Annotated in this window: 105 protein-coding genes, 6 tRNA genes and 2 pseudogenes (2 of these 113 only partly in view); 51 read left to right on the forward strand and 62 right to left on the reverse strand. The window is 59.9% G+C overall.

What is annotated here, in order from left to right; genetic code table 11:
* The 8 genes from QQ992_RS07000 to QQ992_RS07035 all read left to right on the forward strand — a co-directional run.
* Nucleotides 1-535, forward strand: the 3' portion of a protein-coding gene (locus QQ992_RS07000; protein ID WP_286112741.1) for a UDP-glucose 4-epimerase family protein. Its footprint begins 437 nt before the window's first position; the window shows 535 of its 972 coding nt (coding positions 438-972); its start codon lies beyond the left edge, outside the window; its stop codon occupies nt 533-535.
* The gene (locus tag QQ992_RS07005) at nt 532-1,536 is read left to right on the forward strand and encodes an MraY family glycosyltransferase (protein ID WP_286112742.1); all 1,005 of its coding nucleotides are present in this window, start codon (nt 532-534) and stop codon (nt 1,534-1,536) included. The genes QQ992_RS07000 and QQ992_RS07005 overlap by 4 nt, the downstream gene beginning before the upstream one ends.
* A 105-nt stretch (nt 1,537-1,641) precedes the next feature.
* Nucleotides 1,642-3,651 (forward strand): polysaccharide biosynthesis protein, encoded by a 2,010-nt coding sequence (locus QQ992_RS07010; protein ID WP_286112743.1) that lies wholly within the window; start codon nt 1,642-1,644, stop codon nt 3,649-3,651.
* 108 nt (nt 3,652-3,759) lie between these two features.
* Nucleotides 3,760-4,830 carry a dTDP-glucose 4,6-dehydratase gene (gene rfbB / locus QQ992_RS07015; RefSeq protein ID WP_286112745.1) on the forward strand — a complete coding sequence of 357 codons (1,071 nt, stop codon included), beginning with the start codon at nt 3,760-3,762 and terminating at the stop codon, nt 4,828-4,830.
* Entirely contained in the window at nt 4,827-5,723 is an 897-nt protein-coding gene (gene rfbD, locus QQ992_RS07020; protein WP_286112747.1) for a dTDP-4-dehydrorhamnose reductase, read from the forward strand. The genes rfbB and rfbD overlap by 4 nt, the downstream gene beginning before the upstream one ends.
* 5 nt (nt 5,724-5,728) lie before the next feature.
* Nucleotides 5,729-6,598, forward strand: coding sequence for a glucose-1-phosphate thymidylyltransferase RfbA (gene rfbA, locus QQ992_RS07025; RefSeq protein WP_286113905.1), 870 nt, complete (start codon nt 5,729-5,731; stop codon nt 6,596-6,598).
* Nucleotides 6,599-6,998: 400 nt separating this feature from the next.
* Nucleotides 6,999-14,501: a type I polyketide synthase gene (locus tag QQ992_RS07030; RefSeq protein WP_286112749.1), complete on the forward strand. Its 7,503-nt coding sequence runs from the start codon at nt 6,999-7,001 to the stop codon at nt 14,499-14,501.
* 9 nt (nt 14,502-14,510) lie between these two features.
* Complete coding sequence (locus QQ992_RS07035) at nt 14,511-15,863, forward strand: aminotransferase class I/II-fold pyridoxal phosphate-dependent enzyme (RefSeq protein ID WP_286112750.1); 1,353 nt, start codon at nt 14,511-14,513, stop codon at nt 15,861-15,863.
* 9 nt (nt 15,864-15,872) lie between these two features.
* Here QQ992_RS07035 and QQ992_RS07040 read toward each other — a convergent pair whose 3' ends face one another.
* The 9 genes from QQ992_RS07040 to QQ992_RS07080 all read right to left on the reverse strand — a co-directional run bounded on the left by QQ992_RS07040 (nt 15,873) and on the right by QQ992_RS07080 (nt 27,824).
* Complete coding sequence (locus QQ992_RS07040) at nt 15,873-16,328, reverse strand: REP-associated tyrosine transposase (RefSeq protein ID WP_286112752.1); 456 nt, start codon at nt 16,326-16,328, stop codon at nt 15,873-15,875.
* A 738-nt stretch (nt 16,329-17,066) separates the two neighbouring features.
* Complete coding sequence (locus tag QQ992_RS07045; RefSeq protein WP_286112753.1) at nt 17,067-18,110, reverse strand: phytanoyl-CoA dioxygenase family protein; 1,044 nt, start codon at nt 18,108-18,110, stop codon at nt 17,067-17,069.
* Between the two features lie 3 nt (nt 18,111-18,113).
* A complete protein-coding gene (locus QQ992_RS07050) occupies nt 18,114-20,171 on the reverse strand; it encodes a capsule polysaccharide biogenesis protein (protein WP_350157629.1) in 2,058 nt (685 codons plus the stop codon).
* A 116-nt stretch (nt 20,172-20,287) separates the two neighbouring features.
* A complete protein-coding gene (locus QQ992_RS07055) occupies nt 20,288-20,854 on the reverse strand; it encodes a GNAT family N-acetyltransferase (RefSeq protein WP_350157212.1) in 567 nt (188 codons plus the stop codon).
* Between the two features lie 4 nt (nt 20,855-20,858).
* Nucleotides 20,859-22,430, reverse strand: a complete 1,572-nt coding sequence (locus QQ992_RS07060) for an LTA synthase family protein (RefSeq protein ID WP_286112756.1) — start codon at nt 22,428-22,430, stop codon at nt 20,859-20,861.
* A gap of 7 nt (nt 22,431-22,437) precedes the next feature.
* Nucleotides 22,438-23,214: an SDR family NAD(P)-dependent oxidoreductase gene (locus tag QQ992_RS07065; RefSeq protein ID WP_286112757.1), complete on the reverse strand. Its 777-nt coding sequence runs from the start codon at nt 23,212-23,214 to the stop codon at nt 22,438-22,440.
* Nucleotides 23,211-24,530, reverse strand: coding sequence for a capsule polysaccharide biogenesis protein (locus tag QQ992_RS07070; RefSeq protein WP_350157214.1), 1,320 nt, complete (start codon nt 24,528-24,530; stop codon nt 23,211-23,213). Before QQ992_RS07070 ends, QQ992_RS07065 begins: the two co-directional genes overlap by 4 nt.
* A complete protein-coding gene (locus tag QQ992_RS07075) occupies nt 24,470-26,494 on the reverse strand; it encodes a capsule polysaccharide biogenesis protein (RefSeq protein WP_286112759.1) in 2,025 nt (674 codons plus the stop codon). The genes QQ992_RS07070 and QQ992_RS07075 overlap by 61 nt, the downstream gene beginning before the upstream one ends.
* A 271-nt stretch (nt 26,495-26,765) precedes the next feature.
* Nucleotides 26,766-27,824, reverse strand: a complete 1,059-nt coding sequence (locus QQ992_RS07080; protein ID WP_286112760.1) for a phosphotransferase — start codon at nt 27,822-27,824, stop codon at nt 26,766-26,768.
* A gap of 316 nt (nt 27,825-28,140) precedes the next feature.
* Here QQ992_RS07080 and QQ992_RS07085 point away from each other — a divergent pair, with 316 nt between their 5' ends.
* Complete coding sequence (locus QQ992_RS07085; RefSeq protein ID WP_286113907.1) at nt 28,141-29,073, forward strand: KpsF/GutQ family sugar-phosphate isomerase; 933 nt, start codon at nt 28,141-28,143, stop codon at nt 29,071-29,073.
* A gap of 65 nt (nt 29,074-29,138) precedes the next feature.
* Here QQ992_RS07085 and QQ992_RS07090 read toward each other — a convergent pair whose 3' ends face one another.
* Nucleotides 29,139-29,795 (reverse strand): DUF1796 family putative cysteine peptidase, encoded by a 657-nt coding sequence (locus QQ992_RS07090; RefSeq protein WP_286112761.1) that lies wholly within the window; start codon nt 29,793-29,795, stop codon nt 29,139-29,141.
* An 88-nt stretch (nt 29,796-29,883) separates the two neighbouring features.
* Between QQ992_RS07090 and QQ992_RS07095 the strand changes: the two genes are divergently transcribed.
* Nucleotides 29,884-30,552 (forward strand): GDSL-type esterase/lipase family protein, encoded by a 669-nt coding sequence (locus QQ992_RS07095; RefSeq protein ID WP_286112763.1) that lies wholly within the window; start codon nt 29,884-29,886, stop codon nt 30,550-30,552.
* A 335-nt stretch (nt 30,553-30,887) separates the two neighbouring features.
* Nucleotides 30,888-31,892, forward strand: a complete 1,005-nt coding sequence (locus QQ992_RS07100; RefSeq protein ID WP_286112764.1) for a phage baseplate protein — start codon at nt 30,888-30,890, stop codon at nt 31,890-31,892.
* 40 nt (nt 31,893-31,932) lie between these two features.
* On the opposite strand, the gene QQ992_RS07105 is transcribed toward QQ992_RS07100, so the two are convergent.
* The 11 genes from QQ992_RS07105 to QQ992_RS07155 all read right to left on the reverse strand — a co-directional run bounded on the left by QQ992_RS07105 (nt 31,933) and on the right by QQ992_RS07155 (nt 43,165).
* Nucleotides 31,933-33,156, reverse strand: a complete 1,224-nt coding sequence (locus tag QQ992_RS07105; protein ID WP_286112765.1) for a tetratricopeptide repeat protein — start codon at nt 33,154-33,156, stop codon at nt 31,933-31,935.
* Between the two features lie 369 nt (nt 33,157-33,525).
* Nucleotides 33,526-34,812 carry a 3-deoxy-manno-octulosonate cytidylyltransferase gene (gene kdsB, locus QQ992_RS07110; protein ID WP_286112766.1) on the reverse strand — a complete coding sequence of 429 codons (1,287 nt, stop codon included), beginning with the start codon at nt 34,810-34,812 and terminating at the stop codon, nt 33,526-33,528.
* A 30-nt stretch (nt 34,813-34,842) separates the two neighbouring features.
* On the reverse strand, nt 34,843-35,685 hold the full coding sequence (kdsA, locus tag QQ992_RS07115) for a 3-deoxy-8-phosphooctulonate synthase (protein ID WP_286112767.1): 843 nt from the start codon (nt 35,683-35,685) through the stop codon (nt 34,843-34,845).
* A gap of 12 nt (nt 35,686-35,697) precedes the next feature.
* The gene (locus QQ992_RS07120) at nt 35,698-36,366 is read right to left on the reverse strand and encodes a CatB-related O-acetyltransferase (protein ID WP_286112768.1); all 669 of its coding nucleotides are present in this window, start codon (nt 36,364-36,366) and stop codon (nt 35,698-35,700) included.
* 24 nt (nt 36,367-36,390) lie between these two features.
* Entirely contained in the window at nt 36,391-37,563 is a 1,173-nt protein-coding gene (locus tag QQ992_RS07125) for a CDP-glycerol glycerophosphotransferase family protein (RefSeq protein ID WP_286112769.1), read from the reverse strand.
* 12 nt (nt 37,564-37,575) lie between these two features.
* Complete coding sequence (locus QQ992_RS07130) at nt 37,576-38,949, reverse strand: glycosyltransferase family 29 protein (RefSeq protein WP_286112771.1); 1,374 nt, start codon at nt 38,947-38,949, stop codon at nt 37,576-37,578.
* Nucleotides 38,950-39,011: 62 nt separating this feature from the next.
* Complete coding sequence (locus QQ992_RS07135) at nt 39,012-39,407, reverse strand: FAD synthase family protein (RefSeq protein WP_108078059.1); 396 nt, start codon at nt 39,405-39,407, stop codon at nt 39,012-39,014.
* Between the two features lie 56 nt (nt 39,408-39,463).
* Nucleotides 39,464-40,552: a polysaccharide biosynthesis/export family protein gene (locus QQ992_RS07140; protein WP_286112774.1), complete on the reverse strand. Its 1,089-nt coding sequence runs from the start codon at nt 40,550-40,552 to the stop codon at nt 39,464-39,466.
* Complete coding sequence (locus QQ992_RS07145; protein WP_286112776.1) at nt 40,545-41,651, reverse strand: KpsE/RkpR family capsule polysaccharide export protein; 1,107 nt, start codon at nt 41,649-41,651, stop codon at nt 40,545-40,547. Before QQ992_RS07145 ends, QQ992_RS07140 begins: the two co-directional genes overlap by 8 nt.
* 55 nt (nt 41,652-41,706) lie before the next feature.
* Nucleotides 41,707-42,360, reverse strand: coding sequence for an ABC transporter ATP-binding protein (locus tag QQ992_RS07150; protein ID WP_286112778.1), 654 nt, complete (start codon nt 42,358-42,360; stop codon nt 41,707-41,709).
* A gap of 13 nt (nt 42,361-42,373) precedes the next feature.
* Entirely contained in the window at nt 42,374-43,165 is a 792-nt protein-coding gene (locus QQ992_RS07155) for an ABC transporter permease (RefSeq protein WP_286112780.1), read from the reverse strand.
* Nucleotides 43,166-43,851: 686 nt separating this feature from the next.
* Here QQ992_RS07155 and QQ992_RS07160 point away from each other — a divergent pair.
* Nucleotides 43,852-44,643 carry a hypothetical protein gene (locus QQ992_RS07160; protein WP_286112781.1) on the forward strand — a complete coding sequence of 264 codons (792 nt, stop codon included), beginning with the start codon at nt 43,852-43,854 and terminating at the stop codon, nt 44,641-44,643.
* Nucleotides 44,644-44,937: 294 nt separating this feature from the next.
* Here QQ992_RS07160 and QQ992_RS07165 read toward each other — a convergent pair whose 3' ends face one another.
* From QQ992_RS07165 to wecB (QQ992_RS07190), 6 genes and pseudogenes are all read right to left on the reverse strand, one after another.
* A complete protein-coding gene (locus QQ992_RS07165; RefSeq protein ID WP_286112783.1) occupies nt 44,938-45,213 on the reverse strand; it encodes a DUF3077 domain-containing protein in 276 nt (91 codons plus the stop codon).
* Nucleotides 45,214-45,632: 419 nt separating this feature from the next.
* Nucleotides 45,633-46,340 (reverse strand): annotated as a pseudogene (wecB, locus tag QQ992_RS07170) (non-hydrolyzing UDP-N-acetylglucosamine 2-epimerase); the annotation flags it as partial.
* A 226-nt stretch (nt 46,341-46,566) separates the two neighbouring features.
* Complete coding sequence (locus QQ992_RS07175) at nt 46,567-48,654, reverse strand: AAA family ATPase (protein WP_286112785.1); 2,088 nt, start codon at nt 48,652-48,654, stop codon at nt 46,567-46,569.
* A gap of 102 nt (nt 48,655-48,756) precedes the next feature.
* Complete coding sequence (locus tag QQ992_RS07180) at nt 48,757-49,533, reverse strand: hypothetical protein (protein ID WP_286112787.1); 777 nt, start codon at nt 49,531-49,533, stop codon at nt 48,757-48,759.
* Nucleotides 49,512-50,531 (reverse strand): hypothetical protein, encoded by a 1,020-nt coding sequence (locus QQ992_RS07185; protein ID WP_286112788.1) that lies wholly within the window; start codon nt 50,529-50,531, stop codon nt 49,512-49,514. Before QQ992_RS07185 ends, QQ992_RS07180 begins: the two co-directional genes overlap by 22 nt.
* A gap of 115 nt (nt 50,532-50,646) precedes the next feature.
* Nucleotides 50,647-51,777 (reverse strand): non-hydrolyzing UDP-N-acetylglucosamine 2-epimerase, encoded by a 1,131-nt coding sequence (gene wecB / locus QQ992_RS07190; protein WP_286112789.1) that lies wholly within the window; start codon nt 51,775-51,777, stop codon nt 50,647-50,649.
* 406 nt (nt 51,778-52,183) lie between these two features.
* Between wecB (QQ992_RS07190) and QQ992_RS07195 the strand changes: the two genes are divergently transcribed.
* The 3 genes from QQ992_RS07195 to QQ992_RS07205 all read left to right on the forward strand — a co-directional run bounded on the left by QQ992_RS07195 (nt 52,184) and on the right by QQ992_RS07205 (nt 53,208).
* Nucleotides 52,184-52,519: a ComEA family DNA-binding protein gene (locus tag QQ992_RS07195; protein WP_060538728.1), complete on the forward strand. Its 336-nt coding sequence runs from the start codon at nt 52,184-52,186 to the stop codon at nt 52,517-52,519.
* A 104-nt stretch (nt 52,520-52,623) separates the two neighbouring features.
* Nucleotides 52,624-52,779 carry a hypothetical protein gene (locus tag QQ992_RS07200; protein WP_286112792.1) on the forward strand — a complete coding sequence of 52 codons (156 nt, stop codon included), beginning with the start codon at nt 52,624-52,626 and terminating at the stop codon, nt 52,777-52,779.
* A gap of 6 nt (nt 52,780-52,785) precedes the next feature.
* A complete protein-coding gene (locus tag QQ992_RS07205) occupies nt 52,786-53,208 on the forward strand; it encodes a type II toxin-antitoxin system YafO family toxin (RefSeq protein WP_286112793.1) in 423 nt (140 codons plus the stop codon).
* A gap of 45 nt (nt 53,209-53,253) precedes the next feature.
* Here QQ992_RS07205 and QQ992_RS07210 read toward each other — a convergent pair whose 3' ends face one another.
* A complete protein-coding gene (locus tag QQ992_RS07210) occupies nt 53,254-53,421 on the reverse strand; it encodes a DUF2897 family protein (RefSeq protein WP_016500979.1) in 168 nt (55 codons plus the stop codon).
* Between the two features lie 180 nt (nt 53,422-53,601).
* On the opposite strand from QQ992_RS07210, the gene pyrF reads away from it, so the two are divergent.
* From pyrF to QQ992_RS07225, 3 genes are all read left to right on the forward strand, one after another.
* A complete protein-coding gene (pyrF, locus tag QQ992_RS07215) occupies nt 53,602-54,303 on the forward strand; it encodes an orotidine-5'-phosphate decarboxylase (RefSeq protein WP_019096946.1) in 702 nt (233 codons plus the stop codon).
* A gap of 222 nt (nt 54,304-54,525) precedes the next feature.
* Nucleotides 54,526-54,927, forward strand: a complete 402-nt coding sequence (locus QQ992_RS07220; RefSeq protein ID WP_286112794.1) for an antitoxin Xre-like helix-turn-helix domain-containing protein — start codon at nt 54,526-54,528, stop codon at nt 54,925-54,927.
* Between the two features lie 56 nt (nt 54,928-54,983).
* On the forward strand, nt 54,984-55,622 hold the full coding sequence (locus QQ992_RS07225) for an RES family NAD+ phosphorylase (RefSeq protein ID WP_433963104.1): 639 nt from the start codon (nt 54,984-54,986) through the stop codon (nt 55,620-55,622).
* Here QQ992_RS07225 and QQ992_RS07230 read toward each other — a convergent pair whose 3' ends face one another.
* Nucleotides 55,623-56,624 carry an NADP-dependent oxidoreductase gene (locus QQ992_RS07230; RefSeq protein WP_286112796.1) on the reverse strand — a complete coding sequence of 334 codons (1,002 nt, stop codon included), beginning with the start codon at nt 56,622-56,624 and terminating at the stop codon, nt 55,623-55,625.
* A 176-nt stretch (nt 56,625-56,800) separates the two neighbouring features.
* On the opposite strand from QQ992_RS07230, the gene QQ992_RS07235 reads away from it, so the two are divergent.
* Complete coding sequence (locus QQ992_RS07235) at nt 56,801-57,562, forward strand: SDR family oxidoreductase (RefSeq protein ID WP_286112797.1); 762 nt, start codon at nt 56,801-56,803, stop codon at nt 57,560-57,562.
* Nucleotides 57,563-57,612: 50 nt separating this feature from the next.
* Here the strand turns inward: QQ992_RS07235 and QQ992_RS07240 are convergent, their stop codons facing one another.
* Nucleotides 57,613-58,356 (reverse strand): outer membrane beta-barrel protein, encoded by a 744-nt coding sequence (locus tag QQ992_RS07240; RefSeq protein ID WP_286112798.1) that lies wholly within the window; start codon nt 58,354-58,356, stop codon nt 57,613-57,615.
* Between the two features lie 958 nt (nt 58,357-59,314).
* Here QQ992_RS07240 and QQ992_RS28050 point away from each other — a divergent pair.
* Both QQ992_RS28050 and QQ992_RS28055 read left to right on the forward strand, forming a co-directional pair.
* Nucleotides 59,315-59,794: pseudogene (locus tag QQ992_RS28050) on the forward strand (methyl-accepting chemotaxis protein); the annotation flags it as partial.
* Nucleotides 59,795-59,998: 204 nt separating this feature from the next.
* The gene (locus QQ992_RS28055; RefSeq protein ID WP_433963115.1) at nt 59,999-60,703 is read left to right on the forward strand and encodes a methyl-accepting chemotaxis protein; all 705 of its coding nucleotides are present in this window, start codon (nt 59,999-60,001) and stop codon (nt 60,701-60,703) included.
* 65 nt (nt 60,704-60,768) lie between these two features.
* Here QQ992_RS28055 and QQ992_RS07250 read toward each other — a convergent pair whose 3' ends face one another.
* Nucleotides 60,769-61,959, reverse strand: a complete 1,191-nt coding sequence (locus QQ992_RS07250; protein WP_105946011.1) for a benzoate/H(+) symporter BenE family transporter — start codon at nt 61,957-61,959, stop codon at nt 60,769-60,771.
* 145 nt (nt 61,960-62,104) lie between these two features.
* Between QQ992_RS07250 and QQ992_RS07255 the strand changes: the two genes are divergently transcribed.
* The gene (locus QQ992_RS07255; protein WP_012271075.1) at nt 62,105-62,707 is read left to right on the forward strand and encodes a glutathione S-transferase family protein; all 603 of its coding nucleotides are present in this window, start codon (nt 62,105-62,107) and stop codon (nt 62,705-62,707) included.
* 69 nt (nt 62,708-62,776) lie between these two features.
* Here the strand turns inward: QQ992_RS07255 and QQ992_RS07260 are convergent, their stop codons facing one another.
* From QQ992_RS07260 to QQ992_RS07280, 5 genes are all read right to left on the reverse strand, one after another.
* Nucleotides 62,777-63,148, reverse strand: coding sequence for a glutaredoxin family protein (locus QQ992_RS07260; protein WP_274081176.1), 372 nt, complete (start codon nt 63,146-63,148; stop codon nt 62,777-62,779).
* 59 nt (nt 63,149-63,207) lie between these two features.
* Nucleotides 63,208-63,753 (reverse strand): GTP cyclohydrolase I FolE, encoded by a 546-nt coding sequence (gene folE, locus QQ992_RS07265; protein WP_012271077.1) that lies wholly within the window; start codon nt 63,751-63,753, stop codon nt 63,208-63,210.
* 70 nt (nt 63,754-63,823) lie between these two features.
* The gene (locus tag QQ992_RS07270) at nt 63,824-64,384 is read right to left on the reverse strand and encodes a Smr/MutS family protein (RefSeq protein ID WP_016715062.1); all 561 of its coding nucleotides are present in this window, start codon (nt 64,382-64,384) and stop codon (nt 63,824-63,826) included.
* A 60-nt stretch (nt 64,385-64,444) separates the two neighbouring features.
* On the reverse strand, nt 64,445-64,765 hold the full coding sequence (locus QQ992_RS07275; RefSeq protein ID WP_016715063.1) for a hypothetical protein: 321 nt from the start codon (nt 64,763-64,765) through the stop codon (nt 64,445-64,447).
* An 86-nt stretch (nt 64,766-64,851) separates the two neighbouring features.
* On the reverse strand, nt 64,852-65,442 hold the full coding sequence (locus tag QQ992_RS07280) for a cysteine hydrolase family protein (RefSeq protein WP_016715064.1): 591 nt from the start codon (nt 65,440-65,442) through the stop codon (nt 64,852-64,854).
* Nucleotides 65,443-65,622: 180 nt separating this feature from the next.
* Here QQ992_RS07280 and prmB point away from each other — a divergent pair, with 180 nt between their 5' ends.
* Entirely contained in the window at nt 65,623-66,531 is a 909-nt protein-coding gene (gene prmB / locus QQ992_RS07285) for a 50S ribosomal protein L3 N(5)-glutamine methyltransferase (RefSeq protein WP_016715065.1), read from the forward strand.
* A 49-nt stretch (nt 66,532-66,580) separates the two neighbouring features.
* Here the strand turns inward: prmB and QQ992_RS07290 are convergent, their stop codons facing one another.
* On the reverse strand, nt 66,581-67,363 hold the full coding sequence (locus tag QQ992_RS07290) for a hypothetical protein (protein WP_286112802.1): 783 nt from the start codon (nt 67,361-67,363) through the stop codon (nt 66,581-66,583).
* A gap of 65 nt (nt 67,364-67,428) precedes the next feature.
* On the reverse strand, nt 67,429-68,391 hold the full coding sequence (locus QQ992_RS07295; protein WP_286112804.1) for an alpha/beta hydrolase: 963 nt from the start codon (nt 68,389-68,391) through the stop codon (nt 67,429-67,431).
* A gap of 238 nt (nt 68,392-68,629) precedes the next feature.
* Here QQ992_RS07295 and aroC point away from each other — a divergent pair, with 238 nt between their 5' ends.
* The 3 genes from aroC to QQ992_RS07310 all read left to right on the forward strand — a co-directional run bounded on the left by aroC (nt 68,630) and on the right by QQ992_RS07310 (nt 71,557).
* Nucleotides 68,630-69,721 (forward strand): chorismate synthase, encoded by a 1,092-nt coding sequence (aroC, locus tag QQ992_RS07300; protein ID WP_016715068.1) that lies wholly within the window; start codon nt 68,630-68,632, stop codon nt 69,719-69,721.
* A gap of 145 nt (nt 69,722-69,866) precedes the next feature.
* Nucleotides 69,867-71,021 (forward strand): MFS transporter, encoded by a 1,155-nt coding sequence (locus QQ992_RS07305; RefSeq protein ID WP_286112805.1) that lies wholly within the window; start codon nt 69,867-69,869, stop codon nt 71,019-71,021.
* The gene (locus QQ992_RS07310; protein ID WP_286112807.1) at nt 71,021-71,557 is read left to right on the forward strand and encodes an oxidase; all 537 of its coding nucleotides are present in this window, start codon (nt 71,021-71,023) and stop codon (nt 71,555-71,557) included. The genes QQ992_RS07305 and QQ992_RS07310 overlap by 1 nt, the downstream gene beginning before the upstream one ends.
* A 49-nt stretch (nt 71,558-71,606) precedes the next feature.
* Here QQ992_RS07310 and QQ992_RS07315 read toward each other — a convergent pair whose 3' ends face one another.
* Nucleotides 71,607-71,879 carry a DUF3509 domain-containing protein gene (locus QQ992_RS07315; RefSeq protein ID WP_016715071.1) on the reverse strand — a complete coding sequence of 91 codons (273 nt, stop codon included), beginning with the start codon at nt 71,877-71,879 and terminating at the stop codon, nt 71,607-71,609.
* Between the two features lie 265 nt (nt 71,880-72,144).
* Here QQ992_RS07315 and QQ992_RS07320 point away from each other — a divergent pair, with 265 nt between their 5' ends.
* Both QQ992_RS07320 and QQ992_RS07325 read left to right on the forward strand, forming a co-directional pair.
* Nucleotides 72,145-72,669, forward strand: a complete 525-nt coding sequence (locus QQ992_RS07320) for an ankyrin repeat domain-containing protein (RefSeq protein ID WP_286112809.1) — start codon at nt 72,145-72,147, stop codon at nt 72,667-72,669.
* 60 nt (nt 72,670-72,729) lie between these two features.
* Nucleotides 72,730-73,260, forward strand: a complete 531-nt coding sequence (locus QQ992_RS07325; RefSeq protein WP_016715073.1) for a hypothetical protein — start codon at nt 72,730-72,732, stop codon at nt 73,258-73,260.
* Nucleotides 73,261-73,412: 152 nt separating this feature from the next.
* Here QQ992_RS07325 and QQ992_RS07330 read toward each other — a convergent pair whose 3' ends face one another.
* Nucleotides 73,413-74,351: a ZIP family metal transporter gene (locus QQ992_RS07330; protein WP_286112810.1), complete on the reverse strand. Its 939-nt coding sequence runs from the start codon at nt 74,349-74,351 to the stop codon at nt 73,413-73,415.
* A gap of 126 nt (nt 74,352-74,477) precedes the next feature.
* Here QQ992_RS07330 and QQ992_RS07335 point away from each other — a divergent pair, with 126 nt between their 5' ends.
* From QQ992_RS07335 to QQ992_RS07350, 4 genes are all read left to right on the forward strand, one after another.
* Nucleotides 74,478-74,669, forward strand: coding sequence for a PLDc N-terminal domain-containing protein (locus tag QQ992_RS07335; protein WP_012271091.1), 192 nt, complete (start codon nt 74,478-74,480; stop codon nt 74,667-74,669).
* A gap of 141 nt (nt 74,670-74,810) precedes the next feature.
* Entirely contained in the window at nt 74,811-76,868 is a 2,058-nt protein-coding gene (locus QQ992_RS07340) for an LTA synthase family protein (RefSeq protein ID WP_016715075.1), read from the forward strand.
* A gap of 145 nt (nt 76,869-77,013) precedes the next feature.
* Nucleotides 77,014-77,250: a hypothetical protein gene (locus QQ992_RS07345; protein WP_016715076.1), complete on the forward strand. Its 237-nt coding sequence runs from the start codon at nt 77,014-77,016 to the stop codon at nt 77,248-77,250.
* Nucleotides 77,251-77,429: 179 nt separating this feature from the next.
* Nucleotides 77,430-77,762: a ribonuclease E inhibitor RraB gene (locus QQ992_RS07350; protein ID WP_016715077.1), complete on the forward strand. Its 333-nt coding sequence runs from the start codon at nt 77,430-77,432 to the stop codon at nt 77,760-77,762.
* 54 nt (nt 77,763-77,816) lie between these two features.
* Here the strand turns inward: QQ992_RS07350 and QQ992_RS07355 are convergent, their stop codons facing one another.
* Nucleotides 77,817-78,617: a c-type cytochrome gene (locus QQ992_RS07355; RefSeq protein WP_286112812.1), complete on the reverse strand. Its 801-nt coding sequence runs from the start codon at nt 78,615-78,617 to the stop codon at nt 77,817-77,819.
* 528 nt (nt 78,618-79,145) lie between these two features.
* Here QQ992_RS07355 and QQ992_RS07360 point away from each other — a divergent pair.
* The gene (locus QQ992_RS07360) at nt 79,146-79,877 is read left to right on the forward strand and encodes an amidotransferase (RefSeq protein ID WP_019096934.1); all 732 of its coding nucleotides are present in this window, start codon (nt 79,146-79,148) and stop codon (nt 79,875-79,877) included.
* Nucleotides 79,878-79,910: 33 nt separating this feature from the next.
* On the opposite strand, the gene QQ992_RS07365 is transcribed toward QQ992_RS07360, so the two are convergent.
* The 3 genes from QQ992_RS07365 to QQ992_RS07375 form a co-directional block, all read right to left on the reverse strand.
* The gene (locus QQ992_RS07365) at nt 79,911-80,882 is read right to left on the reverse strand and encodes a magnesium and cobalt transport protein CorA (protein ID WP_016715080.1); all 972 of its coding nucleotides are present in this window, start codon (nt 80,880-80,882) and stop codon (nt 79,911-79,913) included.
* A 69-nt stretch (nt 80,883-80,951) separates the two neighbouring features.
* Nucleotides 80,952-81,665 (reverse strand): lysophospholipid acyltransferase family protein, encoded by a 714-nt coding sequence (locus QQ992_RS07370; protein WP_286112814.1) that lies wholly within the window; start codon nt 81,663-81,665, stop codon nt 80,952-80,954.
* Nucleotides 81,666-81,746: 81 nt separating this feature from the next.
* Nucleotides 81,747-82,436 carry a crotonase/enoyl-CoA hydratase family protein gene (locus tag QQ992_RS07375; protein WP_286112816.1) on the reverse strand — a complete coding sequence of 230 codons (690 nt, stop codon included), beginning with the start codon at nt 82,434-82,436 and terminating at the stop codon, nt 81,747-81,749.
* Nucleotides 82,437-82,634: 198 nt separating this feature from the next.
* On the opposite strand from QQ992_RS07375, the gene QQ992_RS07380 reads away from it, so the two are divergent.
* Nucleotides 82,635-82,724 (forward strand) — tRNA-Ser (locus tag QQ992_RS07380).
* A gap of 93 nt (nt 82,725-82,817) precedes the next feature.
* Here QQ992_RS07380 and QQ992_RS07385 read toward each other — a convergent pair.
* From QQ992_RS07385 to QQ992_RS07400, 4 genes are all read right to left on the reverse strand, one after another.
* Nucleotides 82,818-84,959, reverse strand: a complete 2,142-nt coding sequence (locus QQ992_RS07385; protein WP_286112817.1) for a TonB-dependent siderophore receptor — start codon at nt 84,957-84,959, stop codon at nt 82,818-82,820.
* A 76-nt stretch (nt 84,960-85,035) separates the two neighbouring features.
* Nucleotides 85,036-85,416: a hypothetical protein gene (locus tag QQ992_RS07390; protein WP_060498703.1), complete on the reverse strand. Its 381-nt coding sequence runs from the start codon at nt 85,414-85,416 to the stop codon at nt 85,036-85,038.
* Nucleotides 85,417-85,532: 116 nt separating this feature from the next.
* Nucleotides 85,533-86,702, reverse strand: a complete 1,170-nt coding sequence (locus QQ992_RS07395; RefSeq protein ID WP_119370912.1) for an MFS transporter — start codon at nt 86,700-86,702, stop codon at nt 85,533-85,535.
* Nucleotides 86,703-86,860: 158 nt separating this feature from the next.
* Nucleotides 86,861-87,610: a 3-oxoacyl-ACP reductase family protein gene (locus QQ992_RS07400; RefSeq protein WP_286112819.1), complete on the reverse strand. Its 750-nt coding sequence runs from the start codon at nt 87,608-87,610 to the stop codon at nt 86,861-86,863.
* Between the two features lie 118 nt (nt 87,611-87,728).
* Here QQ992_RS07400 and QQ992_RS07405 point away from each other — a divergent pair, with 118 nt between their 5' ends.
* Nucleotides 87,729-88,667 (forward strand): LysR family transcriptional regulator, encoded by a 939-nt coding sequence (locus tag QQ992_RS07405; protein WP_286112820.1) that lies wholly within the window; start codon nt 87,729-87,731, stop codon nt 88,665-88,667.
* 53 nt (nt 88,668-88,720) lie between these two features.
* Here the strand turns inward: QQ992_RS07405 and QQ992_RS07410 are convergent, their stop codons facing one another.
* Nucleotides 88,721-89,191 carry a GreA/GreB family elongation factor gene (locus tag QQ992_RS07410; RefSeq protein ID WP_286112822.1) on the reverse strand — a complete coding sequence of 157 codons (471 nt, stop codon included), beginning with the start codon at nt 89,189-89,191 and terminating at the stop codon, nt 88,721-88,723.
* Between the two features lie 2 nt (nt 89,192-89,193).
* A complete protein-coding gene (locus QQ992_RS07415) occupies nt 89,194-89,592 on the reverse strand; it encodes a hypothetical protein (RefSeq protein ID WP_119370909.1) in 399 nt (132 codons plus the stop codon).
* Nucleotides 89,593-89,722: 130 nt separating this feature from the next.
* Between QQ992_RS07415 and earP the strand changes: the two genes are divergently transcribed.
* Nucleotides 89,723-90,850, forward strand: coding sequence for an elongation factor P maturation arginine rhamnosyltransferase EarP (gene earP, locus QQ992_RS07420; protein ID WP_286112824.1), 1,128 nt, complete (start codon nt 89,723-89,725; stop codon nt 90,848-90,850).
* Between the two features lie 48 nt (nt 90,851-90,898).
* Nucleotides 90,899-91,468 carry an elongation factor P gene (gene efp, locus QQ992_RS07425; protein ID WP_012271109.1) on the forward strand — a complete coding sequence of 190 codons (570 nt, stop codon included), beginning with the start codon at nt 90,899-90,901 and terminating at the stop codon, nt 91,466-91,468.
* Between the two features lie 57 nt (nt 91,469-91,525).
* On the opposite strand, the gene QQ992_RS07430 is transcribed toward efp, so the two are convergent.
* The 3 genes from QQ992_RS07430 to QQ992_RS07440 form a co-directional block, all read right to left on the reverse strand.
* The gene (locus tag QQ992_RS07430) at nt 91,526-91,954 is read right to left on the reverse strand and encodes an organic hydroperoxide resistance protein (RefSeq protein WP_012271110.1); all 429 of its coding nucleotides are present in this window, start codon (nt 91,952-91,954) and stop codon (nt 91,526-91,528) included.
* A 141-nt stretch (nt 91,955-92,095) separates the two neighbouring features.
* Nucleotides 92,096-92,551 carry a MarR family winged helix-turn-helix transcriptional regulator gene (locus QQ992_RS07435; protein ID WP_016715092.1) on the reverse strand — a complete coding sequence of 152 codons (456 nt, stop codon included), beginning with the start codon at nt 92,549-92,551 and terminating at the stop codon, nt 92,096-92,098.
* Nucleotides 92,552-92,608: 57 nt separating this feature from the next.
* The gene (locus QQ992_RS07440) at nt 92,609-93,562 is read right to left on the reverse strand and encodes a LysR family transcriptional regulator (protein ID WP_105945392.1); all 954 of its coding nucleotides are present in this window, start codon (nt 93,560-93,562) and stop codon (nt 92,609-92,611) included.
* A 113-nt stretch (nt 93,563-93,675) separates the two neighbouring features.
* Here QQ992_RS07440 and QQ992_RS07445 point away from each other — a divergent pair, with 113 nt between their 5' ends.
* Nucleotides 93,676-94,425, forward strand: a complete 750-nt coding sequence (locus QQ992_RS07445; protein WP_286113908.1) for a sulfite exporter TauE/SafE family protein — start codon at nt 93,676-93,678, stop codon at nt 94,423-94,425.
* Between the two features lie 28 nt (nt 94,426-94,453).
* Here QQ992_RS07445 and QQ992_RS07450 read toward each other — a convergent pair whose 3' ends face one another.
* Entirely contained in the window at nt 94,454-95,305 is an 852-nt protein-coding gene (locus tag QQ992_RS07450) for a LysR substrate-binding domain-containing protein (protein ID WP_025754764.1), read from the reverse strand.
* Between the two features lie 97 nt (nt 95,306-95,402).
* Between QQ992_RS07450 and QQ992_RS07455 the strand changes: the two genes are divergently transcribed.
* On the forward strand, nt 95,403-95,621 hold the full coding sequence (locus QQ992_RS07455) for a DUF1127 domain-containing protein (RefSeq protein ID WP_286112829.1): 219 nt from the start codon (nt 95,403-95,405) through the stop codon (nt 95,619-95,621).
* Between the two features lie 333 nt (nt 95,622-95,954).
* On the opposite strand, the gene QQ992_RS07460 is transcribed toward QQ992_RS07455, so the two are convergent.
* The gene (locus tag QQ992_RS07460) at nt 95,955-97,301 is read right to left on the reverse strand and encodes a class II 3-deoxy-7-phosphoheptulonate synthase (protein ID WP_016715096.1); all 1,347 of its coding nucleotides are present in this window, start codon (nt 97,299-97,301) and stop codon (nt 95,955-95,957) included.
* 116 nt (nt 97,302-97,417) lie between these two features.
* Between QQ992_RS07460 and QQ992_RS07465 the strand changes: the two genes are divergently transcribed.
* Together QQ992_RS07465 and QQ992_RS07470 are read left to right on the forward strand one after the other, a co-directional pair.
* Entirely contained in the window at nt 97,418-98,173 is a 756-nt protein-coding gene (locus QQ992_RS07465) for a spermidine synthase (protein ID WP_119370905.1), read from the forward strand.
* A 327-nt stretch (nt 98,174-98,500) separates the two neighbouring features.
* The gene (locus QQ992_RS07470) at nt 98,501-100,180 is read left to right on the forward strand and encodes a DEAD/DEAH box helicase (RefSeq protein ID WP_016715098.1); all 1,680 of its coding nucleotides are present in this window, start codon (nt 98,501-98,503) and stop codon (nt 100,178-100,180) included.
* 171 nt (nt 100,181-100,351) lie between these two features.
* On the opposite strand, the gene QQ992_RS07475 is transcribed toward QQ992_RS07470, so the two are convergent.
* Complete coding sequence (locus QQ992_RS07475) at nt 100,352-101,119, reverse strand: DODA-type extradiol aromatic ring-opening family dioxygenase (RefSeq protein WP_286112830.1); 768 nt, start codon at nt 101,117-101,119, stop codon at nt 100,352-100,354.
* Nucleotides 101,120-101,229: 110 nt separating this feature from the next.
* Here QQ992_RS07475 and QQ992_RS07480 point away from each other — a divergent pair, with 110 nt between their 5' ends.
* Nucleotides 101,230-101,880 (forward strand): thiopurine S-methyltransferase, encoded by a 651-nt coding sequence (locus tag QQ992_RS07480; protein WP_286112831.1) that lies wholly within the window; start codon nt 101,230-101,232, stop codon nt 101,878-101,880.
* A gap of 53 nt (nt 101,881-101,933) precedes the next feature.
* Here the strand turns inward: QQ992_RS07480 and htpX are convergent, their stop codons facing one another.
* Both htpX and QQ992_RS07490 read right to left on the reverse strand, forming a co-directional pair.
* Nucleotides 101,934-102,821: a protease HtpX gene (htpX, locus tag QQ992_RS07485; RefSeq protein WP_016500929.1), complete on the reverse strand. Its 888-nt coding sequence runs from the start codon at nt 102,819-102,821 to the stop codon at nt 101,934-101,936.
* 446 nt (nt 102,822-103,267) lie between these two features.
* A complete protein-coding gene (locus tag QQ992_RS07490) occupies nt 103,268-104,479 on the reverse strand; it encodes a pyridoxal phosphate-dependent aminotransferase (protein WP_019099440.1) in 1,212 nt (403 codons plus the stop codon).
* A gap of 167 nt (nt 104,480-104,646) precedes the next feature.
* Between QQ992_RS07490 and msrB the strand changes: the two genes are divergently transcribed.
* Nucleotides 104,647-105,042 (forward strand): peptide-methionine (R)-S-oxide reductase MsrB, encoded by a 396-nt coding sequence (msrB, locus tag QQ992_RS07495; protein ID WP_016715103.1) that lies wholly within the window; start codon nt 104,647-104,649, stop codon nt 105,040-105,042.
* 13 nt (nt 105,043-105,055) lie between these two features.
* Entirely contained in the window at nt 105,056-105,544 is a 489-nt protein-coding gene (locus QQ992_RS07500; RefSeq protein WP_060498722.1) for a glutathione peroxidase, read from the forward strand.
* Here the strand turns inward: QQ992_RS07500 and QQ992_RS07505 are convergent.
* Entirely contained in the window at nt 105,534-107,891 is a 2,358-nt protein-coding gene (locus QQ992_RS07505) for a hybrid sensor histidine kinase/response regulator (protein ID WP_286112833.1), read from the reverse strand. The two genes, QQ992_RS07500 and QQ992_RS07505, sit on opposite strands and share 11 nt — an antisense overlap.
* Nucleotides 107,892-107,967: 76 nt before the next feature.
* On the opposite strand from QQ992_RS07505, the gene QQ992_RS07510 reads away from it, so the two are divergent.
* Both QQ992_RS07510 and QQ992_RS07515 read left to right on the forward strand, forming a co-directional pair.
* Nucleotides 107,968-108,855 carry an ATP-binding protein gene (locus QQ992_RS07510; RefSeq protein WP_286112835.1) on the forward strand — a complete coding sequence of 296 codons (888 nt, stop codon included), beginning with the start codon at nt 107,968-107,970 and terminating at the stop codon, nt 108,853-108,855.
* Nucleotides 108,856-109,338, forward strand: coding sequence for a GAF domain-containing protein (locus QQ992_RS07515; RefSeq protein ID WP_286112836.1), 483 nt, complete (start codon nt 108,856-108,858; stop codon nt 109,336-109,338).
* A 158-nt stretch (nt 109,339-109,496) separates the two neighbouring features.
* Here the strand turns inward: QQ992_RS07515 and QQ992_RS07520 are convergent, their stop codons facing one another.
* The gene (locus QQ992_RS07520) at nt 109,497-110,264 is read right to left on the reverse strand and encodes a hypothetical protein (RefSeq protein WP_119370898.1); all 768 of its coding nucleotides are present in this window, start codon (nt 110,262-110,264) and stop codon (nt 109,497-109,499) included.
* Between the two features lie 273 nt (nt 110,265-110,537).
* On the opposite strand from QQ992_RS07520, the gene QQ992_RS07525 reads away from it, so the two are divergent.
* The 5 genes from QQ992_RS07525 to QQ992_RS07545 all read left to right on the forward strand — a co-directional run bounded on the left by QQ992_RS07525 (nt 110,538) and on the right by QQ992_RS07545 (nt 111,098).
* Nucleotides 110,538-110,613: transfer RNA gene (locus QQ992_RS07525), tRNA-Glu, on the forward strand.
* Nucleotides 110,614-110,617: 4 nt separating this feature from the next.
* A tRNA-Gly gene (locus QQ992_RS07530) sits at nt 110,618-110,693 on the forward strand.
* Nucleotides 110,694-110,784: 91 nt separating this feature from the next.
* Nucleotides 110,785-110,860: transfer RNA gene (locus QQ992_RS07535), tRNA-Glu, on the forward strand.
* A gap of 3 nt (nt 110,861-110,863) precedes the next feature.
* Nucleotides 110,864-110,939: transfer RNA gene (locus QQ992_RS07540), tRNA-Gly, on the forward strand.
* Between the two features lie 83 nt (nt 110,940-111,022).
* Nucleotides 111,023-111,098: transfer RNA gene (locus tag QQ992_RS07545), tRNA-Gly, on the forward strand.
* 97 nt (nt 111,099-111,195) lie between these two features.
* Here the strand turns inward: QQ992_RS07545 and QQ992_RS07550 are convergent.
* Complete coding sequence (locus QQ992_RS07550; RefSeq protein WP_286112838.1) at nt 111,196-112,287, reverse strand: fimbrial protein; 1,092 nt, start codon at nt 112,285-112,287, stop codon at nt 111,196-111,198.
* Nucleotides 112,288-112,291: 4 nt separating this feature from the next.
* Nucleotides 112,292-112,355, reverse strand: the final stretch of a protein-coding gene (locus tag QQ992_RS07555) for a fimbria/pilus outer membrane usher protein (protein WP_286112840.1). It continues 2,462 nt past the right edge of the window; 64 of the gene's 2,526 nt are visible here — the last part of the coding sequence; its start codon lies off the right edge, out of view; its stop codon occupies nt 112,292-112,294.

The following is a 112,355-nucleotide window of genomic DNA, read 5'->3' on the forward strand; positions in this document are numbered from 1 at the left end:
CATATCAAAGCTCGAAGCGGAGCAGGGCTTGTGTCAAGTGGCGCGAGCCACGGGCATGGAGGTGGTGGTGGTACGTCCGGTACTTATTTACGGGCCCGGGGTGAAGGCCAACTTCCAGAACATGATGCGCTGGGTGCAGCGCGGCATACCGTTACCATTCGGAGCTGTCGACAACCGCCGCAGCTTGATTTCAGTCGTCAACCTTGTTGACCTGATCGTTACCTGCATCGACCATCCACAGGCTGCAAACCAGACGTTTCTCGCAAGTGACGGCGAGGATGTCTCTTTGACTCAACTGCTACGCCAGTTAGGCATTGTGCTTGGTCGTCCGGCTCGGTTGATTGCGCTACCACAAGGAGCCCTGCTGCTTGCCGCGCGAGCGCTTGGCCGGCGCGATCTCGCTCAGCGACTGTTTGGCTCATTGCAAGTAGACATTGACAAGAACCTCCAGTTGCTCGGCTGGGTCCCGCCGTTGACACTGGAGCAAGGCCTGGCCATGACCGCTCGATCTTTCCTGGAAAAACAAGATTTATGATTTGGTTGATTTTGACGGCAGGCCTCGCCTCGCTGCTGCTGACCGCCGCGTTGCGCCGTTATGCACTCGCCCGCAGCCTGCTGGATATTCCTAATGCGCGCAGCTCTCACTCCCTGCCAACGCCACGCGGCGGTGGGTTAGCGTTTGTCCTTACATTTCTGGCTGGGACGTTGGTGCTGGCATGGACTGGCTCCATCACGCCAGCGCTGCTGTGCGGGGTGCTTGGCGCGGGCGGGGGAATTGCCCTGATCGGCTTTATGGACGACCACGGGCATATCGCGGCTCGCTGGCGTTTACTGGGCCACTTTGCAGCAGCAGGATGGGGGATGTACTGGTTGGGAGGTATGCCGCCGCTCACAATTTTTGACGTGGAGCTTGCTCCGGTCGCAATCAGGATTGTCTTTGGTTTGCTCTATCTCGTGTGGTTGCTCAACCTCTATAACTTCATGGACGGCATTGATGGCATCGCCAGCATCGAGGCGATTTGTGTTTGTCTTGGGGGCAGCCTGCTTTACTGGATAACTGGTAATACACAGGCCATCTGGTTGCCCGTGCTGTTGGCAATCACAGTGGCCGGGTTCCTGTTCTGGAACTTTCCGCCAGCGCGGATTTTCATGGGGGATGCTGGTAGCGGTTTTCTGGGTATCGTGCTGGGGCTGCTGGCATTGCAGGCAGGCTGGATAAACCCACTATTATTCTGGGGGTGGTTAATACTTTTGGGTGTGTTCGTGGTGGATGCCACGTTCACGCTGATGCGGCGGCTGGTAGGTGGCGAGCGGGTCTACGAGGCGCATCGAAGCCATGCCTATCAGCACGCGTCGCGCCGGCATGGCAGCCACCTGCCGGTAAGCCTATCAGTGGCGGTCATCAATATGCTCTGGTTGCTGCCAGTGGCGGTAGCGGTAGTGATCCTGAAGGCCGATGGCGTGCTGGGAACCTTGGTTGCCTATGCACCTCTTACGCTGCTGGCGGTCAAGTATCGTGCCGGAGAACGGGAGTAGCATGGTTCAACACAGCAGGCTTGGCACGATCCAGTTGTTTGTGCGTTCAGGCTGGCAGGGCCTCTGGTCGAGCAGACGAGGCACATTGGCACCAAGGAGCGCAAGATGAAAAATGAGACCAATAAGGAACTTCGCGAGTACCTGGTGAGCCTTTCTCGGCAGAAAAAGCGGCTCTTGCAGGTGTGCACCGATGTTGGGTTGGTCTGGGTTGCCTTGTGGTTGTCGTTCATCGTGCGGTTGGGGATCGATGAAATGTACAATCCCATCATCGAGCACCTCTGGTTGTTCGTTGCCGCGCCACTGGTAGCGGTGCCGCTATTCATCCGCTTCGGCATGTATAGGGCAGTGATGCGCTATTTCGGTAATGACGCTCTGGTGGTGATTTTCAAGGCGGTTACCTTGTCGTCGCTGATTCTTGCCCTGGTGGTTTACTGGTACAGCAATCACAAGGTAGTGATCCCGCGCTCGATCATCTTCAACTACTGGTGGTTGAGCCTGGTCATCATCGGTGGTCTGCGCCTGGTCATGCGCCAATACTTCCTCGGTGACTGGTTCACAGGGAGCCATCAGAGTCCGTTCAAGCATCGCGATGAAGGCCCGATCAAGGTTGCCATCTACGGCGCAGGCACGGCGGGCAACCAATTGCTGGCGGCATTGCGGATGGGACGGACGATGCGCCCTGTGGCCTTTATCGACGACGATCGTGACCTAGCCAGTCGGGTTATTTCCGGGTTGCAGGTCTACACGCCGAAGCATTTGCAGGCGCTACTCAAAGAAACCGGGGCTCAGGAAGTTCTCCTCGCGCTACCTTCAGCCTCACGCGCCCGGCGCAGAGAAATCCTGACGCTGCTTGAAGCCTACCCGCTTCACGTACGCAGCGTACCCGCTTTTGCCGATCTGGCGAGCGGCCGAGTCAAGGTTGATGATATTCAGGATGTCGATATTGCCGACTTGCTCGGGCGCGATCCGGTTCCGGCGCAGGGGGATCTGCTTGAGCACTGCATCAAAAAGCAGACCGTATTGGTGACGGGTGCTGGCGGCTCGATTGGTGCCGAGCTTTGCCGGCAGATCGTTGGCCTGGGCCCCAAGACCTTATTGTTGTTCGATCACAGTGAATACAACCTTTACAGTATTCTCAGCGAACTGGAGCAGCGCATCGCACGGGCATCATTGTCGGTACGGCTACTGCCGATGCTGGGGTCGGTGCGCAATCAGCAGCACCTTGTCGACATCATGAGTACCTGGCGGGTAGATACGGTGTATCACGCGGCAGCGTACAAGCATGTGCCGATGGTTGAGCACAACATGGCCGCCGGTATTGTCAACAACGTGTTCGGCACGCTCAATACCGCGCAAGCGGCGCTGCAGTCCGGGGTTGCGAATTTTGTACTGATCTCCACCGACAAGGCAGTGCGCCCAACCAATGTGATGGGCAGTACGAAACGACTCTCCGAATTGATCCTGCAGGCACTGAGCCGTGAAGCTGCACCGGTGTTGTATGGCGACAGCGGCAAAATTGCTCGGGTGAACAAGACCCGTTTCACCATGGTGCGCTTTGGCAATGTGCTGGGCTCGTCCGGGTCGGTAATTCCGCTGTTTCACAAGCAAATCAAGCACGGCGGTCCGTTGACGGTTACCCACCCCAAGATCACGCGCTATTTCATGACGATTCCCGAAGCTGCTCAACTGGTCATTCAAGCGGGCTCGATGGGGCAGGGCGGGGATGTGTTCGTGCTGGACATGGGCGAGCCGGTGCGCATTACCGAGCTGGCTGAAAAAATGATCCATCTGTCGGGGCTGAGTGTTCGTTCCGAGCAAAACCCGAGTGGGGACATCGCCATAGAGTTCATTGGCCTGCGACCGGGGGAAAAGCTCTATGAAGAGCTGCTGATTGGCGAAAATGTCCAGGTCACACGCCATCCCATGATCATGTGCGCCAATGAAGACTACCTGCAGTGGGACATGCTCAAGCAAAACCTGGAGGCACTGTTGGCGGCCATTTCCGCCGATGACTTCAAGACGGTACGTCAATTGCTGAGGAATACCGTGAGTGGCTATACGCCAGGTGGCGAGATTGTCGATTGGTTGTACGAGCGCCAGCGACAGGAGCCGTAAAGGGCAGCGCTTAACGTTACAGATAAATCAGGCGCCACCCTCAAGGGGTGGTTTGCCATTATGAAAGTCAAAATCTTGCCGGGTTTAGATACCAAGGGAAAACGGAAAATGACTATTTTGGTAACAGGTGGTGCTGGCTTTATCGGCGCAAACTTTGTCTTGGACTGGTTGACTGGCTCGGACGAGCCCGTCGTCAACCTCGACAAACTCACCTACGCAGGCAACCTGCAAACCCTGAGCAGCCTGGAGGGTGACCAACGCCATATCTTCGTGCACGGCGACATTGGCGACTCCGAACTGGTAGCCCGCCTGCTCAAAGAACATCAACCACGCGCTATCGTCAACTTCGCCGCCGAGTCCCACGTCGACCGCTCGATCCACGGCCCGGAAGACTTCATCGAAACCAACATCGTCGGCACCTTCCGCCTGCTGGAAGCCGTGCGCGCACATTGGGGCAACCTGGACGAAAAGGCCCGCCAGGCGTTCCGCTTCCTGCATGTGTCCACCGACGAAGTGTACGGCTCGCTGGCAGCCGACGAACCTGCCTTCACCGAAACCCACCAGTACCAGCCGAACAGCCCATACTCTGCCAGCAAGGCCGCCAGTGACCATCTGGTGCGCTCGTACCACCACACCTACGGCCTGCCGGTGTTGACCACCAACTGCTCGAACAACTACGGCCCGTACCACTTCCCGGAAAAGCTCATCCCGCTGATGATCGTCAACGCCCTGGCTGGCAAGCCACTGCCGGTGTATGGCGATGGCCAGCAGATTCGCGACTGGCTGTACGTGAAAGATCACTGTAGCGCCATCCGCCGCGTGCTGGAAGCGGGCACTACCGGCGAGGTGTACAACGTGGGCGGCTGGAACGAAAAGCCCAATCTGGAAATCGTCAGCCGTGTGTGCGCCCTGCTGGACGAACTGCGCCCCCGCACCGACGGCAAGCCTTACGCCGACCAGATCACTTACGTGACCGACCGACCAGGCCATGACCGCCGCTACGCCATCGACGCCCGCAAGCTGGAGCGCGAACTGGGCTGGAAACCCGCCGAAACCTTCGAAACCGGTATTCGTAAAACCGTCGTCTGGTACCTCGACAACCAGAAATGGGTTCAGAACGTACAGTCCGGCAGCTACCGCGACTGGGTAGAGAAGAACTACGCAGGGCGTTCTGCATGAAGATTCTGCTACTGGGAAAAGACGGCCAGGTAGGTTGGGAGTTGCAGCGCAGCCTGGCTCCCCTGGGCCAGCTGCTGGCGCTGAACAGCCGTAGCCAGACGCACTGCGGTGACCTGGCCAATCTGGTTGCCCTGGCCGAAACCGTGCGTGTCTACGCCCCTGATGTCATCGTCAACGCCGCCGCCTACACTGCCGTCGACAAGGCGGAAAACGACCGCGAGCAGGCCTTCAAGGTAAACGCCGAAGCTGTGGGCGTTCTGGCCCGCGCCGCCGTCGACTGCGGCGCGTTGCTGGTGCATTACTCCACTGATTACGTGTTCCCGGGGCAGGGCACCCAGGCGTGGCGCGAAGACGACAGTGTCGGCCCGCTGAACACCTACGGTGAAAGCAAGCTGGCGGGTGAGCAAGCCATCCAGGCTGCAGGCTGCCAGCATCTGATCTTCCGCACCTGCTGGGTGTATGCCGCCCGCGGCACAAACTTTGCCAAGACCATGCTGCGCCTGGCCGCCGAGCGCGACAGCTTGGGGGTGATCGACGACCAGTACGGCGCCCCGACCGGCGCCGAGCTGATCGCCGACATTACTGCCCACGCGATCACCGCCACCCGCCGCAACCCGGTCCTGGCCGGGCTTTACCACCTGGCGGCCGGTGGCGAAACCACCTGGTGCGGCTATGCCCGCTACGTGCTGGAGCAGGCGGCGACACAAGGTGTAGTGCTGAAAGCCAAAGCCGAACAGGTCAACCCGCTTACGACCGACGCTTACCCGACCCCAGCCAAACGGCCGACAAATTCGCGTCTTGATACCAACAAACTGCAGAAGGCATTTGCCCTGACCCTGCCAGACTGGCGCCAGGGAGTGGCCCGCATGCTCAAGGAAATACACGAGAAATGACCACCATGAAACGTAAAGGCATCATTCTGGCTGGTGGTTCGGGTACCCGCCTGCACCCGGCAACCTTGGCAATTTCCAAGCAGTTGCTGCCGGTGTACGACAAACCGATGATCTACTACCCGCTGACCACGTTGATGCTGGCGGGCATCCAGGACATCCTGATCATCTCCACCCCGCAAGACACCCCGCGCTTTGAGCAACTGCTGGGCGATGGTCATCAGTGGGGTATCAACATCAGCTATGCCGTGCAGGCCTCGCCTGATGGTTTGGCTCAGGCCTTCATCCTTGGTGAGTCGTTCCTGGCAGGCCACCCTAGTGCACTGGTGCTGGGTGACAACATTTATTACGGTCACAACTTCCATGAATTGTTGGCCAGCGCAATGCTACGGCCGGACGGTGCCAGTGTATTTGCCTACCACGTGCATGATCCTGAGCGTTACGGTGTTGTTGAGTTCGATCACAACGGCACCGCCGTAAGCCTGGAAGAAAAGCCCCAGGTGCCCAAGTCGAACTACGCCGTCACCGGTCTGTACTTCTACGACAACCAGGTAGTCGACATTGCCAAAGGCATCAAGCCTTCGGCCCGTGGCGAGCTGGAAATTACCGACGTCAACCGCACCTACCTCTCGCAAGGGAACCTGTCGGTAGAAATCATGGGCCGTGGTTATGCCTGGCTGGATACCGGTACTCACGAATCGTTGCTGGAAGCCAGTCAGTTCATCGCAACCATTGAACACCGCCAAGGCCTCAAGGTTGCTTGCCCAGAGGAACTGGCCTATCGCATGAAATGGATTGGCGCAGAGCAGCTTGAGGCGCTGGCCAAGCCACTTACCAAAAATGCCTACGGTCAATACTTGATGGGGTTGCTGAAGTAGCAAGCAGATAGCGGTGCCGGTTAGCCGCCACCGCATTTGCGGGTAAACCCGCTCCTACACTGACCGGTGGAGCGGTACAAGACGGTGTACAAGCGAGTCTGCCCGCGATGGGCCGGGCCATAACCGTCGTATCTACAGCCCGCCCGGCGGCAATGTGACCCTTCCCACACCCCAGGGTTTTCCCTCCTACCCCAACCCGCGTATTATCCGCACACACAAATCTGAATGTTCCCACGCTGGCCCCGGACCGAAAGTCTTGTGCCCCCAGCGTACAAAGTGTCTTCAGATACCCAGACAATCATCAGTGACATAAAACGACCGGCCAGATTCATGGCCAGGCCAGGCAAGCCGGCTGTCCGACGGATGGGACGGTGCCCGATGAGATTTGAAGGAATAGGTTTTGATCAAGCGTAGAAAGGTTGCAATTGTTGGCTGTGCGTACCGTTTTCCGGGCTCCTCCAACACCGGTTTCTGGCAAAACCTGATGGAAGGGCGCGACCTGGTGACACAGGTCGACCCGTCCCGCTGGGACAAAAGCGAGTTCCTGCACCCCGACAAATCCAGCCCGGCAACCAGCTATACCTTCGCCTCCGGCACCTTGGGTGACATCAGCGCGTTCGATGCAGGCTTTTTCAGCATTTCGCCGCGTGAAGCGGCCATGATGGACCCGCAGCAGCGCATGCTGCTGGAAATGTGCTGGGAAACCTTCGAAAACGCCGGGGTCAAACCCTCCAGCCTGCGCGGCAGCAACTGCGGCGTGTACCTGGGCATTGCCGGTGTCGAGCAGTCCTACCGCCTGGTCGAGGACCTGTCGTCCATCGATGGCGCAACGGCCACCGGCAACACCATGAGCATCGCGGCCAACCGCCTGTCGTTCTTCTACGACCTGCGCGGGCCGAGCATGGCTATCGACACCGCGTGCTCCTCGTCGCTGGTCGCCTTCCACCAGGCGTGCCAGGCCATTCTCAGCGGGGATGTCGATCAGGCCGTCACCGGCGGCATCAGCCTGCACATGCACCCGTTCGGCTTCATGATTTTCGCCAAGGCGACCATGTTGTCGCGCACCGGTCGCTGCCAGTCGTTCGACGAAAACGGTGACGGCTACGCCCGTTCCGAAGGCGGTGGGCTGTTCCTGCTCAAGGACTACGACCAGGCGGTGGCTGACGGCAACACCATCCTGGCAGTCGTCGCGGCCAGTGCGGTGAACACCGATGGACGCAAGTCCAGCCTGACCTTGCCCAATGCCGAGGCCCAGGCCGCATTGCTCAAACGTGCCTACGCCCAGGCCGGCATTGCCCCCGAGCAACTGGACTACCTGGAAGCCCACGGCACCGGTACTGCTGTTGGGGACCCGATCGAAACCCGCGCCATCGGCGAAGCACTGGGCCAGGCACGCGGCGCCGGCAACCCGCTGCCGATCGGCTCGGTGAAGAGCAACCTCGGCCACCTGGAGGCCGCCTCCGGCGTGGCCGGCCTGATGAAAGCGCTCAACTGCCTGGCCGAGCGCACCGTGCCCGCCACCATAGGTGTGCAGGCGCTAAACCCGAATATCGCTTTTGGCGACCTCAACCTGCAGGTGGTCACAGCGCCCTTGCCGCTGAAAGCCGACGGCCAGCTGACAGTGGGTGTGAACTCGTTCGGCTTTGGCGGGGCCAACGCCCACGTCATCCTGCAGAGCCCAGAGCTGCAAGCGGCAGCTCCAGCAGCGGCCAACGCCCGCCGGGTGCCGCTGCTGCTCAGCGCCAAGACCGAAGAGGGCCTGCGCGCAATGGCCGAGCGGTTCGCCGCCTACCTGGCCGAGCAGGCCGAGGCTGACTACTACGATGTGGCCTACCAGGCGATGTTCCGTCGGGATGCGCACAACCATCGCCTGCTGTTGGTCAGCGACAATGCCGCCGAAGCTGCCCAGGCCCTGGATGACTACGCCCAGGACCCGACCCTCAGCGAACTGAGCGCGGTGCTGGAAGCCGGCCAGGCGCTGGACAATGCCTCGGCGCCGGTGTTTGTCTATTCGGGCAACGGTTCGCAATGGCAGGGGATGGGCCGGGCGATGCTCGACCAGCCACTGTTCGCCGCTGCGGTGGATGAAGTGGACGCGCTGTTCCAGCCGCTGGCAGGTTATTCGCTGCGCGCCGAGCTGCTGGGTGACAACGGCGAAGGCCGCTATGCCCGCACCGAAATCGCCCAGCCAGCCCTGTTTGCCCTGCAAGTGGCGGTTACCCGGGTGCTGGCAGCCGAAGGTATCCACCCGGTGGCCGTCATCGGCCACAGTGTGGGTGAGGTGGCGGCGGCCTGGGCCAGTGGCGCCCTTAGCCTGGAGGATGCCACCCAGGTCATCTACCACCGCAGCCGCCTGCAAGGCCTTACCCGTGGCACCGGGCAGATGACGGCGGTCGGGTTGTCGGGTGACGCCACCGCGCAACTGATTACCGAACTGAAGCTGGATGGCCGCCTGGTGGTGGCCGGTGAAAACAGTGCCCGTGGCGCCACCGTTGCCGGTGAAGTTGACGCGCTGGCACTGCTGGAAGAGGCCCTGGGCGAGCGCCAGGTGTTCGCCCGCCGGCTCGACCTGGACTACGCCTTCCACTCGCCTGCGATGAACCCCATCGAGCAGTCGGTGATCGCCGATCTGGCCCATATCCGTCCGCGTGGCACGCGTATCCCGTTCTATTCCACCGTGGTGGGCGGGCAGCTGGAAGGCGAGCGCCTGGACAGCCACTACTGGTGGCAGAACATTCGCTTCCCGGTACTGTTCCAGGGGGCGTTGGCTGCCCTGGTGCGCGGCGGCCTGAACCTGTTCGTCGAAGTGGGCCCGCATGCGATCTTGCGCAGCTACGTCAACGATGTACTGGCTGAATGCGAACAAGCTGGGCAGGTAATTGGCACCCTCAAGCGTAACGACCACAGCCCTGTGCTGCTGGAGCGTACGGTAGCGCGCCTGCTGATCGCAGGTGCCGAACCCCAGTGGCAAGCCCGCTTCCCGGTGGCCGGGCGCCAGGTGCGCTTGCCCAACTATGCCTGGCAGCGCGACCACTTCAGCTTGCCGGTCAGCGCCGAATACAACAGCGCATTGGGGCGTGAGCGCGTGCACCCGCTGCTGGGCTACCCGGTACACGACCAGGCACTGACCTGGGAAAACCGCCTGGACACACAGCAGTACCCGACCCTTGCCGACCACAAGGTGGGCGAGTCGGTGCTGTTCCCGGGGGCCGGCTTTACCGAGCTGGCGCTGGCGGTGGCGCAACTGCACCAGCCCGGTGAGTTCGTCGACATCGAAGAGCTCGAAATCCACAACCCGCTGCTGCTGAGCAGCGAGAGCATCAAGAAAGTGCGCGTGCAGGTGGAAGAGGCCGACGGCACCCTGCGCATCACTTCACGCACCCTGGCGCAGCGCGAAGACTGGGTACAGCATGTGGTCGCGCGCCTGCCGGGTGAAGCCCGCGGTGTGTTGCTGGGCGCCCGCGCGCCGGCGCTGCCAGCCCGCCCGGCAGACTTTACCGGTGAGCAGCACCTGGCACTGACCTGCGCGGTGGGCCTGAACTATGGCCCAGCCTATCAGACCGTGGCCGCAGCCTGGGTCGAGGCCGAGCGCGTGGTGGCGCAACTGGTGGTGCCGGTCGAGATTGAACACGAACTACCTGGCCTGCACCTGCACCCGGCATTGCTGGACGGCGCCTTCCAGCTGATTACCGAGCTGCTGGTCAGCAGCCCGGGCCGTAACGACGGCCTGGCCTTCATCCCGGTCAAACTGGGACGTATTGCCTTTACCAACGCTGGCGGTGTGCCGGTGCTGGCCGAGGTGCACCAGCGCAAGCGCACTGCGCATTCGCTGCTGGTCGACTTCACCCTGTTCGATGCCAGCGGCGCTGCCGTGCTGGCGGTCAAGGACGCGCGCATGCGTGCCGTGCGGCTGCAGTACGACCGCAGCGGGGATATCAAACGCATGGGCCATGTGGGCTTGGCAGCACCAGGCCAGGTGGTGCCGCTGCAGCGCCATGCCGTGGCCCGCACTCCGCTGGCCGATGCCCTGCAGCGCTTGGCCGACGAGCCGGCCCAGGTGCGTTACCTGAATGAAGTGGAGCCACTGCTGGACGTGTTGTGCAGCAGCTTTGTGCTGGATGCCGTCGAACAAGCCGGTGGCCGCCTGAGTGCAGCGCAGATAGCCCTGTGGTCGCAAACCCAAGGCGACTTCCTGGCAACCCTGCTGCGCCACGCCGAGCAAGACGGCAGCCTGCTGCGCAGCGCCGACGGTGGCTGGCAGCTGGCCGAGCAGGGCGAACGCCCGGCATCGGAGGCCATCTGGCAAGAGCTGTTCCAGAGCTACCCCGAGTACTTCCAGATTATCCATTCGGTTGGCCGAATTGGCCGCTACCTGCCGGCATTGCTGGAGGGCAGCCAAGCGTTCGACACGCTGCAGCCGCGGGAAACCAGCAGTGCCAGCCTGGCACGCCTGGTGCTGGGTGCGGCGGGGCAGCAGCACCTGCTGAGTGGCATTGGCCAAACCCTGGCTCAGCGCCTGGCGCAACTGCCGGCCGGCCAGCGCTTGCGCGTGCTGGAGCTCGGCTTTGGTGGCACCTCGTTTGCCGAGCTGTTGTATGCCGGCCTGGATTTCGACCGCATCGACTATGCCTATTGCGTCGCCGAGCCCGAGCTTGAGCAACGCCTGCATGACGATTGCCCGGCGCTGAACGTGCTTGGCCTGGAGCAACTGGCCGAAGCGGGCACATTCGACTGGGTGCTGGTGCCGACCGACCTGGGCGCGCTGGGTGCGGTGGGCGATGCCCTGCGCCAGGCCTGCGCCCAGCTCAACCCCCATGGCCAGTTGGCGCTGCTGGGGCAGTACCCGGCACGCTGGGTCGATTTTGTTTTCGGCACCCAGCCCGACTGGTGGCTGGCCGGCCCGCAGCAGGCGTTGTCGCGCCAGCAAGGCCCGGCGTTCTGGCAGCATGAACTGCAACGCCATGGCCTTACCACGCTGCGCACCCTCGATGCCTTGCCGGGTAATGCATGTGGCAGCTATCTGCTGCTGGCCGACAAACCTGCGAGCGCTGGCGTTGACGCCCCCGCAGTCGCGCTGCAACGCTGGGCCGTGCTGGCCGAAGCGGGGCAGGGGGCTGCACTGCACCTGGCCGAGCAACTGCGTGCCAAGGGCCAGCAAGTAGACATGCTGCAACCGGGGGATGCGCAGGCACTGGCCGAGCAACTGCGCGGCCTTTCCCAGCCGCCGGAGCACGTGTTGCACCTGGCCGGCTTCGACAGCGGTGCCGGCCTGGATGCCCAGGCCGAGCGCTGCCTGCAGGCAGCTGCGCTGGTGCAGGCCTGCGAGTCGCTGGGCATTGCCCCGCAGTGCTGGCTGTTCAGCCGTGGTGCAGCCGAGCACCTGTATGGCAGCGACACCGCCGCCGATGTTGCGGCCATTGCCGACGCTGCGTTCTGGGGCTTTGGCCGCACCTTGGCCAACGAGTCGCCCACCTGCCGCATACGCCAGCTTGACCTGGCACACACCGCCCCTGTCGAGCTGGCACTGCCGGCGTTGCTGCATGCCGACAGTGAAACCGAGCTGGCCCTGGATGCTGAAGGCCGCCGTTACGTGCCACGCTTGCGCGTGCTGGCGAGCCAGCCAGGCAATGTGGATGCTGCTGCGCAGTGGGTATGCCTGGGCTTCGACTTGCCTGGCCAGTTGCGCAACCTGCGCTGGGAAGTGCGCGAGCCGCGTCAACCGGCGGCGGACGAGCTGGACATTGCTGTGCGCGCCACCGGCCTTAACTTCCGTGATGTGATGTTCGCCCTTGGCCTGCTGTCGGACGAAGCCATCGAAAACGGTTTCTCTGGCCCCACCCTGGGCTTTGAGTTTGCCGGTGTGGTGCATGGCAAGGGTGCCGAGGTGGTGGGTGATTTCGCCCCGGGCGACCGCGTGGTGGGCTTTGGCCCCTGCAGCTTCGCCAACCGCCTGGTCACCAACGCCAACGCCGTGGCGCGTATTCCCGAGGGGATGTCCTTCGAGGCCGCTGCGACCATTCCTAGTACCTTCTTCACGGTGTACTACGCACTGCATCATCTGGCGCGCCTGGAACCGGGCGAGAAAGTGCTGATTCATGGCGCTGCCGGTGGCGTGGGTATTGCTGCCATCCAGATCGCAAAATGGCTGGGTGCCGAAATCCATGCCACCGCCGGCAGCGACGAGAAGCGTGACTTCCTGCGCCTGCTGGGCGTAGACAACGTCTACGACTCGCGTTCGTTGGCCTATGCCGACCAGGTGTTGGCGGCCACCGGTGGGCGAGGCGTCGACGTGGTGCTCAACTCGCTGGCCGGTGAGGCCATCAACCGCAACTTCCAGGTACTGAAACCGTTTGGTCGGTTCCTTGAGCTGGGCAAGCGCGATTTCTACCAGAACACCCGTATCGGCCTACGCCCGTTCCGCAACAACATCAGCTACTTCGGTATCGATGCCGACCAGCTGATGAGCGAACGCCCCGCGCTTACCCGCCGCCTGTTCGCCGAAATGATGGACCTGTTTGCGCAGGGCATCCTGCACCCGCTGCCGTTCCGCGAGTTCGACGCCAACCAGGTGGTCGAAGCCTACCGCTACATGCAGCAGGCGCGGCAGATTGGCAAAGTAGTGGTGACCTACGCCAACCCCATCCTGCAAACCGTCGACACCCGTGCGCAACCGGCGCGGGCGCTGCAGCTTGCCGCCGATGCCAGCTACCTGGTCACCGGTGGCCTCGGCGGCTTTGGCTTGCGCACGGCACAGTGGTTGATCGACAAAGGTGCCCGCCACCTGGTGTTGCTGGGCCGCCGCGGCCCGGCCAGTGCCGAAGCCCAACCGCAGTTGGCGCTGTGGCATGCCCAAGGCATCGATGTACAGGCCGTGGCGTGCGACATCACCGACCGTGGCCAGTTGCATGCGGTGTTCGAGCGCATTGCCGCCAGCCCATGGCCGCTGCGCGGCCTGGTGCATGCGGCGACGGTGATCGACGACGGGCTGATCCGCAACCTCGACGCAGAACAGTTGCAGCGCGTGCTGGAGCCCAAGGCCAAAGGTGCGCAGTACCTGCATGAGCTGACCCAGGGCCTGGCGCTGGACTTCTTCGTCATGTTCTCTTCGGCCACGACCCTGTTCGGCAACCCTGGCCAGGCCAACTATGTGGCGGCCAACCATTGGCTGGAAGCCCTGGCGCGGCATCGTCGCGCGCAGGGGCTGGCTGCCACGGCCGTGTTGTGGGGCGCCATTGACGATGTCGGCTTCCTGGCCCGTAACAGCCAGATCAAGGACGCCCTGCAAAGCCGCATGGGCGGTGCGCCACTGCGTGCAGAGGTGGCCCTGGCGCAACTGGAGGCCATGCTGCTGGACGGCGACAACGGCCACGGCGTGCTGGAGCTGGAGTTCAAGGCACTGTCGCGCTTCTTGCCGAGCGCTACCACACCGCGCTTTGCCGAGTTGGCCCGTGCTTATGGCAGTGACCAGGAAGATGACGGTGGCGGTGAAGACATCCAGCGCATGCTGGCGGAACTTGACGATACCGAGTTGCTCGAACGCTTCGCGGAAATGCTCAAGCACGAGGTGTGCGAGATTCTGCGCCTGCCACCCGCGCGCCTGGATGCCCAGCGCCCGCTGCAGGAGCTAGGCCTCGATTCGTTGATGAGCGTGGAGTTGGTGGTGGCGCTGGAGGAGCGTTTTGGCATTCGCCTGCCGGTGATGGAGCTGAGCGACAGTTCCAGTATCGACAAGCTTGCCGCGCGCTTGCTGGAGTTGTTGCGCGGTGAGGCGGGGAGCGGCGATGAGCAGTTGGCGCAGAATGTGCTGGCTCGGCATGGCAGCGAACACAGTGCCGAAGAGTTGGCGCAAATGAACGCAGCCTTGGCCGACAGCAGCGCGGCACCCAACCGATTGATTGATTAAGAGCGTCAGATGACAGCCAAAACCCCGACCGGCCTTGGTGGCGATGCCAAGCAACGCCTCATCCAGCAAGCCCTCGCACGCCGCCGCCATGTGGCTGCCGAGGGCGTGCAGGGCACTACCCTGGAGCAGGTGCAACAGGCTGCCCTGAAAGTGCCCGAGGCGCACTATCGTTTTGAGCAGCACCCGGGGTACCAGCAGCTGCGCGTGATTCAGCAGGGTGCGAAGCAATTGGGGGTGAGCAACCCGTTCTTCCGCCTGCACCAGGGTACGGCCGGTGCACAGACGCAGATTGGCGAGCGCGAGTACCTCAACTTTGCCAGTTACAACTACCTGGGCTACTCCGGCCACCCGAGCGTGGCCGAAGCGGCCAAGGCAGCGATCGACCGCTACGGCACCTCGGTATCGGCCAGCCGCCCGGTGTCTGGCGACCGCCCGCTGCACCGTGAGCTTGAGCGCGAGCTGGCCAGCCTTTACGGCGTGGACGATGCCGTTGTCATGGTGAGCGGCCACGCCACCAACGTCACCACCATCGGCTACCTGTTCGGGCCGCGTGACCTGGTGGTGCATGACGAGCTGATCCATAACAGCGTCGTGCAGGGGGTGCAGCTTTCAGGTGCTCGCCGTTTGAGTTTTGCACACAACGACTGGGAAGCGCTGGACCGTTTGCTGGCCGAGCAGCGTCAGCACTTCGAGCGCGTGCTGGTGGTGGTGGAAGGCATCTACAGCATGGATGGCGACTACCCGGACCTGCCCCGTTTCGTCGAAATCAGGAACAAGCACAAGGTGTTCCTGATGGTGGACGAAGCGCATTCGCTGGGTGTGATGGGTGCCACGGGCAAAGGCATTCGTGAGCACTTTGGCCTGGCGGGCGATGATGTGGACATCTGGATGGGGACGCTGAGCAAGACCCTGGCCAGCTGCGGTGGGTACATCGCCGGCAGTACGGCATTGATCGAGCACCTGAAGTTTCTGGCGCCGGGCTTCTTGTACAGCGTTGGCATGCCCCCGGCGGTTACGGCCTCGGCGTTGGCCGCGTTGAAGTTGCTGGCGCACGACAGCGCTCGGGTGGCCCAGGTGCAGGCGCGGGGTGAACTGTTCTTGCGTCTGGCGCGTGAAGCGGGACTGGATACGGCGACCAGTACAGGGTTGGCGGTGATACCGGTGATTACCGGCAGTTCGTTCAAGGCCGGGCGCTTGTCCAGTGCCCTGTTCGAACGCGGCATCAACGCTCAGCCGATTTTGTACCCGGCGGTGCCCGAGCACTCGGCGCGGGTGCGGTTTTTTGTGTCTTGCGAGCATTCGGAAGAGCAGATTCGGCATACCGTGGCGGTGGTGGCGCAGGAGATGGCACGGCTGGGGTGAGCACGAGGCTTACAGCCAGATGGCATCCCAGTGCGGGTAGTCGCCGACAGTGGGTGCCAGGCCGGTCCTGACCGGGTTGGCAATGATGTATCGCGCGGCATTGAGCAGATCATCATCCTTGCGCATTGCGCGATCACAGTAGCCCGCCTGCCAGATAGGCGTGGATATTACCCCAGCCTTGTGCAAGGCAAGGCTGGACCTGGATTTGAAGCGACGCATCAAGGTGGCCAGGGTTACCTGTTTCAGTTCTATCATCCAATGCACATGGTCGGGCATGACGACATAGGCCAGAGTGACGCAGCTGTTTTCCTGATCGGCTTGTCGCAGGTGCGTGATCACCAGTCTGGCAAGGGCGAAGTTGTGGAGCAGTGGGCGACGCTGGTGAGTGACGGTTGTCAGCATGTATACCCTGCCGGGGTGTGAAACCCTGTGGCGGCGTAGGTGGTGGGCATGGGCGAAGTGCATGTTCTCATCCTTGACGTCACGATAGCCTGAGCCAGCGTAGTCACTTTCATGGCGCCCGCTGCGATTCAACCGTTTCAATATGTACATCCCCGATCAATGTAGGAGCGGGTTTACCCGCGAATGCGGTGGCAGCCGCAACGAAGAATGACCAGGGATAATTGGCCGGCGGGTCCGGCCTCTTCGCGGGTGAACCCGCTCCTACAACGGGCGGTGTCGAGCCCAGGATGTGTGTGCACCAGAACCACCGATGTATGTGCCCCACCGATCAATGTAGGAGCGGGTTTACCCGCGAATGCGGTGGTGGCTGCGGCGGTGAATGGACAGGGATAATTGGCCGGCAGGCCCGGCCCCTTCGCGGGTGAACCCGCTCCTACAACGGGCGGTGTCGAGTCCAGGATATGTGTGCACCAGAACCACCGATGTATGTGCCCCACCGATCAATGTAGGAGCGGGTTTACCCGCGAATGCGGTGGTGGCTGCGGCGGTGAATGGCCAGGGATATTGGCCAGCAGGCCCGGCCTCTTCGCGGGTGAACCCGCTCCTACAACGGGCGGTGTCGAGTCCAGGATATGTGTGCACCAGAACCACCGATGCGTCTGCATCCCCGATCAATGTAGGAGCGGGTTTACCCGCGAATGCGGTGGCACCCGCAACGAAGAATGACCAGGGATAATTGGCCGGCAGGCCTAGCCTCTTCGCGGGTGAGCCCGCTCCTGCAAAGAGCAGGCAAACCGTGGTTCAGATATACGGCGCCTCATACGCATTCAACTGCTCCACAAACCGCCAATGGCTCTTCTTGTCAAACCCCATCAGCCGCTTCAACCGTATATCCCAACGCATGTGATGATCCGCAATCCATGGCAGCGCAAACAGGTGGGCCCCTCGCCATGGAATAAACGGGTTGCGCCGCAGGCTGGCGTATATCTCGACGCGGTGGCTGGCCTGGTGGCTTGCGCAGCGGGCATGAAAGCCTGAGGTATCTGCCACCACCAGGGTATTGGCCGGCACAGCAAAACGCCGGGGCGCGGGCAGGCCAAGGGCGGCCAGCTCGGGCTCGTCAATGCGGAACGACCCTTCACGGTGCATCTGCTCGGTAGAGCGCGCCGCACCCAGGCTTTGGCGATATTCCCAGGCCAGGCGCTCCGGGGTCAGGCGATGCGACCCTGGCACGTAACTGAACGGCCCTTGGTCATCCGCCACGTCATCCAGAAACAACCACGCCTTGGCCGTGGGGTGGAATGTATCGGCATGCAAACGGGTCTGCGGGTCTTGGTCGGCATTGGCTGCGTCAATGACGATCGACTGCAACTGGTAGGTAATGCCGCCCGTATTGGACGACGCATACGCAATCAGGTCGCGCACCCCTCGGTCGGCCACGAACGCGGCACTGGCCGGGTTGCTCGCCAATACGTCACGATCAAGGCTGACCCGGCGTGTGACCGCGCGGCCTTGGCGCATTTCCCAGCCCGTGCTGCGCAACGCCCCCAACTCTGCACGCAAGGCTGCAAATTGCTCGGCCGGCAGGGCGTTTTCACGGATGAAAAAACCATTCGCTTCGAAATGCTCGCGCTCGCCGGCATCCAACCGCGATGCCAGGGCCTGGCGGCGATAGCCGGCCATGGCCATCGCCAACTGCCGACGCTGCACATGCAGGCCCAGAGCGTTGAGCCGGGCGCTGCCCAGCACCGGGTTGTTCTCGAACGACTTGGCGTGGGTAGCCAGTTGCATGCAATGCCAGGGGAGTGCGGCGTAACGGCCGATGTCCTTGATCGTAACAGGCATGTTCTAGTCCTTTGATGGGGCCAGGGGCCGGCCGCAGCCAAGCATGGTCCGGGTATAGTTGAGCAACGGCGCCACTCGCCAGTGCGCCGACAAGCGCGCCGGGCTGGGCGCACTGAGGCAGGCGAGGGCGTGCCAGGCATCGCAGGGCAAGTCGTGCTGGGCGTCGGCATAGCACGCATAGCGCAGCAAGGCGCCGGCTACCAACTGGTCCAGGGTAAGGCGCCGGGTACGGCGTGGTAACGGCTGGTGGTCCTGGGTCAGGCCCCAGCCGGCATAGAACGGTGTGCCATAGGTTACCACCGGCACACCGCGCAGCAATGCCTCGAAACCGGCGGTAGAGCTCAAGGTGTGCAGTGCATCGACCTGGCCATAAAGGCCAGCGATGTCCACCCCGGCCAGCACCTGGTCGGCCAGGCCGGTCAGCAGGGCAGGGGCAACCGCACCACGCCGCTTGCCTGCCTCTACATCCGGGTGCGGCTTGTACAGCACCCAGGCATCTGGCAACCGCGCACGTACCTGTTGCAGCAGGCGCAGGTTGCAGCCCAGGCCACCGCCGCTGCACAGCGCCGAGGCGTCGTCCTCGACCTGGCCCACCACCAGCACCCGTGCCTGGCCCGGCTGCCCCAACAGGACAGGCCGGGCGCTGCTGCGCAGGTTGAACTTGCTGGCGCCAGTGGCCACGATCTGCGCCCGCAGGCGCGCCGCTTCGGCAAGGCAGGTGGCATCGAAGTCACCGTGTTGCAGCAGGTGCTCCAGGTCGCTGGGTGACTGCGCGTCGTAATGAATGCCTGTATGGTCCAGCACCAGCGACAGCGCCGGGCTGTTGCTGGCACCCAGGCCCGTAGAGCGCAAAAAGCCATCTTCGACCCGCCACAGCGGCACACCGGCCTGGCGTGCCCGTTCGGCCAAGCCCGCAGGCTCACGTGCGGCCCACACCAGCAAGCGGCCCTGCTCGGCCGCCACCTGGTGCACAAGTTGCGGCCCGTCCACGGTGAAGCGCAGCTGCCCCCAACGGCTGGCAAAAAAACGCTTAATGTTGTGCTGCTTGTGCCGCTTCACCCCCAGCACGGTGGTGAGGCCGGCGAACCTGGCGTCACGGGCCTTGTTGCTGGCCAGCTGGCGGGCCACGGTCAAGGCGTCGGTCAACTGGCCGGTCAATGGGTCGACATAGCGGCAGTAGCGCACATAGGCCGCAGCCACCAGTTGCTCCAGGCTAGGGCGGGCCTGGCGCCGCGGGATGGCCATGCGGTCATCGGTCAGCCCCCAACCGGCATAGAACGGCAGCCCGAAACAGGTGACCGGCACCCCCTGGATCAACGCCTCCAGCCCAGCCTGGCTGGTGCCCACATACACCCGCCGTGCACGCCGGGCCAGTGACGCCCAGGCCACTGGACGCGCCTCCAGCGTTACACCACGGGCCCGTGCTGCGGCCAGCAGGCAGCTGGGTTTTTGCCCGCCCAGGCAGTCAGGGTGAATGCGCACGCGCACGTCGGCGTCGGGGTTTTCGGCCAGGGCATCGTCCAGCATCCGCACATAGTCAGCCTCGCACAGCCCACCACCCGGGATCGAATAGTCCCCCGCAGTCTGGTCAACCACCAGCACCAAGGGCCGCTCGCGGCCGAGCGGGTCGTCGGCGGGCAGGTCCCGGGCGTTGTTGTACTTGCCAATGCCACTGCTGCGCATCAGCGCAATCAGCTCGCGGGCGCAGGCCAGTTCGTGTTCGCTAAGGGCTTCGGGCTGCTGCAGGATGTTTTCCAGCAGCGATGGCCGGTCGGCCAGGTAGTGAATGCCGATCGGGTCAACCACCATCGACATCGGTGTATCGCCCTCGATGCCCAGTGACGACGAACGCAAGAAGCCGTCCTCCAGCGCGATATAGGGCAGCCCCCAGCGCTGGCACAGCACCCGGGCATGCGCCGAGGACTGCTTGTAGCCGATACCGGCAATGGCCTTGAGCCCCTTGGGCGCCTTGCGGCCCCGGCGCCATAGCCAGAAGGGCGGCCCCTCGGGGCCCAGGAACTCGGGCAGGTGAAGCACCTTCCAGGCTACCCATTGCGACATGATGCCGACCCAGCCGACACCGTCTACCAGCGTCTGCGGGGGCACGAAGGCCTGGGCTGACGCCTGAGCGCTGCTGGAATTACAGGTGTTCGCAGGGCAAGCCTGCTCCCGCCGCATCACACCGCCCGCCACATGTTGCGCACCGGCGGAAACGGCACCCAGCGCTTGCGGCGCGGGGTGAAGCCGTTGTGCAAGTACAGGCGTTGGGCGCGGGGGTTGTCCAGTGGCACTTCCAGTTCTACCCGGGTAAAGCCCTGGGCGGCAGCATGCGCACAACACGCCTGCACCAACGCCGAACCCACGCCCTGCTGGCGCACAGCCTTGCTGACCCGCAGGCCATACAGCAAGAACGGGTAGCGCCATTCACGCAGCTCGCTAAGACAGAACCCGGCAAAGCGCACCACGCCACTGAGCAGGCCGAATTCACGAACGAATGGCCGCCAGTGCAAGGCAAACGGCCCGCGCCGGCCATGCTTGAACGCGGCAAAGCCCAGCGCCTGCTCGCCCTCGAAAGCCAGCAGAACACGGTCCCAGTGAATAGCCGCACCCAGCAGGCGATAGCGGCAGGCGGTATTGCCGATCAGAAACGCCAGCGACCCGCGCCCCTCGGCCAGCAAGCGGGCCAGGGCAGGGTCTGCGGCGCGTTCCGGTGCCAGGTCAGATCCCAAAACGATATGCACCACGCTGTCAGGCTACCCCGGCGCTGGCCGCAGGCGTGTGCTGGCTGGTTGCCGGTGCCTGGGCATGGGCCAGCAACGCGCTGGACAACTGTTGCACCGGCATGGGCCTGGCCCTGCAGCCAGGCTGACGGCGGTTGGACCATACCAAGTAGTCGGTATCGCCAGCGGGTGCACCGATGGCCTGGTACACCTCGGGCAAGATCGGCACATGGTCACCGAAGAAGCACAGCAGCGCCTCGTTCGGCTGGGCCAGCAAGGTGTCGCGCAGCATACCCAGCATGCGGTCGGCATTGCTGATGTGGCGCAGGTAGGGCGCCAGGTCTTTCATGCCCGGTTGCAGCGGGCGGTTGAACCAGGCAGGCAACTCGTGATCGGCCACGCTTTCCAGGTGCAGCGGGCCGTGGTTTTCCATGGTGACCGCATGGATGAACAGCGGCTGGCTACGGCCAGGCGCCTGCAGCAGCTCACGGATTTTTTCGGCCACCGCACAGTCGCCAATGAACGGCCCAGCCTTTTGCGAAGCATTGAATGCGCGTACATCGATGAATTCATCAAAGCCCAGCGCCGGCAGCACCTTGTTACGCCCGTAAAAGCCCCCGTCGTACGGGTGAATACAGATAGTGCGGTACCCCTGCGCCTTCAACTGCGCCGCGATGCTTGGCAGTCCCTGGCGCGCCAGCACGCGGTACGGGTTGAAGCGGTGCACCCCAAGCCGATCGGCCGGGATACCGGTAAGGTAGGCAAACTCGGTGCGCACCGTGTTCGCCCCCCACGCCGCGACTTGCAGCTTGCCGCGGGCCAATGCCTGGCTCGCCAGCAGGTCGTACTGGTCAAGCACTTGCGGCCGCACGCCGGGCCACAGGTCGCGCACATCGAAGAACGATTCACTCTGCACCGACACCAGGTCTGGCAGTGGGCCTGCTGGTGTCTGCATACCTGCGGCCACCGCTACCCCTGTGGGAGCGGGCTTGCCCCGCGAAGAGGCCGGCACAGGCCCACCACCAAACGGCGACCCCAACCCGCCCCGGTCAACCGGCGCCCGCGCCGCCCAGAAGTACCGCCACAAACTGGCCGCCAGCCCCCAACCGCGCACATCACGCTCGGCATCGAAACTCGGCTGCACCCGGCGATGGCCCAGGCGTAGCAGCCCCAGCCCCACACCCAGCGGCAACAGCGCCTCCAGCCGCGCCCCCGGCACTTCAAAGCTCAGCCCCGCCCACAGGTAGGCCAGGAAGGCCACCGCCAGCAACGCCGCCTTGCCAAAGCCGAAGAACGGCAAGTACAAGCGCGGGAATTTCACTGCATCGCTGAAATACTCGAAATCTGCACACACAAACGGTTCGCGCAGCGAGTGATACTTGGCGTTGCTCACCAGTACGATCAGCAGCCACAGCAGCAACACATTCACGCCACTGAACAATGGCCGCGCCGTCAGTGCATACAACAGCCCAAACGCCACACACCACAGCCCCGCATGCAGCACCCAGCAATCGGCCGGGCGGCGCAGGGCAGGGCGGGGAATCAGCAGGCGCTCGACCGCCACGGTCAGCGCCAGGCCGACCAAGGCAACCGGTAACATCGATACGTCAATCACTGTACTTCAGCCCACGCAGGATCATCGAAGAAAGCCACTGCGGGATAAGCCCCAGCAGCCAGGTGCCCAGGTTGAGCGGGAACGGAAAACTGATACGCGCCTGGTTTGCCGCCAGCCCGCGCTTGATACGCTTGGCTGCTTTTTCGGCAGTCCACAAGAAAGGTTTAGGCCCAGGCATTTCGAAGCACATTTTCGACTCTACATACCCCGGCACGATCACATTCACCTTCACCCCTTCTGGCGCCAGCCAGTCGCGGATGGCCTCACCATACACGCGGATGGCCGCCTTGCTGGCGCTGTAGGTGGGTGTGACCGGCAAGCCGCGCCAGCCCGCCAGCGAGCTGAACAGGGCGATTTGCCCGTTGCCACGGCTGCGCATGGCCGGCAGGGCGGCTTCTACGGTGGCCAGGGCGGCCATTACGTTCACCTCAAGCAGTGCGCGGCTGTCGTCCCAGTCTTCCGGCTCGCCATTGGCGCCCACGGCAGTGTTCAGCCCGGCGCCTACCAGCACCAGGTCGGGCTGATGGGCGTCGCTCACCCGTCGCACCATCGCCCGCAGGGCGTCCAGGTCACGCACGTCGAGGGCTTCCAGCAGCACCTGGGCACCCAGGGCGCGGCATTGCTCGGCCATTTCGGCCAGGCGATCGTGGCGCCGGCCTTGCAGAATCAGCGTCACGCCCGGGGCGGCGTAGGCCGGCGCCAAGGCGCCGCCGATACCGCCTGTGGCGCCAGTGATGAGGATGCAGCGAGGTGAAGCGTGCGAGCTCATAGGTATTTTTCGATTCTTGAGGTTTTCGCCATCAACACTTCCAGGCAATTGGCCACGGCCATGTCCATGCCGCAGGCGGTGTAGAAGCCGCCGTTGACCTGGGTGGTGTGGATGACCGTGTTGCGAAAACGATGGAAGAGCTTGATGTCTGGCATGTCCGGGGTGTGCCAAAAGTCAGCCAGGCTGCCTTGGTGGGTGAGGCCGGGCATAGCGTAGAGAGGATCGGCCAGCGTAATGGTGGGGCGGCCGTGCAGCAGCGCCGAAGCCCCGGCAGTGCTGTTGACGGTGATCATGCCATTGATGTGCGAGAGCAGTGTTGGCATGTGCCCGCTTTCCATGAACTCGACCCGGTCGGCTACATCGTACTCACGGGCCAACGCCTCGGTGACGTGCCGGTAGTTCACCAGGCCGGGTGTCAGCGGGTGGTTCTTGACCAGCAGACGGGCATTGAACGGGGCGTTCAGCGAGAACGAGTCGATTACATGCTCGATGACCTGGGTCATGTTGTCGAACGGCGAGTGATCGCGGATCTGGGCGTCGCTGTCCAGCTGCAGTGGCAGCAGGTAGGTGGGCTGGCGCTCACGGGCGACGTCGGCGACAAGGGCGTCGTCGCGGCGGCGGGCGCGTAGCAGGCGCAGGCCTTGGCGGATGAAGCCTGCGTATTCCACTGCTGCATTGAAGGGCGCATGGGTGCGGTATTTCGGGTAGAACAGCGCATTGAGGGCGCCGCCTGCGTGGTACATCACGTCATGGGCCGCGCGCGCGGTGAAGGACAGTTTGAACGGATTGCCGTTTTGGTAGCGCGGGATGTACTTGCCCACTTCGCGGTACCAATCAGGGTCCCGTGGCAAGCGGGAGTTGTTGTTGACTCCGTCGCGCTCCAAGGTGATCCAGTAGGGGCGGAAGTAGCCTTCTTCGAACACATGCACGCGAATGCCTTGCAGGCGGGCGAGTGATATCGCGGTGCGGTGCACCGGGCGGCAGTCGCCGAACAGGACAAGGTCTGTGATATCCAGCCGACGGAATGTATCGGCATACCAGTCATCCAGGCCTTCGGTGCTACTCGAACAAGCCATGTTAGGGCCATCAGCCCCGTATAGCTCATCACCGACGTTGAAGCGCACGCTGTGCACAGACTGGCCTATGTCGCGCAAGCCTTTTGCAAGGCGAGCGAAAAAGGGCGAGCTTACGCCTTGTAGAAACAGGAAGTTGCAAGTGGGTACGCGCAGCAGTGGACCACGCGTCGCCCTTGCATTCAGTTGGTCGGGCGCTTCATGCCCAACAAACTGCTCAAGCGTCGTTTCAAGTCCTGCCATCGGGAGGGAGCTCCTGGCTGCGGTGGTAGCGCGTGCCAATTCTGTAGTTCGTATAAGGTCTGTTCAGCTGTTGTGAAGCGGTTGGTAATGCGGCTTACGTAGGTGGGGTAAAGCAGTAGAGCTCCAGCCACCAGTTGATCCAGGGTCAGCGCACGGTTACGCCGCGCTTGCACCTGCGGTTGGAGGTCCATGTCATGGGTAAGCCCCCAGCCGGCATAGAACGGCTGACCGTAGGTGGTCACCGGTACGCCGCGCAAAAGCGCTTCGAAGCCTGACTGAGACGTCAGAACATGTACTTCATCAACCACGTCCAGCAATTGGTCGAGCGGGGTATCACCGATCACCTCGTCGCACCAGTGCACGGTCTGTGTTTCGTCATCGCCACGTGCTCGAGTGCCTGCAAGTACCTCTGGGTGAGGCTTGTACAAGATCCAGGCATGCAGGTTCTGTTCCCGAACTGCGCGTAGTAGCTCCAGGTTGCTGCGGATTCGATTGCCGCCGAAGCGAATAGAAGCGTCCCCTTCGACCTGGCCGGTGACCAAAATAACTTTTTTGGCCTGCGTGGGCCGTGCCCAGCTTGCTCCAGGTAGGTTGTATTTGGTTAGGCCTGCAGCGCAGATATTCAGGCGCAGTTCCTTGGCACGTTCCAGTATGGAAGAGTCGAAATCGCTGTTGGCCAGAATATGCTCAAGGCGTGATGGGCGTGTGGCGTCGTAATAGATGCCAAGGTCATCTACAACCCAGGACAAGGGGCGTGCTTTACCGGCACCCAACCCTACGGAGCGAAGGAAGCCATCTTCAACCCTGCTGATAGCATGTGGGTGGGTGTTGAGCACTTGATCGTGCTTGCATCCCCACGACACGACAGGCAGGTTGCGGGTAAGCGGTTGCTCGGGTTTGACGAAGCGGATTTTAGATCCGTTGAAGAAGATTTCGGCCAAGGGCTCTTTCCAGCGGCTGAAACCCAGCATTTGCACGGTGTTTGGAAGAATGCTGCGATGACGTCTTTGTAAGCCAATCCAGTTGATAAGTACTTCTGGGGTACAAGGCTTACCGCGTTCCGGGCAGACGTATCGGGGATACTCCACAAGGCTGGCATGGACCAATTGCGTGAGTGGCACAGGGTGACGGCGTGAGGGCGGGGGCAAACGATCATCCGTCAACCCCCATCCCGCGTAGAACGGCATTCCCCAGGTATGAACTGGTACGTTCCAGAGCAGTGCATCGAACCCCAGTTGCGAAGTCATTACGAAGACTGCCTGCATGCGCGGTAGCAAATCGGCAGGGTGGATATTTTGCGCAAGTATCAATATCCGAGGGTTGCTAGCGAGTGCTGCCAGGTCAAAATGCCCTGTCTTACGCCCGGCAACGACGTCCGGGTGCACTTTAAGTGCGATGGTGCTGTGGGGGTATCGCGCAAGCGCGGCATCGAGCATTGCACGAAAGTCTTCGGCGCTTGCACCTTGGAGAGACGCGTCAGCAAAGGTCTGGTCTGCAACTAACACGCAGCTCTGCGGCAAGTCGGGACGCTCGATACGGGCATCGTTGTACTTTGACACCCGCTGCTGCTGCCACAACGTGCGAAGCGCATTGGCCCGTTCGCTTTGCACTGCGTCGAGGGGGGTAGCGATCAGTTTTTCAAGGCGAGATGGCTGACTGGCATCGTAGTACACGCCTACGTCATCAACGATGAGTGAAAGTGGCGGTTCATCGGCCCCCAACCCTACGGAGCGAATGAAGCCATCTTCAAGCGTAAGTACAGGTTTGCCGGCTCTTTTTGCTTCAGCCATTGCCTTGATGGCACTTGGCTTGCGGCCCCAAGCCATCAGCCAGTCAGCATCGTCTACATCGCGCACAACGCCGTTTTTCAGAGCGTAATCGGGCAGCAATGCAGGCAACGTGCTGATGCGCTGGGCACCTTTAGACAGGACCAGCAGGCAAGGTAGAGGTGAGACGTCATCCATAAACGTGGAGCGGCATCCATTAACAAACGAAGGACGACAAGGACCAAGGGGCCTTGGGGATCCAGTGGAAAAAGAGAGAGGCGAATCTTAATACAAATTCACATTTGTAGGTTCGTAGAATCACAAAATCGTAAAAAGAAATTAGACAATCCGCGCAAATGCTGATGGATGACATCAAATTGACATCCGTTCGACGCTAAGCGTTGCCTGGTACGTGAACAGGGCAAATGGCCCTGGCGGCAGGAAGGGACTGCTACGTGCCTTCTACTGCCTACCTATCGCTTAGCAGGCCTAGCAGGTAATCGTACTTTTCCCGCAAGAGGTCCATCTTGTCTCTGCTTCGATATTCCTCGATGGTTTCGGGGCGCAGGCAATGGAACAGGGCGGTCAGCAGAAACAAGTAATTCAGGTTGTCCAGTGCTTGCTGGGCTGGGAAGCGTTCAGGTAACGCTGCGGTGTAGGTCTCTGTGAATTCCTTCTGGGCAGCCAGGAAAACATTCATGTCCTTGCGCCTGAACAAGCTGCCCAGGTATGCGCCGCCATCGAAACCGACGCGGCCGAGCTTCATTTCGCTCCAGTCGATCAGGTGCAGCTTGCCTCTGACTACAAATAGATTTTTGCGAAGGTAATCCATATGGCTGACGCAGCGAGGGGTGTCTCGAGCCTTCTTCGCCAGTTGTCGAATGACGGGCACGAAGGCCTTGAAGCGCTCTGCCAAGCCCGCGAAGCGAGCGTCCTCCTGGCCAAGTTTGGCTAGTTCTGGAAGGTAGCGGGCAAAATTGAAGCGTGGCCGCAAGGTGTACCATGGTCGGAAAAAGTCCATGGTCCAGTGTAGTGGCGTCAGGTATGGCGGTTGCGCTTTCAGGTAGTCATGGCTTAGCCCCTCAAGTTCAACGATACCCAAGGCCAGTTGCTTGGCTATCGCCTGCATGCGAGGTGGCTTGCCTTTCACGAATGCTGTGAAGATCAAGCTTTCCCATGGTGTTTCAAATACGCCTAGGCAGGCTGGGTGACGGAAGTGGTTGCTACCTGTCAGCATTCCTTCGGCACGATGAAACCGTGCCTCCTGGCTTCCCACGAACGCCACTTTACGGATTGATTTTTCTACGATCTCAACTGGTTTGTCTGTGCTTGGGTCGATCACACGATGATGGCGCACGTAGTTGACGAAGGAGGCATTGGACTCCAAATCGTGAGTTGTGATGTCCAACTGCTTTCCAGTCCAGTGCGGCATCAGTGTCTGTAGATGATGCTCCAAGGGGGCACGATGCCAACGGTAGAAGGTTTTTCTCGTGGCAGGTGGCTGTGATGAGGGTTTGATGACATCCATGTAGGAGGGGACGAGCGTCCATCTGTGGCTGTGGAAGCGCGGTATGCTGCGTCATGCAACGCTGACATTCAACGAAAAATGCATCAAAGCGTTGATTTGCAAGCTCAGAAGAGCCGCAGAATGGTTAAAGGCGGGAAGGTGCCGTAGGGTGTTGGGCGTCTACTACCTCCTGCCTCAGCGAGTTTCAGGGGGCGAGTTCGTTCCAGCACCCATCAGTCAGATTCTCAACGTTCAAACGTGCATCGGCCTTTGCTTCCCGTTACAAAAACCTTACCATTCGGTGCTTCGCACTTTTCTGCTGTCGTCAGGGACGAAAATGAATCATCTAAGCATCGCCAAAGAAGCCCTTATTGCCCAGGCGCAAGCCGTTACTCAATTGGCTGATCGCCTTGACGGCGAATTCCAGAGCGCAGTCGAGCTGGTCCTCGGTTGCCAAGGGCGTACAGTCGTGTGCGGCATGGGTAAGTCTGGTTTGATTGGCCAAAAGATGGTCGCTACCTTTGCCTCGACTGGCACGCCAAGTTTTTTCCTGCACCCAGCTGAAGCCTTCCATGGCGATTTGGGCATGCTCAAGCCGATAGATGTGCTGATTCTCATCAGCTATAGCGGTGAGACCGAAGAGCTGATCAAGCTGATCCCTAGCCTAAAGTCGTTCGGTAACAAAATTATTGCCATGACTGGTAATGGCAAATCTACCTTGGCCAAGCATGCTGATATCTGGCTCGACATTTCGGTAGAGCGTGAGGTATGCCCCAACAACCTGGCGCCGACCACGTCCACGTTGGCTACCATGGCAATGGGTGATGCATTGGCAGTTGCCTTGATTGAAGCTATTCAGTTCAAGCCGATGGACTTCGCACGCTACCACCCCGGTGGCAGCCTGGGCCGCAAGCTGCTGACGCGTGTCTGTGATGTTATGCATTCGCCAGCTCCAGTCGTATCTCCTGCTACCAGCTTCCATGATTGCCTGCTTGTCATGACTCGTAGTCGCCTTGGTTTAACTGTTGTGATGGACGGCGACAAGCTGGTTGGTATTGTCACTGACGGTGATCTTCGTCGCGCACTGTTGGAAGATGAAGCCGTAATCAATGCAAATGTTGCTAGTTTCATGACGGCTAAGCCTCACACTATCTTGGAAGAGGCGCAGTTGTCGGAGGCGGAAGCTTACATGCATGATAATAAGATTCGAGCGCTGGCGGTAACAGATACCAATGGTGCTGTAGTTGGGGTTGTGGAGATTTTTGATTAGCAAGCTCTGTTGATATTTTAAGCTAAATGGAAAGGGGGGGGTCCCCTTTCCTGTCACCGTTGCGCTCAGGGCGTTTTTGTTGCTTTTGCGCGAAGTTTTACTCCTGCCATTACTGTGTTCCAAAGCTCATCGCTACCTAACCAAAGTTCTCCGCTTGGAGAGTTGTCCCCGCGCACGATATAGGTGTTAGGTATATCCCAGTCCTCACTCATTAGAGGGAGGCCCGCCTCCTCTTTAATTATAAGTACATCAACCTTGGTGTTGGGGAATTTCTTCTTCAGAATTGGCATAAGCTTAACGAGACTTTCGCGCTCGGCATTTAAGCGTACCAGTAGCACATTCTCGGACTGCTCTATAGTTCGCATGAACCGCTCATAACGAGAACTAATTTTTTGCATCATCTTTGCAACTGCAGAGTCGACCCCGTCAGGGCAGTCCTCAATTGCGAGGTCATGAATCGTGCGAAAACCAGTTAGAGTGTCGGTGACATCCATGCAGTTTTTGAAGGTACCGTTGACTTGCAGGTTTTCTTTAAGAAACATGTGCTGAGTGCCACGGTTGATGATTTTTCCGATTTGAGGCAGTTTTTGAGAGGCAAACCAATCGAAAGGGCCGCTAGCAGACCGTAGGCCAAGCTTTTCGAGTCGGCCGGCGGGTTGGCACTTTCGCCCTATGCTTGAAACAAAGTCATATTCGCCTTGGGGGAGTCTCAGATTTTGCACAAACTGATCCTTAGTCTATGATGTCCGTTTATTATGGCTCTTCATCTTTCGAAGGTCTATACAGAATGTGCGAATTTTGGACGTGCTTATGAAAATTAGAATGTTGTGGTTTCTTTTCCTTGTGATACTCACAGTAGATGCTCATGCGGAATCTGGCTCTGGGAAAGCGCAGGAGATTTTCGATACGCCACCATACCGAATGCGCGCCTCCTTGTTCGAGAGCTTGGCTAACCATCGTGATGTCATAATGCTTGGGGACAGTATTACAGCACGTGGGGAGTGGTCGGAACTTACGGGATTAGCTTCGATAGCAAATCGAGGTATAGGGGGGGACAATACTTTAGGAGTTCTCCGGCGAATTAATCCATTGCTATCAATGAAGCCTAATAAGGTTTTTGTTATGGTGGGTATCAATGATTTGCTGAAAGCGAGAGAGGTTGAGGATATATTGGCTAACTACAAGGATGTGGTGCGGAGCTTAAACAGGTCGGGTGCGGTCGTCTATGTGCAGTCTACGCTTTATGTAAGTAGGCGGTCGAGGCTTAAGCTTAATGGTGGGGTGTCGGAAATAAACTCCGAAATGAAGCTTTTTTGTGGTGGTGGGCGGGAGTGCGTCTACATTGACCTGAATAGTGTATTGGCTTCAAAGGGGCGGCTTGAAAAGAGGTATACTGAAGATGGTGTGCACTTAAATGGGCCGGGATATAAAGCCTGGGCCGGCTATTTGCGTAACTATCTTGGAGATGGTGTGCATTAAGCGGGGGTTAGTGCTCAACGTCTTGTTGGTATTTTAGGTGGAGTAACCAGCCTAGGGCGGATGCTGATATGGTAAGTATGGCTAGGGAAAGTAATGTTAGAGCGCCATAGTAGAAGAGTTCCATAGTTTTCTCCTGCGCGGGGGCAAATTCCGTCGAGGTTAAAGCCCGCTTCTGACAATAATTACAGGAGAGACGTGACAAAATAATGTCGATGAGTCTTGCCTTCGCCGCCTAGCGCTAATGCGCTGAGGGAACTTTTGAATTTTTTCGATGTCCCTTGACAAGGAGTTAATATCTTGAAATTAGTGGGGTGCTCATGACAAAGTTAATAAGCGTGCGTTTATTCACTAGGAGAATATTGTTTTTTGTTCTTATCAGTTTATCGATGCGTGTTTATGCGTTTTCGTGCTTTGATGATAATGGTTATGAGCGCGCGGGGGGGAGTTTTTATGTGCCAAATCTGGCTGAAAAAATAACTTTACAGAGAATGAATGACTTTAGCTTGGGGGGTAGTGTTGACGGGCGTCTAGTGCAATCAATTGCTTTGGATCGAGTCGAATGCAACTGGGTGGCGGCGATTTCGTTATCAAAGACGCCGGAATCAGTGATGCTTGTAGAAGTTCCTCGCTTATCATCTCGTCGCGACTACAGGGTGTATCAGTCAGATACTCTATTCTCGCACCCACAGGATATATCTGCTAGTACTTGGGAGAGGGGGGCATTATTTTGGCTTCCAAGCCAGAATAGAAAGGGAGTTGTGGCCTTCACGTTAGGTGAAGGAAATATCAAAGAGGAGTTTGCTTTCGATTTTTTCAGAACTCCTATCAAGGGGCTGTCTACAGCTGTTGATGCGAAAGGTGAAAATTTAGTTGTTCAGGGTTACTTTCGTCAAGGAAAAAGCAAAGAGCGAAAGCAAATGGTCCGTGTGTACGCACTGCGCGATCTGTTGAATGGGGAGTCTGCTTTAAGGTCTAGAGATATAAAGCCAAGATATGAGTGGGCGCTTGATGAGTCTCAACAAGATAGTCGTCAATGGCGTCAAGGAATGGCGATTTATGGAAATAGCTTGTTTGTGCTAAGTGGTAATGCTAAACCCAGCCAGGAAAAACTTTTGGTCAGTTACGAGTTGAGTGGGCGTGTGCTTTCGGTAGATATTTTGCCGGATAGTATGGTTGGAAGTTTTAAGGCGCGGAAATCTAAGACGTTTGAGCCGGAGGGTTTGGAGATTGTGAGCTATAAGGGGGAGGTTGGTGTTGGCGTTGGGCTGGCTGGTGGTACTAAGTCAGCGAGAAGTTATGAGCTTTGGTTTGTGCCTCTAAAAAAAATTAGGCGAGAGTAAGTTGCCGATGCAAGAGGTATTTCAAGCATCGGCGGTCAAGTTACTTTTTCTTTATGGAGCTTTGAAGAGTGTTTAGTTGGTCTGAATAAGATTTTTTATTTGGTTTTATCTCAACTGCCTTGCTCATGAACGAAATTGCTTTTTCTTTTTCGTTGAGGGCGTTGTAGATGCATCCAATGTTGAAAAGAGTTGGGGCAGAATCGGGCTTGTCTTTAAGTTGTTCTAGGAATAGATGAAGAGCGGCTTTGTACTGCTTTTCCATTCTCAATGTGTGCGCCAGGTAAAACCTTCCAGAAATAAAGTATGGCGTCATAGCGGCGACAAAGCAGAAATGATGGCGCGCGTCGCGGTACTTCTTTAGTTTTAGTAAGGCGATACCGAGCGAGTAATGAGCGATTTCACTCATTGGATTTTGATCGACCAGTGGCTGTAAAATGCTCACTGCTTTGTCCCAGTTGCCCTCTAATCCTAAGCAGTGGGCTCGATAAAGGCCAATTACGAGGTTAGGGCTCTCTAGGGCTGTGCCCTGCTCATAGAGCTCTGGCAGCGATTGAGCATTGATGAATCGTTTTATAAAGCTTGCCAATCCCTGGGTTTTGTCAATGTATCGGCCTCCGCCATGATCCATTCCTCTCACAGATATAGTTTTTACGCCAGGCAAATTGCGGATTCTACTTGCGCCATAGAGATCGAGAATATCCATCTCTCCAACGATCAAAGTGAGATCTACACTAGACTCAGTGAGGAACGGGATCAGGTCTTGATGCACAAGAGTAGTGGAGGGGTGCATGCTTTTTTTACTACGGCTACCTACGATGCCGAGCAAGCTGTCGATCCCAAATGCGAGAACTTTTGCTTCTAGGTGTTTACCGAACAAAATTGCACCAAAACCTCCCATGCTGACGCCAATGGTATAAATTTCAGTGACTGACAGCTCTTCGGTTATTTGCTTTATTCGATTGATCGAGTCTTTAAGCGATTTTCCGAAGTCAGGAATCCCTTGTTGGTACCACTGATTTTTTCCATTATTCAATAAAAGGATGTTGGCTTCTGATTTCAAGTTCTGTGCAACATTCCAGAAGTCAAATCGTCCATTATTCTTATAGGTGCCGGAAAATAGTAGTACTAACTTGTTAGAGTGTGTGTTGCGGATCAGTAAATGGTTGTCGCCGGATATAGATGTTGTCGAAACCTCTGCTTCAGCTTTGCTTTCTGAGGAGTTTCCGTTGCTAGCAGGTTGGAGGCACGAATTGATTATATTCATATTTTTAGCGCTAACGAATGCTTGAGCTGGCCAGGATAATATTCTCGAACCACCATACCTGCACGAATCTGATGATGCAAGATGCTTACGTATTCTTGACCTGCCGGCTGCATCGCCAGGTGTCAGAAAATTGACTGTTCCTGATGATCGACTAGCGGTACGACGTTTTATTGCAATTTCATGACTGCGCTGCACAATGCTGCGTGCATGGGCCGCAGCTGATTGTGAAGTGCCTCGTTTAAAAATATTGATTGATTCTGAGGCGAAATTTAGATTGGTTTTTAACTATGGCTGTAGGTCGTCACCTCGTAATGATCTATGAGGGCTGTAACTGAGCGGAAAGTACAAAATACTTTCCGCTCAGTTTTATTACTGAGCCATCACAGCCATTATTTTAGAGTAGCCAGATGCAGTTCCTAGTACTGACTCATTGCCTTGGGCAAGTAAGATAGCATCAGCGAGTTCGCGAAACGCTCCTGTTCCTCCGGTAGAAACAAGTGTGTTGGTTGCAGCTGCTTTGACATAGCTCGGAGCATCAGCTACAGCAAAAGATAGGCCGCAGGCCGAAAACGCGGGAAGATCGATGCAGTCATCACCAATGCATGCTGTCTGTTGCATGGTAACTCCGGCCTCGGCCATAATTTGATTGCATGCTGTCTTTTTATCTTTAACGCCCAATTGGCATAGGGTTATGCCTAGGTCTGCGACGCGCTTGCGTAGAGCTGGTGAGTCGCGTCCTGATAAGACTGCAACCCTTACGCCATTTTCTTCAAGTAGACGCATGCCCATGCCATCGCGTACATGAAAACGCTTGAGGCATTCTCCGTTGCCATCGTAATAAATTCCACCGTCGGTCAGTACGCCATCTACATCAGTAATTACCAGGCGAATATCCGCTAGGGAAGGGCGAGATATGCATGGCTGCCCACTAATTATGGCTCGTACCTTATCCAGGCACTCTTGAGTGTCAACGCCTGGGCCAGTAGGTTCGACTGTGTAGGCACGAATGCAGTAGCCGGCTGTAAGTAGTCGCAATTGCTCTAGCTTTTCCGCGTGCTCTATTATTGGCTGCGTCAGCGTGGAGTAATCAGTTAATACTTTCCGGCGGTAGGCATATACACCCACATGTTTCAGGTAGGAAACTTTCTCGCTGTCACGCGGATAAGGAATGAGTGAGCGGCTGAAGTAAAGCGCGTTGCCGTTTTCTGAAAGGACAACTTTTACCGTATTAGGGTCTTTGGCTTCTGATAAGTCAATAGAATGGCAAAGTGTTCCTACACTGACACTATCATCTTCCAGCATTCCTGCTGCTAGTTTTTCGATGTCTGTAGGGCGTACCAGCGGTTCGTCACCTTGAAGATTTATGTAGATGTCTGCTTCAACATGCTTCATTACTTCGGTAAGCCGATCCGTACCGGACAGGTGTTCATGAGATGTCATGACACATCTGCCACCGAATGCGTGCACAGCTGAAACTACCCTGTCATCGTCGGTGGCTACGATGACTTCGTGGACATTTGCTACTTGTAATGCGCGCTCGTAGACGTGCTGCACCATCGGTTTGCCGGCGATGTCTGCTAATGGCTTGCCCGGTAGCCGGGTTGAACCATAGCGCGCGGGAATAATAATGGCGACCCGTTGCTCGCAGCTTGCCATGATAAAAATCCTACTTACTCTTCACAGTACTTAAGAAATGGTCAAAGCGGGGAAGGATTTTACAAGGTCATCCAGTGCTTTGATCTGTGTGAGGAACGGCTCAAGTTGGTCCAATGGCAACGCACTTGGGCCGTCGCATTTTGCTTTGTCTGGATCTGGGTGTGCTTCAAGGAATAAGCCGGCCAAGCCAACGCCCATGCCTGCCCGTGCAAGCTCGACGACTTGTTCCCGGCGACCGCCGGAAGCAGCACCGGAAGGATCACGATTTTGCAGCGCGTGAGTCACATCAAAAATAATGGGCAAGTTTTCGCAGGTGCGTTTCATCACACCAAAGCCAAGCATGTCCACAACAAGATTGTCATAACCCATGCATGTGCCACGGTCACACAAAATGAGTTGGTCGTTACCAGCTTCTTTGAACTTGTGAACAATGTTCTGCATTTGCGAAGGACTCAGGAACTGAGGCTTCTTGATGTTAACCGGCTTACCTGTTTTTGCTAACGCAACGACCAGATCAGTCTGGCGTGCTAGGAAGGCTGGTAGCTGAAGTACGTCAACAACTTCGGCAACGGGGGCGGCTTGATATATTTCGTGAACGTCAGTAATGATTGGGACGCCAAACTCTTTCTTTACTTTTTCAAAGATGCGAAGCCCTTCTTCCATTCCTGGGCCACGATATGAGTGGATGGAGGAACGATTCGCTTTATCGAAGCTCGCTTTGAAAACGTAGGGGATGCCGAGCTTCTCTGTCACCTTGACATACTGCTCACATGCAGTAAGTGCAAGGTCAGAAGACTCTAGAACATTAATGCCGCCAAAAAGTACGAAAGGCAGCTCATTTGCTACTGTGATTTTGCTATTGATACGGATCATAATTATTTAGACTCAGTATTCGGTTTGGGTTGCCTGGCGCTGAAGCTTGCGTTGCGCGATGTTTGCTTTGATATCTCGGATCTGCTCGATAGCAGTGTCGATATCATTAAATACGACTCCCGACATATCAATAGGGTTGAGTGTCCACCATTTCAGCTCCAAAAGCTGCTCAATTGTCTCTGGGCCAAAGCGGTAGCCAATCACTTTGGCAGGAGAGCCTGCAACTATTGCGTATGGTGGAATGTCATCGCTGACAACCGAACCTGATTCAATAACGGCCCCATGTGCGATTTTGACTCCGCGATAGATTATCACATCTTGCCCTACCCATACATCATGGCCAATTACTGCGCCCGGGAGGATCGGATCTCGCTTGACTCGGTTGACATTTTTATAGTGTGAGATGGGAGTAAAAAGCTTGTCCGAGAATTGGAATGGGTGCGAGCTCAAAAGAGAGGTTGGATAGCTACCAGGTCCAATAATTACATTGGTCGAAATTGAGCAGTAGCTACCAATTCGAGTGCTTGCTCCGATTTTGCAATTGGAGCCCATGTAAGTGTATTTACCTATGACGCATTTGGCTGCAATGTTGACCGCTCCTAGCCGCACAGGACCTTTCAGTTGCAGGTCTGGTGCAACAACTGCGTCGGCACTAAAGAGAGCGAATTTTTTATTGAGCATGGTAGTGCAATCTTCCTTGGGGTGTTATTTGAGGTTAAAAATCCTAGAGATCAGAGGCTTCTTCTGATCTCTTGCGGCTTTGCTGAGTCTGTTGTACTTGGGCTCGATTGTGCGCAGTTTCTGCACTGTCTCTCGCACGTAAAGTTGTCCTTTAGTTAGTGGCAGTATCTCTCCGGCAGCCAGGCTTTTTGCAAGGTCAATGCATGCTTGTGCAGACGTTTTCCCAGCAGGTATAGAGAAGAGCTCTTGCCGAAGAGAGCTTGCATTTTGAACAAGTTCTTTGGAATTTTGGAGGGCGAAATCAATTGAGATTTCAAAGTCCTCTACTCGCTCACAAACATGCCCTATCTCCGTTCTTCGTGCAAACTCAAGTGAAGATAAGTCAAACTTTTGAACGCCAATTTTATTGTCGGAGTTTTCTTGGTAAAGAAGTATTGGCTTTTTGGCGAACATGCCATCAAATATGGCGCCAGAGAAGTCGCTGATAATCAAGTCGGCTGCGCAAAGTAGCTTTAATTGATCTGCTGAGCCGTCATAAATGTGGGCTAGCTTCTCTCTTTTGGCGGCAATAAGCCATTCTGGGGTCTTCGCATCATTGTTGTGATGCATTTTTAGGATAATATTGTACTTCTTTTGAAGGTTGGCAATAGGCTTTAAGAGAGCATCAAACGAACCAAGCTCACCCCAGGTCGGCATATAAAGAAGCGTGGGCTTTTTAGGGTCTAGTTTTAGCTCTTTACGTAGGGCGGATTTGTTTGAGTAGAGCTTAGTGTATTGGCTCCACTCATCGAATTTCAGGTTGCCTACGGCATAGCTAGGGCCGTAATGGGATACGATGTCAGCTGAGTAATTACCGTACATCAAATTCATGTCGGCGAGAGAGCGCCACTCACCATAGTTGTGGCGCTCTTTGGCTAACCCATATTGTAACGAAATCAGCTTTGACTCTTTGATTCGTTCAATGTTTGGAAAAGCGGACTGGAAAAATATCACATCGTGCGTGCCATCGATTAGAGGGATCTCTGATGGCTTCACAAACATGGTGTTCCAGTGCTTGTTTTTTAACATTTCTGAAGGAAACAGTTTTGCATTGGTTTCCTTGTCAATAAGTATTACAGTCGGGGCTTGGCAAAGTTTTGCCAGAGGCTCGAACTGTAGAAGTTGGAAAGGGTTCCAAACAATAAATGCAGCTTTCATCTGTGAAGAAACCTAGCGGGTAATTTGGTTGAAGATTCGTTTTTCTTTATCCCACTGATGCAGGTGGACGCCAGCTTTTTCATCGTCAACAAAGTAGTGGGCTTTAAAATTTGCACCTTCGTGAAGGTGGCTAAAGCCAAACAAGAAATCTTTCGGAATCGGCCCGATGGTTTTATAAATCCAATAAGCTAGCGCCAGACCAGTGCTGGGAAGCCCATCCAGTTTGCCAATCAGTTCTTGGAAAACATGGCTTGGGATGATCGTATAGTCTGTTCGCATTAACATTAAAGGTAGCAGGTAGTTGGCTGCATCCTTGCGTTTGGTTGCAAAGTTGTTGCCTGCAAGAATGGTTAATTTGTTCTTGCGCGCTCGGAAAGGCTCGACCTCATTATTTGCAACTCTTACCCAGACGTCTTCTTTGCTTCCGTAGTCTTCTGGGAAGTCTAGGCTGTAATTGTTGATTCGAATAACCAATTCTTTCGAGTCAATGATTTTCCCATTTCCCGAGCCTATCTCTGTCGGAGCATTACCTACTAGGCAAAAACTGTATCGTGAGGAAACAAGCATGCTCTCGAATTTATTGCGCGCTCGTACGATCTCTTTGAAGCATACGCTGCCACGGTTGAAGTATTCATCTTTCCATATTGCGTTGCTAACAATCTTATTGAAAATATAAGGGCTTGTGGTGTTCTTGAGAATGTAACCTTTGCCAACGTTTCGGATTAGTTGGGTGGCAACGCCATCTCGTTTGCGTTGGTACAGCATCGCTGCTAGTCTGAGCTTCTGGTTTTTAGTTAGGCAGAGAAATACATCGGGCATCAGCATGCGCTTGATGCTTTTTTCGATCTTCTCTGATCTGAACCCATACTTTTGTGTGATGAAATCGGTGTATCGAAAATTTACGTTAATCTCTCTGCACTTGAAATTCGCTTTTTCAAAGTAAGCTTCAGTGGCTGAGTCGTAGGCGCGATGTTTAAGAAGCCAGTCGGCAAGGCTATATTGAATGTAGCGTGAATTGGTTTTTGAGAAATAATTCACTAATTCAGAAGTAGCGTTTTCGCTGATCGCTTTATTTCTAAGTAGAGCAACCCCTGTTAACCACTTTAGTCCAGGCACGAAGCGCCCCAGAGCGCCTTCATGCATCGTTAGTGCTCTTCTCGGGCCAATGTACTGCAGTAAAGACTGGAGTGCCGTATCGTAATGCTTGTAGCGATTAAGCTCAAAAGCTTTGTATTGCATGCCCAGCTTGGCAATAAGACTCTTTTTATTCTTCTCGGGGCCAGCACTCTTGGTTTTGGAACCGCTCTGAGAGCTTGCTGCACGAGCAGGGGAGGGCGCGCCGGGTTTGGACGAGGTTGCTTTCCCCTGCATTAGCTGGGCTTTCATGTATTTTACTCCAATCGCGAGTAGGCTTAACTAAATTGCTACTTCAGTCAGGCTGTGGTCGATCACTCATACTTTCGGATTTCAGCAATAAGCTGAGTGGTCGAAATGCCTTCCGTGCGACGCAGGTATTTGACTTCGCACAGTGGGCTTAGGAAGTCGAATTTTCCTTCCCAGTCGTCACCCATTACGAGGATATCTGCTTTGTGCTCTTTGATGTATTCCGCTTTGAGTTCAAGCGACTCCTCAATAAATACGTGGTCTACGAATTTTAGGGATGAGATTAATTCGGATCTGTCAGTTTCTGGGTAGACTGGGTTACGCTTTTTCTTGGAGAAGTTTAGTGCGTCGGACGAAACGCCAACAGTCAGGTGGTGTCCAAGTGCTTTGGCTCTTTGTAGGATGCGGATATGCCCTACATGGAGTACGTCAAAGGTCCCGAAGGTAATAATGCGCTTCATATTTCATCCTTAAATTAGCCCCCAGTGAATTCTTGGAGGCTTGAGCTTTAATTTATTTAGTTAACGCCAGATGCTCGTCCCAAGATCATTGTTTGGACGATCGGGGAAATAACTTTTTGCCATTCATACACTGCAGCATTTGTCACATAAATCGTATCGTCTGGTTTGATCGCGATTTGTCGAGCATAGAAAATTGCCGCTGGGTCGCGCATGTTGAGGCGAAGGACCAAGGGTTTACTCTTCGAGCTATCATCCATTCGGAATATGAAGACGCCCTCAGGGTTTGCATTCTGCTCGCGCAGTCCGCCAACACTACCCAGCGCGTCGAGCAGGCTGGTATTCTGATTTGGCATGTCTTTGAGGCCTGGTTCTCCAACTGCCCCCATCGCCACGAATCGTTGACGTGCTTTGTCCAGAACAACTTCCGAGTTTGGTCGCAGGGTCATGTTGTTGCCTGCAAGTACATCCTCATAGTTGAACTTTTGAACTTGGCTTCCATTGCGGACAGTAACATTGACTAGGTGCGGCTCCAGTACTGGTCCGCCTGCCTGGTTCACTGCATCAAGCAGGGTCAATGGGCCTTGTAGAGTACTGAAGCGACCTGGCGATTTGACTGCGCCTGCAACTAAGACCGAGCCAGACAGGTCGCCAACCAATTCGACGTGAGTTTGCACATCGGTGGTGATGCCCTTGAGTTGGCGGCGAATCATGGTTTCCACCTGATTCAAGGTCATACCACCTACAAACTGACGCCCGACATAAGGCAGCGACAACATTCCTTGGGCGTCAATGCGTGTCTTGAGCTGAGTGCCGCCGGTTGCCAAAGGCGCGAACAAGGCTGAGCCTTCCGGCGCAGTGTCAGCGATCAGTACATTCAACGTGTCGCCGGGCATCAGGCGCACTTCGGGCGACAGCGGTTTGGTCACCGAGGCCAGCGCAGGTTTTTCTGCGCTGCGCATAAATGGAGCAATCGTCTGAGCATTAATGTCGACGAGGTTGTACGCCTCTGTTTTGCTTTCGATCGCGCCTTTATAGGGGCCAGCACCGGACAACGTTCCGCCACATCCAGCCAAGCTGGCTGAGGCCAGGGCTAGAGCTACCAGCTTCAGCTTGAAGGTTCGGGAGATAGCCAGGGATTTAATCACGATGATCCTCGATCGAAGCCAGAATGAAGCGAGTAATGCCGTACAGCATCAAAAGGCCAAGCAAAATTGTTGCCAAGTTGTACCAGCGCTCTGGGTATACGGCGAGTTGGGGGGAGTTGGGGCTGACGACAGTTACCAATGTTCGAATTTTTTTGCTCGCCTCGATCCGCGCGTTATCGAGTGCTGCTACCGCTGTTTTATAAGTTTCCTCTGCAATACCTGCATCAAGGGTGAGCTGTTGGTACCGCGAAGCTACCACGTTCAGTTGTGAGCCTTGAGGTGAAGAAACAAGCAGTCGTTTTTCCTTCGCCAACTGTTGTGTGATGGCTTCTACGCGCTGGCGTTGCTGGCGGACTTGTGGTGCATCTCCGCGAAGCTTTAGCGTCATTTCTGTCAGCTGGGCTTGCTCTTTGGTGTACTGGCTCTCCAGGTCGGCAATGATGGTTGCTCGACTTTGCGCGGTAGTGCCGCCGTCTAGTACCTTGTTTTCGTTCTGGAAGCTGAGCAGCTCAATCTTGCGCTTGGAGTAATTGACGCGTGCGTTTTCCAGCTCGCCTTGAGCGAACTTCATCTGCTCGCGGGCAATGTTGTGACTGACTTCGTTGACGAAGTGCTCGCTGGCTTGGAGGATGACTCGCAGCATTTTTTCGGAAAGTTCAGGGGTGAATGCTTGAACTTCGACACGCAGTAGGCCGGTCGTTTCATCATAGCGAGCCGAAACCATGCGCTGGTAGTAATTCAGCAGGTCTTCTCTTGGGGCATCGTTATCGAGCCAGAAAAATACATCACTGCGTTGAGCGGCATACTGTTCAACCCATTTCACGCGCTCTTCAAGCAGCAGCATCATATCCATCGAAGTGATGTATTCGCGCAGGTACAGTGTTTCTTCGCGCGACGCTGGGTTGGCCCCAGTCAACAATGTGGCTAGGCCGGGCACTTGAGCCCCTTGATTGTTGCCATCTTGACGCACGACTACCTGGGCAGAGCTGACAAAGCGGTCAACGGCGAAAATGCCGTAATACACGGCAGCCAATACCATTGGCAGAATTACCATGGCAATCGCCAGGCCCCAGCCCTTCTTTTTACCCGTACTGCTCATAGTTGGATGCATCCTTCAAGTGGAACGGTGCTGCTTTGTTTGATTAATGGAGGAGTCAGCTCTTGTAGGCTTCGATGCCTTCGGCGACATCGTCATACACCTGAATACCGCCGTCGCGTACTAAAAGCACTACGTCACAAAGCTTCTTGATTTCGGGCATGGAGTGGGAAACCAGCACGATGTTGGAGGTCTTCAGTCTTTCTTTGAAAACCTTGGCGCACTTGCGTTTGAACTGTGCGTCGCCGACCGACATCACTTCGTCGATAAGGTAATAGTCAAAGTCAAAGGCCATGCTCAGGCCAAAAGCCACCCTCGAACGCATGCCCGACGAATACGTTTTGATTGGCTCGTCGATCCAGTCGCCAATTTCGGCAAACTCCTGCACATACCGTACCTTTTCGCGCATTGCTTCGCCCGTGGCACCGTACACGCGGCAAACGAACTTGATATTGTCGCGGCCGGTCATGCTGCCTTGAAATCCGCCCGTCAAACCTACAGGCCATGAAATGCTGCGGTCTGTGACGATGGTGCCTGAATCGGGTACATCTGCACCGCCAAGCAGGCGCATGAGGGTTGATTTACCTGCGCCGTTTCGACCGATCAGGCCAATATTCTTGCCTGGTGGGATAGCCAGCGAGAGGTTGCGGAAGACATACCTGCGCCCCTTGGGGGTAAGGTAGGACTTGGTGACGTTTCTGAGCTCGAACACGTTGGGCCTGTACTTAACCGTTCTTTGTGGACATCAGGTGCATCCTGCGGGCGCGGTAAGCGCCCAGGGACAGGAACAGCAGAACCACGGTAAAAGAAATGACATAAGTCTCGGAGATACCATCGACCGGGGTGTAGTGGGGCAACACCTCTGCTCGGATTAGCTCGAGAATATGAAGGAAAGGGTTAAGCAGCAGGACTGGCATCATGGCTTGCGGTAAGTAAGCTGCTGGAATCAGAACGCCTGAAATGAAATACAGCGGGAAGAAGGCCATACGAATGATGATCTTCAAGCTCGGAATCGCATGCGTGATCAAGGCGAGGAGCATCCCCAGCCCGAAAGCGAACAGTAAGCCCAGCGCCAGATTTGCTGCCCATTGCAGCGGACTATGAACTGTCATATCAAATCCGTACCATGCAAAACCAAACACAAGAATGGCGTAGACGGTGGCGGCGATGCAGGCTTCTACAATGACTCGGGCGACATAGGTGTCGAGGGGCTTGATTTGCTTGTACCCAAACAGAGACCGGTTTTCCCGCAGGCTGTCCATCAGCCTCAAAGCGGTGTTTCGGTACAGCAGAAATGGGGCCATGCCCACCAAGATGAAAACCGGATACTCGACACCGGAAACAGTTCGCGCACGCAGCATTGCGAAGAGAACCGAAAAAATAAGCAGGTGGCAGATAGGCTCAACGAGCATCCATACAGCCCCCATACGCCGTTCGCCTAGGCGGGCGCGTGCCTCGCGCAGAACGAGGGCGAAGATGACCGATTTCTGAATCTGCAGGGACGAACGAGCTTTCAAGATGGCGACCGCAAAGCAATGCAGCGCGCCTAGGCACGCCGGAATTCATCTTCAGGAAAGGCTCGCCCTGAGGCGATTTCAGACGGATTTTCCGGAAACTTCCCTGTTCTAAGGGGCGGAAGGGTAAGCGTGAGAGGGCATAAACGTCAAGCGAGATACCGCAATTCCGGCCTAAAGTTCTACTTTCTCGGTCGGTATTGGGATGAATGGCAGTGGAAGGGATGATGGCATATTGATTCCATGTTGCAAAGGGGCGAACCGGACATTTCTTCTGCCAAACGCGCCTCGCAGCATACGCTGGGTGTTCATCTGTCTCAGTGAACAGGTTCACATTGTGCGTGTAAAAAGATTATCTTTGCCCGCTAGTAAGGCCGGTATTGGATCCAATGGCGGCTCGTTCGCTGTAAGGCAAGGCCGTTAAGCTGGTCCGGGATTTTGGGGCAAGAGGGTTCGAGGAAGACAAACTGGTGCTCAAGGCCTGTCCCCTGAGTTCACCCGTCAAGGACTGCACCGACTTTGGCATTGTATGTCGGGTATACGGACTGGCAGGGTGAAATTTTTTCCTGCCTCACTCATACAGTCGGGGCCTGGCAGGATTCTCCTTTGCTCGATTGGCAACCAATGGCCTCTGTATGTACGAGCCGGATAAGATTGTCGTAAGCCATTAAAATATATGGCACTCTGCCATGGCAACGCTCGCTGCGAAGCTCGAGGAGTACCCGAGGCGAGCCATCCAGATGGCTCGTCTCCCAGATCGTGAAATTATGAAAACCTATAACTTCAAGAAGTTGTTTATGCCGGATATTTCAGCAGACACAGCCAGTCTGATCCACGCCATAGCCTCTGCCACTGCCGTCATCGCCGCACTCATCGCCGCCTGCGCGATGATCCTTGCGCACATGACTTCGGATATGAAAAACCAGCAAGCCGAAGCCGCTCCTTCCCGGCCCAGCCAGGAAGTTACGGTCATCCGTGAGTCGGACGTACAGGCTCGGCTGGAGATCGAGCAGCTCATCGAGCAAAACGACGCGCTCAGGGCCGAACTGGCCCAGGAGAAGGCTGAGCGACTCAAGCTGGAGGCCAGCCTCAAGCCCCGGTCGCTGACCCCGCTGGCGCACGACGCCTTCAAGGCGTTGGCGGTTGAGCTAAAGGCTAAAACACTGGCACCGGTCGTGCTGCTCAATATCCACAAAGATGACAAAGAAGCGGTTCGCTTTGCCAAGGAAATTGCCGTTGCGCTGACCAAGGCGGGTGTTCAGGTTCAAATCAAGCAGTTGCCCCTGCAAAAGCACAATACCGGTACCCAGGTGGTTGTCTATGCCGGGGCGGGCAGTGATGAACTTGAGCAGGCGTTCAAGGCGGCTGAGTTTGCTTCAGACATCAAACGCTCGGGGCAGAGCCCGCGGGTGAAGGTGGATGATGGGGATGCGATTGCTATCTCGGCATTTATCAGTGTGTATCCGCGAACCGTGATTTGATCGGTGGGCTGATACGGGGCGTGATTCTTTTTTGGGCGGTGGTGGATGGCACGGGCTTCGCCCGTGTTCGCGGGTAAACCCGCTCCTACATCGATTTGTGTTGGGGCGCCGATCTGTGCTGGGCCACCGCCCGATGGGGGCGCGGGTTTGCCTGCGAATGCGGTGGCGGCAGCGGTGAAGGGCTGGGGAGATTGGGCGGCAGGTTTGGCCCTTTCGCGGGTGAACCCGCTCCTACATTGATCGGGGTATCGCTATAGGCCGGTTGTGCCGGCACACATCGGTGTAGGCGCGCCATCAATGGCGCTTGTTCTTCGCGATTTCGATGTCGTTCATCAGGGCTTTGGCCATGGCCAGCAGGTAATCCGCTGCGCCCAGCATCTTGTGGTCATCTTCCATGTCGCCTTCGCGCACAAGGTGTTTGCAGTAGCCGAGCAGGACCGAGACGTGTTCGTAGGCATCATCGATCGGGATGCCGGGTTGGACACGGAGCAGGTCTGCGGTGGGGTTGCCGGCTTCGAGGAAGGTTTCGATGCCTGCGGTGAGGAGGGGAGAGTGGTCGTGGCTTTTCATCGTAGTAGCTCCTGAAAAGTGGAACTGCCACGTCAATCTTTCTCACGGATCAAGGCGGCAGTCGTACACGGGGTGAGAAACCGAGGGAGCCACAAGGCTCGGCCAGACCGAGGTCTGCCCGCGTACGACCGCCATGACAGGCAAGCCAGGTAACTCGCATCAGGTTCTCACACCCGGTCACCCACATGGCGACCCGGTGACGTTATCCCTGGGGCATTTCCCCGACAATTCAGCTGCTTCTGACCGGTGTGTAGGATAGTTCGCTTGGTTACCCAAACTGAAGAGGTGAGGGTGGGGTTTCAGGAAAGTCTGACGCGCTGTGTGTGCTGCGAGGCCGAAGGGGGTTGCCCCGCATGCCTTGGCAAATGTCTTCGCCGTGATCGCCGGCCAATGTAGGCGCGGTGAACCCGCTCCTACATTTAACGGCGTGGGTTGTTCCAGTCGGTGGCCAGGGCTTCGCGAATACGCGCGCACGCCTTGCCATCGCCATACGGGTTATGCGTAACGCTCATCTCGCGGTACACCGCCTCATCGGTCAGCAGGGTACTCAGCTCCCTCACAATCGATTCCACTTCTGTCCCCACCAACCTGACCGTGCCCGCCGCCACCGCTTCGGGCCGTTCGGTGGTGTCGCGCATCACCAGCACCGGTTTGCCCAGCGCCGGTGCTTCTTCCTGGATGCCCCCCGAGTCGGTCAGTATCACGTAGGCACGGGTCATCAGGTACACGAACGGCAGGTAATCCAGCGGCTCGATCAGGTGGATGTTGCCTACATCCCCCAGCAGTCGGTTAACCGGCTCGCGCACGTTGGGGTTGAGGTGTACCGGGTACACCACGTCCACTTCGGGGAATTGCCGTGCGGTCTGCACCAGCGCCTGGCAGATGCGTTCAAAGCCGCCACCAAAGTTCTCGCGCCGGTGGCCGGTAACCAGCAACAGCTGGCGGCTTGCAGCCAGGTAGCTGAACTGCTCGGCGAAACGGCCTTTCAGCGCCGGGCTTTGCAGCTTTTGCTCCACTTCCAGCAAGGCGTCGATCACGGTATTGCCGGTGGTGAAGATGTGCGCTGGGTCGGTGCCTTCACGCAACAGGTTGTCGCGCGAGGTGGTGGGGGTAAAGTGCAGCGCGGCTTCCTATGTTCAAAAAAGCAGCTAGGCAGTGTGGGCGAGTCCATACATAGGAGCGGGTTTACCCGCGAAAGGGGCGGGCTCGGCGTACGATGGTCGCCGGGTATTCGCCCTTCGCGGGTGAATCCGCTCCACATGGGGTATAAAACGATTTCTTAATCACCCCTGACGCTATACAAAAGAGACGTTAGACTTGGAGCAATTGAGTTAAATTAAAGTGGCGCAATATCTAGGATTTCAGGACGTGGTCGACAACTGCTTTCATGCCTTCAGGCTGATAATTTGCGTCTGCCATCTTGGCGAGAACGAGGTTGCGGAAGGCTTCATATTTTATGCCGCCACCATGGCGAGCTACATACTCTTTGAGGATGTCTCTGCCGCGTAGCACCTCTTTCCAGGTGTTATCTTTGAGGCTTGTCAAATACCGATCAGTGAGTGTTTCCTCGAAAGTTTGGAGGCTGCTTTCGCTCAGATCTTTTGTAATTAATAGGTTGATTTTTTCAATGGAGCTGTTCACTCGGTCGTATAGCGCTTTTACCGTGTTTTTTGACTTGGGGTCCGTGCGCGTGTTTATGGCTGAGGTCAATATGTTATTGGCGTGTGAGTTAAGTTCGTGGGCAATCATTTTTGGTAGTACGGCTTCTGCGCATTCGATAAGCTGGCGTTCAACTTGCTCGACATTTCGCTTGTTCAGGTCATAGTCGGACATGACGCGTGCAATGTGAGGGGCGCTAAGAAAATAATTTTCAATGTGGTAAACGTTCCAGCTAAGGTTTGCTTGGTCTTTGTCTGCTTTTTTATGTTGGTCGAGGTCTTTGTCAGTTACGCTATAAACTTTGAAGGGGAATCGTTTTTCAGTTGCTGCCTTCTCTAGAATTTCTTGTAGTGCTCTAACTCTGCTTTTGTTGGTGCCGGAAATTAAGTTGGCCTTCTCAATGAGTTCCGGGAATAGCCTACTCACAACATTTCTGTCGAAGTCTGAATCACCGCCGCCTTCAAATATGACAATTTTCCCGTTTGGCTGATAGGCAGCCAGGTCTCCAACCAGATCGGCCAGAGCTAAGTCAACGTCCTCGTTGGCGGAAAGTGGCTTTACTTGGTTCTCGTTGGCAGTGGTTGCGCTGATAGGCGTCATGTGAAAGACGCTGTAGTCGCGATGCCCTACGACCTCACGTAAAAGAGCATCAGAGTGAGTCACTAGCCAAAGTTGGTTGTTCAGACTTTCGCCTAAGTGCTTGCGGTAAAATTGAGGAAGCTCTCTGATGAGGCGGGGATTCAAGTGTAGCTCGGGCTCATCCAAGAGTATTATTGAATGTTGTGGCGCTGAGTTTCGGATGCGTAAGTAGCCATATATGATCTCTTTCTCGCCGGAGCTTAGTTCGTCAAGGTCATGCTCGCGCCCATTGGAGGTAATTACCGGGAATGTGAGCTTTCCTTGTACGGTGGGCTTGGGGCCCAAAAATGTCTTGTCTGGAAAGAAACTGGCAAAAAGTTCTTTCAATGTGCTCGTCAGGTTTGATTGTTTTTCGCGAGGAAGTCCTGCTGCCTCCGCCAGGACCTCTTTAATGTAGGATGCGGCCATTTCTCCTTTCACATTGCTGTACTTGCCGCTGTAGTTGTACAGTGCGGTTTGGCTTCGCTGCTGAATCTGCTGTTCAAGGTTTAAGGTTATACCTTGTATGCTTTCCCGGGAGAAGTGACGCTGTGGCCCATGGTAGTCAATCACTCCCAAGTCCGTTGGGCGGAACGTACCAAAAATTATCGAAAGGGCGACTGATGACTCGAGAAATATTCCCTTCTTTGGATCTGCATATATTTTTCCGATGATTTTCGATTGACTAAGTTCGTCTTTAAGGGTCTGGGTTTCTTCGTGTAGTTTTTTTTGGGTTTCGGGACCTTGCTCGTAGACCCTGTAGTGAGGGGCTGTGTCGTTAGCGTATTCATATTGTTGTGAGGCGTTGTATGAGTTTAGAAGCTTTTCCCTTAGTAGTTGCTCTGCATTCTGTAAGATGTATTCTTTTTCGGGTTCGGTGATTGTGAACTCGCAAGTAATGCTAAAATTTTGTTTTGGGTCGTTGAACAAGGATATCAAATCATTTGGTTTGTTGCTTGGGGTGATTTGAAACTCGCCCATCCATTGATGCCATTCGTTGATTTGATATCCGCCATAAATAGACTTTAAAAGACGGATGGCGTCAAAAATGCAGGATTTCCCGGACCCATTCTGGCCTGCGATGACAACCATGTCTCCCAGGTTCTGTAGGCTTACCTTGGTTATTCCGCGGAAGTTTAAAATTTCAAGATTTAATATTTTCATGATTACACGAGGGGTTTGGTTTTTGTTTAGGTATGTGATTGGTAGGAATGTGTAGCGACTTAATATGTTGTCTTGGTTTCTGCGCAAATACTGCGCGTCGCATCAAGCATCTCTGCTTTCTTGCTCCAGCCCGAAGCTCTGCTCAAGTCGTGTGACGAGATCATCAAGGCTTCCTCGCAGGCCGAGGTCTTTCAAGTTCACCTCTTCCTTTGCCAGTAGTGTCAAGAACACCTGCATGTCAGCCAAAACACTTTCGCTCAACTCGATATACTCTCCTGTCAGAAGGCCTGACAGAACCAGTACATCGTTTCGGTGCTTTTTGACGTTGCGGGCATCAACCTTCTCCCCCGCCTGCTTACGCCTCGACAGGTCAAGCCAGGCGCGCGCCTTGAGGGGGATCAGCCGGTCAGCGCTGATGTACGACAGTTCCTCGTTATCCTGGCGGCCCTCCAGGAGAAACGCGTAATACGCATCGTCCAGCAGGATCGCGGACAAACTGGAGACGGACTCATCGGTGGGAATCGGTGTCAGTGTTGAATTTTCCTGATGATCGAGGCCTTCAGGACTCCGCGAGAACAATTCGATTTGTACCGGATAGGCTTCGTCTGCCGGATGTTGAAAGCGGTAGAAAATGGGGCGGTCACCGCCAGCCTGCCTGATCTGGTACCCACCGGCCTTCACGAAGTCCCAGAAATGAGCCACGAACTGAGCATCCAAGGCCTCGATGATCAGCACGATATCGAGATCTTTGGTCGCTCTGAAGTCGCGGCCGGCTTCATCCATGGTGAGCGCGGATGCCACCCCTCCGATCAAGACGTAGCGGTCTCGGTATTCGGCGAAATGCCTGGCAAACAGTTCTAATCCTCTGACACTAGCCACGGTACCTGCTCCTTGAGTTCGTCCAGGCAGATCTGGATCCGTTCGTCTGGGTTGTCTTGCAGGCTCAGCAGCAAGGAGGCTGGGTCTGCGATGTTCTTGTTACGGGCCAGGCTGTTGTAGGCCCAGATTTCAACCCTGGCTGACGTGTCATCGACTGACGTTGAAGGGCGCATTTGCTCATCCGCGATCAGCTCAGCGAAGCGTTTTTTAGTCATGCCGTAGATCGGCTTTGTCGGCTCTGTCAGCAGGGTGTATTTGGCGAGAGCGGTTTCACCTGCCAGGAACACGCCTTCACCGAGTTGAAGTTTCGAGTCGATAGCGACGGTGCGCCTGACCGGTGATCGCATGTGGCTTCGGGCTCGGCTGAATACCTCTGGCCTGTCGCCGTCGAACGTATACAGGTTGTTGAACCCCCTGCCTTTCACTGTTGTTAGCAGCTTAAGCGCCATGAGCTGGTCGATTACCTTGGACAGCGTTACCCGGCTGTATTTGAAGCCGCCCATGATTGCGCCACTGCTGAAAAGCTTTTCACTGGACCATCCCTCATAGAGACAGCCGAGCAGCATCGCCTGGGCTGCTGGCAGCAATGCTGATACCTCTTCGCTCTCTCGGCGTTGGCGTACCTTCTCTCGCAGGTCCATGGCCAAGTCTGGGATGAACATCTGATATCCAGGCTGGAGGAAATTGATGTGATGGCTGATCAGGCTTCGGCGCTCGTGAGGGGTGAGGGATTTTGTTACGTAGACGATTACCTCATCAGTAGCTTTTCGTACCTGGGTAATGTGCTTTTTCAGCGCAACGCTACCCGGGTGTTCGTCTGCCATTGGCATGAGCAGCAGTGCTGGAACAGACGCTTTACCCACCCCTAGCCGCATCCGGACGGGGCTGTACAAATCCAGGATATGGTAGGGAAGCTTGAGGTGAACGGCTTCGAGCTCTATTGGCAAGCCGACTGTCGACTCCACGTAAGTCTTTAAATCATCCTTCAGGCTTGGCATCAAGCGGTACCTTGTAAACCTTTTTTTCAACTGTAAACCTGAATGGTTAACAGGTCAAAAAATAAGGTTACAGGCAGTTCTGTCGATGATGAGCCGCAGTCTCACAGGCGCTGCATTACTCCCCTGCAAACCCCGCCAGCGCTTCGCGAATACGCGCGCAGGCTTTGCCGTCGCCATACGGGTTATGTGCAACGCTCATCTCGCGGTACACCGCCTCATCGGTCAGCAGGGTATTCAGCTCGCGCACAATCGATTCCACTTCTGTCCCCACCAGCCTGACCGTACCCGCCGCCACAGCTTCGGGCCGCTCGGTGGTGTCGCGCATCACCAGCACCGGTTTGCCCAGCGCCGGCGCTTCCTCCTGAATGCCCCCCGAGTCGGTCAGTATCACGTAGGCACGGGTCATCAGGTACACGAACGGCAGGTAATCCAGCGGCTCGATCAGGTGGATGTTGCCTACATCCCCCAGCAGCCGGTTGACCGGCTCGCGCACGTTGGGGTTGAGGTGTACCGGGTACACCACGTCCACTTCGGGGAATTGCCGTGCGGTCTGCACCAGCGCCTGGCAAATGCGCTCGAAGCCGCCCCCAAAGTTCTCGCGCCGGTGGCCGGTAACCAGCAACAGCCGGCGGCTTGCTGCCAGGTAGCTGAACTGTTTGGCGAAGCGGTCGTTCAGCGCCGGGCTTTGCAGCTTTTGCTCCACTTCCAGCAGGGCGTCGATCACGGTGTTGCCGGTGGTGAAGATGTGCGCCGGGTCGGTGCCTTCACGCAGCAGGTTGTCGCGCGAGGTGGTGGTGGGGGCGAAGTGCAGCGCGGCCAAGGCGCCGGTCAGGCGCCGGTTGCCTTCTTCAGGCCAGGGGGAATACAGGTTGTTGGTGCGCAGGCCGGCCTCTACGTGGGCAATGGGGATTTGCTGGTAGTAGGCCGCCAGGCTGGTGGCAAAGGTGGTGGCAGTGTCGCCGTGCACCAGCACCACGTCGGGCTTGAACTCGGCCAGTACTGGCTTGATGCCTTGCAGGATGGCGGTGGTCACGCCTGTCAGGTCCTGGCCGGCTTTCATGATGTTCAGGTCGTAGTCGGGGCTGAAGTCGAACAGTTCCAGCACCTGGTCGAGCATTTGCCGATGCTGGCCGGTGACGCACACGCGGGCTTCGAAGCGGCTGTCCTGGGCCAGTTGCAGGGCTAGCGGGGCCATCTTGATGGCTTCTGGGCGGGTACCGAAAACGGTCAGGGTCTTGAGGGGCACGGCGGTGATCCTCTTGCTCGGGTCCTTGAAGCAAACCGGTTTTCCATTGCTCAAGAAATCTAGCAGGCGGGCAGTAGGGTGCCAGTGTGCAGGGGGATGTTTGCCGGGCGGCGGTGGGGAGGTTTGCGCAGCGGGCCTTGTTCGGCGGGCGCTGTAGGAAAGTGGCGGGGCATGGGTAGGCAGGGGTATCGGACAAACGGGGATCAGCCTGCAGACATAGGACTTGGCCGAAGAGGGTGGAATGGCCACTGTTTGTGGGTGGGCGACGTTGATCGTTTTGCTGACCCATTTGGTAACCATTCGCCGGGGTGGCAGGGTGTTCCGCTGCCGGGCTAACCGCTAGGGTTTGTTGCGCAGCCGAAGGAAAACGGCTGCTGGAAAATGACCAACCCAAGGAGTGTTGACCATGCGCAATAACGTTCTGTCGTACCTGCTGCTGCCGCTGTTCGCCAGTTTGTCCTTCTCCCTCAGCGCCGCACCGGCCAGTACCGCGGCGGTGGCTGAACCGGTGCCTGTGGTGAGCCAGCAACAGGTGCAGCAGCCGCAGCAGTTGGACTTGAACACAGCCGATGCGCTGACCCTGCAGAAGGAGCTGAACGGCATCGGCAAGGCCAAGGCTGAGGCCATCGTGGCTTATCGCGAGGCCAATGGGCCATTTGCTTCGGTGGATGAACTGCTGGAGATCAAGGGGATTGGGAATGCACTGCTGGAGCGTAATCGGGATAAGGTGAGGGTGGAGTAAGCGGGGAGGGGTCAAGGCCGGAGCCTTGCCCGGCCTTGGCACATTGATCAAAAATACGCCAGCACCTATCATGATCCAGAGCAAACCCGCTAAAGGAGGCGGAGATGATTGTAAAAACCGCAGCTCCCAAAAAAACCGTTGCCAAGCGTAAAAAAAACGACAAGCCACTTACGCCTGAAGACGTACGTGCCGCTGCTCGTGGTGGTGAGGCTGCCTTCCGCTACTATGTCGAGAATGGAACGCTTCCAGTCTCTAAGTGAGCGTCCTTGTCAGCAGTAAAGGTTTCGGACCTCTTCAAAGAGTCGATTGGTTGGTACGACTTTTTTATTGATTTTCATGATTATAAGCTCTGTGGAGATCTTCCTGACATTTTTGGCCGGGACGAAGAGCTTGATCTCGCAGACATGTTTCATATCCATCTTGCAGCCACAGAGGTGATTCAAGCGAAGTGGCGGGCAGCGCGGTTGCAATTCAGGCGTACGACAGATCCGAACCGTCCGGAAGACGATTTCTGGCTGATCTATGCCTACGACCTACTGCGAGATGAGTATTTGCTGCTGACCATTTTGGGCCCCGATGCGCATAGCCGCGAGCAATGGGGCGCTTATTTGCGGGATCTCCATTCAAAGATCGTCAGTCCCTGGATACTGGGGCAGGTTATCTATACTGATCCGGACGAGGACGAATGAGGCTGTTGGCCGGAATCAATAGCCTCAATCAAAAAGCCAGCACCGCTAGCGGTCCTGCGCATCCTTGGCATCCGCCTCGGCATTGCGCTCATGCACCTTGCGCAGTTGCTCATCGGTCAGTGGCAGTTTTTTTGCCGTATCGCGCAGCATCATCAGCCCGCCGACGATGGAGCCGAGGGCTATGATGAGTATCAGCCAGGCATACCAGGGCATTGTCGTTCTCCTTAAAGCGGGTGAGGGCTGCTTGTATGAAATTTGAGCGAATAGCCGTTGCGTTGGTTCAATTATAGAAGCCGGCCACTGTCGGGCCAAATCCGTGACCCGCGGCCCCCAAAGCTTGGCCCACTTCGTTTACAATGCGCGCCGTTTTCGACTTGCCAAGAGACCCTGCCCATGTCCGCCTGCCAGACGCCCCTGATCGTCGCCCTGGATTTCCCTACCCGTGAGGCCGCCCTGAAGCTGGCTGACCAGCTTGACCCTGCGCTGTGCCGGGTGAAGGTTGGCAAGGAGCTGTTCACCAGCAGCGCTTCGGGCATTGTCGAAACCCTGTGCGACAAGGGCTTCGAAGTGTTCCTGGACCTCAAGTTCCACGACATTCCCAACACCACCGCCATGGCGGTCAAGGCAGCCGCCGAGATGGGTGTGTGGATGGTGAACGTGCATTGCTCCGGTGGCCTGCGCATGATGGCTGCCTGCCGTGAAGAACTGGCCAAGCGCAGCGGCCCACAGCCGCTGCTGATTGGCGTGACCGTGCTGACCAGCATGGAGCGTGAAGACCTGGCCGGTATCGGCCTGGATATCGACCCGCAAGAGCAGGTGCTGCGCCTGGCGGCATTGGCGCAGAAGGCTGGCATGGACGGTTTGGTGTGCTCGGCGCTGGAGGCCCCGGCGCTGAAGGCTGCGCACCCGTCGTTGCAACTGGTGACCCCGGGTATTCGCCCGGCAGGCAGTGCACAGGATGACCAGCGCCGTATCCTCACCCCGCGTCAGGCGCTGGATGCGGGGTCGGATTACCTGGTGATCGGTCGACCGATCAGCCAGGCTGCCGACCCGGCGCAGGCGTTGGCGGCGGTGGTGGCGGAGATTCGTGGGTAAATAGCCTGCGTTTAAAAAAGGCCAGCACGCGTGTGCTGGCCTTTTTTTTGTGTTCAGGCCGTGCGGCTAAGTGCAACTCGCTGGCCATGATGGCCAGGAAACCCTGATGCGGTGGGGGCAGCCCAAGCCGCTGTAGGGCGTGCTTCGCAGCGCTATGGGTTGATCTGGAGATCTTACAAGTATAATTTTGTGTCTGTAGATCATGCATAAGGAGCCACGCTCATGAACCGGGCGGTCAACAAGCAATCCACTTCGACAAAGGAAATGGGTGTCATCGGGTTGCGCGCAGCGGTCAACATCATGGAAAAGTGGGGCGCCACGGCCAGGCAGATCGAGAGCGTGCTACGCATTTCGCGCAGCACCCATACCCGGGCCAAAAGCCCTGAGCGGGTGATGAGCCTGGACGACGATCAACTGGCTCGGATCAGCGTGGTGCTTAACATTCACGCAACCCTGCGCACCATTTTCGACAACCCGGATAATGTGTATGGCTTCCCATCCATGAACAATCACAACCCTTTTTTCGACGGGCGTTCGCCGTTGGATGTGATGGCGCTAGGTTCGTTCATCCAGCTCTATGAAACCTTCCGCCGCATTGATGCATTGCGGGGTGCGCAGTGGTAGAGCCTGTCAGCCTTTGTCCTGTGCCGGGTAGCGAGGTCATCAAGTCATATCGCCTGGTGAACTCGAAGTTTCCGCCCATCGCTTTGTTCGATGACGTGGCCAGTGAAGAGGAATTCGACATCCTCTACGCGCTCCAGGCCCTCACCAATCCGCGTCTGCAGAATGAGTTGGGTAATCTGAATTTGATACCCCGTAGCGAAATACCTTTTGGAATTACGGGGTGTGCGTATGCGACAGCGCCGTTCACGCACGTGAACCCGGATGGTTCAAGGTTCGCGGATGGCACCTTTGGCGTGCTTTACCTCGCCGACAGCATGGAAACGGCGGTGGCGGAGGTTCGGCACCATCAGCAGGCCTACTGGGGTAATGTGCCGGGGCTGAATTATGAGCGGTTCGTGTTCCGTGGCCTGGTGTGCCATTTCGATGAAACTGGCGTGCTGGATGCCACGGTGTTGCCGGTGTCGCACGCCATTTATGCGCCAGACGATTACACTTTTTCCCAGTCTATGGGTGCATCGGTGAAAAAGCTCATGGCGCCAGGGCTTCGATACCACTCCGTTCGCTCGCCGGGCAATACCTGCTGGGCACTGATGACGCCACGTCCGGTGGCGTCAATCGTGCAGTCCTGCCATTACGAAATGGTCTGGAACAAGCAGATCACCAGCGTCAACAAACTGGTTGCGAGCCCACCCTAGTCAGACCTTCAACACCAGCTTGCCAAAATTCTCCCCGTTGAACAGCTTGAGCAAGGTCTCCGGGAACGTCTCCAGCCCTTCCACCACGTCTTCCTTGCTTTTCACTTGCCCACTGGCCAGCCACCCGGCAATTTCCAGCGCGGCCTTTCCATAATCCTTGCTGTAATCCATCACCACAAAGCCTTCCATGCGGGCGCGGTTCACCAGCAGCGACAGGTAGTTGGCTGGGCCTTTTACGGCTTCCTTGTTGTTGTACTGGCTGATCGCGCCGCAAATCACGATGCGCGCCTTGAAGTTGATGCGCGTCAGCACCGCATCGAGGATGTCGCCGCCAACGTTGTCGAAATACACGTCCACGCCTTTCGGGCATTCGCGTTTCAGCCCGGCCAGCACGTCTTCGGCCTTGTAGTCGATCACCCCGTCAAAGCCCAGCTCGTCCAGCAGGTACTGGCACTTTTCGGCACCGCCGGCAATGCCCACCACGCGGCAGCCTTTGACTTTGGCAATTTGCCCGACAATGCTGCCCACCGCACCGGCTGCACCGGAAATGACCACGGTATCACCGGCCTTGGGTTGGCCGACGTCCAGCAGGGCGAAGTAGGCCGTCATGCCGGTCATGCCCAGTGCCGAGAGGTAGCGGGGCAGGGGCGCCAGACTGGGGTCGATCTTGTGCAGCCCCTGGGGCTCGCCAGTGAAGTAGTCCTGTACGCCAAGGGCGCCGCTTACGTGGTCACCCGGCTTGAAGCCAGGGTGGTTGGAGGCCACCACTTCTCCCACGCCCAGTGCACGCATCACCTGGCCCAAGGCCACGGGCGGTATGTAGGACTTGCCTTCGTTCATCCAGCCGCGCATGGCCGGATCTAGCGACAGGTACAGGTTGCGCACCAGTACCTGGCCTTCGCCGGGTTGCTCGGCGGGCACGGTCTCGAAGTTGAAGTCGTCACGGCGCACGGCGCCGACCGGGCGTTTGGCGAGCAGGAAGCGGCGGTTGGTCTGGGTCATGGCGGGTCCTTTTGGGCAGTGGAGGGGATCAGGTGTTCAATCTACCTTGTTGATGTAGGTAGGTCCTTAACATCACTGACAAGCATGGTAGCCCAACCGGTGGGGTGATGATGCTGCCCGGCCGATTGCGGGCTGACTATGCTCTGAACCCCACCATACCGTCACAGGAGCACGCGATGAGCATGACCTTTTCTGGCCAGGTAGCCTTGGTTACCGGCGCTGCGGCCGGCATTGGCCGGGCAACCGCCCTGGCCTTCGCCCGGCAGGGCCTGAACGTGGTGGTGGCCGACCTGGACCCGGTCGGCGGTGAGGCCACCGTGGCGCAGGTAAAGGCGGCGGGCGGCGAAGCGCTGTTCATTGCCTGCGACGTTACCCGTGACGCCGAGGTACGCCAGCTGCACGAGCGGCTGATCGCTGCGTATGGCCGGCTGGATTACGCCTTCAACAATGCCGGCATCGAGATAGAGCAGCACCGCCTGGCCGAAGGCAGCGAGGCCGAGTTCGATGCCATCATGGGCGTTAATGTGAAGGGCGTCTGGTTGTGCATGAAGTACCAGCTGCCGTTGCTGCTGGCCCAGGGCGGCGGGGCAATCGTCAATACCGCCTCGGTGGCAGGCCTGGGGGCGGCACCGAAGATGAGTATCTACAGCGCCAGCAAGCATGCGGTCATTGGCCTGACCAAGTCGGCGGCCGTCGAATACGCCAAGAAGGGCATCCGTGTGAATGCCGTGTGCCCGGCGGTCATCGACACCGATATGTTCCGCCGTGCCCACGAGGCCGACCCGCGCAAGGCCGAGTTCGCCGCCGCCATGCACCCGGTGGGGCGCATTGGCAAGGTCGAGGAGATTGCCAGTGCGGTGATGTACCTGTGCAGTGATGGTGCGGCGTTTACCACCGGGCATTGCCTGACGGTGGATGGTGGGGCTACGGCGATCTGAGCCGATACCGTGGGTGGCGCTTCGCGGGCCACCCCTCCCCACCAGGCCGGTTAGAAGCTGACGCCTACCTTTATGCCGTACTCATCGCGGGTTTGTTCGTCGGAGTCGGTCATCAAGAACTGCCCATCCAGTTCATAGTCGTAGCGGCTGTAATAGAGTGAAGCCAGTATCGGCACGGTGCCGTTTTGGTTGAACAGCACGCTAAGTTCCGCAAACGGGTTGCTGGTATCTTTCAAATCCAGTTCTTCATGGCTGATGCCATGAATTTCCAGTTGCGCGTCGCCCTCGATAACCTGGCGCATGCCCACCTCGAAACGCAGGGTGGCATTATTGAAACGGTAGTTGTAACCCGCCGCGATTTTGGCAAACGGGGTGCGGTTGGTTAAGTCGACATCATAACGGCTGGTATTAGGTTGCAGCCGGTTCCATTTGTAGCCAGCCCCCAGCAGTACGTCCAGCGAGTGGCGCTCGCTCAGTTGCGCCCGCCAGCCCAGGTCCAGATCGGCCTGCCCGTCCTTGAGCTTCTGGTTCTGCTTCTTGGAGTACATGCCGCTGGCTTCTGCCTGGTAAACCACGCCGGCCTTGGCGGTCATCTTGTTGCCGTAACTGATGAACACGCCGCCTTCAGGCATGTGCTCGGTGTCATTCCCGCGCCCGTTGAGTTCCAATAACGTGTAACTGGCTTGCGCGCCGACAGTTAAACGTGGGGCGGTGGAACTTTCGGCATATACAGCAGTGCTAATGCCGAGGCAAAGCAACGGCGTAACCGCAGCGACAATGGCGGCGCTTTTCATAAGGAACTCCCAAGGCGCATGACGGGTCCGGAAGGCGGGCCTGTTATGAATCACGATAGTGGCGTTTATAAAAAAGATAGTGGCAATTCAATATTTTTTTAGGCCCCACTATTGGGTAAAGATTAATGACGTCAAAGTTGCCCTGTACATAAGATGTTGGAATGAATTGATGCGGTGTTTGCTTCGAATTGATAATTACGCGGCCTGGGCGAGCAGCCGCGCTGGGCTATGATTAATGGCTCTATGATGGCGCGCTGGCGAGGCATCAAAAACGACCTCTGCACACGCAAAAACGACAGCTCATAGCTATTTGACACTATTCTGGCGCCAGGCCCTTGTTCATCGACGGGCAACGTTGCCACCCTTGGCCCTTGGGATAACCTCGCAAGCAGAAGGGGAATCGGCGATGGGCGCAAGCAAGCACGGTGTACTGGCCAACCTGGGCATGGCCCGCAAGCTCGGCCTGGGTTTTGCCTTGGTGCTGCTACTGACCCTGGCGGTGGCGGCCATCGGCATCTTCGCGCTGCACAGCGTCGGCCAGCGCTTCGACAGCTTGCGTCAATTGGCCCAGTTCAATACCGACCTGCTGCGCTTGCGTCAGCATGAACAGGCATTTGCCTTGAGCTCCGACATGCAGCAGGTCGAGGCCCTGCGCAGTGGCCTGCAGGGCCTGGCCGAGCGTGCGCGTGGCTTGCCGGCGCTGGCCGCGGTACAAGCAGACCTGGCCGCCTATGGCCAGGCATTCGAGGCCTTTGTCGAGGCCGTGCAGGCCAAGGAGCTGGCGCTGGACATGGCCAGCTGGTCGGTGTCCAGCGTGGCCAATAACCTCGATGTGCTGCAGGCCGGCCTGGCCGATGACGGTGTGTACACCCTCAAACAGTCCCAGGGCCAACAGGGCGGCGAGTTTCTGGAGCAGGCTGCGCAGGTGGCGCAGGTGTCACGGCTGATGTTGCAGGCCATGGACGAAGCGCGGGTACGCCTGGAAAAAAGCCGCAAGGGTGAAGAGGGCGTAAGCCAGGAACGTATTGCCCAGACGGTGGAGGCCGCCAGCCTGGTGGGCCAGTTGCAGGGTGCGGTCAGTGATGCCGGCTACCAGAGTGTATTGGGCGAGGTGGCGGGGCACATTGGCAGCTTCTCGGAAAAACTCAACGAATACACCGACCAGCTGGCCCGTGAGCAGGGGCTCAAAGCCCAGTTGCAAGCCAGCGCCGAGCAAGTCACCGGCCGGGTCGACCAGGCCTATCTGGGCCAGGAGCAGGTGCTGCAAGGTGAGTTGCAGCGCAATGCCATAGCGATTGGCCTGGCCACGGCGTTGGCGCTGGTTGTCGGCTTGCTGGCAGCCTGGCTGATTACCCGTGCGGTCGTCGGCCCACTCAAGCATGTGATCGCCCGTGCCCAGCGCATTGCCGCTGGCGAGTTGGTGTTCGACGCCCAGGCGCCACGTCGTGACGAAGTGGGGCAGCTGATGCAGGCCATGCAGCAGATGGCGGCGGGCCTGTCGGGTATTGTCAGTGGCTTGCAGCAAGGTATCGAGCAACTGGCGGGCAATGCCCAGGCGTTGTCGGCAGTGACCGAGCAGACCAACCGCGAGGTAGGCAGCCAGAAAGAGGAAACCGAACAGGTGGCCACCGCCATGCAGCAGATGACCGCCACCGTGCACGATGTGGCACGCAATGCTGAGGAAGCGGCGCAGGCGGCGCAGGCGGCGGACGACAAGGTCGAGTCGGGGCAACAGGTGGTGCGCCAGAGCATGCAGCGCATCGAGCAGTTGGCGGCGGCGGCGGAAACGGCCAGCGCCGGTATCGACAGCCTCAGTGCCGAGATCCACACCATTGGCGATGTGCTGGAAGTGATCAAGAGCGTGGCCGAGCAGACCAACCTGCTGGCGCTCAATGCTGCCATCGAGGCCGCCCGTGCGGGTGAGCAGGGGCGTGGTTTTGCCGTGGTGGCCGATGAAGTGCGCGCGTTGGCGCGGCGTACCCGGCAGTCTACCGAGCAGATCGAGACACTGGTCGCCAGCCTGCGTGGCAACGCCCAGCAGTCGGTGGCGCAGATTCGCGGCAGTACCGATCTGGTGCGCCTGGCGGTGGCAGATGCGTTACAGACCGAGAGCGCGTTGGGCAGCATTGCGGCGGCGGTGTCATTGATTCAGCAGATGAACCAGCAGATTGCCGCAGCGGCCGAGCAGCAGAGTTCGGTGGCGGAAGAGATCAGTCGCAGTGTCACACAGATTCGCGGCAGTGCGGATCAGGCGGCGTTGGCGATGCAGGACAATGCCAGGTCCAGTGTGGAGCTGGCGCAGTTGGGTACGGATTTGAAGGGGATGGTGGGGCATTTCAGGTTGTGATTTAGCCTGTGCCTGCCTCTTCGCGGGCTTGCCCGCGAAGAGGCCAGTTCAGACAATAAAAATCCTCAGGCTTTACGTGGGTTGAGGATCATCAAGGTCACCACCCCCGCCACAATCCCCCAGAACGCCGAGCCAATCGAAAACAGTGTCAGCCCTGAAGCCGTGACCATGAAGGTAATCAGTGCCGCCTCCCGCTCACGCGCCTCGCTCATGGCCACGGTCAGCCCGTTCATGATCGAACCAAACAGCGCCAAGGCGGCAATCGACAGCACCAGCTCCTTCGGCAGCGCCGCAAACAACGCCGCCAGGGTCGCGCCGAACACCCCGGCAATACCGTAGAAAATCCCGCACCACACTGCTGCGGTGTAGCGCTTGGCCGGGTCTTCATGGGCATGCGGCCCAGTGCAGATCGCCGCGCTGATCGCCGCCAGGTTAACCCCATGCGAACCGAAGGGTGCCAGTAGCAGCGAGGCAAAGCCGGTGGCCGAGATCAGTGGCGAGGCCGGCACCTGGTAGCCGTCGGCGCGCAGCACAGCCACGCCGGGCATGTTCTGCGAGGTCATCGCTACCACGAACAGCGGAATGCCGATGCTGATGGTGGCTGCCAGCGAGAAGCTCGGCGTGGTCCATACCGGTTTGGCCACTTCCAGGTGGAAGCCGCTGAAGTCGAGCAGGCCCAGGGCTCCGGATAACGCAGTGCCCACCAGCAACGCGGCCAGCACGCAGTAGCGCGGCGACAGGCGCTTGACCAGCAAGTAGCTGAAGAACATGCCCAGCACCAGCAACGTGCGGTGCTGCGCGGCAACGAAGATTTCGCTGCCGATCTTGAACAGAATGCCCGCCAGCAGCGCCGAGGCCAGCGAAGCCGGGATGCGTTTGACCAGGCGCTCGAAGCTGCCGGTCAGGCCGCAGATGAGCACCAGCACGGCGCAGGTGATGTAGGCGCCAATGGCCTCGCCATAGCTCACGCCGCCCAGGCTGGTAATCAGCAAGGCGGCACCGGGGGTGGACCAGGCGACGGTGATTGGTGTGCGGTAGCGCAGTGACAGGCCGATGCTGCACACCGCCATGCCAATTGAAAGCGCCCAGATCCAGGACGAAATCTGTGCAGTGGTGAGCCCGGCGGCCTGGCCGGCCTGGAACATCAGCACCAGCGAACTGGTATAGCCGGTGAGCATGGCAATGAAGCCGGCGACGACCGCCGACGGGGAGCTGTCTGCCAGGGGCCGCAGGCGTGCGGAGGTGGCATCGGTCATGAACAAAGTCCTTGTAAAGGTGTAAGCAGTTTTTTCAGACTACAGCGCGCAAGGTTGATCCTTGCCATACAGCGGCCATTGCTTTTAGCCGTACAGTCGCCAACTATTGGGCGCAAATGCAAAACTGCTTGGAAGGGGAGGGGCAATGTACAAGGTCTATGGCGACTACCAGTCGGGCAACTGCTACAAGGTCAAGCTGATGTTGAGCCTGCTGGGCCGGCCGTATGAATGGCACCCGGTGGATATCCTCAAGGGCGAGACCGAAACGCCCGAGTTTCTGGCGATGAACCCTAATGGCAAGGTGCCGGTGCTGGAGCTGGAAGATGGCAGTTACCTGTGGGAGTCCAATGCCATTCTCAACTTCCTGGCCGATGGCAGCGAGTTCCTGCCCAGCGAGCCGCGTTTACGTACCCAGGTGCTGCAGTGGCAGTTCTTCGAGCAGTACAGCCATGAGCCGTACATTGCCGTGGCCCGGTTTATCCAGTTCTACCTGGGACTGCCGGATGAGCGCCTGGAGGAGTACCGCAAGTTGCACAAGGGTGGCTACAAGGCACTGAAGGTGATGGAGCGGCAGTTGCAGATGACGCCGTATCTGGTGGGTGAGCAGTATTCGATTGCCGATGTGGCGCTGTATGCCTATACCCATGTGGCGCAGCAGGGCGGGTTCGATCTGGCCGATTACCCGGCGGTACGGGCCTGGCTGGAGCGGGTCAGCAGCCACCCGCGGCATGTGCCGATGGTGGGCTGATCTTTAGCCTGTACCGGCCTCTTCGCGGGCGAGCCCGCGAAAGGGCCAGTCCAGGAAAACTACAAGCCATCAGATGGAAGCAAACCGCTCATCCAGGTAAGCAATGATGGCCTTGGACTCATACATCCAGGTCACCTTGCCACCTTCTTCGATACGCAGGCACGGCACTTTCACCCGGCCGCCACCCTCTTGCAGGGCCTGACGGTGCACCGGGTCGTTCTTGGCATCGCGCAGTGCAACCGGCACGTTCAGCCGGTGCAGGGTGCGGCGGGTCTTGACGCAGAACGGGCAGGCGTGGAACTGGTACAGCGCCAGGCCCTTGGCCGCTTGCTCGACGCGGGCCTGGGCGGCGGCGTCGCGTTTGCGCTTGGCCGGGCGGCTGATCCAGTCGCCGAACACGATGAGCTGGCCGAGGCCAACCCGCAGGGCTTTGACGATCATGGGCAACTCCTGAAATGAAAAAGCCGACCCGGCGGGGTCGGCTTGGGGTCAGCAGCCAATCACTTGATCAGGCTGAGGAACTCGCTGCGGGTGGCGGCGTTCTCGCGGAACTCACCCAGCATCACCGAAGTGATCATGGTCGAGTTCTGCTTCTCGACACCGCGCATCATCATGCACATGTGCTTGGCTTCGACCACCACGGCCACACCGGCGGCACCGGTTACCTGCTGCACGGCCTCGGCGATCTGGCGGCTGAGGTTTTCCTGGATCTGCAGGCGGCGGGCGTACATGTCGACGATACGCGCAACCTTGGACAGGCCCAGTACCTTGCCCTTGGGCAGGTAGGCAACGTGTGCCTTGCCGATGAACGGCAGCATGTGGTGTTCGCACATCGAATACAGCTCGATGTCCCGGACCAGCACCATTTCGCTGTTGTCAGAGCTGAACAAAGCGTTGTTGGTGACTTCTTCCAGTGTTTGCTCATAACCGCGGCAAAGGTACTTCATCGCCTTTGCAGCCCGCTTGGGCGTGTCGAGCAGGCCCTCACGGGAGACGTCCTCGCCAATCTGGCTGAGGATCTCGGTGTAGTTCTGTTCCAGGGACATGGATCTACCTGTGGGAAAAAATCGCAAAAACGAAGGGTACGGCGGTGAGGGCGGCGCTGCAAGCGCGGCGTTACTCGTCGCGGCCTTCGAGCATGGTTCGCTTGAGCATCACATACACCGCGCCGGTGCCGCCGTGGCGGGCGCTGCACGAGGCAAAACCGAGCACCTGCGGGTGCTGGCGCAGCCAGGTGTTGACGTGGCTCTTGATCATCGGACGCTTGCCGTCCAGGCGTGCAGCCTTGCCGTGGGTCACCCGCACGCAGCGCACTTCCAGCTTGGTGGCTTCGGCGATGAAGTCCCACAGGGTTTCGCGGGCCTTTTCCACGGTCATGCCGTGCAGGTCGAGGCTGCCTTCGAACGGAATCTGCCCCAGTTTCAGCTTGCGCAACTGGCCTTCCTGCACGCCGTCGCGGCGCCACATCAGTTCGTCTTCGGCGCCAACGTCGATGACGAACTGATCGGACATGCCGTCGATCACCAGGGCCTTGTCACTGCGTACTGTCGCTGCCTGGCGAAGGCCAGCCAGCTGCTGGCGGTCGGCCTTGGGCTTGCCGACTTCGGCACGGTCGTGGCGGATTTGCTTTACGCCGCGCACTTCGGCCTTGAACAGGGAAAAATCGTCGTCTTGCATGATGCCTCCACGTGGGCGGCGTAGTTTACGCGACTGTGGGGCGTAGGTGATACCAAGCCATCAATCATGCTTCTTCATCAGGTGCGGCGACAGGTTCAACTCCCGCCCGCGACGCAAGCGAATACGGCTGCGCCGCCAAAACCGCACACCCAGCCAAAGCAGCAGCAAGCCAGCCCCGGTGAGGATGCTGGACAGCGGCTTGTTGGCATTGAGTTCTTGCAGGGCAGGGTAGTTACCCAGCAGGCCGGCAACACCGGCCATGGCCAGCAGCACGCCCAGGGTCGCCAGCAGGGCCGACAGGCCGGCCGCCAGGCGGGCGCCCCAGTTACGCGGTTGGCGCGGGCGCAGGCGCTTGGCGTCGAAACTGCCTTTAAGCTTCATTCCGCTCTCCTCTGTGGATATCCGGAATTCGACCTGCTGCCGCCCATCGGGTTCCGCCCGGCTGCCGGGCGGTCGTGCCCAGCCCCTTAGATCAGGCTGGCGGTGGGGGCCACGCAAGCGAAGTTGTCGGCCATCACGGCCATTTCGCACTGGTGGATCTGTGCGGCCGGGATTACCCCGTCCTTGAAGGCCAGGTCGCGGGTTGCCGAGGCGTCTTCCACCAAGGTGCACCGGTAACCATAGTCCTTGGCGCGGCGCACGGTGGTGCTGACGCTGGAGTGGCTCATGAAACCGCAGACGATCAGGTCCAGGTGGCCGAGCTCCTGCAGGGTTTCGTGCAGTTTGGTGTTCTTGAACGCGTTAGGCATGCGCTTTTCGATGACGATTTCGCCTTCCTGGGGCTCCAGCCCCGGAATGAACTGGCCGGCCGGGCCCTGTGGGTCGAAGCGGCCACCGACAGTGCCCAGGTGGCGTACATGGATGATCGGACGGCCGCTTTTGCGCGCGGCGTCGAGCAACCTGGCGATGTTGGCCACGGCCTCGTCCATGCCCGACAGCTGCAGGGGACCACTGAGGTACTCCTTTTGCGCATCGATGATGATCAGGCTGGCGTGGCTCAGCTTGGCCGGCGGGTAGTCGCGGCCAGTGAGGCGGAACATCGTGGTTGGAACGGACATCAAGGGCTCCTTGGATAGGGCTTTTGTATACCTATTGTCCCCTGCCTTGGCGCCAATGGGAATGGTTGACAACGCAAGCGGCATGGTTACTGGCCTGTGGCTAGCCTTTGGGTAAGGCAAAGGAACAAATGTGCGGGTGGGGCTGTTAGACTTTTGTCCGGTCTGAAATAGGAGTACCCCGTGATCACATCCCGTCTGCGCACGCTGCGCGACTACATCCGCTGGGCGGTCAGCCGCTTCCACGAGCACGACCTGTTCTTCGGCCACGGTGCCGACAACGCCTGGGACGAGGCCCGCCTGCTGGTGCTGGGTGCGGTGCACCTGCCATGGGAGGTGGCCGACAGCTACCTGGACTGCATGCTCGAGGACGATGAGCGGGTACGCCTGCAGCACCTGCTCAAACGCCGCATTGAAGAGCGCGTGCCTGCCGCCTACCTGCTGGGCGAGGCCTGGTTCTGCGGCATGTCGTTCATCGTCGACGAACGGGTACTGGTACCGCGTTCACCCATTGGCGAACTGATCGAAAAACGCTTCGAGCCGTGGCTGGCCAGCGAGCCTGCGCGCATTCTCGACCTGTGCACCGGCTCGGGCTGCATCGGCATCGTAGCTGCCGACGTGTTCCCCGAGGCCGAGGTGGTGCTGGCCGACCTGTCGTTCCAGGCGCTTGAAGTGGCCAACCAGAACATCGAACGCCACGGCCTCGACGGCCGCGTGTACACCGTGCAGGGTGATGGCTTTGGCGGCCTGCCGGGGCAGCGTTTCGACCTGATCCTGTCCAACCCGCCGTATGTCGATGCCGAAGACTTCGACGACATGCCGGCCGAGTACCACCACGAGCCCGAGCTGGGCCTGGCCTGCGGCAACGACGGCCTGGACCTGGTGCGGCGCATGCTGGCCGAAGCGGCAGACCATCTGACTGACAAGGGCTTGCTGATTGTCGAGGTGGGCAACAGCCAGGTGCATGTCGAGGCGCTGTACCCCGAGGTGGACTTTGCCTGGCTGGAATTCGAGCGGGGCGGGCATGGAGTGTTCATGCTGACCGCTGAGCAGTGCCGTCAGCACCAGGAGCTGTTCAAAGCCCGGGTCTGAGCCTTTTGGGGCCGCAAAGCGGCCCCAATCTCTACCGGTTCACGCGGTCTCAGCGCGTAGCGATCCAGATCAACAGCCCCGCCTGGAACACCGCAAACGCCACCAGGCAGGTAATGGTAAAGCGCAACCCGCCGTCTTCGCGCTGGTACTTGGCCACCCGCTCATCACGCTCGCGCAGTTGCCCTTCCTTTTCCTGCAACTGCTGGTCGGCCTGCTGCAGCAGGTTGGCGGCATCCAGAATCTCCACCCGTTGCAGCCGCTCGCTGCTCCAGGCCGCCTTGAGCTGGCCCACCGTCATGTCCACGGTACGGCCCTTCAAATGCTGGCCGTCCTCGTACTCCACCTCGATACCCACCCCGCGCAAGCAGTGGTCACGGCGCAGGCGCGAGTCCTCGTTCAACGCATCCTTGCTCGGCAGCGCCATGCCCTCCACCCGATAGTGCGACCACTTGCGCTGCAGCCACTGCACGGCCTGGGCCAGCATGAAGCGGCCGATACCACGGTTCACCGGTTCCAGTTGCAGGCCATGTTCATTGCCGATACGCACCAGGCGCTCGGCATGGTCGACGCGGATGTCCAGGCGGTTCTGCTCTTTGTGCACTTTCTGTCCGGGCAGCTGAATTTCCATGCGCAACAGGCTGTGTGCCTTGTCGTGACGCTCGGCATAGCCGAACTGCACAAAGCGCAGCGGCCGCGCACCGGTGCTGCGGTCTGTGGGCAGGGCTGCCAGGCGCAGCAGCTGGAAATGTTCGGCGGCAAGGTCGGCCCAGGGCAGGGCGGCGCTTGGCTGGGGCTCTTCGGCCGGCTCTACGGCGGCGGGGGCGATTGTCATCAGGGCAAGTCCTCGGCTATGCCTGCTGTATCGGCAGGCTTGCCGAGGACCTGAGCCCGATTACTTTACGCGGGAGGCAAATGCTGGATGAACGTCACAATTCGCTCACCCAGCTCGTGTGCCAGCGGTAGTTCTGGGTTGAGGTAGCTGTCGCGCTGCTGGCTCATGCTTTTGGGGCTGATGCGCAGCATGTGGTTCATGCCGTCGATCAGCACCAGCTGTGCATCCGGCTTGGCTGCCTTCAGCCGTTCGGCATCGGCCACATCCACCTGCACATCGTTGCGCCCTTGCACGATCAAGGCGGGCATGGGCAGGCGGGCAAAGGCGGCTGCCGGGTTTTGCTGAAACAGCGAAATCAGGTATGGCTGCACGCTGGGGCGGAACACCTGGCGCAGCGGCGCGGGCACTTCCAGGCTGGTCTGCCCGGCTTGCAGGCGGTCGAGCAGGGCGCTGCCACCGGCCAGTTGCGCTGGCGGCAGGCGACGGGCCAGCTGTTCGCGCAGGACTTCGGCCAGCGGCCGCCCGCTGCCGGCCAGGGTGATCACCGCACTGGCACCTGCCTGCTCGGCGGCCAGGCTGGCGATCAGCGCGCCTTCGCTGTGGCCAACGAGGATCAGCTGGCCGAAGCGGGGGTCGGCTTTCAGCTTGTGGCTCCAGGCGACCACGTCCGCTACATAGCGCTCCACGCTGAGGTCGCGCTCGTCAGGCGTGGCCGGCTGGCTGGCGGCCACCCCGCGCTTGTCGTAGCGCACGCTGGCGATGTGTTCGTTGGCCAGCAGCAGGGCCAGGCGCTTGAGGTTGTCGACCCGGCCTGACGCCGGGTTGTTGCCATCGCGGTCGGTGGGGCCGGAGCCGGCGATGATCAGCACCACCGGCGGCGGTGTGGCCTGTTGCGGCAATAACAGGCTGCCGTGCAGCACGCCTTGGCCGGTGTCCAGGTCGATGGGGCGTTGCAGCACGGTGGGGGCGGCGGCCTGGGCCAGGCTGGTGCACAGCAGGAAGAGGAAGGCGACGAAGCGCGACATCATGCGGTACTACATGGGGAGATGGTGGTTTGACCCAATGTTTGTGGGAAGGTTCTGTGGCAGTGCATGGCAGGTTTGGCCTCTTCGCGGCTAAAGCCGCTCCTACACCGAGTGATGTAGCAACGTCGGGCGGTGATCCAGGTGTAGAAGCGGGTTTACCCGCGAAGAGGCCCGCACAGGCAACCCAACCATCTGTATACTGCTCGTTTCGTCCATTTCAGGCAGAACTCGCGGAGCGTCCATGTCCGGCAATACCTACGGCAAGCTGTTCACTGTCACCACCGCTGGCGAAAGCCATGGCCCGGCGTTGGTCGCCATTGTCGATGGATGCCCACCGGGCCTGGAGATTTCCCTGGCCGACCTGCAGCACGACCTCGACCGGCGCAAGCCCGGCACCAGCCGGCACACCACACAGCGTCAGGAAGCCGACGAGGTGGAAATCCTCTCCGGCGTGTTCGAAGGCCGTACCACGGGCTGCTCGATCGGCCTGCTGATTCGCAACACTGACCAGAAGTCCAAGGACTACTCGGCCATCAAGGACCTGTTCCGCCCGGCCCACGCCGACTACACCTACCACCACAAGTACGGCATCCGCGACTACCGCGGTGGTGGCCGCAGCTCGGCCCGCGAAACCGCCATGCGCGTGGCTGCCGGTGCCATTGCCAAGAAATACCTGGCCACCCAGGGCATTACCGTGCGTGGCTACATGAGCCAGCTGGGCCCGATCGAAATCCCGTTCAAGACCTGGGAATCGGTGGAGCAGAACGCGTTCTTCAGCCCCGACCCGGACAAGGTACCGGAACTCGAGGCCTACATGGACCAGCTGCGCCGTGACCAGGATTCGGTAGGTGCCAAGATCACCGTGGTGGCCGAGGGCGTGATGCCGGGCCTGGGCGAACCGATCTTCGACCGTCTGGACGCAGAGCTGGCTCACGCGCTGATGAGCATCAACGCGGTCAAGGGCGTGGAAATTGGCGCCGGCTTCGCCAGCGTTGCCCAGCGTGGTACCGAACACCGTGACGAGTTGACCCCGGAAGGGTTCCTCAGCAACAACGCCGGCGGCATCCTGGGTGGCATTTCCTCCGGCCAGCCGATCGTTGCTCACCTGGCGTTGAAGCCGACCTCCAGCATCACCACCCCGGGCCGTTCGATCGACATCGACGGCAACCCGGTGGACGTCATCACCAAAGGCCGCCACGACCCGTGCGTGGGCATCCGCGCTACGCCGATCGCCGAGGCGATGATGGCCATCGCGCTGATGGACCACCTGCTGCGCCACCGTGCGCAGAATGCCGATGTAAAAGTGAATACCCCGGTGCTGGGCCAGCTCTGACCTTCCTGTACCCCCTATCACCTGTAGGAGCGAGCTTGCTCGCGATGCAAGCGGCGCGGTGCCTGGCACCGGCTACGCCGGTGATCGCGAGCAAGCTCGCTCCTACAGGCGATAGGCCCAGTACACGCAACACATAGGCCATCCCATGCAACCCATCCCCTACTGGCGCCTGTCCAGCTTCTATCTCTTCTACTTCGCGCTGCTAGGCTCCACCGCCCCCTTCCTGGCGCTGTATTTCGACCACCTGGGCTTCTCCCCGGCACGTATCGGCGAGCTGGTGGCCATCCCCATGCTGATGCGCTGCGTTGCTCCCAACCTGTGGGGCTGGCTGGGCGACCGCACCGGGCAGCGCCTGCTGATCGTGCGCCTGGGGGCGTTGTGCACCCTGGCCACCTTCGCCCTGATCTTCTTCGGTAAAAGTTACGCGTGGCTGGCGCTGGTGATGGCCCTGCACGCGTTCTTCTGGCACGCGGTGCTGCCCCAGTTCGAGGTCATTACCCTGGCCCACCTGCACGGGCAAACGTCCCGTTACAGCCAGGTGCGCCTGTGGGGCTCGATCGGCTTCATCCTGACCGTGGTCGGCCTGGGCCGCCTGTTCGAATGGCTGAGCCTGGACATCTACCCGGTGGCGCTGGTCACCATCATGGCGGGCATTGTCGCCGCCAGCCTGTGGGTACCCAATGCCCAGCCGGTGGAGCAGGGTGAGCGCAGCAGCGCCGGTGGCTTTTTGCAGCAGTTGCGTGCCCCCGGGGTGATCGCGTTCTACGCTTGCGTGGCGCTGATGCAGCTCAGCCATGGGCCGTACTACACGTTTCTGACCCTTCACCTGGAGCACCTGGGCTACAGCCGTGGTGCCATCGGCTTGCTGTGGGCGCTGGGGGTGGTGGCCGAAGTGCTGATGTTCATGGTCATGAGCCGCCTGTTCGCACGCTTCAGCGTGCAGCGGGTGTTGCTGGCCAGTTTCCTGCTGGCGGCCGTACGCTGGCTGTTGCTGGGCAACCTGGCAGGAGAGCCTGCCGTGCTGATCTTTGCCCAGTTGCTGCATGCGGCCACCTTTGGCTGCTTCCATGCCGCCAGCATCGCCTTCGTGCAGGCCAGCTTTGGCGCCCGCCAACAAGGCCAGGGCCAGGCGCTGTACGCGGCACTGTCGGGTACCGGGGGCGCATTGGGGGCGTTGTATTCGGGCTACAGCTGGAAACTGCTGGGCCCCACCTTCACCTTTGGTATGGCCAGTGCCGCAGCCTTGGCCGCAGCCGTTATCATTGCCCTTTGTTCGCAACCGACCAGGACCCGCCCCTGATGAGTATTCTCAGTGTTTTCCACCCCTCCAGCCCGGAACTGCCGAACAAGGTGCTGACGCACCACGACGATATCGTCGCCACCCTGGCCGAGCAGGGCGTGCGTTTTGTGCACGCCGGGCATGGCTTGCGGGTGCGCCCTGGTACGGCCGAAGGCGAGGTGCTGGACGCATGCCGTGAGCATCTGGACCAGTTGATGACGGCGCATGGCAGCAAGGCATTCGTGCTGTTGAACCGCGACGGTGAAGACCCGGCGCAGGTCGATGTGCGCGATGAACATGTGCATGACGCCGAAGAGGTGTTTGCCGTAGTCAGCGGCCGTGCGCAGGTTGGCCTGCGTTTGGGCGACCGGGTGTATTCGGTGCTGTGCGAGAAGGGTGACCAGTTGGTGGTGCCGGCGGGGACGCGGCGCTGGGTGGAACTGGGGGATACGCCGTTTTGCCTGGCGCTGCGATTATATGGCAGCGAGCAGGGTGCGCAGGCGCGGTTTACCGGGGATGTGACTGCGCGGGCGTTTCTGGGGATTGACGAGTTGTAGTGGCTTTGCCGGCCCTATCGCCGGCAAGCCAGTAGCACCATCATCAAAATCAGCGGTAAGTCGGCAAGGCAAACCGCTGCTGGCTTTGCAGCATCGAAATCACCGGCAGTTCACTGGCCTGTTCAGCCAGGTCACGGCGAATGGCGCTGATCGCCCAGGACAGCTGCTCGGCACTGTGCAGTTGCGCATAGGTCAGCACCCGGCGGGTAACCTTGCCATCGGCTGCGCGCAGGGTCAGCAGCACGCCGCCATCGGGGCGGGCCTGGGTATTGACCTGGTAAGCAGAAAATACCGAGACGAACTTTTGCTGGATGAGGTCCATATCAACTCCTGGCTGTTGTGTGGCAGACATGAGTAGATATTTGCAGCGACCGTGCCAGATCTGAATTTCATGAAAAATCCAGTAAATACAGGGCTTTACGGGAATTCTACGAAGGCGCCACCGTGCAGGTTGCATGGTCATGCATTTTGCACAGTGCATTTTGCACGAGTCAGGCATTGCCTATCGGCCCCATAGAAACTGAACCTTTGACCCCACTGGCGTGCCTGACAAACACTTGGGCAATCATTTATGCCAGGAGGTTCCGATGACCCGCCAAACCGCCCCCGCCACCATGACCGACGACGAAACCGCCGCATTCGCCGAGCAGGTATTCGAACGTGCTCGCCAGGGCGATGCCGAAATGCTTGAGCGCCTGCTCGCCAGCGGCCTGCCGGCCAACCTGCGCAACCATAAGGGCGATACCTTGCTGATGCTGGCCAGCTACCACGGCCACCACGAAGCAGTGCGCGTGCTGCTGGCCCACGGTGCCGACCCGTTGATTGCCAACGACAACGGCCAGTTGCCTATCGCCGGGGCCGCCTTCAAGGGGGACCTGGCGATGATCCGGTTGTTGCTTGAGCACGGCGTCCCAGTGGACGCCGCTGCGCAGGACGGGCGCACGGCGTTGATGCTGGCGGCCATGTTCAATCGCAGCGAGATCCTCGACTTCCTGCTGGCCCAAGGCGCCGACCCGGCGCGCCAGGATGCCCGCGGCGCCACTGCGCTGATGGCGGCGCAAACCATGGGGGCCGTAGACGCCGCCGCCCGCCTGCAAACGCTGGCTGGCTAACCACCTGGGGGCATTTGCGGCTATCCTTGGCGACTTTTCACCCGTCGCAGGCCCCCTTTCATGAAAACTCAGTTGCTCGAATTCATCAGCCTCATTGGCGCTGGCTGCATGCGCGAGGCCGACATCGAGCGCATCGCCGACGAGGCCGCCCAGGCCTATGCCGACCCGGCTGCTTTCCTGGCCGCCAACCCCGATATCAACTACGACGACACGTTCCCGATTCCGCTGGGTGAATGGGTGGTGCTGGGCAGCCTGCCGGACACCGTGGTATTCCAGGCCGACAGCTACCAGGACCTGTTCCAGCAGATCAGCGACTCGTTCGACAACAGCGTGCCGTTCACCCTCAAGCCCAAGCAGCTGGCCCGTACCGAGCCACTGACCGCGCTCAACCGCATTCAGGTGCAGATGGGGGCGTTGAACAAAGAGGCTGGAGGTTATGTGCTGCTGAACTTCAGCCAGTTGCTGGATGACGAGCTGCAGATGGTGATGGTGGGGCAGAACGACCTGGCGCGGGTGCTGGAGTTGGGGGCAGAGGTGGGCATCAAGGTCGAGCCGGCCCTGGAAGCCTTGAAAGTCGCTGTACACATCTAAAGTCTGGCGCGGTCCCGTGTAGGAGCGGCCTTGTGTCGCGATGGGCCGCAACGCGGCCCCGGCAATTTATGCGGCGAAGCTAAAATATTGGGGCCGCTTCGCGCCCCGTCGCGACACAAGGCCGCTCCTACACAGATCTGTGCAGGGTAGCCTCAGCCCAACGCGGTATCCAGAAACATCATCACCGCAAACCCACCCATCAACCCCAGGGTCGCCGCCGTCTGGTGCCCGTTGCGGTGGGTTTCCGGGATCACTTCGTGGCTCACCACAAAGATCATCGCCCCTGCCGCCAGCCCCATGCTGATTGGATAGGCGAGGGCAAAGCCTGTGGAAATCCCGAGCCCGATCACCGCCCCCAGCGGCTCCATCAGCCCCGAACCTACAGCCACCAGCGCCGCCTTCAGGCTCGACAGCCCGGTGGCACGCAGGGCCAGGGCCACGGCCAGCCCTTCAGGAATGTCCTGAATGGCGATAGCGCTGGTCAGCGGCAAGCCGATACTCATGTCGCCATTGGCGAAGCTCACGCCGATGGCCATGCCTTCAGGCAGGTTGTGCAGGGTGATCGCCAGTACGAACAGCCACACCCGGCTGATGCGCTCGGCTTCGGGGCCACAGGGGCCGGTGCTTTCATGCTCGTGCGGGGTGAAGCGGTCCAGGCCCAGCATCAACAGCACGCCCAAACCCATGCCCAGCACCACGGTAAAGGCCGCAGCCGGGCCGTTGCCGGTAATTTCGCGGGCCGCATCCAGGCCCGGCAGAATCAGCGAAAACGAACTGGCCGCCAGCATCATGCCGGCGGCAAAGCCCAGCATTACGTCCTGAGTGCGTGCGCCAACGTCACGCAGCACCACCGCCAGCACGGCGCCTAAAGCCGTGGCGCCAAAGCCCGAGAGCCCGCCCAGCACGGCCAGGTGCAGGTTGTCGGCGTGGTCGCCGTTTACCGCGTTCCACAGGCTGGCGCCCAGCAGCACGACCACCGCCAGCAGGCTCAGCCCCAGGCCGGCGCTGAGCCAAGGCGTATTCACGACCTGCTGGCGCCAGGCGTTCAGCAGTGAGGGTGGGGCGGCGCTTTGCGTGTGGGCGGGGGGCATACGAACCTCGAATCAATGAATACAGGCAGTCTACTCAGAGACCTGCGCCAGCCGCCAAGGATTCGCTTCTATCGGCGCGATAGCTGACTATGCTGTGCAGCAAAGCCTTTTGACAGGAGTTTTAGCATGGGGTCGACATTCAACAGCCTGGTAGGGCTAATCATCCTGGCGCTGGATATCTGGGCCATCCTCAATGTGATCAAGAGTGGCAGCGAGGTGGGCATCAAAGTGTTGTGGATCTTGCTGATTGCTTTGCTGCCGGTGGTGGGCCTGGTGATTTGGGCCATCGCGGGGCCGCGGGGGAATGTGCGCATCTGAAAGGCCGGCACAGACAAAACCCGCAACACCCCAGTGACAAAATTTTCACATTGGTTTAAACAGAATCCGCACCCGCACAATGCTGCGTTGGTCTAGCGCCAGCGCCTCTTCGCAAACCGCAATCCTAGGACCTTCCCATTCATGGCTAACACGGACGCCTTGAAGCAACAGGGCGCGCGAACGTCGTTTTCGCCGACCCTGAAATCCCACCTGGCCTACACGCTGCTCAGTGGCCTGGTGATCATGCTGATGCTCAGCCTGGTGCGCCTGGCGCTGCTGGTCTACAACAGCGACATGGTCGGCGATACGCCGTATTCCACGGTAGCCGAAGGCTTCCTCAACGGCTTGCGCTTCGACCTGCGGGTGGTGGTGTACCTCAGCATCCCGCTGCTGCTGGCGATCCTCAGCCCTTGGGCCATGGCCCGGCGTGGCGTGTTCCGCTTCTGGCTGACCCTCACCTCCAGCGTGGTGATGTTCCTCGGCCTGATGGAGATGGACTTCTACCGTGAGTTCCACCAGCGCCTCAACGGCTTGGTGTTCCAGTACATCAAGGAAGACCCGAAAACCGTCATGAGCATGCTCTGGTACGGTTTCCCGGTGGTGCGCTACCTGCTGGCCTGGGCCTTCGGCACCTGGCTGTTGAGCCTGCTGTTCAAGGGTATCGACCGTGCCACCCGGGGTGAGGGCGTGCAGCGCGTTGCACCGTGGTACAACCGCCTGGCGGTGTTCATGGTGATTTTGCTGGTGGCCGTGGTCGCTGCCCGTGGCACCCTGCGCCAAGGGCCGCCGATGCGCTGGGGTGATGCTTTCACCACCGACTCCAACTTCGTCAACCAGCTGGGCCTGAACGGCACCCTGACCCTGATCGACGCCGCCAAGAGCCGCTTCGGCGAAGACCGCGCCAACATCTGGAAGCCGGTGCTGGAGCAGAACGTGGCCACGCAAAGCGTGCGCGAACAGCTGCTGACCGCCAATGACACCCTGGTCGATGCCGACGAGGCTGCCATCCGCCGCGACTTCGTGCCGCCGGCTGACCGCACCCTGCCGATCAAGAACGTGGTGGTGATCCTCATGGAGAGCTTCGCCGGCCATTCGGTGGGCGCGCTGGGCAGTCCCAACAACATCACCCCGTACTTCGACAAGCTGGCCAAAGAAGGCCTGCTGTTCGACCGCTTCTTCTCCAACGGCACCCATACCCACCAGGGCATGTTTGCCACCATGGCGTGTTTCCCCAACCTGCCAGGCTTCGAGTACCTGATGCAAACCCCGGAAGGCGGCCACAAGCTGTCTGGCCTGCCGGCCCTGCTCAGCGCCCGCGACTACGACGACGTGTACGTCTACAACGGCGACTTTGCCTGGGACAACCAGTCCGGGTTCTTCGGCAACCAGGGCATGACCACCTTCATCGGCCGGAACGACTTCGTCAACCCGGTGTTCTCCGACCCGACCTGGGGCGTGTCCGACCAGGACATGTTCGACCGCGGTAACGAGGAACTGGCCAAGCACGACGGCAAGAAGCCGATCTACGCGCTGCTGCAGACGCTGTCCAACCACACGCCATATGCGCTGCCGAAAGACCTGCCGGTCGAGAAGGTCACAGGCCAAGGCCGCCTGGATGAGCACCTGACCGCCATGCGCTATTCGGACTGGGCGCTGGGCCAGTTCTTCGAGAAGGCGCGTAAAGAGCCCTACTTCAAGGAAACCCTGTTCGTCATCGTCGGCGACCACGGCTTTGGCAACCACCAGCAGGTCACCGAGCTGGACCTGGGCCGTTTCAACGTACCGCTGCTGCTGATTGCCCCGGGCATTCAGGAGAAGTTCGGTGCGGTGAATCACACCGTGGGTACCCAGGTCGATATCGTGCCGACCATCATGGGCCGCCTGGGTGGCCAGACCCGTCACCAGTGCTGGGGCCGCGACCTGCTCAACCTGCCTGAAGGCGACCAGGGTGTGGGCATGATCAAGCCGTCGGGCAGCGAGCAGATTGTTGGCCTAGTACAGGGCGACCGCATCCTGATCGAGTCCAAGGACATGAGCCCGCGTATGTACCGCTACCAGCTGGGCAGCGAGTTCAAGGCTGAGCTGATCGAAAGCCCGGACCAGCCGGAAATGCTCAAGAAGCTCGAAGCGTACATTCAGACCGCGACCAAGAGCCTGCTGGATAACACTGCCGGTGTAGTGCACGGTACACCGAAGTAAAGCGGGGGCCGCTGTGCGGCCCATTCGCGGGCAAGCCCGCGAATGGGCCAGCACAAGTTTCCCTGACTGAACATTCTCTCAGCCCCAAGGTCAGTTATTCAGGCATCACACCAACTGGTGTTCTTGAATTGAGAGGGCTCGTTCAATGAAAGCGTGGGAAGTCATCTTTGCCGATCAGAAAGGCGAACCGTCCACCATGACCCTGCGGGCCGAGCACTGTCCCAGCGAAGAGGATGCCGCGCGGGCCATCCGTTCGCACCTGTTCCCGGTGATGGACGAGCTGGACCTCAACGACTTCCAGGACCGTACCATTTCCCCCACCGCCCGCTGGCTGAAAGAGCATAGCGGCGTGACCATCACCAGCATTCACGAAGCACCCTGACCCACACGTTTGCGTGGTGCCTTTGCAGGCACTACGCTACTGGAAGGTGCCGCCTATTCTGCGGGTTGGCACCGCTTCAATTCGCGTCTTGCATCAGCTCGAACTGCCCGGCCAATGACTGCCGGCAGGTGCGTAGTGCACGGAAAGTCTATCCATAGCATTATTCAGGAGGACGATTCATGAGCAGCCAGAACGACGATATCAGCAGCAACGTCCTGCGCCAGATGAAAGCAGGCGGGTTCGACTTCACCCAGATCCACCCCATCGAGTTCTATGCCGTATTCCCCGACGAAGCAGGGGCCCGCCGCGCGGCCGGGCAGTTTCGTGGCGAATCGCTCAATGCCCAGGTGAAGGAGCTGGGCGACGGTGCCTGGCACCTGGAACTGAGCAAGGTCATGTATGCCACCTATGGCGGGATTGGCGACTTTGAAGAGGCCTTTGAACAGTTGGTGACACCTTATGGGGGGGAGGTGGAAGGGTGGGGCGTCAAGCATGAGCGGCCGATTGCCTGAGCGTATTGTGTTGCCTTTTTCGCGGGTTCGCCCGCGAAGAAGCACACGCGGGCGTCAAGGCCTGCGCTTGGCCATATGCCCCAGATACGCCAGCAACGCATCCAGCTCCTGTTCACTCAACACACGTTCGTCAAACCCCGGCATCTTCGCTTGCGGCCATTGCCGCAGGCTTTGCGGGTCCCGAATCAGCTTGCGCAGGTATTCTGGCCGAAAATACTCGGTAGGGTTGTGCGGCACATTCAAATCCGGCCCCACCTGCGCATCCCCTGCACCGTTCAGCCGATGGCACGCCAGGCAATTCTGCTGGAACAATGCAAACCCCTGCAGCACCGGGCTGTCGGCGGGCAGCTTGGGGTCGGGCAGCAGCGCGGGAAAACGCTGCGCCACCGGCGCGAGCTTGCGAATGGTGGAAATCTGGAACGGCCACTGCTCCGGGCGGATGCCACTGGCCTGCGGCGCAGTCCACACCAGGTAGAACGGCCCCGCGCTCGGCTTGCCCTGGCCCAGTGCCGGCCACGGCTGGCCTGGGTCTTCCACCGCCAGCCAGGCCTGTGCCGGCCCTTGCTGCAGCAGTGGCGCAGCGGGCATTTCAGCGGCAAAGCCATCCAGCGCCACGGCCTGCAGGTGATCACTGGCGCTCACGCCTTTTAGCAGCGTGGCCAACGGCACCGCCCGATAGTGCATGGGGCGTTTGTAGGAAACGTCTTGTTCGATGCTGATCTCCCGAGCCTGCGGGTGGCCAAGCAGTTCGGTGCTGCTCCATTGGCGCGTGTTGGCGCCCAGTTCAAGGTGCAGCTGCGCCGCCGACAGCGGCAGGCTCAGGAGCAACGCTAACAAGGCAAGGCAGTGGCGCATGGGCAATCTCCGACCATCAAGGCCAGCAGGTTACCTGTGTACTGCCCGTTGGCGCCATCGCCACTGTCAGCCGAACAAGCGTGTCAGGTTCGGCAAAATCAGCAGTAAAGTGGTGGCGAAGAGAATGAGCCCAGCTTGGCGAATTTTCGATTGTCTGAACATGGCGGACCGCCTTCTTTTTGTTATTCCTGAATACCCGTTGGCTTCCTTGTCGCACTTCGGGTCGATCGCAGCGACGCAGCGTGGCGCCTGAACTGCCTGCCTCTTGAAAGTGGATATACAACCAACAGTAGGGTGTGTGGCATCCATGTTTGAGAACCCTTTCTTCTAATAGTGTTGGTCAATGATTTCTTTTTGCTATGAGGCCATGTGCCAGTCGGCTGGCATGCTCTGATTAGACAGTGGCGCAAGTACCTGGCGCGCGCCGACGAAATGTGACCGTTCGTCAGTGCAACCTACTTGCTTGTACGTGTCTTTCGCGTCAGTCTCTACAGCAGATTCCCACTCATGTCGTTCAGGACTACCCCTATGTCGTTACGCGTCTGCATCCTTGAAACCGATGTCCTGCGACCGGAGTTGACCGCGCAGTACCAGGGCTACGGCAGGATGTTCGAGCAGCTCTTTTCGCGTCAGCCGATCGCCGCCGAATTCCGTGTGTACAACGTGATGAACGGCGATTACCCCGCCGACAGTGAAGTGTTCGATGCCTACCTGGTGACGGGTAGCAAGGCTGACTCGTTTGGTTCCGACCCCTGGATCCAGACCCTCAAGGCCTACCTGCTGAAGTTGTACGAACGTGGCGAGAAGCTGCTGGGGGTATGCTTTGGCCACCAGTTGCTGGCATTGACCCTGGGTGGCAAGGCCGAGCGGGCCGACAAGGGCTGGGGCGTGGGCATCCATCGCTACTCGCTGGCGGCCCATGCGCCGTGGATGGACCCGGAGGTGTCGGAGCTGACCTTGCTGATCAGCCACCAGGACCAGGTGACCGAATTGCCGGAAGGCGCCACGGTGATTGCTTCCAGCGACTTCTGCCCGAACGCGGCGTACCACATTCGTGACCAGGTGCTGTGCTTCCAGGGCCACCCGGAGTTCGTGCACGACTATTCCCGCGCACTGCTGGATGCGCGTCAGGAATTCCTGGGAGATGAGGTGTACCACAAGGCCGTGGCCAGCCTGGCCACCGAGCACCAGGGCGACCTGGTGGGGGAGTGGATGTTGCGCTTTATCCAGCAGCCGGTGAGCAAGCACGACGCTGCGTAAGGGGCTGGGGGCCTCAAACCGGCCCCCACAATCTCAAAGCCAGCCCGACTTCTTGAAGCTGGCATACAACCCCGCACACCCCAGCCCGATTACACCCAGCACCCCGAAATACCCATAGTGCCAAGCCAGTTCCGGCATGTTCTGGAAGTTCATTCCGTAAACCCCGGCAATGGCCGTGGGGAACGCCAAAATCGCCGCCCAGGCCGCGAACTTGCGCTGAACGATGCTTTGCCGTGACGACTCCAGCAGCATGCCGATCTCGATGGTCTGGCTGGCGATGTCGCGGATGCCGGCCAGGTCTTCCATCTGCCGCGTCACATGAATCTGCACATCACGGAAGTAAGGCCGCATGTTCTTGTCGATGAACGGGAAGCTCAGGCGCTGCAGCTCTTCGCTCACTTCCACCATCGGCGCCACATAACGGCGCAGGCGCAGGATGTCGCGGCGCAGGCTGTGCAGGCGGCGGATGTCGTCCTCCTGCAGCGAGCCCCCCAGCACGCTTTGTTCCAGCTCTTCGATCTCGCCATGAATGGCTTCGCTGACCGGCTGGTAGTTTTCCGTCACGAAGTCGAGCAGGGCGTACAGTACGAAGTCTTCGCCGTGCTCCAGCAGCAATGGCCGTGCCTCGCAGCGCTGGCGCACCATGGCGTAGGACTTGGAGTGGCCGTTGCGGCAGGTGATGATGTAGCCGTTGCCAGCGAAGATATGGGTTTCGATGAACTCCAGCTTGCCTTCGTGGCGCACCGGCGAATAGGTGACGATGAACAGCGCGTCACCGAAGGTTTCCAGCTTGGGCCGGCTGTGCTTTTCAAGGGCATCTTCAATGGCCAGTTCGTGCAGGTTGAATTGGCACTGCAGGTTGGCCAGCTCCTCGGCGTTGGGCTCTTCCAGGCCGATCCACACGAAATGCCCCGGCTTGCGCGCCCACTCGCTGCCTTCGTCGATGCTGATGTTGGTGACCTTTCTGCCGGCGCTGTACACCGCCGATGCCACGACACGACCCATGGTTGCCCGCTTATTCCGGTTGAACACGGGTTACAGCTTGGGCCGTACCCGGCCCAAGAGCAACCCGCTTCAGGCCAGCTCGTGTTCCATGCGGTCGATGCACTGCTGCATCTGCCCCCGGCACTGCTCGATCAGCGCCGGGATGTCCTGCTGGGTCATGCCCGCCGTGACGATGGGTGGCAACGAGCGCACGATCACCGTGCGCTGGCGCCAGCTGTTCAGGCTCATGCGCCTGGCATAGCGGCTGACGCATACCGGCACGATCGGCACGCCGGCCTCGATGGCCATGTGAAACGCGCCTTTCTTGAAGGGCATCAACTGCTCGCCGGCATTACGCGTGCCTTCAGGGAAAATCCAGATGGAGGTGTCGTCCTGCAGCACCCGCGTGGTCTTTTGCAGCGCCTTGCGCGCCTGGTAGGCGTTCTTGCGGTCGATCAGCACGTTGCCGCCCAGCCAGAACAGCTGGCCGAACAGCGGGATCCAGCCCAGGCTTTTCTTGCCGATGGCCACGGTGCGTCGCGGCACCACCTGGCCGATCACGAACAGATCGAAGTTGGACTGGTGGTTGGCGACGATCACGCAACCGGGTGGGTGGTCCCACAGTGGCCCGACCTCGGCCTTGACCTTGATGCGCATCAGCCAGGTGGCCGGCCGGCTGTACAGGTGGGCAAACACCCGGCTGTTGTCGGGGTTGAAGGGGCGGCACAGGCCAATGACCAGGCCCACGGCGCCAACGGCAAGAAAATGCAGCGCCAGCAGGAGCATGCGCAACGAATAAAGCATGGTACGACTCACACCAGACAGTCGCCGGGCAGTGTACGGGTGTGCACTGGTTGCGGCAAACCCTGGTGTGAGCCTGTCGGGTCAACCCATATGGTGCTGGTCCAGCTCGATCGCCTTGTCCAGCGCCTCCAGCAGCCCTTTGCGCACTTTCAGCTTGGTGTTCTTGTGCGCCAGCATGTTCAGCTTCTTCAACTCCCGCGCCGCCGCCAGTGCCGCTTCATGCAGTTGCTCGGCCGGCACCACCTTGTCGAGGAAGCCGGCATCCACTGCCGCGACCGGGTCGAACACCTCGGCATTGATCACCGAACGATGGAAAGCCGAACGACGCAGGCGGTCGCGGGCCAGTTCGATGCCGGCATGGTGCATGGTCATGCCGATCTGCACTTCGTTCAGGCACACCTTGTACGGCCCTTCGACGCCAATGCGGTAGTCGGCCGACAGCAGCAGGAAGGCGCCCTTGGCCACGGCATTGCCCGGGCAGGCAATTACCACCGGGAACGGGTGCGACAGCAGGCGGCGGGCGAGGGTGGAGCCCGCAGTGACCAGGCTGATGGCCGCTTGAGGGCCGCTGGTCATCACCTTGAGGTCGTAACCGCCCGACAGAATGCCTGGCTGCCCGGTAATGATCACCACGGCACGCTCTTCAGTAGCGCGGTCGAGCGCGGCATTGAAGGCGGAGATGACATCCGGCGAGATGGCGTTGACCTTGCCGTTGTTCAGGGTCAGGGTGGCGATGCCGTCTTCGGCGTGGTAGGTAATCAGCTCGCTCATGGCAGAGTCCTTTTGTTGGCGTGGCGACGACGTTACCCAGCGCCAGAGGCCAGGTAAAGCAGCAAGGCTGACTGGTCGGTCAGCGTTCACCGGGGCTCAAATGCAAATACATGAAAAAACTGAAAAAAATGCTTGCCAAAGGGAAGCGCTTTCACTAAATTAGCGCACCTCGACGGGCCGCACGGCTTGAAGAGAAACGGTGAAGTGTCCGAGTGGTCGAAGGAGCACGCCTGGAAAGTGTGTATACGAGAAATCGTATCAAGGGTTCAAATCCCTTCTTCACCGCCACATTCTGCGAAGAGCCCCCGCGCTGATAAAGCCGGGGGCTTTTTGCATTCTGGGCCTTTTGCGGCGAAAGGGCCGCAAAGCGGCCCTGGCAATCTAGAAGCTGACCGAGGCCGACAGCCGAGCCGTACGTGGCGCGCCCTGGAACAGGTAGTTGTCCCCCAGGTAATCCCCCACATCGCGCCAGTAGCGTTTGTCGAATACGTTATCCACGGTCAGCCGCAGCACGGTGTCATACCCGGCAATACGCGTGCGGTAGCGGCTGCCAAGGTCGAATACGGTGTACCCGCCAACCTCCACATTCCCCGCCTGGCTCGCATACTTGCTGGCGCTGTAGCGCGCCCCGCCCAGCAGCGCCAGCCCCGGCACCGGCAGCGTGTATTCCGCCTGCAGCGCCGCCCGGAACCTGGGCACGTTGATCGCCTGGTGGCCTTCATACTCATCAGTGCCGCTGTTCTGCACCCGCGCCCGAATGGCCGCAGCGCTGGCTTGCACCTGCAGGTTCCGGGTCACCCAGCCGCTGGCGCCCAGTTCCAGGCCAGTGTTTTTCTGCTGGCCTTGCTGCACGTAGGTGAAGGTGCCGGTGCCGTCCGGGCGTGCGTACTGGTACGCCTGGCGAATCTGGAACAGTGCGGCGCTTAGGCTCAGGCCTTGCCAGTCGTGCTTCAGGCCAAGTTCCAGCTGGTGCGAGGTAGTGGGTGCGAGGATTTCGAATTTGTTTTCAGCGAACCACGGTGCGGTACCGCCTGCGGACAGACCCTTGGAGTAGCTGGCATATACCGTGGTGTTCGGCTGCGGCTTATAGATAATCGCAGCATTGGGCAGCAACTCATACTGGCGGGTATGGCGACCGGCAACACCGTTTTCATCCCAGGTCTTTTCATCCAGGCGCACTTCGCAGGCGCCCAAAACGGTTTGCCATTGCTCGTTGAAGCTGATGCGATCGCTGACGAACAGGCCATACTGGCGGCTGTCCAGGCGGCGTTCGCTGGCGCCAATGGGTTTGTCGGAGGGCGGTTGGGCTGGGGAGCCTGTGTAGATATTTCCGGGGTGTTCCAGAAGTTCGTTGTAGTAGGTGCGTTGATCCAGCGTCCGACGTTGCGCGCTGGTGCCCACGGTCAACTCATGGCTGTTACCGGCAACGTCAAACCGTCCGTTGACCATCGCCTGAGCCTCATCGACGCGCCTGGTGTCGTCAGGGCTGCGGAAGTCATAGATGTCGTAGTCGCCTTCCGGGCTGAAATGAGACTGCCGGCCATCTTCGCTTCCCCAGGCAAACGCGCTGTAGTCGTCGATCACCACCTTGCTGCGCGAGGCACTCAAGGTGCCGGTCCAGGCCTCGTTGAAGCGGTACTCGAAGCGCCCGCCCAGGTTCAGCGAGTCGTTCTGCACCGGCTTGGCCCAGCTCTGGTGCGCCAGACGGTCATCCGGGTCGATGCCGTGGGGCACTTCGGTGCCGCCCAGTAATTGGTAACCCGGCACCGAGCGCTGTTCGCGGTGCTGGTATTCGGCATCCAGCTGCAGGGTGGCATCCGGGTTGATCTGCCAGTCGAACGCCAGCGAGGCGAAGTCGCGCTTGCCGTCGGCGTGGTCGACGTAGGCGCGGATGTCTTCATGGGCCAGGTTGGCGCGCAGGCCAAACTGCTTTTCGCTGCCGAACCAGCCGCCCAGGTCGGTGGCCAGGTAGCGTTCGCCTTGCTCGTTGGTCGATACCGTGACGCTGCGCACGTCTTCGGCACGTTTGGTCACGTAGTTGATCAGGCCGCCCGGCTCTGACACGCCGCTCTGCAGCCCTGACAGGCCCTTGAGCAATTCCACCTGCTGCTTGTTCTCCAGGGCCACGTTCTGCTCGCCGGCGATGGTCTGGCCATTGATGCGGTAGCTGCTGGCGGCATTCAGCTCGAAGCCGCGCACATTGAAGTTTTCGTAGTAGCCGATGGGGGCATAGCTTTCTCCAACCGAGGCGTCACTTTGCAGCACTTCGCTGAGCTTGCGCACCTGGCGGTCTTCCAGCAGTTGTTGGCTGAACACGCTGACCGAGGCGGGCGTATCGAGCAAGGGCGCGGGCTGAAAGCCACCCACCGCGGCCTGGCGTGCCTGGTAGCCATCGTTGGCATAGGTGTCGGACACCTGCAGCGGCGCCAGCACCACGCTTTCTTCAGCGAGCACATGGGGGCAATGCAGGGCCAGGCCCAGGCTGAGCAGGCTCAGGGGTAGGCGGGGGTGACGCGGTGGCATGCGGGGGCTCCGACCATGAAAAAGGCGGCATCTTAACAGCCGCCTTCTGCATAAAACGATCCGGGCCCCGCGATATTCAGTCCTGGTTGGCGGGCCGCTTGTGCTGCCGCCAACTGTCATCGATCTTTGACCAGGTTTTGCCGTCGGTTATCGCCATGAGCTTGCGCCCATCCTTGAAGGTGGCCAGGAAGGTGGCTTCTTCCTCCTTGCCGCCTAGCCACAGCCCGGCCAGCAACCCTACCGGGCCCGCCACCAGAGCGCCGGCCACACCCCAGCCCAGGGCGCTGCCCAGGCTGCGGCTTGATTCCAGGCTGGCCAGCCTGAGGTCGCTGATGCGCGCGAGTGAAATCCGCTCGCCCGGGGAGGGGCTGCGCGGGGTCTTGAGTGTGAGCGATCCGTTGCGATACTCGCCTTCACCTTGCAAGAAATCGCCGGATTGCACCGTGAGTCTTGTCATAAAGTCGTCCTGTCAGGGAAAGGGCATTGACCAGCGCCTACTGAGCGCTGCCCGGGCAGGCAAGTCAACGCCAATACGACGGAGGGTAGTGCGGTGCGATGTCGCCCCTGTGTCAATCAAGCGGCCTTTCGATTGGCCAGCCCCCACGCCAGCAACGCCAGCCCGCCTATCACCAGGCCTGCTACCACAATGCCCATCCAGCCCTGGTGCTGGAACAACTGTGTGCCCAGCAGCGACCCCAGCGCCCCGCCAATGAAGTAGCAGGTGATGTACCCGGCATTCAGCCGCGTGCGTGCCTCGGGCCGCAGGGCAATCACTGCGTTCTGGTTGCTCACGTGCACCAGTTGCACTGCCAGGTCGAGCATCAACACACCCAGCAGCAAGGCCAGCAGCGACTGCTGGGCAAACCCCAGCGGCACCCACGACAGCAGCAGTACGACCAGTCCCACGGTGGTACCCAGCGAGCCTTTGCCACGGTCGGCCAGTCGCCCGGCCCAGTTGGCCGACAGCGCACCCGCCGCACCGGCCAGACCGAACAGGCCGATCACGGCGTCCGAATAGTGGTAGGGGCCTTGTGCGAGCAGAAACGCCAACGGTGTCCAGAACAGTGCGAACAGGCTGAACGCCAGCAGCCCAAGCAGTGAGCGCAGGCGCAGCACGGGCTCTTCGAAGAACAGGCGGAACACCGAAGCGATCAGCGCCGGGTACTTCAGCCCGGCATGGCTGTGGTGCTGTGGCAAGCTGCGGTACAGCGCCAAGGCGGTAATCGCCATCAACACGGCGGCCAGCACATAGATGCTACGCCAGCCGCCCAGTTCGGCCATGAAGCCGGCTGCGGTGCGCGCCAGCAGGATGCCCAGCAGCAGGCCGCTCATCAGCGTGCCGACCGCCCGGCCGCGCTGATGTGGCTCGCTCAGGGTCGCGGCCATGGGGACCAGGATCTGCGCCACCACCGAGAACAGCCCGGTCAGCGCCGTGCCCAGGATCAGCCAGGGCAGGCTCGGCGCACAGGCACTGATGACCAGCCCGAGGGTGGAGATAACGGTCATCACGGTAATCAGCCGGCGCTGTTCGAACAGGTCACCCAGCGGCGCCAGCAGTAACAGGCCGGCGCCATAACTGAGCTGTGCAGCAATGACGATGCTGCCAGCACTGGCAGTGCTCAGGCCGAACTGCTGGGCGATGCTGTGCAGCAGCGGTTGGGCGTAGTAATTGCTGGCCACGGCCAGGCCGGTGGCGGTGGCCATCAGCAGGATCAGGGCGCGGCTGAGAGTGGGGGAGGTCATGCGTGGCTCGCGGCGGGCAGTAAAAGAGGGGGATTATCGGGAAGAGTCGGGCATGACATCAATGAATTGTGCAATGTAGAGGGGGCAGACAGGTTGAACCTGTACCGGCCCTTTCTTGGGTTTATCCGCGAAAGGGCCGGTACAGGCAAAGCATCAACTCAAGCTGCAAACCCACCGTCGATCGTCAAACTGGCCCCAGTGATATACCCAGCCTCCGGCCCCGCCAGGTAAGCCACAAAGCTGGCAATCTCATCCGCCTCGCCATACCGCCCAATCGCCATCAGCGGGATCAGGCTCTCGGCAAACTCGCCGCTGGCCGGGTTCATGTCGGTGTCCACCGGCCCTGGCTGCACGTTGTTCACGGTAATGCCTTGCGGCCCCAGGTCACGGGCCATGCCGCGGGTCAGGCCAACCAGCGCCGACTTGCTCATGGCATAGGGTGCGCCACCGGCAAACGGCATGCGCTCGGCGTTGGTGCTGCCGATGTTGATGATGCGCCCGCCCTGGCCCATGTAGCGTGCGGCAGCCTGGCTGGCGACGAACACGCTGCGTACATTCACCGCCAGCATGCGGTCGAAGTCGGCCAGGTCGAATTCGGTGACCGGGGCTACCGCCAGTACGCCGGCGTTGTTGACCAGGATATCCAGCCGGCCAAAGGCCTTCACGGCGTCATCCACCGCCAGCTGCACGGCTGCTGCATCGGCACTGTCGGCCCGCAGGGCCAGGGCCTTGCCGCCGTTTTCGGTAATTTCCCGGGCAAGTTCTTCTGCCGGGCCAGCAGAGCTGACATAGGTGAAGGCTACGTGTGCGCCTTCGCGGGCCAGGCGCCGCACGATGGCCGCACCAATGCCGCGGGAACCGCCCTGTACCAGGGCCACTTTGCCTTCGAGTGTAAGTTGCTTGGACATGCTGATCTCCTGCTGGAAGCCAGGCCGGAATGCCTTGGATGGGCGCAGTATCGGCGTTCGATTACCTGCTGATAAGATGGCAATCACTATCAGCAGAGTAAACCTTTGGTTGCCAATCATGGCCATGGAATCGTTCAACGCGTTGGAGTGCTTCATCCGCAGTGCCGAGGTCGGCAGCTTTGCCGAGGCTGCCAGGCGCCTGAGCATTACCCCGGCCGCTGTGGGCAAGCATGTGGCCCAGCTGGAAGCGCGCCTGGGGGTGCGGTTGTTCCAGCGTAGTACCCGCAAGCTGACCTTGACCGAAGCGGGGCAGCGTTTTCTTGGTGAGGTCAGTGACAGCTTCCGCACTATCCAGTACGCCGTGGCCAACCTGGCCAGTGCTGAAGGCCAGCCGGCCGGGCTGTTGCGGGTAAGTATGGGTACGGTGTTCGGGCGCTTGTACGTGTTGCCGTTGCTGAGTGAGTTTTTGCGCCGTTACCCGGCCATTACCCCGGACTGGCATTTCGACAACCGCCAGGTCGACTTGATTGGCCAAGGGTTCGATGCGGCGATTGGCGGTGGTTTTGAACTGCCGCCGGGGGTGGTGGCGCGCAAGCTGACCCCTGCGCACCGGGTACTGGTGGCGGCGCCGGTTTATCTGGATCGATATGCGCCAATCGAAGACCCACAGGTATTGCAACGGCACGACGGCATTCTGATTCGTTCACCGCAGACCGGGCGGGTGCGTTCGTGGCCGTTGACCAGCCGCTGGCAGGCACAGCAGCCGCTGCAATTGCGCCAGGCGATGACCATGAGCGACTCGGATGCGGCCTGTGCGGTAGCAGAGCAGGGGCTGGGGATTGCCTTGGTGAGCCTGCCGTTTGCCGTGCCCTACCTGCAGGGTGGGCGGCTGCGGCGGGTGTTGCCGGACTGGTATGTGGACGACGGGCACATCAGCCTGTATTTCGCCGAGCACAAGCTGTTGCCGGGCAAGACCCGGGCGTTTATCGATTTTGTGGTGGAGCAATTTGCCGAGCAGGGGTTGGCGGGGCGGTTCGATGCCTTGCAAGACCTTTAGATTTGTATTGCCTGTGCTGGCCCTTTCGCGGGTAAACCCGCGAAGAGGCCAGTTCAGACAACATCAACTATGAATAATGCCTGCGCCCCCAGGCTCACTTCATCATCAATCTTCTTGCCCATCAGTTGCTGTCCTAGCGGCGAGCGAGGCGTAATCACGGTTACCAAGTCATCCCCCTCACCAATCTTCAAGCCCGCCGCCTCAGGCCCGAGGAACAATCGGCGCTGTTCGCCCTTTTCATCCTCCAGCGTCACCAGGTTGCTCACCTGTACCCCACGCGCCGGGTCATAGTCGCGAAGCAGCAACTGCTGGTAGATCAGCAGCGCCTGGCGAATCTCCGCACTGCGCCGGGCCTGGCCGGTGGCCAGGTACGAGGCTTCCAGCCCCAGAGTGTCGTACTTGTTCTCGGCGATGTTCTCTTCGGCGGTGGCGGCCTCGTAGGCGGTTTGCGCCGCACGGGTCAGCACGTCCAGATCATGCGTGAGGATGGCGACGATCTGCGCCAGCAGGTGGGGCTTGTCCATGGTCAGTAACAGAACTCCAGCACATTGGCCTGGCTTTTGTCGGTGGGGGCGGTGCGGTTCTGCTGCAGCCAGAACTGGCACTTGGGGCTGTTGAGGTTGCGCGGGTTGCCTTGGGCAGCTTCGGCGGCCTGTTGCTGTTCCTGCTTGTGCAGGATGTCCTTGTAGCGGTCGAACATCTCGGCCTGGGCATCCGCTGGCGGGGCTGCTGCCGGCGCCGGTGCTGGCTGGTAGACGCTGGGGGGCAGGGCCTGGGCCAGCGGCTGTACCTGCTGCGGCCACACCAACAGGGCCAGCCAGACGCTCGCCACGATGGCCACCGCGCCCAGCCAAAGGCCAAAGGCAACGCACAGGATCAACGGCAACGGCTTGAGGGTGATTTTCAGTTCACGCTGGCGGGGCATGGCAGCCTCCTGGCAAGGTCGGTCGGGGTGCATTGTCGCATGCACTTGGGCATTTTTCCGCGCAGGTGCTTTTGTCGGCGACAATTTATGCGCAGAATCCGCGGTTTTTGCACCGGTACGGGAGGGGCGCATGAAAGCCACCTGGGACATCTTCTGCAGTGTCGTCGACAACTACGGCGATATTGGCGTGACTTGGCGCCTGGCCCGGCAGCTGGCGGCTGAGCATGGCCTGGCGGTGCGCCTGTGGGTGGATGACCTCAACGCCTTCACGCCCATGTGCCCCGGCGCCGATGCCACGGCTATGCAACAGTGGCAGCAGGGTGTGGACGTGCGCCAATGGCCGGCGGCCTGGTTGCCGGTGGATCCGGCTGATGTGGTGATCGGTGCATTCGCCTGCCAGTTGCCGGCGCCTTATGTAGAGGCCATGCGTGCCTGCGCCACGCCGCCGCTGTGGCTGAACCTGGAATACCTCAGTGCCGAGGACTGGGTGGAAGGCTGCCATGGCTTGCCGTCGCCGCAGCCCAACGGCCTGCGCAAGGTGTTTTTCTTCCCCGGCTTTACCGAGAAAACGGGTGGCCTGCTGCGCGAGGGCTCGCTGCTGGCGCGGCGTGACGCGTTCCAGCAGGAGGCAAGGCAGGCCTTCTTGCAGGGGCTTGGCGTAAACCCCGAAGCGGGGGCGTTGCTGGTTTCGCTGTTCGCCTACGAAAACCCGCAGTTGGGCAATTGGCTTGATGCCTTGGCCACAAGCGAGCAGCCTTGTCACCTGCTGGTGCCCCAGGGGCGCGTTGTCGCGGGGCTCAGCCAGTGGCTTGGCGAGGCGCCGCTACCCGTGGGCAGCCTGCGCAAACGAGGGGCACTGACGGTGCAGGTGCTGCCTTTCGTCAGCCAGGACGACTACGACCGGCTGCTGTGGAGCTGTGATTTCAACGCGGTGCGCGGCGAAGACTCGTTCGTGCGTGCGCAGTGGGCCGGGCAGCCGATGCTGTGGCACATCTACGTACAGGACGAAAATGCCCACTGGGAAAAGCTCGAAGCGTTTCTCGGGCATTATCGACGCGGCCTGTCAGAAGAAGCCGATGCCGCCCTGCTGGGCCTATGGCATGCCTGGAACATGGATTTCGACATGGGCCAGGCCTGGCGGGCGGCCCGTCAGCATTGGCCAGAACTGCAGCAGCATGCCCGCTTTTGGGCTGCGCAACAGGCCGCTCAGCCGGACCTTGCCACAGCGCTAGTACACTTTTGCCGAAATTCGCTATGATACGCGGCCTCGATTTTTATAAATCCATCCAGATTCGGATACTTCGTAATGAAAACTGGTAAAGAACTGAAACCCGGTACCGTCCTGCGGATCGACAACGACCCGTGGCTGGTTCAAAAAGCTGAGTTCACCAAGTCGGGCCGTAACAGCGCGATCATGAAGACCAAGCTGAAGAACCTGCTGACCGGCTACAAGACCGAAACCGTATACGGTGCGGACGACAAGCTGGACGACGTGATCCTGGATCGCAAAGAAGCGACCCTGTCGTTCATCAGCGGTGACTCGTACACCTTCATGGACACCACCGACTACACCATGTACGAACTGAACGCCGAAGACATCGACGCCGTTCTGCCGTACATCGAAGAAGGCATGGAAGACATCTGCGAAGCCGTGTTCTTCGAAGGCCGCCTGGTATCGGTTGAACTGCCGACCACCATCAGCCGTCAGGTTGTCTACACCGAGAACGCTGCTCGCGGCGACACCTCGGGCAAGGTCATGAAGCCTGCCAAACTGAAGAACGGTACCGAGATCCAGGTTGCCGACTTCATCCAGATCGACGAGTGGATCGACATCGACACTCGCGACAACAGCTTCAAAGGCCGCTCCAAGAAGTAATTCTTCTTGTGAAAAGCAAAAAACCCGGCCTTGGCCGGGTTTTTTTGTGCCTGTGATTTACACGGTCACGTGCAGGCGTACATCCACATTGCCGCGGGTGGCGTTGGAGTACGGGCACACCTTGTGCGCTTTTTCCACCAGCCCTTCGGCGTCGGCCTGGGCCAGGCCGGGCAGGTTGATGTGCAGGTCGATGTCCAGGCCGAAACCGCCCGGGATCTGGCCGATACCCACCTTGGCGGTGATCGATGCATCGGCCGGCAGGGCTTTTTTCTCTTGCCCGGCTACAAATTTGAGGGCGCCAATGAAGCAGGCCGAGTAACCGGCGGCGAACATCTGCTCGGGGTTGGTGCCGTCACCGCCGGCGCCGCCCAGTTCTTTGGGGGTGCTCAGGCTGACGACCAGCTTGCCGTCGCTGGACTTGGATTTGCCGTCGCGCCCACCGGTGGAGGTAGCTTCTGCGATGTACAGCGGAGTGACCTTTTGCATCTTGAGCCTCGCTAATGTGCTGTGCGCTTCCTGTTCGGGGGAGGGCGCGGGTTGGTGTGGGATTTAAATTAGCGCGCAATTAGTTAGTGCGCAAGATAAATCGTCACCGCTCATCCGAACGGCCATTGCACAGCATAGCTTTCAGAGGTTTTTCTGCAGGTTCTCGCGCAGGTTCAGCAGGTCGGCCTGCAGTTGTTGCAGCTGCGCCAGGCTGTACCCACTGGCCTTGAGGATGCACTGAGGCACCTCTTTGGCCTGCTGCTGCAAGGCGCGGCCCTTGTCGGTCAGTTGCACCATCACTACCCGTTCGTCCTCGCGGCTGCGGTTGCGTTGCAACAGGCCTTCGCTTTCAAGGCGCTTGAGCAGCGGGGTCAGCGAGCCGGGGTCGGTGAGCAGGTGCTGGCTGATTTCGCCCACGGTCAGGCCGTCGCGCTCCCACAGCACGAGCATGGCCAGGTACTGTGGGTAGGTCAGGCCCAAGGCCTGCAGCAGCGGTTTGTAGACCTTGGTCATCAGCAACGAGGTGGAGTGCAGGGCAAAGCAGACCTGGTTGTCCAGCAGCAGCTCGTCACAGGAGGCTTGGGTGTCGGCGTTCATGCAGGTCCTTGAAGGCAATAATGGGGAATTCTGGCTCGCTGATCATTAGTGCGCGCATTACTCGCGCAGTTCACTGCGCAAGGCCAGGTCCCAGGGTGGAACCGGGCTGAAGCGGCTCTTGAGGAATTCGAGCAGCAAACGGCTGCGAGAGTTCGTTTTGTGTTCCAGGCGTAGCGCATAAATACCGCTGGTTTCGGCTTCGGGCAGGCCGCCATCGCAAAACAACGGCACCAGTTCGCCGCGCAAAAGGTATTCGCTGATCAGCCAGGTGGGCAGGTGGGCAACACCCAGGCCGGCGAGGGCGCCGAACAGCAGGGTTTCGGCATTGTTGGCGGCCATGCGCATGCGCGCCGGGCGATACAGGCGGGTTTGCCCGGCTACGTTGAAGCGCCAGGCGAACGGCGGTGCCAGGCCGTCCCAGTCCAGGCCGTCGTGCCCGGGCAGTTCGCTGGGGCAGGTAGGGATGCCTCGGCTGGCCAGATAAGCCGGGCTGGCGCAAGCGATACGTACCATGTAGGCCAGCGGCGTAGCGACCAGGCGGGTGTCGGCCAGGGGGCCGGCGCGCAGTACCAGGTCGACCTCGCCCAGGTGGCTGCCATGCAGGTCGACGAAGCTGTCGATCAGGCGCAGTTGCACGTCCAGGCCTGGGTAGGCCACCAGGAAGTCGGCGATGGCCGGGGCCAGGTGGCGGCGGCCGAACGCGGCGGGGGCGTCGATGCGGATCAGCCCTTCCGGGGCGTTGCTCAGCGATACCGCCTCGGCCCGGGCCAGGCGCAGCTCCTCGATGATGCGCCTGGCCCGCTCGGCAAACGCATTGCCCGCAGGGGTGGCACGCACGGCGTGGGTGCTGCGGGTGAACAGGCGACTGCCGACGGCGGTTTCCAGGTTGTCGATGCGTCGGGCCACCGCAGACGGGGTCAGCGGATGGCGGCGGGCGGCGGCTGAAAAACTGCCGGTCTCCAGCACATCGAGGAACAGGCTCAGCTGGTCGGTGAGGGCATCGGGGCTCATGGTTGCCTTGCTTTTGCGAAATGCGCACAGCCATTGTGCGCTGCTGTGCGTTTCCCTGCCAGCCCGCAATCGTTAGCATGCTCGCAATATCTGTACAGGCGGACGAGGCCCTGATGATCGAGTGGTTGTTGTATATCGTGCTGGGCGCTGCCCTGGGCACCATGGGGGGGCTGTTCGGCATTGGCGGCGGGCTGATCGCCATTCCGGCGCTGGGCGTGCTGTTCGGCCTGGACCAGCAACTGGCGCAGGGCACGGCGCTGGTGATGGTGGTGCCGAACGTGTTGCTGGCGCTGTGGCGGTATCACCAGCGCAACCGCATCGAACTGCGCCATGCCGTGCCGCTGTCGGCGTGCAGCTTCCTGTTTGCCTGGCTGGGGTCGATCTGGGCAGTGGGGCTGGATGCGCATTCCATGCGCCTGGGTTTTGTCGGCTTTCTGGTAGCGCTGGCGGTGTGGAACGTGGCACGGATGTTCATGAAAGTGTCGCCGCCGAGTGCCGAGCTGCGCTATGCCTGGCCGTGGCTGGGCGTGCTGGGCAGTTTTGCCGGCACCATGGGCGGCTTGTTCGGGGTGGGTGGGGCCGTGGTGGCTACGCCAATCCTGACCAGTGTGTTTGGCACCACCCAGGTGGTGGCGCAGGGGTTGTCGCTGGCGTTGGCGGCGCCGAGCACCTTGGTCACGCTGGTGACCTATGGCGTGCACCACAGTGTTGATTGGGGCGTGGGGGTTCCACTGGCGGTGGGCGGTTTGCTCAGTATCAGCTGGGGGGTGAAGTTGGCCCATGCGCTGCCCGAGAAGGTATTGCGGGCGATGTTCTGTGTGTTTTTGGTGGTGTGTGCGGTGATGCTCGGGTTTGAACTTTGAGATTGTGGGGCCGCAAAGCGGCCCCGCATTACTTGAACCCTTCGACGATGTAATCGGCCATGCAGTCGGTGATGGGTGACTGGGTCTGGGTGTTGCGCAACAGCATCACATTGGCCATGGGCAACTGCGGCAGCCCGTCCTGTTCGCCCAGGATGCGGATGTTCCCGCCAATCAGGCTCTGCAATTGCGCCGTCACCGCCAAGCCTGCCGTGACAATGGCAAAGATCGCCGCCAGGCTGGGGCTGGTATAGGCAATGCGGTAGTCGATGCCCTGTGCTTCCAGTGCATTGCACGTCCAGGCCCGGCAGAAGCAGTCGGTATTGAACAGTGCCACAGGCATCGGCCGCTGCTCTTGCGGGCAAAAGCCTTCGGCGGCGGCCCACACCAGGCGTTCCTGGCGCAACAACTGGCCAACCTCGTTGCCCGGCTCGCGCGTGACGATGGTCAGGTCCAGGTCCTGGCGCAGCATCAGCTGTTTGGACGAGTCGCAATGCACTTCTACCTGCACCAGAGGGTAAGCCTGGGCAAAGCTCGACAGAATAGTCGGCAGGAAGCGCATGGCGTAATCGTCTGGCGTGCCGATACGCACCAGCCCGACCATGTGCGGCATGCGCAAGGTATTGAACACCTCGCCATGCAGCTTGAGGATGCGCCGGGCATAGCCCAACAACACCTGGCCTTCGGCGGTGAGCCTGACCTGGCGGCCGTCACGCTCGAACAGCTGGCGCTGCAGAATGTCTTCTTCCAGGCGTTTCATCTGCATGCTCACCGCCGACTGGGTGCGGTTGACCACTTCGCCAGCGCGCGTGAAACCGCCTTGCTCGGCGATGGCGACGAAGGTGCGCAGCACGTCCGCATCGAGGCTCTGGTACTGGGACATTGCATCAATCTCCGAGATGCATGGCATCAGAAACATTCGTTGGATTGATCTTAAGCCCGGCGCGAGACTGAGGCCATCCAACACGGAGGGCTTCACGATGAAAGGTCATGTCAGCAGCATCCAGCAACCTGCCTTCTCCCTGAACCACCTGTGGCATGCGGCCCTGCAGCGGCCGGTGCGCTGGCTGGAGTTGTACCGCCAGCGGCGAGAACTGGCCCGCCTCAGTGATGCCACCTTGCATGACTTGGGCTTGAGCCGGGCGGATATCCAGCAAGAGGCCGAGCGGCATTTTTGGGATGATCCGTTGAGGAAATGAGTTTGGGCAGAGGTGGCTGGCTTTGGTTTTTCAGCGCCTGTGAGATCGAGCGCCGCCCGCGCGGCGCTTCGCGGGGCAAGCCCGCTCCCACATTTGTTGCAACGTGGCCATGCCTGTGAAAGAGGTGTTGTCAGCCTTGGCGCAAGGCTTGAGGCAAGTGGGGCGGCAGCAATGCCAACTCAAAAGTCCAGCCAGCCCAACAAGGCTGGCAACTATGGCCTGACAGGTTCGGCACGTTGCAACAAATGTGGGAGCGGGCTTGCCCCGCGAAGCGCCGCGCGGGCGGCGCTCGATCTCACAGGCGGTACAACCCCCCAAGGCATGCGCCCCGCCTCACCGCCGTACTTGCTTCAACGTCTCGGCAATCAAAAACGCCAGCTCCAGCGACTGATCGGCATTCATCCGTGGGTCACAATGGGTGTGATACCGGTCAGACAACGCATCTTCAGTGATCGGCCGAGCGCCGCCGATGCATTCGGTGACATTCTGCCCGGTCATCTCGATATGAATGCCGCCAGCATGGCTGCCTTCGGCCTGGTGCACCTGGAAGAACTGCTTCACTTCATCCAGGATCTGCGCAAAGTCGCGGGTCTTGTAGCCGGTGCTGGCCTTGATGGTATTGCCGTGCATCGGGTCCGAGCTCCACAGCACCTTTCGCCCCTCGCGTTCGACGGTGCGGATCAGCCCCGGCAGGTGGTCGCCAACCTTGCTCGCACCCATGCGCACGATCAGGTTCAGGCGCCCGGGGTCGTTGGCCGGGTTGAGCGTGTCGATCAGGCGGATCAGCTCTTCAGGGTTCATGCTGGGGCCGACCTTGACCCCGATCGGGTTGTGCACCCCACGCAGGAACTCCACATGGGCACCGTCCAGTTGGCGGGTGCGGTCGCCGATCCACAGCATGTGCGCCGAGCAGTCGTAGTAGTCGCCGGTCAGGCTGTCCTGGCGCACGAAGGCTTCTTCATAGTTCAGCAGCAGTGCTTCGTGGGCAGTGAAGAAGCTGGTTTCACGCAGTTGCGGCGCGCTGTCCAGGCCACAGGCGCGCATGAACGCCAGGGTTTCGTCGATGCGGTTGGCCAGCTGGTGGTACTTGTCGGCCAGCGCCGAGTTGGCAATGAAGTCCAGGTTCCACTTGTGCACCTGGTGCAGGTCGGCAAAGCCGCCCTGGGCAAAGGCGCGCAGCAGGTTGAGGCTGGCGGTGGCCTGGTGGTAGGCCTGCAGCAGGCGATCCGGGTCGGGGATGCGGCTTTTGGCATCGAAACCGATGCCGTTGACGATGTCGCCACGGTAGGCGGGCAGGGTGATGTCGCCGATGGTTTCATCGCCCGAGGAACGTGGCTTGGCAAACTGGCCGGCCATGCGGCCCACCTTGACCACCGGGCAGCCGGCGGCAAAGGTCATCACGATCGCCATTTGCAGCAGCACTTTGAAGGTGTCGCGGATTTTTGCCGCCGAGAACTCGGCGAAGCTCTCGGCGCAGTCGCCACCCTGCAGCAGGAAGGCGCGCCCTTCGGTCACCTCGGCAAACTGGCGGCGCAGCTCGCGTGCCTCGCCCGCGAACACCAGCGGCGGGTAGCTGGCCAGGGTTTGTTCAACCTTCAGCAAGTGCGCGGCGTCGGGGTAGGTCGGTTGCTGCTGGATCGGCAGGGCGCGCCAGCTGTCAGGGCTCCACGGTTGGTTCATCTCGGGCTCGGTCTTGTCGGTTGTAGGCTATGGGCCATGGTAACAGTTGGCGCTGCGCTTGTTGCATTGAGGGTGTTGACGGACAATGCGCGTTTTTGCGCGGGCGGGTGGTAAGCATGACGGCGGAACGGGAAGAGCGGCTACTGGCACGGGTAGAGGACGCGTTTGGCGTCATCAGCGTGTACGAAGTAGACGACTACCGCTTTCTGGAATTCGGCGATGCCATCGAGCAAAGCTGTGTGTTCACGGCCGACCCGAGTTGGCTGGAGTACGACTACACCCGCGCCATGCTGGTGGGGGCGCTGTGCCACGAGCAGCCCGAGAGTGCGCTGTTTCTTGGTCTGGGTGCCGGCACGCTGACCCAGGCCTGCATGAAGTTCCTGCCGCTGGAAGACATCGAAGCCATCGAGTTGCGCCCGGACGTGCCACGCCTGGCCATGGAGTACCTGGGGCTGGATGACGACCCACGGCTGTATGTGCGCATCGGCGATGCTCTGGCGTTGCTGCCCACGGCGGAGAAGGCCGACCTGCTGTTCGTCGACCTGTACACCGACCACGGGCCGGGCGTGGGGCACCTGGCGTGGAACTTCCTGGAGAACTGCCAGCAGCAGCTGAACCCCGGCGGTTGGCTGGTGATCAACCAGTGGGCCACCGATGATGGCAAACCGCTGGGGGCGGCGTTGCTGCGTGGGTTGTACCACCGGCATTACTGGGAGCTGCCGGTGAAGGAGGGCAATGTGATCTTGCTGGTGCCGGCTGATCTGGAACAATCGCTGGACCTGGAAGGGTTGCGGGCGCGTGCCGAAGCGCTGGCACCGCGGTTGGGGTATAGCCTTGAGGGGTTGATCCGCGAGATTCGGCCGGCTACCTGACCGCGTCACTCGTCAGGGAAATAACGATTCAGCTCCAGGTAACTGATGGCCCGACGATGGCCTTTCACTGCGAAAATATTCCTCACGTCCCCGCACGATTTCGGGTATAGTACGCGCCGGTCTTTTAGCGGACCTCAAAATCAGGTGGTGCAAATCCTCCGAGTCCAGCTTCGGCTGCACGTCCGCTAGGCGGACCTTCCCACGTTTTCTTTTTCAATCGTTTTCGCAAATCCCCGCCGCCAAAGCTGCCTGGGTGACCTGACGGTCTTTCAAGGCATGTGCAGCTTTGGAGCATGGGTCTTTGCGGATGCACCTAGAGGCAGACCCATGACCCAGGAAACCGGCGGCTTCGCCGCTCTCGATCTTAATCCGAATATTGTTGCTGCCGTTCTGGCGACCGGCTACGAAGAGCCGTCCGCCATTCAGCAACAATCGATCCCGATCATCCTCGCCGGTCATGACATGATCGGCCAGGCGCAGACGGGCACCGGCAAGACCGCTGCCTTCGCCCTGCCGATCCTCAACAAGATCGATGTGAGCAAGCGCGAACCGCAAGCCCTGATCCTGGCGCCAACCCGTGAGTTGGCGCTGCAAGTTGCTACCGCTTTCGAAACTTACGCCAAGCAGATGCCAGGCGTGAACGTGGTTGCCGTGTACGGTGGTGCCCCGATGGGCCCACAGCTGCGTGCAATCCGCAACGGCGCGCAAATCGTGGTGGCCACCCCGGGCCGCCTGTGCGACCACCTGCGTCGTGACGAAAAAGTCCTGTCGACCGTGCAGTACCTGGTACTGGACGAAGCCGACGAGATGCTGAAGCTGGGCTTCATGGACGACCTCGAAGTGATCTTCGACGCAATCCCGGCTACCCGTCAGACCGTGCTGTTCTCCGCAACCCTGCCTTCGTCGATCCGTTCGATCGCCGAGCGCCACCTGCGTGAACCCAAGCACGTCAAGATCCAGAGCAAGACCCAGACCGTTACCGCGATCGAGCAGGCCCACCTGATGGTCCACGCCGACCAGAAGATCCCGGCTGTGCTGCGTCTGCTGGAAGTGGAAGAGTTCGACGCACTGATCGCCTTCGTGCGCACCAAGCAAGCCACCCTGGACCTGGCCGCCGCGCTGGAAGCCAAGGGCTACAAGGCTGCCGCGCTGAACGGCGACATCGCCCAGAACCAGCGTGAGCGCGTGATCGACTCGCTCAAGGATGGCCGCCTGGACATCGTCGTCGCCACCGACGTCGCAGCTCGTGGTCTGGACGTACCGCGCATCACTCACGTGTTCAACGTTGACATGCCGTACGACCCGGAGTCCTACGTACACCGTATCGGCCGTACCGGCCGTGCCGGTCGCGATGGCCGTGCGCTGCTGCTGGTCACCCCGCGTGAGCGCCGCATGCTGCAGGTGATCGAGCGTGTGACCGGTCAGAAGGTAGCGGAAGCCCGCCTGCCGAATGCCCAGGCCGTGCTGGATGCCCGCATCAAGAAGCTGACTTCGAGCCTGGCGCCGCTGGTAGCCGAAGCCGAAGCCACCCACGGCGACCTGTTCGACCGCCTGACCACCGACCTGGGTTGCAGTGCCCGTGCCCTGGCTTCGGCCCTGCTGCGCAAGGCCACCAATGGCCAGGCGCTGGACCTGGCAGCGGTAGAGCGTGAGCAACCGCTGGTGCCTAGCTTTGCCCCGCGTGGCGAGCGTACCGAGCGCGGTGAGCGTGGCGAGCGCCCAGACCGTGGCGACCGTGAGCGCCGTGCGCCGATGCCGCTGGCCGAAGGCCGTGTGCGTTGCCGTACTGCCCTGGGTGCCCGTGACGGCATCGCTGCCAAGAACCTGCTGGGTGCGATCCTCAACGAAGGTGGCCTGGCCCGTGACGCCATCGGTCGTATCCAGGTGCGCGACAGCTTCAGCCTGGTCGAGCTGCCGGAAGATGGCCTGGAGAAGCTGCTGTCCAAGCTCAAGGACACCCGCGTGGCTGGCAAGCAGCTGAAGCTGCGTCGCTACCGCGAGGATTGATCCTGGCGCAATGAAAAAATCCCCGGCCTAGGCTGGGGATTTTTTTGCCTGTGGGATTTTGGGGCTGCTTTGCAGCCCATCGCGACACAAGGCCGCTCCTACAGGGGTACGCGATCCATTGTAGGAGCGGCCTCGTGTCGCGAAAGGGGCGCAAAGCGCCCCCGGCTATCGTCAGTCGAACCGATAAATGTCCATCCCCAAAGCTCCCAAGGTAAACCCTTGGTGCACCACCCCAAACTTGTCCCCAGCCCCAAGGGCAAAGAACAGCGGCAGCAAATGCTCATCACTGGGATGGTTACGCACCGCATACGGCGCCTGCTGCCGGTAATCCAGCAGCGCCGCCTGGTCATCCGCCTGCAACCGCTCCACCACCCAGTCCCTGAACGCCAGCGCCCAGGGCTCGATCACATCCGGCCCGGCGTGCCAGTCCAGCTCGCCCAGGTTATGGGTGATGCTGCCCGAGCCAATCAGCAGAATACCTTCACGGCGCAGCCCCGCCAGCGCCTGGCCCACCTTCACCTGCAGCACCGGCCCCATGCGGCTGGGCAGCGATACCTGCACCACCGGAATGCTCGCATCCGGGTACATCAGCGACAGCGGCACCCAGGCGCCGTGGTCGAACGGCCGTTGCGCATCCAGCCGGGCCGGCAGGCCGGCGTTCGTGAGCCGTTCGCTTACCTTGGCAGCCAGCGCAGGCTCGCCCGGCGCTGGGTACTGCACGGCGTACAACGCCGGCGGGAAGCCGTAGAAGTCATGCCAGGTTTCGGGTTGCGCGCTGCTGGTCACCAGCAGTTCAGGGCTTTCCCAGTGCGCCGACACCACCACGATGGCCTTCGGCCTTGGCAGGCTGTTGGCCAGCCCGGCCAGGGCCGGCCCGCTGGCACCGGGGTGCAGGGCGAGCATGGGGGAACCATGGGAGATGAACAGGCTGGGCAGCATGGCGAGGTCCTGAAGGTTAAGATGCACTCATCTTCGATCAGAAACTGATCGATATCCATCGCAAGTTTTACGCGTTTTCTATCGGTTTACTCGATAAGTAAGGAGCAACCATGGAGCCAGCGTTCTGGCACAAACGGTGGGCCGACAACCAGATCGGCTTTCACCAGGGGCAGGTCAATCCTTACCTGCAAGCGCACTGGCCAGCACTGGGCCTGGCGCCAGGCAGCCGCGTGCTGGTGCCGCTGTGCGGCAAAAGCCTGGACCTGGCCTGGCTGGCGGGGCAGGGGTATCGCGTGTTGGGCGTGGAATTGTCGCGGCGGGCGGTGGAGGGCTTCTTCCGTGAGCATGGGCTTGAGCCCGAGGTGCGTCAGCAAGGCGCATTCGAGGTATGGCGCCAGGGTGACGTCGAACTGTGGTGTGGCGATTTCTTCGCGTTGAGCGCGCAGGACATTGGCGACTGCGTGGGGCTTTATGATCGGGCGGCGCTGATTGCGCTGCCGCCGCAGATGCGTGCGAAGTACATGCAGGCTTTGTCTGCATCGCTGCCGGTGAGCTGTCGGGGGCTGCTGGTGACGCTGGATTATGACCAGACGCTGCTGGACGGGCCGCCGTTTTCGGTGGGGGATGAAGAGGTGCGGCAGGGCTTTGCCAAGTGGCAGGTGGATGAGCTGGAAGTTGTAGAGATTATTCAGGAAAGCCCGAAGTTTTCGCAGGCCGGGGCTACCAGCCTGTTGGAGCGGGTGTATCGGGTCCGCCGGTGATACAAACATGAAAAAGGGCGACCGAAGTCGCCCTTTCTGTATTGCCAAGTGGATCAACCGCGACGGCGCAGAGCCTCGATACGGTCTTCCAGTGGCGGGTGGCTCATCAGCAGCCCGGCCAGGCCGTGCTTCAGGCCGCCGTTGATGCCGAAGGCCTTCATGGTGTCAGGCATGTGCACCGGCAGGCCTTGCTCCACGCGCAGGCGCTGCAGGGCGCCGATCATGGCGGAAGTACCGGCCAGCTGCGCACCGGCTTCGTCGGCGCGGTATTCGCGACGGCGCGAGAACCACATCACGATCATGCTGGCCAGGATGCCCAGGATCAGCTCGGCAACGATGGTCGCCACGTAGTAGGCAATGCCCTGGCCTTCTTCGTTCTTGAAAATGACCTTGTCGACGAAGTTGCCGATGATGCGGGCGAAGAACATCACGAAGGTGTTCACCACGCCCTGCACCAGCGCCAGGGTGACCATGTCGCCGTTGGCCACGTGGCCGATTTCATGGGCCAGCACCGCACGCACTTCATCGGGCGAGAAACGCTCCAGCAGGCCTTGGGACACGGCCACCAGCGCGTCGTTGCGGTTCCAGCCAGTGGCGAAGGCGTTGGCCTCGTACGCCGGGAAGATACCCACCTCGGGCATTTTGATACCGGCCTCACGGGACAGCTCTTCGACCGTTTGCAGCAGCCACTGCTCGTGGCGGGTGCGCGGCTGGCTGATGATCTGGGTGCCGGTGGTCATCTTCGCCATCCACTTGGAGATGAACAGCGAGACCAGGGAGCCAGCAAAGCCGAACACGGCGCAGAACACCAGCAGGCTGCTGAGGTTCAGGTCGACCCCGTTGGCCGCCATGAACCCGTTGAAACCGAACAGGCTCAGGGTAATGCTTGCAACCAGCACCACCGCGAGGTTGGTGGCCACAAACAACAGAATGCGCATCATGGTTGTTACGTTCTCCTGACGGATGAATTGTCGCTTACTGCGGGGTATATAAGGGGCCTGCCGCGCCGATTCAATCGGGCGACTATTTCAAACTGTGTACGGCGGAGTATGGCAGAGGATGGCGCGGGGGCTGTGGGATAGAGCGTTGCAGGATGTAAGAAAGAACGCATGCCTTGAGATTTGTGGTGACGGTGAGATCGAGCGCCGCCCGCGCGGCGCATCGCGAGCAAGCTCGCTCCTACATCTGTTTCGGGCCAGTATCGCCTGTGACAGGCGCGCGAGACCGCCTTGTTTGTACGACGCGATACCGAGCCATGCGCCAAAGCGTACGCGCGCAAATCCCACAGGAAAAATTGGCCCGAAACAAATGTAGGAGCGAGCTTGCTCGCGATGCGCCGCGCGGGCGGCGCTCAATCTACGCGCCACCACAAAACCCCAGCCGAACCCTACTGCGAATAAGTCCGCAGGAAATTACCGATCCGGCCAATCGCCGCTTCCAGGTCATCCACCCGCGGCAAGGTCACCACGCGGAAGTGGTCCGGCCACGGCCAGTTGAACGCCGTACCCTGCACGATCAGCAGCTTTTCCGACAGCAGCAGGTCAAGCGCGAACTTCTCGTCGTTGAGAATCGGGCACACTTTCGGGTCGATACGCGGGAACGCATACAGCGCACCCATCGGCTTCACGCAGCTCACGCCCGGGATGTCGTTGAGCAGTTCATAGGTGCGGTTGCGCTGCTCCAGCAAACGGCCTGGCGGCAGCACCAGGTCGTTGATGCTCTGGTAACCGCCCAGCGCGGTCTGGATGGCATGCTGGGCCGGCACGTTGGCGCACAGGCGCATGTTGGCCAGCATGTCGATGCCTTCGATGTAGCTTTGCGCGTGGTGCTTGGGCCCGGAGATGATCAGCCAGCCGGAACGGAAGCCCGCCACCCGGTACGACTTGGACAGGCCGTTGAAGGTCAGGCACAGCAGGTCGGGGGCCAGCGAGGCGGTGCTGATGTGCACGGCTTCGTCGTACAGGATCTTGTCGTAGATCTCGTCGGAGAACACCACCAGGTTGTGCTGGCGGGCCAGCTCCAGCATGCCCTGCAGCAGCGCTTTGGAGTACACCGCGCCGGTCGGGTTGTTCGGGTTGATGATCACCAGGGCCTTGGTGTTCGGGGTGATCTTGGCCTTGATGTCTTCAAGGTCGGGGAACCAGTCGGCCTGCTCGTCGCACAGGTAGTGCACCGGCTTGCCGCCGGCCAGGCTCACGGCGGCGGTCCACAGCGGGTAGTCGGGTGCCGGGATCAGCACTTCGTCGCCGTTGTTCAGCAGCGCCTGCATCGACATGACGATCAGCTCGGACACGCCGTTACCGAGGTAGATGTCCTCGATGGTGACGCCTTCGATTTCCTTTTGCTGGCAGTACTGCATCACCGCCTTGCGCGCGCTGAACAGGCCCTTGGAGTCGCTGTAGCCTTGCGCGGTGGGCAGGTTGCGGATGACATCCTGAAGGATTTCATCCGGCGCCTCGAAGCCAAACGGCGCCGGGTTGCCGATGTTCAGCTTGAGGATGCGGTGGCCTTCCTCTTCCAGGCGTTTGGCGTGCTTGAGCACTGGGCCGCGAATGTCGTAGCAGACATTGGCGAGCTTGTTCGATTTGCTGAACTGCATGATGGGATCCCGATATGAGAAAACACGCCACCCACGCCGAAAGGTTTGAAACGGCAGGAAGCGGGTGCCAGACTGAACGCCTGGCACACGAAGCCAACTAATATACGTGCCACCCGCGCCCCGGAAAAGACGGTGCGGGGTGAAATTCAGCCTGCCGAGGTTCCTGCATGAAAAAGATCGAAAAAACCCTGGATGAATGGCGGTCGATGCTCGACCCCGAGCAGTACCAGGTATGCCGTCTCAAGGGCACCGAGCGGCCGTTCAGCGGCAAGTACAACAGCGAGCGCCGCGATGGCATCTACCATTGCATCTGCTGCGGCCTGGCGTTGTTCGATGCGCAGACCAAGTTCGATTCCGGCTGCGGCTGGCCAAGCTTTTACGCGCCGATCGAGGACAGCGCGATGATCGAGATCCGTGACACCTCCCACGGCATGATCCGCACCGAAGTTACCTGTGCCCGCTGCGACGCGCACCTGGGCCATGTGTTCCCCGACGGCCCGCCACCAACCGGCCTGCGCTACTGCATCAACTCGGTGTGCATCGACTTGCGCCCACGCGACTGACCGGAGCCCGACCATGGCTGGATCGATGCTGGACATCCCCTGCGTAACCCTAGGCGGCGAGCACAAGAAGCTTGGCGACTTCCCGGGCAAAGCGCTGCTGGTGGTCAATACCGCCAGCCAGTGCGGCTTTACCCCGCAGTACAAGGGCCTTGAGCAGCTGTGGCAGGCCTACCGCGCGCGCGGCCTGGTGGTGCTGGGCTTTCCCTGCAACCAGTTCGGCAAGCAGGAACCAGGCGATGCACGGGACATTGCGCAGTTCTGCGAGCGCAACTTCGGCGTGAGCTTTCCGCTGTTTCGCAAGATCGAGGTCAACGGCCCGGGCGCTCACCCGCTGTTCGTCGAGCTCAAACAACGCGCCCCGGGCATTCTGGGTAGCCAGAAGATCAAGTGGAACTTCACCAAGTTTCTGGTCGACCCGGCCAGCGGCCAGGTCACGCGTTACGCGCCCACCACCAAGCCGCAGGCCCTGGAAGCGGACATCGAGCGTTTGCTCAGCCGTTGAAGGGTACCCAGTGGTCGACCAGGGCCAGTAGCTCTTCGCGGCGGAACGGCTTGGCCAGGTAGTCGCTCATGCCCGCCGCCCGGCAGCGTTCGCGCTCTTCGGGCATGGCGTTGGCGGTGAGCGCAACGATAGGCAGGTGTGGCCAGCGCCCGCTCTGGCGGATGCGCCGGCTGGCCTCATAGCCGTCCATGACCGGCATGTTGCAGTCCATCAGTACCAGGTCGAATTCATCCTGCTCCAGCAACTCCAGGGCCTCGGCGCCCTGGGTGGCCAGCTGCACCTGGCAGCCGAGCTTGGCCAGCATGCCTCTGGCCACGAGCTGATTCACCGGGTTGTCTTCTACCAGCAAAATCCGCGCTCGCCCTTGCTCCAGGCTAATGGCCGGGGTGGCCAGTGGGTGCTCGGGCTCATGGCCTTGCAAGGTGCGGCGCAGCGTCTGGTACAAGGCGTTACGTGCCAAAGGCCGGGCCAGTTGATGCAAGGGTGCCAAGGCCAGCGACTGCTCGTTGGGCAGGAAGTTGCCGTAGGCGGTTACCAGCAGAATCGGCGTTTTCAGTGCCGGGCGCAGTTCGAACAGGTGGTCCACGTCGTCGGTGATCAGCAGGTCGATCGCTGTGGTGTCCAGCGTGGCGCTGCTGTCATGGCGCTGGTAGGCCAGGCCCCAGGCGGGCAGCAGGTTCTGCAACAGCTCGTTAAGCCCGCTACCGGCTGCACTTAGCGCGGCCACCCGACCATGCAGCGGTGTCGGCGGGATGGCTTCGGTGTGCACCGGCAGTGGCAGCTCGGCCGTGAAGCAGCTGCCGAAGCCCGGCTCGGAGCGAATGTGCAGGTGGCCTTGCATGGCCTTGCACAGGTTGCGTGTCAGCGCCAGGCCCAGGCCGGTGCCACCGTACTGGCGGGTGATGCCGGCACCGGCCTGGGTGAACGGCTGGAAGATCCGCACCTGGGCCTCTTCGGGAATGCCAATGCCGGTATCGCGTACCTCCAGGCGCACGCCGCCGACGATCGTCACCAGGCGTATGTCGACACGGCCGAAGCGGGTGAACTTGAGCGCGTTGGATAGCAGGTTGCTGACGATCTGCCGTACCCGCGTGGGGTCGCCGAGCACGCTGCTGGGGAAGTCGCGGGCGATCAGGCAGGTCAGCTCTACGCTTTGCGCGGTGTTCTGCGACAGCAGGTTGGCGGTGTCTTCCACCATCGAGCCCATGTCGAACGCAATGCGCTCCAGTTCCAGCTGGCCGGCATCGAACTTGGACAGGTCGAGGATATCGTTCAGCAGTTCCACCAGCACCTTGCCCGAGTCGTGGGCAATCGCCAGTTGCTGGCGTTGCTCGCTGGGCAACGGGTTGTCCAGCGCCAGGGCGATCATGCCGAGCATGCCGTTGAGCGGGGTGCGGATTTCGTGGCTCATGTTGGCCAGGAAGGCGGCGCGCGCCTGGGCCATGTCCAGCGCGCGGCTGCGGGCCTGTTCCAGCTCCTGGTTGGACAGGCTCAGGCTGCTGTTGCTGGCTTTCAGCTCGTTGGTGCGTGCCGAGACGATGTCTTCCAGCTCGTTCAGGTACTGGGTCAGGCGGTTTTCCGCGGTGCGCCGTTGTTCGATCTCGGTGGCCATGCTGACGAACTGCTGGTTGGCGACCTTCACCAGCACGCCGATTTCGTCGTGTTCGTGCCCATGTGGGCATTCAAGGCGGGTTTGCCGGGGTTTGCGCGGGTCGCTGCCGCTGAGTGCGCCGATCACCGTCACCAGTGGCTTGGTCAGCATCATGTAGAACAACGCCAGCAGGATGCCGGTCAGCACCAGGCTGCGGGCAAAGCCGTTGAGCAGGGTGATGCCGGCGCGGTCGAGGAAGCGGCTGCCGAAGGCGTAGGTGTCGACGTCCAGGTACAGGGTGCCGAGGTATTCCTCGGGCATGTGGGTGAGGTACAGGCGTTCCTTGAACTGGCGCTGTTCGCCGAACAGAAAGTCGCTCAGTGGCCGGTAGCGGTCCTCCAGCCTGGGCCGCTCGACGTCGGCCAGCACCGTTTCGTTGTTGTCGATCAGCCGCGCGCGGATGATGGCGGGCGACTGCAGCAGGCCACGGGTCAGCTCCAGCGCCAGTTCTGCGTCGATGTTGTAGGCGATGCGCGAGGCCGGGTTGTGGCTGATTTGCAGCAACGCGCGCACTTCGCGGTTGATGGACGCGTCTTCGCTGGCATAATCGATGCCGATCTGGATGAGACTGAGCAATGTTCCCAGGATGAAGCCGACCAGGACTGTCAACCGGGCTTGCTTGTATGACAGGCGATTGGTGAACTTGATATCCATGAGTCCCGAGCCGGTTTCACGTCCCTTGCGCTGCGCAAGCATAGCCGAATAGCCCCGGCAGCTGGCGGGCCTGTCACACATTCAGCTGGAAATCTCACCTGTCTTGTTAGGAGTCGTCATGGACGCTCGCTTGATTGCTTTCCTGGACCGCGCCGAATCGGTACTGGCGCGCCTCGAACCCCTGTTGCCGGCACAACGCCCGAACATCGACTGGGGGGCCACCCTGGCTGCCCGCTGGCAGCGCGATGGCCGCAGTGGTTACCTGCTGCCGCTGGAAGTCAGCCTGGACATCCGCTTGACCGACCTGATCGGTGTCGACAAACAGCGCGACCAGCTGGGCCGCAACACCCACCAGTTCATCAACGGCCTGCCGGCCAACCACGCATTGCTGTGGGGCTCGCGCGGTACTGGCAAGTCGTCGCTGGTGCGTGCCTTGCTGGCCGAACATGCCGGCGCCGGCCTGCGCCTGATCGAAATCGAACGCGACCACCTGGCCGACCTGCCACGGGTGGTCGAGCAGCTGCAGAAGCTGCCGCAACGCTTCATCCTGTTCTGCGACGACCTGTCGTTCGAAGCGGGGGAGGGCGACTACCGGGTGCTGAAAAGCGTGCTTGACGGCTCGCTGGAACAGGCCCCGGACAACGTGCTGCTGTACGCCACCTCCAACCGCCGCCACCTGGTGCCGGAGAAAGAGAGCGACAACGAGAACTGGAAGCGCGTGGACGGCGAGCTGCACCCCAGCGAAGCCGTGGAAGACAAGATCGCCTTGTCTGACCGCTTTGGCCTGTGGCTGTCGTTCTACCCGTTTACCCAAGACCACTTCCTGAATGTGGTCGAACACTGGATCGGCCAGCTGGCGCGCCCTGCGGGCCTTGCCTGGCAGCGTACAGAAGAACTCGACATCCTCGCCGTGCGCTGGGCCACCGGCCGCGGTAACCGTAATGGCCGTTGTGCCTATCAGTTCGCCCGCTACTGGGTCGGGCTGCAATTGCTGGAGCAAAAGTAAATGATCGACCTCAATGCCAGTGGCGCCGGCCTCGACGGCTACAACCTGCTGGCGGCGCAAGTGCAGGCGCTGTTTGCCGACGAGCGTGACTTCATCGCCAATGCCGCGCAGTTTTCGGCGTTTCTGTACAACCAGGTGGACGACCTGAACTGGGCGGGGTTCTACCTCAACCACAACGAAGAGCTGGTGCTGGGGCCGTTCCAGGGCCAGGTGGCGTGCGTGCGCATTCCGTTCAGCAAGGGCGTGTGCGGGGCGGCGGCAGCCACCCGGCAGACCCAGCGGGTGGAAGATGTGCATGCGTTCCCTGGGCACATTGCCTGTGACAGCGCGTCCAACAGCGAGCTGGTGATCCCGTTGGTGAAGGAAGGCAGGTTGATTGGGGTGCTGGATCTGGATAGCCCGAAGGTTGGGCGTTTCAGTGAGGCGGACCAGGCGGGGCTGGAGCGGTTGGCGGCGATCTTCCTTGAGCTGACCGACTGCTGATCACTGTCCAACGGCCTGCGCTATCCCTGTAGGAGCGGCCTTGTGTCGCGATGGGCCGCAAAGCGGCCCCAGATTTATGCATCAACACCGAAATCGCCGGGGCCGCCTTGCGGCCCATCGCGACACAAGGCCGCTCCTACAGGGAGGCGGCGCAGGGCTTAGTCGTACATCACCTTCTTCTTCCAGGTCTCTTCCTCATCGGTCTTGAGCCCGTCAGTCAGTGCGTTGTGCTCATCCTCCGCCGGTGCCATGCGGTCCAGCACCTGGGCGTTGGCCCGGGCCAGCAGCTTCTCCAGATAGGTCAGCTGCTCTTCATACACCTTCGGCTCCGGCTGCTTGCGCAGGTATTGCACGCCACGCTCGAACGCCAGGCGCGCCTGGCCCGGCTGGTTCTTCTGCAGGGCCTGCTGGCCAAGGTTGTTGAAAAACTCGATATGCAACAGCACCAGGATATGGCGGATTTCCTTGACCCAGTGCTTGGCCTCGGGTGCTGGCAGGAAGCCTTCCTGGGCGGCGCGGGTTACCTGATTGTGCATCGCCTCCAGCAAGAAGCGTACATCCTTGGCCTTCACCTCGGTGTGGATCGGGTTGGGCGGGTTGTTCACCGGTATCTTGTCGCCCAGGGCAATCACCCCCTCCAGCTCGGCGATGCGCGCCTTTAGCTCGGCATTGTGCTTGTCCACCGCCAGCTGGCGCTGGTTGAGGTTCAGTTCCAGGCGGGTCAGCAGCAATTTGAGGGCCGGGGTCATGAACTGCCCGGGGAAGGTCTCGGTGATTTCGCCACAGCGGCGCAGGCGGTCGGCCAGCTCGACCCTCGTCCGGACGCGTTCGATCTTGCCATTCTCGACCACATTGTTGAGGTAGCCGATCACGATCAGCAACGCGATGCCCGCCACGATGAGCAGGGTGATCAGAAGTGGTGTCACCGTTAATGCCTCATTGAAGAAGAATTACAGCTTTGAGTGTAGTGAGTTCGCCGGAGGACGAACAGCGGCTATATGCCTGCACTGGCTTCTCTCTATATCGACAACCCGCCCCGCATCTGCACCTCCACCCACCCGGAAGTCATTGATTTAAATAAATTTCTACAAAGGGGTTGACGCATCTTCGAACCATCCCTAGAATGCGCGCCACTTGCAGCGTAAAGCACACAGCGAAACGCGGCAGGGAGTGAAAGCAGGCAGTAATGCCAGCAGCGTGTCCCCTTCGTCTAGTGGCCTAGGACACCGCCCTTTCACGGCGGTAACAGGGGTTCGAGTCCCCTAGGGGACGCCAAATTGCGGGAATAGCTCAGTTGGTAGAGCACGACCTTGCCAAGGTCGGGGTCGCGAGTTCGAGTCTCGTTTCCCGCTCCAGTTTCTCCGGCAACGCTTAACGGCGAGGCAGGAAAAGAAAATCCAGGGTGAATCGTGAGGTTCAAGTCTGGTGCACTGAAAAGTGTTGTGTGTCCCCTTCGTCTAGTGGCCTAGGACACCGCCCTTTCACGGCGGTAACAGGGGTTCGAGTCCCCTAGGGGACGCCATTTGCGGGAATAGCTCAGTTGGTAGAGCACGACCTTGCCAAGGTCGGGGTCGCGAGTTCGAGTCTCGTTTCCCGCTCCAGTTTAAATACTGTGGCGTCTATGCGGTGCAGTGGTGGTGAAGGCTTCAGGGCGCTTCACGCCGAAAGCGGTAAAGCTTCAAATGCGGGAATAGCTCAGTTGGTAGAGCACGACCTTGCCAAGGTCGGGGTCGCGAGTTCGAGTCTCGTTTCCCGCTCCAAACATGTAACGCAAAAAGGAACCTTCGGGTTCCTTTTTGCGTTTTCGCCGTTCCAAAAACCGCCAGCCTGGCAGCGCGTTGCCAGGCTGGTTGGGTATCAGCGATAAGTGATGGTGAAATTGAGCGCCCCATTGGCCTCGCCAGGGGTGACGATGGGGTCGGTCTGGTAATAGCGGGCCTGAAAATCCAAGGCGATATCGCCGGGGCTCAGCGGTTTCACAGCAACGTCTTCTTCAAGCCGGAACGGGGTGATGCCGTCGGCTTGCAGCACCTGGATGCCAATGCCGGTAGCACCCGAGCCGCTGGACAGGCTGAATACGCCCTTGTCGACGTCGATCGGGGTCGACCCATTGGCTCCGTCGAGCCGGACGTAGGCCTGGGTGCCGCCAGCCGCGTCGCTTTCACAGTCGTTGAGCCTGATCTGGAAAGGGACCGCTTTGGTGACGTCACCGGGGGTGCCGAAGTCCTTCACCTCGTGTGTACCCAGTTCAACCGGGTCTGGGTTGACCGCGTCGGCCTTCAGCGTGCACTGCGCGGCGGTGACCGTGCCATGCAGGTGATACCGCATCACGGTACCGACGTCGCTGTAGGTGCCATTGAACAGTTGCACGCCATTGAACGACTGGGGGCCGGGCGCTATCGGGCCGGTCTTGATCAGGGTGATGAACGCACGCAGGTTGCTCAACTGGATGCCGGTAGGCCCGGGGTCGTGGTCAGCGTAGCCTTGCCATGGGACCGACATCCATTTGATATAGGTCCACGCATTGATGGGCGAGCCGCCTGCGCCGTGATAGGGGTCGTCCAGGCGCACATGAATGCCGATACCGTCCACGCCAGTCTCGATCACGCGACCGGTGAGGTCTTCGCCGTTGACTGGCGGCAACGGGCCGGTGAACAGTGGCTGGGTATTGTCCACGCGGGCTGTAAGGGTCGGCCCTGCGGCGCCGAAGTTGGTACAAATCACCCGTGTACCAGCTTCGTTAGGCAGGTTGTAGCGCACGTCGGCCTGGCCGATCACGGCGCCGATTGGCGCATCCCGGCCTACCCAGGTGGGGCTGAGATTGAGGTTATGCACCAGTTCGCCGCTAACGCCGCTCTCCCAGTCGCAGGCCGATAGTGCAAATGCTTCCCCGCTGGCCAACAGTGCCAGGCACAGGGGGGTCAACGAGGCGCAGGTGGATAGTTTCATGGGTTCAGGTCCGGGGGCTGTCTGTCGTGGGTGACGGGCATTGCAGGGTGTCCAGGTGGTAGCCTTGT

This window comes from Pseudomonas kurunegalensis (genome assembly GCF_030291635.1).
GTDB classification, from domain to species: domain Bacteria; phylum Pseudomonadota; class Gammaproteobacteria; order Pseudomonadales; family Pseudomonadaceae; genus Aquipseudomonas; species Aquipseudomonas monteilii.

Bases quoted from the DNA above. Each gene is read 5' to 3' on its own strand.
- QQ992_RS07005 (WP_286112742.1), top strand. From the start codon at position 532: ATGATTTGGTTGATTTTGACGGCAGGCCTCGCCTCGCTGCTGCTGACC.
- QQ992_RS07010 (WP_286112743.1), top strand. From the start codon at position 1,642: ATGAAAAATGAGACCAATAAGGAACTTCGCGAGTACCTGGTGAGCCTT.
- rfbB (WP_286112745.1), top strand. From the start codon at position 3,760: ATGACTATTTTGGTAACAGGTGGTGCTGGCTTTATCGGCGCAAACTTT.
- rfbD (WP_286112747.1), top strand. From the start codon at position 4,827: ATGAAGATTCTGCTACTGGGAAAAGACGGCCAGGTAGGTTGGGAGTTG.
- rfbA (WP_286113905.1), top strand. From the start codon at position 5,729: ATGAAACGTAAAGGCATCATTCTGGCTGGTGGTTCGGGTACCCGCCTG.
- QQ992_RS07035 (WP_286112750.1), top strand. From the start codon at position 14,511: ATGACAGCCAAAACCCCGACCGGCCTTGGTGGCGATGCCAAGCAACGC.
- QQ992_RS07040 (WP_286112752.1), bottom strand. From the start codon at position 16,328: ATGCACTTCGCCCATGCCCACCACCTACGCCGCCACAGGGTTTCACAC.
- QQ992_RS07045 (WP_286112753.1), bottom strand. From the start codon at position 18,110: ATGCCTGTTACGATCAAGGACATCGGCCGTTACGCCGCACTCCCCTGG.
- QQ992_RS07050 (WP_350157629.1), bottom strand. From the start codon at position 20,171: ATGTCGCAATGGGTAGCCTGGAAGGTGCTTCACCTGCCCGAGTTCCTG.
- QQ992_RS07060 (WP_286112756.1), bottom strand. From the start codon at position 22,430: ATGTTACCGGTTGCCTTGGTCGGCCTGGCGCTGACCGTGGCGGTCGAG.
- QQ992_RS07065 (WP_286112757.1), bottom strand. From the start codon at position 23,214: ATGAGCTCGCACGCTTCACCTCGCTGCATCCTCATCACTGGCGCCACA.
- QQ992_RS07070 (WP_350157214.1), bottom strand. From the start codon at position 24,530: ATGGCAGGACTTGAAACGACGCTTGAGCAGTTTGTTGGGCATGAAGCG.
- QQ992_RS07075 (WP_286112759.1), bottom strand. From the start codon at position 26,494: ATGGATGACGTCTCACCTCTACCTTGCCTGCTGGTCCTGTCTAAAGGT.
- QQ992_RS07080 (WP_286112760.1), bottom strand. From the start codon at position 27,824: ATGGATGTCATCAAACCCTCATCACAGCCACCTGCCACGAGAAAAACC.
- QQ992_RS07085 (WP_286113907.1), top strand. From the start codon at position 28,141: ATGAATCATCTAAGCATCGCCAAAGAAGCCCTTATTGCCCAGGCGCAA.
- QQ992_RS07095 (WP_286112763.1), top strand. From the start codon at position 29,884: ATGAAAATTAGAATGTTGTGGTTTCTTTTCCTTGTGATACTCACAGTA.
- QQ992_RS07105 (WP_286112765.1), bottom strand. From the start codon at position 33,156: ATGAATATAATCAATTCGTGCCTCCAACCTGCTAGCAACGGAAACTCC.
- kdsB (WP_286112766.1), bottom strand. From the start codon at position 34,812: ATGGCAAGCTGCGAGCAACGGGTCGCCATTATTATTCCCGCGCGCTAT.
- kdsA (WP_286112767.1), bottom strand. From the start codon at position 35,685: ATGATCCGTATCAATAGCAAAATCACAGTAGCAAATGAGCTGCCTTTC.
- QQ992_RS07120 (WP_286112768.1), bottom strand. From the start codon at position 36,366: ATGCTCAATAAAAAATTCGCTCTCTTTAGTGCCGACGCAGTTGTTGCA.
- QQ992_RS07125 (WP_286112769.1), bottom strand. From the start codon at position 37,563: ATGAAAGCTGCATTTATTGTTTGGAACCCTTTCCAACTTCTACAGTTC.
- QQ992_RS07130 (WP_286112771.1), bottom strand. From the start codon at position 38,949: ATGAAAGCCCAGCTAATGCAGGGGAAAGCAACCTCGTCCAAACCCGGC.
- QQ992_RS07135 (WP_108078059.1), bottom strand. From the start codon at position 39,407: ATGAAGCGCATTATTACCTTCGGGACCTTTGACGTACTCCATGTAGGG.
- QQ992_RS07145 (WP_286112776.1), bottom strand. From the start codon at position 41,651: ATGAGCAGTACGGGTAAAAAGAAGGGCTGGGGCCTGGCGATTGCCATG.
- QQ992_RS07160 (WP_286112781.1), top strand. From the start codon at position 43,852: ATGGCAACGCTCGCTGCGAAGCTCGAGGAGTACCCGAGGCGAGCCATC.
- QQ992_RS07165 (WP_286112783.1), bottom strand. From the start codon at position 45,213: ATGAAAAGCCACGACCACTCTCCCCTCCTCACCGCAGGCATCGAAACC.
- QQ992_RS07175 (WP_286112785.1), bottom strand. From the start codon at position 48,654: ATGAAAATATTAAATCTTGAAATTTTAAACTTCCGCGGAATAACCAAG.
- QQ992_RS07185 (WP_286112788.1), bottom strand. From the start codon at position 50,531: ATGCCAAGCCTGAAGGATGATTTAAAGACTTACGTGGAGTCGACAGTC.
- QQ992_RS07195 (WP_060538728.1), top strand. From the start codon at position 52,184: ATGCGCAATAACGTTCTGTCGTACCTGCTGCTGCCGCTGTTCGCCAGT.
- QQ992_RS07200 (WP_286112792.1), top strand. From the start codon at position 52,624: ATGATTGTAAAAACCGCAGCTCCCAAAAAAACCGTTGCCAAGCGTAAA.
- QQ992_RS07210 (WP_016500979.1), bottom strand. From the start codon at position 53,421: ATGCCCTGGTATGCCTGGCTGATACTCATCATAGCCCTCGGCTCCATC.
- pyrF (WP_019096946.1), top strand. From the start codon at position 53,602: ATGTCCGCCTGCCAGACGCCCCTGATCGTCGCCCTGGATTTCCCTACC.
- QQ992_RS07220 (WP_286112794.1), top strand. From the start codon at position 54,526: ATGAACCGGGCGGTCAACAAGCAATCCACTTCGACAAAGGAAATGGGT.
- QQ992_RS07230 (WP_286112796.1), bottom strand. From the start codon at position 56,624: ATGACCCAGACCAACCGCCGCTTCCTGCTCGCCAAACGCCCGGTCGGC.
- QQ992_RS07235 (WP_286112797.1), top strand. From the start codon at position 56,801: ATGAGCATGACCTTTTCTGGCCAGGTAGCCTTGGTTACCGGCGCTGCG.
- QQ992_RS07240 (WP_286112798.1), bottom strand. From the start codon at position 58,356: ATGAAAAGCGCCGCCATTGTCGCTGCGGTTACGCCGTTGCTTTGCCTC.
- QQ992_RS28055 (WP_433963115.1), top strand. From the start codon at position 59,999: ATGACCGCCACCGTGCACGATGTGGCACGCAATGCTGAGGAAGCGGCG.
- QQ992_RS07250 (WP_105946011.1), bottom strand. From the start codon at position 61,959: ATGACCGATGCCACCTCCGCACGCCTGCGGCCCCTGGCAGACAGCTCC.
- QQ992_RS07255 (WP_012271075.1), top strand. From the start codon at position 62,105: ATGTACAAGGTCTATGGCGACTACCAGTCGGGCAACTGCTACAAGGTC.
- QQ992_RS07260 (WP_274081176.1), bottom strand. From the start codon at position 63,148: ATGATCGTCAAAGCCCTGCGGGTTGGCCTCGGCCAGCTCATCGTGTTC.
- folE (WP_012271077.1), bottom strand. From the start codon at position 63,753: ATGTCCCTGGAACAGAACTACACCGAGATCCTCAGCCAGATTGGCGAG.
- QQ992_RS07270 (WP_016715062.1), bottom strand. From the start codon at position 64,384: ATGCAAGACGACGATTTTTCCCTGTTCAAGGCCGAAGTGCGCGGCGTA.
- QQ992_RS07275 (WP_016715063.1), bottom strand. From the start codon at position 64,765: ATGAAGCTTAAAGGCAGTTTCGACGCCAAGCGCCTGCGCCCGCGCCAA.
- QQ992_RS07280 (WP_016715064.1), bottom strand. From the start codon at position 65,442: ATGTCCGTTCCAACCACGATGTTCCGCCTCACTGGCCGCGACTACCCG.
- QQ992_RS07290 (WP_286112802.1), bottom strand. From the start codon at position 67,363: ATGACAATCGCCCCCGCCGCCGTAGAGCCGGCCGAAGAGCCCCAGCCA.
- QQ992_RS07295 (WP_286112804.1), bottom strand. From the start codon at position 68,391: ATGATGTCGCGCTTCGTCGCCTTCCTCTTCCTGCTGTGCACCAGCCTG.
- aroC (WP_016715068.1), top strand. From the start codon at position 68,630: ATGTCCGGCAATACCTACGGCAAGCTGTTCACTGTCACCACCGCTGGC.
- QQ992_RS07305 (WP_286112805.1), top strand. From the start codon at position 69,867: ATGCAACCCATCCCCTACTGGCGCCTGTCCAGCTTCTATCTCTTCTAC.
- QQ992_RS07310 (WP_286112807.1), top strand. From the start codon at position 71,021: ATGAGTATTCTCAGTGTTTTCCACCCCTCCAGCCCGGAACTGCCGAAC.
- QQ992_RS07315 (WP_016715071.1), bottom strand. From the start codon at position 71,879: ATGGACCTCATCCAGCAAAAGTTCGTCTCGGTATTTTCTGCTTACCAG.
- QQ992_RS07320 (WP_286112809.1), top strand. From the start codon at position 72,145: ATGACCCGCCAAACCGCCCCCGCCACCATGACCGACGACGAAACCGCC.
- QQ992_RS07325 (WP_016715073.1), top strand. From the start codon at position 72,730: ATGAAAACTCAGTTGCTCGAATTCATCAGCCTCATTGGCGCTGGCTGC.
- QQ992_RS07330 (WP_286112810.1), bottom strand. From the start codon at position 74,351: ATGCCCCCCGCCCACACGCAAAGCGCCGCCCCACCCTCACTGCTGAAC.
- QQ992_RS07335 (WP_012271091.1), top strand. From the start codon at position 74,478: ATGGGGTCGACATTCAACAGCCTGGTAGGGCTAATCATCCTGGCGCTG.
- QQ992_RS07340 (WP_016715075.1), top strand. From the start codon at position 74,811: ATGGCTAACACGGACGCCTTGAAGCAACAGGGCGCGCGAACGTCGTTT.
- QQ992_RS07345 (WP_016715076.1), top strand. From the start codon at position 77,014: ATGAAAGCGTGGGAAGTCATCTTTGCCGATCAGAAAGGCGAACCGTCC.
- QQ992_RS07350 (WP_016715077.1), top strand. From the start codon at position 77,430: ATGAGCAGCCAGAACGACGATATCAGCAGCAACGTCCTGCGCCAGATG.
- QQ992_RS07355 (WP_286112812.1), bottom strand. From the start codon at position 78,617: ATGCGCCACTGCCTTGCCTTGTTAGCGTTGCTCCTGAGCCTGCCGCTG.
- QQ992_RS07360 (WP_019096934.1), top strand. From the start codon at position 79,146: ATGTCGTTACGCGTCTGCATCCTTGAAACCGATGTCCTGCGACCGGAG.
- QQ992_RS07365 (WP_016715080.1), bottom strand. From the start codon at position 80,882: ATGGGTCGTGTCGTGGCATCGGCGGTGTACAGCGCCGGCAGAAAGGTC.
- QQ992_RS07370 (WP_286112814.1), bottom strand. From the start codon at position 81,665: ATGCTTTATTCGTTGCGCATGCTCCTGCTGGCGCTGCATTTTCTTGCC.
- QQ992_RS07375 (WP_286112816.1), bottom strand. From the start codon at position 82,436: ATGAGCGAGCTGATTACCTACCACGCCGAAGACGGCATCGCCACCCTG.
- QQ992_RS07385 (WP_286112817.1), bottom strand. From the start codon at position 84,959: ATGCCACCGCGTCACCCCCGCCTACCCCTGAGCCTGCTCAGCCTGGGC.
- QQ992_RS07390 (WP_060498703.1), bottom strand. From the start codon at position 85,416: ATGACAAGACTCACGGTGCAATCCGGCGATTTCTTGCAAGGTGAAGGC.
- QQ992_RS07395 (WP_119370912.1), bottom strand. From the start codon at position 86,702: ATGACCTCCCCCACTCTCAGCCGCGCCCTGATCCTGCTGATGGCCACC.
- QQ992_RS07400 (WP_286112819.1), bottom strand. From the start codon at position 87,610: ATGTCCAAGCAACTTACACTCGAAGGCAAAGTGGCCCTGGTACAGGGC.
- QQ992_RS07405 (WP_286112820.1), top strand. From the start codon at position 87,729: ATGGCCATGGAATCGTTCAACGCGTTGGAGTGCTTCATCCGCAGTGCC.
- QQ992_RS07410 (WP_286112822.1), bottom strand. From the start codon at position 89,191: ATGGACAAGCCCCACCTGCTGGCGCAGATCGTCGCCATCCTCACGCAT.
- QQ992_RS07415 (WP_119370909.1), bottom strand. From the start codon at position 89,592: ATGCCCCGCCAGCGTGAACTGAAAATCACCCTCAAGCCGTTGCCGTTG.
- earP (WP_286112824.1), top strand. From the start codon at position 89,723: ATGAAAGCCACCTGGGACATCTTCTGCAGTGTCGTCGACAACTACGGC.
- efp (WP_012271109.1), top strand. From the start codon at position 90,899: ATGAAAACTGGTAAAGAACTGAAACCCGGTACCGTCCTGCGGATCGAC.
- QQ992_RS07430 (WP_012271110.1), bottom strand. From the start codon at position 91,954: ATGCAAAAGGTCACTCCGCTGTACATCGCAGAAGCTACCTCCACCGGT.
- QQ992_RS07435 (WP_016715092.1), bottom strand. From the start codon at position 92,551: ATGAACGCCGACACCCAAGCCTCCTGTGACGAGCTGCTGCTGGACAAC.
- QQ992_RS07440 (WP_105945392.1), bottom strand. From the start codon at position 93,562: ATGAGCCCCGATGCCCTCACCGACCAGCTGAGCCTGTTCCTCGATGTG.
- QQ992_RS07445 (WP_286113908.1), top strand. From the start codon at position 93,676: ATGATCGAGTGGTTGTTGTATATCGTGCTGGGCGCTGCCCTGGGCACC.
- QQ992_RS07450 (WP_025754764.1), bottom strand. From the start codon at position 95,305: ATGTCCCAGTACCAGAGCCTCGATGCGGACGTGCTGCGCACCTTCGTC.
- QQ992_RS07455 (WP_286112829.1), top strand. From the start codon at position 95,403: ATGAAAGGTCATGTCAGCAGCATCCAGCAACCTGCCTTCTCCCTGAAC.
- QQ992_RS07460 (WP_016715096.1), bottom strand. From the start codon at position 97,301: ATGAACCAACCGTGGAGCCCTGACAGCTGGCGCGCCCTGCCGATCCAG.
- QQ992_RS07465 (WP_119370905.1), top strand. From the start codon at position 97,418: ATGACGGCGGAACGGGAAGAGCGGCTACTGGCACGGGTAGAGGACGCG.
- QQ992_RS07470 (WP_016715098.1), top strand. From the start codon at position 98,501: ATGACCCAGGAAACCGGCGGCTTCGCCGCTCTCGATCTTAATCCGAAT.
- QQ992_RS07475 (WP_286112830.1), bottom strand. From the start codon at position 101,119: ATGCTGCCCAGCCTGTTCATCTCCCATGGTTCCCCCATGCTCGCCCTG.
- QQ992_RS07480 (WP_286112831.1), top strand. From the start codon at position 101,230: ATGGAGCCAGCGTTCTGGCACAAACGGTGGGCCGACAACCAGATCGGC.
- htpX (WP_016500929.1), bottom strand. From the start codon at position 102,821: ATGATGCGCATTCTGTTGTTTGTGGCCACCAACCTCGCGGTGGTGCTG.
- QQ992_RS07490 (WP_019099440.1), bottom strand. From the start codon at position 104,479: ATGCAGTTCAGCAAATCGAACAAGCTCGCCAATGTCTGCTACGACATT.
- msrB (WP_016715103.1), top strand. From the start codon at position 104,647: ATGAAAAAGATCGAAAAAACCCTGGATGAATGGCGGTCGATGCTCGAC.
- QQ992_RS07500 (WP_060498722.1), top strand. From the start codon at position 105,056: ATGGCTGGATCGATGCTGGACATCCCCTGCGTAACCCTAGGCGGCGAG.
- QQ992_RS07505 (WP_286112833.1), bottom strand. From the start codon at position 107,891: ATGCTTGCGCAGCGCAAGGGACGTGAAACCGGCTCGGGACTCATGGAT.
- QQ992_RS07510 (WP_286112835.1), top strand. From the start codon at position 107,968: ATGGACGCTCGCTTGATTGCTTTCCTGGACCGCGCCGAATCGGTACTG.
- QQ992_RS07515 (WP_286112836.1), top strand. From the start codon at position 108,856: ATGATCGACCTCAATGCCAGTGGCGCCGGCCTCGACGGCTACAACCTG.
- QQ992_RS07550 (WP_286112838.1), bottom strand. From the start codon at position 112,287: ATGAAACTATCCACCTGCGCCTCGTTGACCCCCCTGTGCCTGGCACTG.